This window comes from Pseudomonas sp. WOUb67 (assembly GCF_050058005.1).
Lineage (GTDB): Bacteria > Pseudomonadota > Gammaproteobacteria > Pseudomonadales > Pseudomonadaceae > Aquipseudomonas > Aquipseudomonas putida_R.
In genome coordinates this window covers 803,293-916,700 of record NZ_CP170112.1, presented here as the reverse complement: position 1 = coordinate 916,700, position 113,408 = coordinate 803,293, and the positions used below count along the sequence as shown (strand labels likewise).

Genomic DNA, 113,408 nt, shown 5'->3' with positions numbered 1-113,408 from the left:
CGGATTTCCACCTCGGCCCGGTCACCGGTAGCCATGGGTACGCGCGCAAGGGCAATGGACTTGCTCAGCGTAGGAGAGAAACTACCACTGGTGATCTCCCCTTCGCCAATCCCGGCCACACGTACCACCTGGTGGGCACGCAGCACGCCGCGCTCTTCCAGCACCAGGCCGACCAGTTTTTCCTGCACACCCTGTTCAATTTCTGCCAGCAGGCCGGTGCGGCCGATGAAGTCGCGCTCGGCCGGCTCCCAGGCGATGCTCCAGCCCAGGTTGGAAGTCAGCGGGGTGTGGGCTTCGTCGATATCCTGGCCGTAAAGGTTCATGCCGGCTTCCAGGCGCAGGGTGTCGCGGGCGCCGAGGCCACTGGGGGCGATGCCGGCGCCGACCAGGTCGTTGAAGAATGCCACCGCCTGATCGCCCGGGAAGATGATCTCCAGGCCATCTTCACCGGTATACCCGGTGCGGGCAATGAACCAGTCGCCCTCGGCGACGCCTTCGAACGGGCGCAGTTCGCGAATGAGTGCTGCGCGCGCGGGGCTGAGCAGGGCTGCCACCTTTTCGCGGGCACGCGGGCCCTGGATGGCGAGAATGGCCAGGTCGGGGCGGGCCTGGAAGTCCACGGCAAAACCGGCCCGCTGCTGTTGCAGCCAATCGAGCACTTTGGCCCGTGTGGCGGCGTTGGTGACCAGGCGGTAGCCGTTTTCCGTGCGGTAGACGATCAAGTCGTCGATCACCCCGCCCTGCTCGTTGAGCAGCGGGCTGTACAGCGCCTTGCCGGTTGCCTCGAGGCGGGACACGTCGTTGGCCAGCAGGCGTTGCAACCAGGCGGTGGCGTCGCTGCCATCGACATCGACCACAGTCATGTGGGAAACATCGAAAACCCCGCAATCGCTGCGCACCTGGTGGTGCTCCTCGACCTGCGAGCCATAGTGCAGGGGCATGTCCCAGCCACCGAAATCGACCGTTTTGGCGCCAAGCGCCAGGTGCAGGTCATACAAAAGCGTGCGCTGTCCCATGGGTTTCTCCTTCCGGGCGTGGCGAAGCGGCGGCGGTCGATGACGTTTGATCGTCAGCTCTTCTTGTAGGACCCACCGCGCGAATGCCGCGCATTGTAGCCGCAAGGACGCAGGCTGGCACCCTCAGTGACTGTGACCGGGTCGATATGCCGAACGGCGGATCAGGCCGATGACCGGCAGCAGGCCCACCAGCACCAGCGTCAATGCGGGCAGCGAGGCCCGTGCCCATTCGCCCTCGCTGGTCATCTCGAACACCCGTACCGCCAAGGTGTCCCAGCCGAACGGTCGCATCAGCAAGGTGGCCGGCATCTCCTTGAGCACGTCGACGAACACCAGCAGGGCGGCGCTGAGGGCGCCGGGCACCAGCAGCGGCAGATACACCTTGAAAAACAATCTGGGCCCACCCACGCCCAAGCTGCGGGATGCCTCGGGCAGTGACGGGCGGATACGCTCCAGGCTGCTTTCCAGCGGCCCGTAGGCCACGGCGATGAAGCGCACCAGGTAGGCCAGCAACAAGGCCGCAAGGCTGCCCAGCAGCAGCGGCTTGCCTGCCCCGCCCAGCCAGCCGGACAGCGGGATGACCAGGTGATTATCGAGGTAACTGAAGGCCAGCATGATCGACACTGCCAGCACCGAGCCGGGCAAGGCATAGCCCAGGTTGGCCAGGCCGACCCCGGCGCGGATCCCACCCGTCGGCGCCTGGCGCCGGGCAAAGGCCAGCACCAGCGCCACGCTCACCGTGACCAGTGCCGCCATGCTGCCCAGGTACAGGGTGTGCAACACCAGGCCGACATAGCGCTCGTCCAGGTCATGCCGGCCGCGCTGCCAGAACCACACCAGCAGCTGCAGCAGCGGGATGACGAAGGCGCAGGCAAACACCAGCAGGCACCAGCCACTGGCCAGCAACGCCTTAACCCCGCGCAGGTGATACAGCGCCTGCGCCCGCGGCCGCTCGTTGCCGCTGCGGCTGGCACCACGGGCACGGCGCTCGCCGTACAGCACCAGCATCACGGCCAGCAACAGCAGGCTGGCCAGCTGGGCTGCACTGGACAGGCTGAAGAAGCCGTACCAGGTCTTGTAGATGGCGGTGGTGAAGGTGTCGAAGTTGAACACGGCCACCGCGCCGAAGTCGGCCAGGGTTTCCATCAAGGCCAGGGCAATGCCGGCGCCGATCGCCGGCCGCGCCATGGGCAAGGCCACGCGCCAGAACGCTTGCAGGGGCGATAGCCCGAGTACGCGCGCCGCTTCCATCAGGCCTTTGCCCTGGGCCAGGAAGGCCGTGCGCGCCAGCAGGTAGACGTAGGGGTAGAACACCAGCACCAGTACGATGATCACCCCGCCGGTGGAGCGCACCCGCGGCAGGCGCATCGGCCCGAACACCTCACGCAGGGCGCTTTGCACCGGGCCGGCGAAGTCCAGCAGGCCGACGAAGACAAACGCCAGCACATAGGCCGGAATGGCGAACGGCAGCATCAGCGCCCAGTCCAGCCAGCGCCGCCCGGGGAACTCGCAGAGGCTGGTGAGCCAGGCGAGGCTCACGCCCAGTACGGTGACGCCGATACCTACGCCCACTACCAGCGTCAGGGTATTGCCCAACAGGCGGCTCATCTGGGTGTCGAGCAGGTGCGACCAGATCTGCATGTCGATCGACTGCCAGGACAACAGCAGGACGCTCAGGGGCAGCAGCACCAGGGCGGCGATCAGGGAGACCGGGAGGTACCAGCGGCGTTGGGGGGTGTGGGGCAAGGCTTGATTCTCGGTTGCGATGGCGACCGCTGCGCGGTCGTTCGCGGGTGAACCCGCTCCCACAGGGACCGCGCCATCTTCAAGACTTGCGCTGTACCTGTGGGAGCGGGTTCACCCGCGAAGAGGCCCTGAAAGGCCCCGGAAGGATAAAGCCTGGTGCTTAGTTGTAGCCAGCCCGATCCATCAAGCGAATGGCTTCAGCCTGGCGCTTGCCGGCAATTTCCACCGGAATGCTGTCAGCCTTGAAGCTGCCCCATGCCGCCACTTCCTCAGAAGGTTTTACCTTCGGGTTGGCCGGGAACTCCTGGTTGATGTCGGCGAACAGCTTTTGCGCCTCTTCACCGGTCATCCATTCCACCAGCTTTTTCGCGGCTTCCGGGTGTGGCGCATGCTTGGTCAGGCCAATACCCGACAGGTTCACGTGCACGCCACGGTCACCCTGGTTGGGCCAGAAGATCTTCACCGGCAGGTTCGGGTTCTGCTTGTGCAGGCGGCCGTAGTAGTAGGTGTTGACCACGCCCACGTCGCACTGGCCGGCCTCGATGGCCTGGATCACCGCGTTGTCGTCGGAGAACACGTCGGTGGACAGATTGTTGACCCAGCCTTTGACGATTTGCTCGGTTTTCGCTTCGCCATGGGTCTCGATCAGGGTGGCGGTGAGCGACTGGTTGTACACCTTCTTCGCCGTACGCAGGCACAGGCGACCTTCCCACTGTTTGTCGGCCAGGGCTTCGTAGGTGCTCAACTCCTCGGGTTTGACCCGCTCGGTGGAGTAGATGATGGTGCGGGCGCGCAGGCTCAGGCCGGTCCAGTCATGGGACGAGGCGCGGTACTGCGACGGGATGTTCTGGTCGATGATGTCGGACTTGATCGGCTGCAGGATGCCCATCTGCTCGGCTTGCCACAGGTTGCCGGCATCGACGGTCAGCAGCAGGTCGGCCACGCCGTTGTCGCCCTCGGCCTTGATGCGTTGCATCAGCGGGGCTTCCTTGTCGGTGATGAACTTGATCTTGACCCCGGTCTTGGCGGTATAGGCGTCGAACACCGGCTTGATCAGCTCGTCGATGCGCGAGGAGTACACCACCACTTCGTCCGCCGCTTGGGCAGTGCCGCCGAACAGGGTCAGGGCCAGGGCGGCCAGTAGGGGCTTGCGTGGCAACATGTGAAGCACTCCTCGGATCGTTTGAGAGGTGCGAATGGTAGTGAATCCCATTTTCCGGCTCATCTACCTAGCAGTTACCGGATGTTGCAGAGCTTGCACCGCCCTTTGTAGGAGCAGCCTTGTGCTGCGAAAGGGCCAGCAGCCATTCGGGCAAAATTGGCAGGTTTCACTGGCCTCTTCGCAGCACAAGGCTGCTCCTACAAGGAATCGCGTACGGTCCTCAGGCCTTGGCCAAATCTGGCAGATCCCCGGAAAGCCCCAGCGCCTGGCGCACAAACACCGCCTTGGCCTCGGGCATCTGCTCCACCAGTTTCAACCCGCTGTTACGTAACCAGCGCAACGGCAGCGGGTTGGCCTGGAACAACCGCTCAAAGCCCTCCATGGCCGCCATCAGCGCCAGGTTGTGCGGCATGCGCCGCCGCTCGTAACGGCTCAACACCTTCACATCCGCCAGCCGCTCACCACGCTCACAGGCATTGACCAACACCTCCGCCAGCACCGCCGCATCGAGAAAGCCCAGGTTCACACCCTGCCCCGCCAGCGGGTGAATGGTGTGCGCAGCATCGCCGATCAAAGCCAGGCCTTCGTCCACATAGCGCTTGGCGTGGCGCTGGCGCAGCGGCACGCACACCCGCGGGTCGGCCTGCAGCACGTCACCCAGGCGCCCCTCGAAGGCCCGCTCCAGGGCCTGCAGGAAGGCGGTTTCATCCAGCGCCATCAACTGCTCGGCATGCTCCGGGGTAGTCGACCACACAATCGAGCACCAATCCTGCTGGCCATCACGGGTCAACGGCAGGAAGGCCAACGGCCCCTCATCGGTGAAACGCTGCCAGGCCGTGCCCTGGTGCCCGGCACTGCAACGCACGCTGGTGACGATGGCATGGTGCAGGTAATCCCATTCGCGGGTTTCGCAACCGGCCAGGCGCCGCACGGCAGAATTGGCACCGTCGGCGGCGATCACCAGCGGTGCCCGCAGCTGCCGGCCATCCGCCAGGGTCAGCAGCCATTCGTCACCCGAGCGACGCAGCTGCTCCAGCCGCGCGTTGGGCAACAGGCCGATGTCGCTGTCGTGCAGGCGCTCCAGCAGGCCATCCTGCACCACCCGGTTCTCGACAATATGGCCAAGCACCTGGGCATGCACGCTGGCGGCCGAGAAGTGAATCTGCCCGGTGCCGCTGCCATCCCACACATGCATGTCGGAATACGGCGTGGCACGCCGCTGGGCAATACCGTCCCAGGCGCCGAGGCGCTCGAGGATGCGCTGGCTGGCCGCCGACAGCGCGCTGACACGTGGCTCGAAGGGCGCCTGGGCGTCGAAGGGCTTGACCGTCAGCGGGCCGCCATCGAGCAAGAGGATTTGCAAGCCACTGTGGCGCAACGCCAGGGCCAGTGCGCTGCCGACCATACCGGCACCGACAATCAACAGATCTGCGCGCATTTCCATGCCTTACGCCAGCCTCGCTTGCGGCTTGAGCCGCACGTATAGGGTTTTATCGACCCGCGCCACCAGCTCGCCGGCGCCATCGCGGATATCGACCTGCAAACGCGGCAGGCACTTCTTGCCGGTGGCGGTCTGCTGGCGGATGTCGTCCAGCAGCGCGTCATCGACGTGGAATTCGGCGTACACCGGGCCTTTGCCCGGCGAGATGAAATCGATGCTGGCGGCCTTGTCCCAGACAATGTAGTCGCGGCCCAACTGCTCGATCAGCAGCAGCATGTAGAACGGGTCGACCATCGAATACAGGCTGCCGCCAAACTGGGTACCGACATAGTTGCGGTTCCAGCGGGTCAGCTTCATCGCCACCTTGACGCTGCGCAGGTCGGGGCTGATGGACTGCACGCGGATGCCCGCCCCCAGGTACGGCGGGTAGAGGTTCAGCATCCAGCGCAACATGCGCGCACGCCGTGCCAGTTTACGCGGGTTGCTCATGCCTGCCCCCGCGGATCGGGGCGGGTGCCCAGGCCCATGGCCTGGCGGGCGAACCAGCTTTTGGCCGGCGGCAGCAGGTCGAGCCCGAGCAGGCCGAGGTTACGCCCGGCAGCCAGCAACGGCTGATTGCTACCGAACAGGCGGGTGACCTGGTCGGAAAAGCCGATGGTCATGGCCTGGTCCAGACGCTGGCGCTGGGCGTATGCCTGCAGCGTGGCCAGGTCGCCAGGCTGCTGCGGGCCGGCCAGCAACGCCTCGGCCAGCGACTGTACATCGCGCAGCGACAGGTTGAAGCCTTGGCCGGCAATGGGGTGCAGGCTGTGCGCGGCATTACCCAGCACCACCAGGTGCGGGCGCACCTGCTCCTGAGCCTCGATCAGCGACAGGGGGTAAAGGTGCCGTGCGCCGACCTGGCGCAACGCGCCCAGGCGATAGCCAAACACGCCTTGCAGCTCACGCAGGAAGCTGCGCTCGTCGATATCGGCCAGGCGCCGCGCATCCATGCCCTGGCGGGTCCACACCAGCGCACAGCGGTTTTCCGGCAACGGCAGCAGGGCCATGGGGCCTTCTTCGGTGAAGCGCTCGAACGCCTGGCCGCCGTGAGCCTCACCGGGGGTGATGTTGGCGATCAACGCGCTCTGCTGGTAGGGCGTGTGGCGCACGTGAATGCCCAACTGCTCGCGCAGGCCAGACCGGCCACCGTCGGCCAGTACTGCCAGGTCGCAGTCCAGCTGGGTCTCGTCATTCAACCGCAGGCGGTAACCGCCTTCGATGGCCTGCATCGAGGTCACTTCCGCCGGGCAGCGCCAGCTCACCACGTCGCTGTCCAGCCCTTGCCACAGGCATTGGCCCAGCCAGGCGTTTTCCACCACGTAACCCAGCGCCGGTACGCCCTCTTCCTGGGCATCCAGGCGGGTGGCGCCGAAACGGCCACGGTCGGACACATGAATTTGCCGGATCGGCTCGGCACGGCGGCCGATGGCCTGCCACAGGCCCTGCTGCTGGTAGATCTGCTGGGTGCCGAACGACAACGCCGAAGAACGCGCATCGTAGCTGGGCTGGAAGCTGTCGCCAGGGGCGAACGGCTCGATCAGCAGGATCTTCCAGCCGCGCGCCTTGGCACCGGCCTGCAGGGTCAGCGCAAGGCTAGCGCCCACCAGGCCCCCGCCAATGATCGCCAGGTTCACGCGGTTCATGCCGCGTCCTTGCGGGCGGCCTGCATCAGCGCCTCGATCTCGGCAACCGTGCGCGGCACACCCGAAGTCAGGATTTCACAACCTTGCCTGGTCACCACCACGTCGTCCTCGATCCTTACACCAATGCCGCGCCATTTTTTGGCCACGGCCTGATTGTCGGCGCCTATGTAGATGCCCGGCTCGACGGTCAGCGCCATGCCGGGCTCCAGCACCCGCCACTCGCCGCCCACCTTGTACTCGCCCACGTCGTGCACATCCATGCCCAGCCAATGCCCGGCACGGTGCATGTAGAAGGCGCGGTAGGCCTCGCTGTCGATCAGCGCCTGCACATCGCCGGTGAGCAGGCCCAGTTCCACCAGGCCTTCGGTAATCACCTGCACGGTCGCCTCATGGGCGTGGTTCCAGTGCTTGCCCGGGGCGATCTCGGCAAACGCTGCGGCCTGGGCCTTGAGCACCAGCTCGTAGATGGCCTTCTGCTCGGGCGAGAACCGCCCGCTGACCGGGAAGGTACGGGTGATGTCGCTGGCGTAGCAGTCGACTTCACAGCCGGCGTCGATCAGCACCAGGTCGCCATCCTTGAGCGGTGCATCGTTCTGCTGATAGTGCAGGATGCAGCCATTGCGCCCGGCCGCGACAATCGAGCCGTAGGCCGGCATCTTCGCCCCGCCCTTGCGGAACTCGTAGTCCAGTTCGGCTTCCAGGCTGTATTCGTGCAGCCCGGCCCGGCAGGCCTGCATGGCCCGCACATGGGCACGCGCCGAGATGGCCGCGGCGGCACGCATCACCTTCACTTCCGCTGCCGATTTATACAGGCGCATGTCGTGCAGCAGATGATCCAGCGCAACGAACTCGTTCGGCGGCTGCGCGCCCAGGCGGGCCTTGGAGCGGATCACGTTGATCCAGTCCATCAGCCGCCGATCGAACTCGGGGTTGCTGCCCATTGCGCTGTATACCCGCTCGCGGCCCTCGATCAGCCCCGGCAGGATTTCGTCGATGTCGGTGATGGGGAAGGCATCGTCGGCGCCGAAATCGCGCACCGCGCCTTCCTGGCCGGCCCGCAGCCCGTCCCACAGCTCGCGCTCCGGGTTGCGTTCACGGCAGAACAACACGTATTCGCCATGTTCACGCCCCGGGATCAGTGCAATGACCGCCTCAGGCTCCGGAAAGCCGCTGAGGTACTGAAAGTCGCTGTCCTGGCGGTACACGTGCTCGACGTCGCGGTTGCGGATGGCAACCGCGGCGGCGGGCAGGATGGCGATGCTGTTGGGGACCATCTGCGCCATCAGCGCCTTGCGCCGACGGGCATACTCGCCCTTGGGAATGTGGCTCATGGGCAGACTACCCCCGGTTGATCAGTGCAGCGATGGCTTGGGCGCGGGTGCGGCAGGTTTGGCCAGCTCGGAGAACAGCAGCAGAGGCGCCACGCGCAGGTATTCCATGACTTCCATGTAGTCGCTCTCGCCGTCTTCGGACTCTTCGAGGGCTTCCTGTACCTGGGAAATGGCCACCAGGTCCTGCAGCACATCCTTGGCTTCGTCGGACAGGTCCTTACCGCCGGCATTCAGGCCGAAACCGGTAATGAAGCCTTGGCACCACTGGCCCAGCGCGGTAGCGCGGTCGCTCAGGGCGGCGTCGTCGGAAGGCAGCAGCAGGACGATGGCCATGTCGTCGCTGGTCAGCTCGCCCTTGACCATTTCCTGCAGGCCGATCAGGGCGTTGCGCACGGTATCACCGGGCTCGTTTTCCAGCAGCTGGGCGGCATCGGCCAGCCAGGCATCGGCGTCAAAGCCGGCGCCGGCGCAGCTGCGGCCGATCAGCAGGCCGTGCAGTTCGGCCGGGGTGACAGGATGACCATTGCTCGAGAGCAGCATGGCGAAGGCGATGTAAGGCGATTGGGTATTGGGCATGGGCAGCTAGGCGCCAGACGGCGCAATGACTAGAATGGAGACCTTGTATCCTAGCACCGGCAGGCGCGCCAAGACCATCGGCACTGGCCGTCGCCGCCCAGGGAGAGGCATCATCGCCAGGTGACTCAACGACGGAGCGAATCGAGTGCAACCCACGCAAGAGAACGACCTTCAGGCACTGATGAGCCGATTCGAGTTGCTGATCGAACGCGTCGAGCAACTAAAACGGCAAAATGCACTCCTAGTAGCTCAGGAAAAATCCTGGCGCGAAGAGCGCGCCCACCTCATCGAAAAGAACGAGATCGCCAAGCGCAAGGTCGAGTCGATGATCTTACGCCTCAAGGCTCTGGAGCAAGACTCATGAGTTCAAGCAATAGCGTCACCGTGCAGATCCTCGACAAGGAATACTCGATCATCTGCCCGCCGGAAGAGCGCAGCAACCTGGTCAGCGCCGCGCGCTACCTGGACGGCAAGATGCGCGAGATCCGCAGCAGCGGCAAGGTGATTGGCGCCGACCGCATCGCGGTCATGGCGGCATTGAACATTACCCACGAAATGCTGCATCGCCAGGAAGACCGCGCCGAAGCCCCGGCCAGCGGCACCAACCGCGAACAGGTGCGCGACCTGCTGGATCGGGTAGACAAGGCTTTGTCCGACGACACGGATACCAAAATCGGCTGAGATTGGTATACTGGCGCCACTCCCTGGTGGATGCGCCAGTCGGTTATGTCCCTGAGCCGATACGCACAACCACGGGGGTTGCACGCTGGGGCCGGTGTGCATGTCCGCCCGACGGAAAGCCTTAACGCCCCCTGCAATCTCCACCTTGAACTTTCGGGTTCAAGGGCTACACCGACAGCGGTCTGATCGGGGAGCCTGAATTCTCTTGCCCGCCCACTCCGGCGGGCAATTCGTTTTGGCCAACCCTCCAGTGGTTGGCCAGTACATCTGGGATCGCCCGTGCCATGACCGACACCGCGCCGCTCACCCGCCCCCAGCTCCGTCGCCTGCTTCGCAATGCCCGCCGCGCCCTTACCCCTGCCCAGCAACGCAAGGCCACCCTCGGCCTGTACCGCCAGCTGGCGCAACACCCATTGTTCCGCCGCGCCCGGCACATTGCCTTGTACCTGCCCAACGACGGCGAAATCGACCCATGCCTACTGTTGCGCGAAGCTCAGCGTCGCGGCAAACGCACCTACCTGCCGGTACTGCACGCCTGGCCGCGCACGCGCATGGTGTTCCAGCGGTTCGAGCAGGGCGAAAAGCTCAAGCCCAACCGCTTCCGTATTCCCGAACCGGTGACGGACCGCAAGCGCCAGCGACCGGTCTGGGCGCTGGACCTGATCCTGCTACCGCTGGTCGGTTTTGACGAAGTGGGCGGGCGCCTGGGCATGGGTGGAGGTTTCTATGACCGCAGCCTGGCCTACCAGGCGCGTCGGCAAACCTGGAAAAAACCATTGCTGCTGGGGCTGGCGCACGAATGCCAGAAGGTCGAGCGGCTGGCGCAGGCCAGCTGGGATGTACCGCTGCAGGGGACGGTCTCGGACCGTGGCTGGTACCTGGCACCGCGTTGAGCGGCGCCAGTGGGGGGCATCAACGTTGCGGCTGGCTGGCGTCGACCGGCATCTGGTAGGCGTTGTCCAGCTTGCGCTCCCACAAACCTTGCGCATAACCGGTAGTGACCACACCCAGGCCAAAAATGAACACCAGGATCCACAGCAGATCCGGCTTTTTGCGTTGATTCATTGAAGATTGCCCCCCAGGCAAACTGTTCAGTGCTTGGCGATTTTTTGGGTATCGCCAGCGCATCGCGCTTTAAACGGGGCGCATTTTCCGACAACCTGCGTCCGCACGCAAACCTTGACGCCAACCGGCTGTCGGTTTCGTGCAACAGGTTATTTCAAACCTTTTCAGGAGCAGCATCCATGGCCTACTGGCTGATGAAATCCGAGCCCGACGAACTCTCCATCGAAGGCCTTGGCCGCCTGGGCGAAGCGCGCTGGGACGGCGTGCGCAACTATCAGGCGCGTAATTTCCTGCGGGCCATGAACGTGGGTGACGAATTTTTCTTCTATCACTCCAGCTGCCCGCAACCGGGCATTGCCGGTATTGCCAGAATCACCCGCGCGGCGTACCCCGACCCTACCGCACTGGACCCACAAAGCCCCTACTACGATGCCAAGGCCACGGCCGACAAGAACCCGTGGAGTGCGGTGGATGTGGCCCATGTGCAAACCCTGCCACGGGTGCTGGAACTGGGCAGGCTGAAGCAGCAGTCCGGCCTGGCCGAGCTGCCGCTGGTGCAGAAAGGCAGCCGCCTGTCGGTGATGCCGGTGACACCCGAACAATGGGCGGTGATTGTCGCGTTGCGTTGAAACAGTGGCTAAGGTCAAGGGTTTGACCGATATCAACACGCCACGCATGGCCCCGCGCCATGATGCGGTGTGCAGAACCGCAAGGATGCAGATCGATGAACCGATACGCCCCCAGAATCTTCGCCACCGCGCTGATCGCCCTGCTCGCAGCAGCCGGAGGGCTGGGGTACTGGAAGTCGCTCCACGACCAGCTGCCCGAAGGCCTGAGCATGGGCAACGGCCGCCTCGAAGCCACCGAAGTACAGATCGCCAGCAAGGTTCCCGGCCGACTGGCCGAAGTGCTGGTCGACGAAGGCGACAAAGTCACCCAAGGCCAGCTACTGGCACGCATCGACACCCGCACCATGGAAGCCCAGCGCACCCAGGCCGAAGCCGAAGTGCTGCGCGCCCGGGAAAACTACGCCGCTGCCCAGGCCAGCGTACAGTTGCGCCAAAGTGAATTGCTGCTGGCCAGCCAGGACCTCAAGCGCGTGCGCGAAATCTTCCAGCGCAAATACGCCAGCCAGCAGCTGCTCGACCAGCAACAGGCACGCTTTGACACCGCCAACGCCGCCGTGGTCGCCGCCCGCGCCCAACTGGCAGCGATCAAGGCCGCCATCGGCGCCGCCGAAGCCCAGGTGGCCCAGCTCACCAGCGAAATCGACGACAGCAGCCTGCGTGCGCCCATCAACGGCATTATCCAGCTGCGCCTGGCCGAGCCCGGTGAAGTGCTGGGTGCCGGCGGCCGCGTGCTGATGCTGATCGACCCCAGCGACCAGTACATGAACCTGTACCTGCCGGCCTCCACCAGCGGCAAGCTGACCGTAGGCGACCAGGCGCGCATCGTGCTCGACGCCCTGCCCGAACGCGCCCTGCCGGCCAAAGTGGCCTTTGTCGCAGCCAAGGCCCAGTTCACCCCCAAACAGGTCGAAACCCGCGACGAACGGCAGAAGCTGGTGTTCCGGGTCAAGCTGCGCCTGACCGACCCAGGCGCCGTACCGCAGGCCAAACCAGGTATGCCGGGCGCCGGCTACGTGCGCACGGCTGAGGTGGACTGGCCGGCCAACCTGCAATGAACGCCCCGGCACTGCTGGCCGAAGGCATCAGCCACCGCTACGGCGACCTGGTGGCGCTGCACACCCTCGGCTTCAGCCTGCCTGCGGGCACCCGCTGCGCGCTGATCGGCCCTGACGGCGCCGGCAAATCGACCTTGCTGGGGTTGATCGCCGGCGTCAAACGCCTGCAACAGGGCGAGCTGCAGGTGCTGGGGGGCTCGATCCGCCAGCGCCGTCATCGCGCGGCGCTGTACCCGAAAGTGGCGTTCATGCCGCAGGGGCTGGGCAACAACCTGTACCCGGAACTGTCGATCAGCGAGAACATCCGCTTTTTCGCCACCCTGTTCGGCCTGGGCCGTCGTGAGTGCGAGCAGCGCATGGCCAACCTGCTGCAGGCCACCGACCTGCAACGCTTTGCCGAGCGCCCGGCCGGCAAGCTGTCGGGTGGCATGAAGCAGAAGCTGGGGCTGTGCTGCGCGCTGATCCACGAGCCGGACCTGCTGATCCTCGACGAACCCACCACCGGCGTCGACCCACTGTCGCGGCGGCGCTTCTGGGAGCTGGTCGAACAGGTTCGCGCACAGCGCCCGCAACTGACCCTGCTGGTGGCGACCGCCTACATGGAAGAGGCCGAACAATTCGAGCATTGCCTGATGCTCGATGGCGGCCGCCTGCTGGCTGCAGGCCCCAGCCACGAATTGGCTGCGGTCACTCCCAGCGGCAAGCTGGACGACGCCTTCACCCACTACCAGGGCGCGGGCAAGGCACAGCATCAACCCCTGCGCATCCCGCCGCGCCCGGCCACCGACGGCCCGGTCGCCATCGAGGCCCACGACCTGACCCTGCGCTTTGGCGACTTCACAGCGGTGAACAAGGTCAGTTTCGCCATTGGCCGTGGCGAGATCTTCGGCTTCCTCGGTTCCAACGGCTGCGGCAAGACCACCACCATGAAAGTGCTCACCGGCCTGATGCCGGCCAGCGAGGGCAGCGCCAGCCTGCTGGGGCGCCCGGTGGACGCCAGCGACCTGGCCACGCGCAAGCGGGTCGGTTTCATGTCGCAAAGCTTCTCGCTGTATGGCGAGCTCAGCACCCGGCAGAACCTGGCCTTGCATGCCCGCCTGTTCGACTTGCCCAAGGCAGAGAGCGCCCAGCGCATCGATGAGTTGATCGAGCGCTTCGACCTCGCCGCTATTGCCGACCAACCGTCGGGCGCCCTGCCCCTTGGCCTGCGCCAGCGCCTGTCATTGGCGGTGGCGGTGCTGCATCGCCCGGAAGTGTTGATTCTCGATGAGCCGACCTCCGGTGTCGACCCGGCCGCCCGCGATGACTTCTGGCGCCTGTTGGTGGAATTGTCACGCGAACAGGGCGTGACCATTTTCCTCTCCACCCATTTCATGAACGAAGCCCAGCGCTGCGACCGCATTTCGTTGATGCATGCCGGGCGGGTGCTGGCTTGCGACACACCGGATGCCCTGCAGCGCCAGTACCAGGGCGACACCCTGGAGGACGCGTTTGTGCGCTGCCTGGAGCAAGCCCAGGCGCTCGCGCCGCAAGCAACGACCAGCTCCGTGCTGGAGCAGCCAGACACGGCCACCCCGCCACTTCACCAGGGCTTCAGCCTGCGTCGCCTGCTGGCGGTGGCCAGCCGTGAGGGCAAGGAACTGCTGCGCGACAAGGTACGGCTGGCCTTCGCCCTGCTGGGCGCGCTGTTCATGATGGTGATCTTCGGCTACGGCATTTCGCTGGATGTGGAAAACCTTGCCTTCGCCGTGCACGACCAGGACCAGAGCCCGCAAAGCCGGGCCTACCTCGAGGCCTTCCGTGGCTCACGCTATTTTGCCGAGCAGGCGCCGATTGCTGACAGCCGCGAGATGCACCAGCGCCTGCAGCGCTCGGAAATCAAACTGGCGCTGGAGATTCCGCCCGGCTTTGGCCGCGACCTGTACGCCGGGCGCCAACCGGTGGTGGCGGCCTGGCTGGACGGCGGCATGCCGTTTCGTGCAGAAACCAGCCGCAACTACGTGGAAGCCGTACACCAGGCCAACCTTGAACAACTGGCAAAGGCCAGCCCACAGCCGCAACCCCGCCAGGACCTGGTGCGCCTGGAAACGCGTTTTCGCTACAACCAGGATGTGGTTAGCGTGAACGCCATCGGCCCGGGCGTGATGGCGCTGATCATGGCCTTCATCCCCGCCATGCTCACAGCGCTGGGCATTGTCCGCGAGAAAGAACTCGGCTCCATCACCAACTTCTACGCCACCCCACTCACCCGCCTGGAGTTCCTGCTTGGCAAGCAGATGCCTTACCTGGCCGTGAGCCTGGTCAACCTGGCGCTACTGGTGGCAATGAACCGCTGGCTATTCGCCGTGCCGCTCAAGGGCAGTGTGCTGGCGCTGGCTTGCGGTGGCGTGGCCTACCTGCTGGCCACCACCAGCCTGGGGCTGCTGATCTCGGCCTTCACCCGCACCCAGATCGCCGCCATCCTCGGCACCATGATCATCACCAGCCTGCCGACCATCCAGTTTTCCGGGCTGATCGTGCCACGCTCGTCGCTGGACGGCGCAGCGGCGGTAATGGGCCAGCTGTTCCCGGCGGGCTACTTCCTCGATATCGCGGTCGGCACCTTCACCAAGGCGCTTGGGTTGCGCGAGCTGTGGCCGCAGTGCCTGATCCTGCTGGGCTTTTTCGCTGCGTTTACCGGCCTGAGCCTGGCCATGCTGAAAAAGCAGGAGGCCTGACATGTCGCGCCTGAACCACACCCTGCGCCTGGGCCTGAAAGAGCTGACCAGCCTGCGCCATGACAGCGTGCTGCTGCTGTTCCTGCTGTATGCCTTCAGCGTGGCGATCTACATGCCGGCAGCCGGCTCGGTGATCGGTGTACACAACGCCAGCGTCGCAGTGGTGGACGAAGACCACAGCCAGCTGTCACGCAAGCTGACCGAAGCCCTGCAACCGCCCGAGTTCCAGCCCGCCGTGGCGCTGGCCCCGGATCACCTGGACCAGGCCATGGACAGCGGCCAGTACACGTTTGTGATCAATGTGCCGGTGAACTTCCAGAGCGACTTGCTGGCCGGGCGCTCGCCAGAGTTGCAGATCAACGTCGACGCCACGGCCATGAGCCAGGCGTTCATGGGCGCCGGCTACATCGGCCGCATCTTCGAGCGCGAACTGCTCGACTACAGCCAGCGTGGCAACGTGCAAAGCCCGGTGCTGATCAACCCCAAGGCGCTGTTCAACCCGAACCTTGAGGGGGGCTGGTTCCTGGCGGTGATCCAGATCGTCAACAACATCACCATCCTGGCGATCATCCTCACCGGCACCGCGCTGCTGCGCGAGCGTGAGCATGGCACCCTCGACCACCTGCTGGTGCTGCCGCTCACCGCGCTGGAAATCATGCTGGCGAAAATCGGCAGCAACGCGCTGGTGGTGGTGATCTGCACGTGGGTTTCGCTGCTGGTGGTGGTGAAAGGTGCACTGGGCGTGCCACTGTCCGGCTCGATGGGGCTGTTCCTGGCCGTGACTGCACTGTACCTGTTCGCCAGTACCGCGCTGGGCATCTTCCTCGCCACCCTGGCACGCTCCACGCCGCAGTTCGGCCTGCTGGCCATCCCGGTGATCATCCCGATGCTGCTGTTGTCAGGCGGCAGCACGCCGCTGGACAGCATGCCGCAGTGGCTGCAATGGGTGATGCAGGGGTCGCCGTCGACGCACTTCGTCAGCCTGGGTACCGCGATCCTGTTCCGGGATGCCGGGTGGGCGGTGGTGTGGCCGGATATCCTGGCGCTGGCGCTGATCGGGCTGGTGTTCTTCAGCGTCGCGCTGGCGCGGTTTCGCCGTAGCCTGGCGTCCTGAGGGCGTGCGAGATCTTTCTGCTCAGGCAATTGGAAAACTGGCACAAAGACAAAGGGCGCCTTTCGGCGCCCTAATCACAGACAGGAGGGCTTGTCATCGCCATATACCTGCCCGGCTCTGTAATAGCTGGTTGACCCAGGATCCACAGAGTCTCGCAAGTCCCTCACGGGAACAGATCGATTATTGCGTATCCTGCATACCACTGGCAACAGTCGGCACTGTTGCCGGATATGTGAAGCCCAGGCTGAAGCCAACAGCAGCCCTTACCGACGCGAAATGCTCAGGCTTCATTGTGAAGGTGAGGAATTCCCGACCACCACCATGTCGTGACTTAACCTGACACCTGTCCAATCTGGCGATCGCAACCGTGTAGATCATGTCGCACTTGGCCCAGCATGTGAGGGCCGTTCCTGGAAGATAACTCGGCAGCTCAACGTGATGCTTGGCTAAGTGATCAGGTGCTGTGGTGCTCAATGGGATGATTGTCACCAACTGGTGATTTTGTCTGTGCTTGCGAAGAACGACGACAGGCCGCACCTTGATCATCTCAGGCACCCGAAAGCCTGAAAAATCGCACATCAGCACAGTCGCCGCTTTCGGCTGGTACTTCAAAGGCATTGCCAATACTCTCGAGCAACTGGAGACAAGCCACAAGTTAACGTGGCTATGGCATCAGAAGCTGAAAACTGGCGGGCTTACAGGAAAGACAGAAAACGCCTACAACCGGAGTTCACCTCGCTTCGGCCTATATGCTTTTTCCATTGCCGGGTTGAATACCTGCACCGTCACTAGGCCGCTATGAGCCTCATAAGGTTTCAGCTCATTGCACGATCAGGTTGTTGAACAGCAAGTCTTCAACAATCGGCTTGCCCTCTTCCGCCTCCAGCACCTGCTGCACCTGCTTCAGCGCCTCTTGGCGAAGGTGTTCCTTGGCCTCGACGTTGCTCATGCTGTCCACGGTCTGCTGGGTGAACAGTGCCACCAGCTGGTTGCGGATCAGCGGTTCGTGGTGCTTCACCGCCTTGGCCGCTTCGTCACCGGTCACGCGCAGGGCCACGTCGGCCTTGTACACGCGCAGCCGCGGGCCGCCGTCGAGGGCATAGTTGCCGACAAAGGGCGGGCTCAGGCTGATGTAGGCGACCTTGGGCGCCCCTTCCTTGGCTTCCTCGGCCATGGCCGCCGCCGGCAGCAGCAGCGCCAGTACCATCAAGATCCACGCTTTCACGAATTCGCTCCTCAATACAGTTGGCGCCAGCTTACCCAGCACGCCGCTCAAACCCAAGCCCGGGCTTATGCCGGCCCATCAGGGCGGGCCATGCTCGTTGACCCGGCAAACGGCCCTCCTACACTTATCGGCCACTACCCGCAAAGGAATAGCCCCGATGAAAGCTGTGTTGTGCAAGACCCTGGGTCCGGCGCGCGACCTGGTACTGGAAGACGTGGCCAGCCCGCAGCCCAAGAAAAACGAGATCCTGCTGGATGTGCAGGCCGCCGGTGTCAATTTCCCCGACACCCTGATCATCGAAGGCAAATACCAGTTCCAGCCACCGCTGCCGTTCTCACCCGGCGGCGAAGCCGCGGGCGTGGTGGCCGCGGTCGGGGAAAAAGCCGGCGCGTTCAAGGTCGGCGACCGGGTCATGGCCCTCACCGGCTGGGGTGCGTTCGCCGAGCAGGTGGCGGTGCCGTTCTACAACGTGCTGCCGATCCCGGCGAGCATGGACTTCACCACCGCTGCGGCGTTTGGCATGACCTATGGCACGTCGATGCACGCCCTGCGTCAGCGCGGGCAGTTGCAAGCAGGCGAGACATTACTGGTACTGGGCGCATCCGGTGGGGTCGGTCTGGCGGCGGTGGAAATCGGCAAGGCCATGGGCGCGCGGGTGATCGCGGCGGCCAGCAGCGCCGAAAAACTGGCCGTGGCCAAGGCCGCCGGGGCAGATGAGCTGATCGACTACAGCCAGGCCAGCCTGCGCGCAGAAATCAAGCGGCTGACCGGTGGCCAGGGCGTGGACGTCATTTACGACCCAGTGGGCGGCGAGTTGTTCGAGCAGGCTGTGCGCGGGCTGGCCTGGAATGGCCGGCTGCTGGTGGTGGGTTTTGCCAGCGGCAGCATTCCACAGCTGGCAGCCAACCTGGTGCTGCTGAAGGGCGCGGCGGTGCTGGGGGTGTTCTGGGGAGCATTTGCCCAGCGCCAGCCGGAAGACAATGCGGCCAATTTCAAGCAGCTGTTTGCCTGGCATGCCGAGGGCAAGCTGAAACCGCTGGTGTCGCAGACTTATCCACTGGCCGAGGCCGGGGCTGCCATCGAGAAGCTGGGGCAGCGGCAGGCTGTGGGTAAGTTGGTGGTGCTGGCCAGGTAAGGCAAGTCCGGCCTCTTCGCGGGTAAACCCGCTCCCACAGGGATCGCGCCGCCCTCAGAGGCTGTGCAGTACCTGTGGGAGCGGGTTTACCCGCGAAGAGGCCGGTACAGGCTAATCACACTTCACGCAGGTTGTGGCACCGCCTGAACCGCGCCTCCAGGTTGCGATCGGGCATCTGGTGGCTGCGCAATGCGTTCAAGGTCTGCTCGACATAGTCCCGCGTGGTGCCATAGCGCCCTTTGGCACTGGCCAGGATCTGGCTGAGCAGCGTGTCCGGCAGGTTCCCGGCATAACACGGCAAATGGCGCTCCAGCACAAAGCCCAGGGCCTGCACCTTGCTGCCATCGCCCAGCCGGCAGCTGAGCCAGTGCGGCCGGTAGGCCGGGTACGGCATCTCCCGCTGCCACAGGGCCATCAGCGAGTCATCCAGGCTGCTTTCATCCAGCCGATAGGCAAAGCCGCTGCAGGAACCACCACGGTCCAGGCCGAACACCAGCCCTGGGGTTTCCGGGGTGCCACGGTGCTCGTGCGACCACAGGTACAAGCCCCGGTGATAACCATGTACCCGCGCGCGCTGGCGTTCCACCGAACTGCACTCCGGGCGCCAGATCAAGGAACCATATGCGAACAGCCACACGGGCCCGCCCTGATGCCGAGACATGGTCGTCTTCATGGAGTTGAACAACTGGTCGTGAGTATGTTGCTGACCGAAGTCGAGTGCCGGAGGGTATGAAACTTCCCAAGACATACTTTCAAGTGCCGACATAAGCTGCCGCCATTATCCCTATGAACTACGGATGTAGCGAGATTCGATTGTGATAACGCCCCAAGCCTCTGTAGCAAGGGCGCTTGCAGTAACCATAGGCCAGAATTGCAGGAATACTCAAGTCCTTGCGCCAGAGTTTCATGCGCGGGTCCGACGACTGGGAATTACTGTTTCGAGAACGGTGAAAGTTATTAGCCAAGGCGGTAACAATTACCGCCTTATACCCACTCGTTCAAACTTCGGTTATTAACCGCGTGGCGCGTAGGCAAACACATCCGCACGCATGCGGTGTGCATCCATGCCGGCTTCGACCAGGGCGTCGAGGGTGGCATAGATCATGTTCGGTGAACCGCTGGCATACACATGCACGGTATTGAGGTCGGCGATGTCCTCGCAGACCGCTTCATGCAGCATGCCGCAGCGGCCTTCCCAGCCGCACAGGTCGCTGACGACCTGGTGCAGGAACAGGTTGGGCAGGCGCTGCCATTCGTCCCAGTGCTCGATCTGGTAGAAATCTTCGGGCCGACGCACGCCCCAGTACAGGTGTACCGGGTGTTTGAAGCCGTTGGCGCGGCAATGCTCGAGCAGGCTGTGCATCTGGCCCATGCCGGTGCCGGCGGCAATCAGCACCAGCGGCCCGTCGGGCAGCTCGGCCAAGTGGGTATCGCCAAACGGCATTTCGATGCGTGCCAAGCCATCACGCTTCAGTTGGTCGATCAGTTGCAGAGCGCTGGGCTCGCGCGCCAGCACGTGCAGCTCCAGCTCACGCCCGGCGTGGGGTGCGGAGGCCAGCGAGAACGCGGCCGGTTTGCCGCCCTCGCGCTCGATCATCAAGTACTGCCCGGCGTGGTAACGCAGCGGCTTGCCGGCCGGCGCGCGCAAACGCACCCGCCAGACGTCGCCACCAACGTCGACGCATTCACTGACGCTGCACGCCAGCTTGCGTACCGGCAGCTCACCCAAGGCGAGCACACCATCCCAGAGCAACACACAGTCCTCCAGCGGTTCGGCAATGCAGGTGAACAGCTCGCCATGATCACGGACTTCGCCGTCCTGGCGTACCCGCCCTTCGACCAACAACGCGGCGCAGACATGGCAATTGCCATTGCGGCAGCTGTTCGGGCAGTCATAGCCCAACCGCCGCGCTCCATCCAGGATCCGTTCCCCGGGTTCGAGCGCCAGCACCGCCCCGGACGGCTGCAACGTTACCTGCATCAATCTATTCCCAACTGATCCCACAGCTCATCGATACGGCGGGTGACGGCTTCGTCCTTGACGATGACCCGCCCCCATTCGCGTGTAGTCTCGCCCGGCCACTTGTGGGTGGCGTCCAGGCCCATCTTCGACCCCAGCCCCGACACCGGCGACGCGAAGTCCAGGTAGTCGATCGGGGTGTTGTCGATCATCACCGTATCACGCTTGGGGTCCATGCGCGTGGTGATGGCCCAGATCACATCGTTCCAGTCACGGGCATTGATATCGTCATCGGTGACAATAACGAACTTGGTGTACATGAACTGTCGCAGGAACGACCACACACCCAGCATTACGCGCTTGGCGTGGCCCGGGTACTGCTTCTTCATGGTCACCACCGCCATGCGGTACGAGCAGCCTTCCGGCGGTAGGTAGAAGTCGGTGATTTCCGGGAACTGCTTCTGCAGGATCGGCACGAACACTTCGTTCAGTGCCACACCAAGAATTGCCGGTTCATCTGGCGGCCGGCCGGTGTAGGTGCTGTGGTAGATCGGCTTCTGCCGGTGGGTAATGCGCTCGACCGTGAACACCGGGAAGCTGTCCACTTCGTTGTAGTAGCCGGTATGGTCGCCATACGGGCCTTCCGGGGCCATTTCCCCCGGGTGGATCACGCCTTCCAGGATGATTTCGGCGGTGGCCGGTACCTGCAGGTTGCTGCCACGGCACTTGACCAGCTCGGTGCGATTGCCGCGCAGCAGGCCGGCGAAGGCATATTCGGAGAGGGTGTCCGGCACCGGGGTCACGGCACCGAGGATGGTCGCCGGGTCCGCACCCAGGGCCACGGCGACCGGGAACGGCTGGCCGGGGTGCTTCTCGCACCACTCACGGTAGTCGAGGGCGCCGCCACGGTGGCTCAGCCAGCGCATGATGACCTTGTTGCGGCCGATGACCTGCTGGCGGTAGATGCCCAGGTTCTGGCGGTCCTTGTTCGGGCCGCGGGTAACGGTAAGGCCCCAGGTGATCAGCGGCGCCACGTCGCCTGGCCAGCAGTGCTGGATCGGCAGTGCGCCCAGGTCGACATCGTCACCCTCGACCACCACTTCCTGGCACACCGCGTCCTTGACCACCTTCGGTGCCATCGACACGACCTTCTTGAAGATCGGCAGCTTGGACCAGGCGTCCTTCAGGCCCTTCGGCGGCTCTGGCTCCTTGAGAAAGGCCAGCAGCTTGCCGATTTCGCGCAGTTCTTCAACCGACTCGGCGCCCATGCCCATGGCCACGCGCTCTGGCGTGCCGAACAGGTTACCAAGCACCGGAATATCGAAGCCGGTGGGCTTTTCGAACAGCAACGCCGGGCCTTTGGCACGCAGGGTGCGGTCGCAGACCTCGGTCATTTCCAGGACTGGGGAGATCGGAACCTGGATGCGCTTGAGTTCGCCGCGCTGCTCCAGGCCACGGATGAAGTCGCGCAAGTCGCGATACTGCATGCATGAGCCTCGTGTTGGCCGTATCGGTCGGGGGTGCAGAGTGTAGCGCCGTTCGGGCATTGTTTGGGGGCAAAAATGCATTGGGGCCGCTTCGCAGCCCTTCGCGGGCTCGCCCGCTCCCACAAGGATCGCACTGATCCTGTGGGAGCGGGCGAGCCCGCGAAGGGGCGCGAAGCGGCCCCAATTACTGCCTGGTCGGGAAGCTTACTTGCGCTTCATCGACAGGAAGAACTCGTCGTTGGTCTTGGTCTGCTTGAGCTTGTCGACCAGGAACTCGATGGCGGCGATTTCGTCCATCGGGTGCAGCAGCTTGCGCAGGATCCACATGCGCTGCAGTTCGTCGTCGGCGGTCAGCAGCTCTTCGCGGCGGGTACCGGAACGGTTGATGTTGATGGCCGGGAACACGCGCTTTTCAGCGATGCGGCGGTCCAGCGGCAGCTCCATGTTGCCGGTGCCCTTGAACTCTTCGTAGATCACTTCGTCCATCTTCGAGCCGGTTTCGACCAGCGCGGTGGCGATGATGGTCAGCGAACCGCCTTCCTCGATGTTACGCGCGGCGCCGAAGAAGCGCTTTGGCTTCTCCAGGGCGTGGGCATCGACACCACCGGTCAGCACCTTGCCGGAGCTCGGGATCACGGTGTTGTAGGCACGCGCCAGACGGGTGATGGAGTCCAGCAGGATGACCACGTCCTTCTTGTGCTCGACCAGGCGCTTGGCCTTTTCGATCACCATTTCGGCAACCTGCACGTGGCGGGTTGGCGGCTCGTCGAAGGTGGAAGCAACCACTTCGCCGCGCACGGTGCGCTGCATTTCGGTCACTTCTTCCGGGCGCTCGTCGATCAGCAGGACGATCAGGTGGCACTCGGGGTTGTTACGGGTGATGTTGGCCGCGATGTTCTGCAGCATGATGGTCTTGCCCGCTTTTGGCGGGGCGACGATCAGGCCACGCTGGCCTTTGCCGATCGGGGCGCACAGGTCGATGACGCGACCGGTCAGGTCTTCGGTGGAGCCGTTACCGGCTTCCATCTTCAGGCGCTTGTTCGGGAATAGCGGCGTCAGGTTCTCGAACAGGATCTTGTTCTTCGCGTTTTCCGGACGGTCGAAGTTGATGGTATCAACCTTCAGCAGGGCGAAGTAACGCTCCCCTTCCTTCGGCGGGCGGATCTTGCCGACGATGGTGTCGCCGGTACGCAGGTTGAAACGGCGGATCTGGCTAGGCGAGACGTAGATATCGTCCGGGCCGGCCAGGTAGGACGCATCAGCCGAGCGCAGGAAACCGAAACCATCCTGGAGAATCTCCAGCACGCCGTCACCCGAAATCTCTTCGCCGCTCTTCGCGTGCTTCTTCAGCAGGGCGAAGATCACGTCCTGTTTGCGCGAACGGGCCATGTTCTCGATGCCCATCTGTTCGGCCATTTCCAAAAGATCGGTAATCGGCTTTTGCTTGAGTTCAGTCAGGTTCATAAGGGGAGTGACGTAATCATGTAAGAAGGGAGAATTAAGCTTCTGGCTTAATGAGGCCGCGCCGCTAGATGGCGACAGGATCGCGTACTGATTCGAATTGGGGATGCTTCGGCGACGGCACGTAGAGGGCACTGGAAAAGCAGTGCGAGGCCGAATGTAACACTTGCTTTTTTCTGCGTCTAGTGCTCTGAAAAAGAAAAACCCCGCATTTGCGGGGCTTTTTTCACATCACAGGTGGGCGTCGAGGAACGCGGCCAGCTGCGACTTGGACAGCGCGCCAACCTTGGTGGCTTCGACGTTGCCGTTCTTGAACAGCATCAGCGTCGGGATACCACGCACGCCGTGCTTGGCCGGGGTTTCCTGGTTCTCGTCGATGTTCAGCTTGGCAATGGTCAGCTTGCCTTTGTAGGTTTCGGCGATGTCGTCCAGTACTGGAGCGATCATCTTGCATGGACCGCACCATTCAGCCCAGTAGTCAACCAGTACCGCGCCTTCGGCCTTCAGTACATCGGCTTCGAAGGAGGCGTCGTTGACGTGTTTGATCAGATCGCTGCTCATGGATATCTCCAGGGTCGTAAGCAAAAAACGTTGCCCATCATAGCCGCACCCGCCGCCTACAGGAAGCCACGCACGATTGAGTGTAACTATAGTTGTGCAAGACGCCGCGAATCGAAACTGTCATACAGCCGTCATAGAATCGAATGGCACATTGCCTTGCATCAAGGCCAGCACATCGGCTGCGTGTCACGCGTTGGCGCCAGCCTGCTATCGTGGCACGATTGCCGGGTTAACGACCGAGAACAACCAGATCATGCCGCATACCATCGCGAAGAACCTGTCCCTGATCGCCGCCATCGACCTTGGCTCCAACAGTTTTCACATGGTCGTGGCCAAGGCCCACCATACCGAAATCCGCATTCTCGAGCGGCTCGGCGAGAAGGTTCAGCTTGCCGCCGGCATCGACGAAGAACGCAAACTCAGTGAAGAGGCAATGGAACGAGGCCTGGATTGCCTCAAGCGCTTTTCGCAGCTGATCAACGGCATGCCGGCAGGCTCCGTGCGTATCGTCGGTACCAACGCCTTGCGCGAAGCGCGCAACCGTAACGAGTTCATCCAGCGCGCCGAAGCCATCCTCGGCCACCCGGTGGAGGTCATCTCCGGCCGTGAAGAGGCGCGCCTGATCTACCTGGGCGTTTCGCACACCCTGGCCGACACCCCCGGCAAACGCCTGGTGGCCGACATCGGCGGCGGCAGCACCGAGTTCATCATCGGCCAGCGCTTCGAGCCGCTGCTGCGCGAAAGCCTGCAGATGGGCTGCGTCAGCTTCACCCAGCGCTACTTCCGCGACGGCAAGATCACCCCGGCCCGCTACGCCCAGGCCTACACGGCCGCGCGCCTGGAACTGATGAGCATCGAGCATGCCCTGCATCGCCTGACCTGGGACGAGGCCATCGGCTCGTCCGGCACCATCCGCGCCATCGGCGCCGCCATCAAGGCCGGTGGCCTGGGCAACGGTGAGGTCAACGCCGAGGGCCTGGCCTGGGTCAAGCGCAAGCTGTTCAAGCTGGGTGAAGTCGACAAGATCGACTTCGACGGCATCAAGCCGGACCGCCGCACGATCTTCCCGGCGGGCATGGCCATTCTCGAGGCAATCTTCGACGCGCTGGAGCTGCAGCGCATGGGCCACTGTGACGGCGCCCTGCGCGAAGGGGTGCTGTTCGACCTGCTCGGCCGCCACCACCATGAAGACGTGCGCGAACGCACCCTCAACTCGTTGATGGAGCGTTACCACGTGGACCAGGGCCAGGCTGCGCGCGTGGAACGCAAGGCACTGCATGCCTTCGACCAAGTGGCCGATGCCTGGGGGCTGAAAGACGGAAATTGGCGCGATCTGCTGGGCTGGGCGGCGAAAGTGCACGAAATCGGCCTCGATATCGCCCACTATCACTACCACAAGCACGGCGCCTACTTGATCGAGCACTCCGACCTGTCGGGCTTCTCCCGCGAGGACCAGCAGATGATGGCTTTGCTGGTGCGCGGCCACCGCCGCAACATCCCCAAGGACAAATTCGCCGAACTGGGTGACGAAGGGGTCAAGTTGCTGCGCCTGTGCGTGCTGCTGCGCTTCGCCATTCTGTTCCACCACATCCGTGGCAATCAGCAGATGCCGAAGGTGGTGCTCAAGGCTGGCGATGCAAGCCTGGATGTGGCCTTCCCTGAAGGCTGGCTGGAGCAGAATCAGCTGACCCAGGCCGACTTCGCCAACGAGGCGGAGTGGCTGGCCCGGGTCAGCTTCGTCCTCAGCGTACGTTGAGGACCGGGTTGCTCAGGCGCTCCAGCAGGGTCGCCTGGGCACTGCGCGGGTTCTGGTTGCCAGTCGGGGTGATGCGCACGTAGCGCCCGTCTGGCTGCAAGGTCCAGGCGTGGGTGTTGTCGGTCAGGTAGCCTTCCAGCTCCTTCTTCACCCGCAGCAACAGCTTCTTGCCTTCCACCGGGAAGCAGGTCTCGACGCGCTTGTCGAGGTTGCGCTCCATCCAGTCGGCACTGGACAGGTAGATCTGCTCTTCGCCGCCATTGAGGAAGTAGAACACCCGGGTGTGCTCCAGGAAGCGGCCGATGATCGAGCGGACCTGAATATTGTGTGAAACCCCCGGAATGCCTGGGCGCAGGCAGCACATGCCACGCACCACCAGGTCGATCTTCACACCCGACTGGCTGGCCTTGTACAGCGCCTTGATGACCTTGGCGTCGGTCAGCGAGTTGAACTTGGCAATGATGTGCGCGGGCTTGCCTTCAAGGGCGAACTGGGTTTCCCGCGCGATCATGTCGAGCATGCCCTTCTTCAGGGTGAACGGCGCGTGCAGCAGCTTTTTCATGCGCAGCGTCTTGCCCATGCCGATCAGCTGGCTGAACAGCTTGCCGACGTCTTCGGTGAGCGCGTCGTCAGAGGTCAGCAGGCTGTAGTCGGTGTACAAGCGGGCGTTGCCGGCGTGGTAGTTACCGGTGCCCAGGTGCGCATAGCGCACGATCTCGCCCTGCTCGCGGCGCAGGATCAACATCATCTTGGCGTGAGTCTTGAAGCCGACCACACCGTAGATCACCACCGCACCGGCCGCTTGCAGGCGGCTGGCCATCTGCAGGTTGGACTCTTCGTCGAAGCGTGCGCGCAATTCGATCACCGCGGTGACCTCCTTGCCGTTACGCGCCGCGTCCACCAGGGCATCGACAATTTCCGAGTTGGCCCCGGAACGGTACAGGGTCTGGCGCACGGCGAGCACGTGCGGGTCCTTGGCGGCCTGGCGCAGCAGGTCGACCACCGGGGTGAAGGACTCGAACGGGTGCATCAGCAGGATGTCCTGCTTGCTGATCACGCTGAAAATGTTGTCGGCGTTCACCAGCAGCTTGGGGATTGCCGGGGTGAACGGCGTGTACTGAAGCTCCGGGTGGCTGTCCAGGCCGGTAATGCTGAACAGGCGGGTGAGGTTGACCGGGCCATTGACCTGGTACAACTCGCTTTCGCTGAGGCTGAACTGCTTGAGCAGGTAGTCCGACAGGTGTTTCGGGCAGGTGTCGGCAACTTCCAGGCGCACGGCGTCGCCGTAACGGCGCGAGAACAGCTCGCCACGCAGGGCGCGGGCCAGGTCGTCGACTTCTTCAGAGTCCAGCGCCAGGTCGGCGTTACGGGTCAGGCGGAACTGGTAGCAGCCCTTCACCTTCATGCCCTGGAACAGGTCGTCGGCGTGCGCGTGGATCATCGACGACAGGAACACGTAGTTGGCGCCCGGGCCGCCCACCTCTTCAGGCACGCGGATAACCCGCGGCAGCAGGCGTGGGGCCGGGATGATCGCCAGGCCCGAGTCGCGGCCGAAGGCATCGACCCCCTCCAGCTCGACGATGAAGTTGAGGCTCTTGTTCACCAGCAGCGGGAACGGGTGAGTCGGGTCGAGGCCGATCGGGGTGATGATCGGGGCGATTTCGTCGCGGAAATAGCGGCGCACCCAGGTCTTGAGCTTGGGCGTCCAGTAACGGCGGCGGATAAAGCGGATCTGGTGCTTTTCCAGCTCCGGCAGCAGCACGTCGTTGAGGATCGCGTACTGGCGCTCTACCTCGATGTGCACCAGCTCGCTGATACGCGCCAGCGCCTGGTGCGGCTGCAGGCCGTCGGCACCGGCCTGTTCACGGGCGAAGTTGATCTGCTTCTTAAGGCCGGCGACGCGGATCTCGAAGAACTCGTCGAGGTTGCTGGAGAAGATCAACAGGAACTTGAGCCGTTCGAGCAGGGGGTAGTTCTCGTCCAGGGCCTGTTCCAGCACGCGGATGTTGAACTGCAACTGCGAGAGTTCGCGATGAATGTACAGGCTGCTGTCGTCCAGGCCAGGGACGGTGATTGCCGGGGCCGGTACGGGCGTGGGCGCCGCGGCCACAGGCTCGGCCACCTGCTCCTCTACGGGCTCGGGTTCGGGCGCCGGCGGCAGGTCTGGCGGGGTCTGCACCAACTCTTCGGGGAGCTCCTGGGCATCCTTGATCGCGACAGGGGTGAGCACTTCATTATTCATCTGGCGTTCCTGAGGACGTTAACGCCCTATCATCAATTGAGCGGCAAGATAAGCGCCCATTATGACGCCTGTGTTACACACCAGGGCAAGCCATGGCGCGTGGCCTCTGGCATTGTCTGTGTAGGAATTGTTCACGTCGAGACACATTTGGACACTTTCACGAATGCGCGCGAAGGGGTAGGCTGCGCGTTCATTTCGCCAGCACCTCAGAAAATGCTTCAACAATTCCTGCAGGATTTCGGCTACTTTGCCCTTTTTCTAGGCACCTTCTTCGAAGGCGAGACCATCCTGGTGCTTGCGGGTTTCCTTGCGTTCCGTGGGTACATGGACATCAAGCTGGTGTGCCTGGTGGCGTTCCTGGGCAGCTATGCCGGCGACCAGCTGTGGTACTTCATGGGCCGCCGCCACGGGCGCAGGATCCTGGCGCGCAAACCACGCTGGCAAGCAATGGGTGACCGGGCGCTGGACCACATCCGCCGCCACCCCGACATCTGGGTGCTGAGCTTCCGCTTCGTCTATGGCCTGCGTACGGTCATGCCGGTGGCCATTGGCCTGTCGGGCTACCCGCCGCGTCGCTACCTGCTGCTCAATGGCTTGGGCGCGGCCATCTGGGCAATCGCCCTGGGCGCGGCGGCGTACCACTTCGGCGCCATTCTCGAAGGCCTGCTGGGCAACGTGAAGCGTTACGAGCTATGGGTACTTGGTGGCCTGGTGGGGCTGGGCGTCCTGCTGTGGCTGCGCCGGCGCTTCCGCACCTTGCGCGCGGAGCGCAAGGCGGCGGACCTGGCCCAGGCCCCACAGGCTGAGAAGGCTGTAGACCACGAGCAGGAACCAGGCCAGCGGCGCGACCACCGCTAGGCCCAGTGCGCCGGCCAGGTACAGCGCCGGCGCATTCACCACCAGCCGCGCCAGCTCCAGGCGCGCAGCCCAGGGCCGGTTCTCCAGCAACCCGCCCAGTACGAACAGACCAAACGCCATCAGCGACCAGCCGAGCACCAGCGCGGCGGCCGGCACGCGTTCGGCGACGTCCATCAGGTAGCTGCCCAAGGCCACATAAACCACGAACTGCGCCGCCACGTAGGCTTGTTGCGGGCGACCCAGGGCAATCTCGAACTTGCGAAACGCCGCCAGGTCCTGCTTTGCTTGCGGGTAGCGTGCGGCCACATCGGCCGGGCGCCAGCCAGTGGGCATGAACCAGATGCGCAGCTTGTCCCGCAGGCTGGCGGTGTGCCGGGCGTCATGCCAGAGCTGGGCATAGAACTGCAGGTTGGCCCACAGCGGGTTCCAGCTGGCCAGCGGGGTGGTTACCCCGAACACCACCGGCTCGGCCGGGTCCTCCTCTTTGAAGGTGCCGAACAGACGGTCCCAGAGAATGAACACACCGCCGTAGTTGCGATCCAAGTAAACAGGGTTTTGCGCATGGTGGACGCGATGGTTGGATGGCGTGATCAACACCCACTCAAGCCAGCCAAGCTTGGGGATGTGCCGGCTATGCACCCAGAACTGGTACAGCAGGTTGAGCGATGCCACGGTGATGAACACCAGTGGCGGCACGCCCAGCAGCGCCAGCGGCAGGTAGAAGATCCACGAAAAGATGAACCCGCTACTGGTCTGGCGCAGCGCGGTGGTGAGGTTGTATTCCTCGCTCTGGTGATGCACCGAATGCGCGGCCCACAGCACGTTGCGTTCATGGCCCAGGCGGTGCAGCCAGTAGTAGCAGAAGTCGTACAGGACAAAGGCCAGCACCCATACCCACCAGGCTTCGGGCGGCAGGCGCAACAGTGCCAGGTGCTCGAACGCCAGGTCATAGGTCACCAGCCCTGCGCCTTTGGTCAGCAACCCGGTGCTGGTCGACAGCGCGCCGGTGCTCAGGCTATTTATCGAATCGGCCAGGGTAAAGTTGCGCTGGCCACGCACACGGTCGGCCACCAGCTCCACGGCGATGAGCACGAAGAAGAACGGCACGGCCAGCAGTATCAGGTCCATGGGTACAGCCTCAGACGGTATCCATCAAGATTAGGCCGCGCCTGCGGCAACCCCTATGGCGACATCTGCCAAACTAGAGGACATTTAGCGCCTCGACACTGGAGTATTGAGCATGACAAAAAAAGTAGCGGTGATTCTTTCCGGCTGTGGCGTATATGACGGCGCCGAAATCCACGAAAGCGTGATCACCCTGCTGCGCCTCGACCAGCGCGGTGCGCAGGTGCAGTGCTTCGCGCCGAACATTGCGCAGATGCATGTCATCAACCACCTGACCGGCGAAGAAATGCCCGAGTCGCGCAATGTGCTGGTGGAGTCGGCGCGCATTGCCCGCGGCGAGGTCAAGGACATCCGCGAAGCCAAGGCTGAGGAATTCGATGCGCTGATCGTGCCGGGCGGTTTCGGGGCGGCGAAAAACCTGTCCAACTTCGCCGTGGAAGGCGCCAACTGCACCGTCAACCCGGACGTGCTGGCCCTGGCCGAAGCCTTTGCCGACGCCTGCAAGCCGGTTGGCCTGATCTGCATCTCACCGGCGCTGGCCGCGAAGATCTACGGGCCGGGCGTGGTCTGCACCATCGGTAGCGACGCCGGTACTGCGGCGGCTGTGGAGAAGATGGGCGGCACCCATGAGGAGTGCGACGTGCACGATATTGTCGAAGACACCCAGCGCAAGCTGGTGACTACTCCGGCCTACATGGAGGCCAAGTCGATCAGCGAAGCGGCGGGCGGGATCTACAAGCTGGTGGACCGGGTGCTGGAACTCACACACGAGTAAGTTACGTTACGAGCGCTCTGTGTAGGAGCGGCCTTGTGTCGCGATCGGGCCGCGAAGCGGCCCCGGCAATTTATGCGGCGAAGCTGAAATCCTGGGGCCGCTTCGCAGCCCGATCGCGACACAAGGCCGCTCCTACAGGGACCGCGTCAGCCTTCAGGGCTTGGACAGCCGGGCAATGATCCGGTCCAGCGCATTGGCAAACGCCTGCTTTTCGCGCTCGCCATAAGCCCCCTGCCCTCCCCCCACTTGCCCCTGTTCGCGCAGGTCAGTGAACAGGTTGCGCGCCGCCAGGCGGTCACCCATGTTGCGCTCGTCGAATTCGCGCCCGCGCGGGTCCAGCACTGCCACACCCTTTTTCACCAGGCGGTCAGCCAGCGGCACATCACTGCAGATCACCAGCTCGCCCGGCACGGCGTGCTCCACCAGATAGTCGTCGGCTGCGTCCATGCCGCTGGGTACCACGATCAGGCGCACGATCGCGAACGCCGGTTTGGCCACGGCCTGGCCCGCCACCATCACCACTTCGAACTTGCGCTTGAGGGCGAACTTGACGATCAGATCCTTGGCCGCCTTGGGGCAGGCGTCGGCATCGATCCATACACGCATCGGAAATTCTCTACATGAAATCAGTGCGCCCATCATGCCTGAAGCACAGCGAAAGCTGGAGCAGGTGCGCGCTGGAAAAATGGCGCCAAAAATTCCAATTAGCGCTTATCCGACTCCGCCACTCAGGCTAAACTCGCCACAGCTTCACTGGCCTGCCCGAGCGCGCAATGAACCACCCTCACGAAATCCGCCCTGACCTGGACGAAGGCATCGACCGCAAAGTCCTGGCGACATTGCGTGCGCGTTTCCTGCAGCTGAACCAAGGGCGGCTGCAGCGGGCAATGGAAGGCCTGTCGACACGCCAGCAACAGGTACTGACGCTGCTGCCACTGCTGTTTCACGTGAACCACCCACTGTTGCCGGGTTACATCTCGAGTAGCACACCTGCGGGCGTGTCGGGCTACGAGCCAGGCGCCGAGCTGGTGGTCGAGGCCCAGCGCCTGGCCCGCTCGTTTACCTACAAGGCGCGCCATGGCAACCCGCCACGCCCGATTCACGGCCTGTTCCTGATGGGCAGCCTGGGCTCGCTGGCCCAGGCGGAAAACAGCGACATGGACCTGTGGGTGTGCCATGCGCCCGGCCTGCCCGAGCACTTGCTGGAAGAGCTGCGCCGCAAGTGCCAATTGCTGGAGGGCTGGGCGGCAAGCCTGGGCGCCGAGGCGCACTTCTTCCTGATCGACACGCAAGGCTTTGCCCAGGGCCAGCGCGATGGCCAACTGGGCTCCGACGACTGCGGCACCACCCAGCATTACCTGCTGCTGGACGAGTTCTACCGCACTACTCTTTGGCTGGCAGGGCGCACCCCCCTGTGGTGGCTGGTACCCGTCTACCAGGAACACAATTACCACGCCTACACCCAGACCCTGCTGACCAAGCGCTTCATCCGCAGCCAGGACGCGCTCGACCTCGGCAACCTGGCGCACATCCCGCCCGGCGAGTTCGTCGGTGCCGGCCTGTGGCAGCTGTTCAAGGGCATCGATTCGCCCTACAAGTCGCTGCTCAAGCTGCTGCTGACCGAGGCCTACGCCAGCGAGCACCCCGCCGTGCGCTGCCTGAGCCTGGACTACAAGCAGGCGGTGTTCGCCAACCAGCTCGACCTCGACGAGCTGGACCCGTATGTGATGGTGTACCGACGCATCGAACGTTACCTGCTGCAACGTGGCGAGCTCGCACGCCTGGAGCTGGTGAGGCGCAGCCTGTACCTGAAGGTGAACAAGAAGCTCAGCGACCAGGGCCGCGCCAATGGCTGGCAACGCCGGCTGTTGCAGCGCCTGGCAGACGAGTGGGGCTGGGACGAGCGTCAGCTGGCCCTGCTGGACAGCCGCAGCCTATGGAAAGTGCAGCAAGTCGCTGTCGAGCGCCGCGAACTGGTGGCCGAGCTCAACCATAGCTACCGCTTCCTCAGCCAGTTTGCCAGCACCCAGAACGCCAGCAGCCGCGCCGACCAGCGCGACCTCAATGTGCTGGGCCGGCGCCTCTATGCGGCCTTCGAGCGCCGCGCCGGCAAGGTCGAGGTGATAAACCCCGGCATCGCCCCGGACCTTGCCGAAGGCACCCTGACCCTGGTCCAGGCGCCCAACCGCAAAGAGCCCGGCAGCCACCACTGGGAGCTGTACAGCGGCAACCTGAGCACCCACGAGGTGGAGCACTTCAGCCCGATCAAACGCTGCCGCGAGCTGCTTGAACTGCTGGCCTGGGCCCACCGCAACGGCGTGATCGACAGCAGCACGCGCCTGGCGCTGCACCCGGGCGTCAGCGACCTCAGTGAACTGGAGCTGTTCAACCTGATGGGTTGCCTGCAGCAAAGCATTCCCCTGCCCTTGCCGATCGTCAGCGAAGTGCGCCTGCTGCAGCCCAGCGTTGCCGACGAGGTGCTGTTGCTGGTCAATGTCGCCATCGACCCGCTGCGCCATCACCGCGACCTGAACATCCTGATGACCACCGAGCGTACCGATTCGTTGAGCTACGCAGGCGTGCGCGAAAACCTGGTGCTGACCCTGGACCAGGTCACCCTGAACAGCTGGAACGAAGTGCTGGTTCAGCGCTACGACGGTGAGCACGCGCTGGTGCGCTGCCTGCGCGACTTCCTCAACAGCCCGGTGCTGCGCGGCCACCGGCCACGGGTACGGGTGCGTTGCTTTTGCCAGAGCCGCGCGCAGGCCACCGGCCAGCGCGTGGAGGAAATTTTCGACACGGTGCAACTGCTGCTGGACCAAGGCTTGAACCACCGCTACCTGCTACAGGTGGCCCAACACACCCATGTGCTGGAGCTGTTGGCCGGGCATGTCGGCCTGGCCACCCTGGCCGACCACGAAGCGCTGCTGGCCCACCTGGGCGAGGAGCGCAGCGCCTACAGCCCGCTGTACCTGGATAGCAACGCCCTGCTGGACCACGACCTGCGCCTGGTGCTGGAACAGGGGCGCCCGGCTTGCATCCAGGTGTTCTACCGCCTGCAGGGTGGCTGGGCCGATTTGTATGTGCTGGATGAATACAATGCCCTGTGGCAGCAGCGCCTGCCCCTGCATGACGAAGCCCACCTGCTGCTGCCGCTGCAGCGGTTCCTGCGCTCGGTGCTGATGCGCCGGGATGCCCGGCTGCCGCTGGATACCCAGCGCGCTGCCTCGCTGGACATCCACTACGCGCAACTGTTGCCTTCCGGTGCTGGCAGGGCGCGCAGCATCGAGCCGCGCCTGGCTCCGGTCGAAGGCAGCGGCCAGCCTTACTATGAGGTGCAGGCGATCATCCAGGCCAGTGTGGCGGGTGCGGCGCATGTGACGCTGTACTGCGACCAGCAAGAGTTTTCCGAGCTGGAGCATGGCGAGCAGCTGTATGCGGTGGTGGCCAGGCAGATCATCGGACAACGGCGCGGTGCCGGGCAGTACCGGTGCTACATCACCGACCTGGACTTGTCCGAGTTGCTGGATGACCGGCTGGGGGCGACGCAGGTGTACCTGAGCTACAAGCGGGTGCTGGAGCAGGCTTTGAATGAGGGGTTGGAGCAGGTTTTGGCGGAAGGCGCCTGAATTCGCAGCACAAGGCTGCTCCTACATGGGACCGCATCCCTCTGTAGGAGCAGCCTTGTGCTGCGAATGGGCCGCAACGCGGCCCCCATGGCCCTTACAGGTCGTAATCGCCCGCCGCTTCCGGCTGGTATTCCACTTCCAGCAGCTTCAGCTTGAGGGTCTTGCCCCCCGGTGCCGGCCAGTCAATCTGCTCGCCCACCGACAGCCCCAGCAAGGCGCAGCCGATCGGCGCCAGGATCGAGACCTTGCCTTCCGGCCCGGCATCCTTCGGATACACCAACGTCAGGTGGTAGTCCTTGCCGCTGGCCTCCTCACGGCAGTGCACGCGCGAGTTCATGGTCACCACGCCCGCCGGCACCTCCTCGTGACCGACCACCTTCTCGGCGCGGTCCAGCTCGGCCTGCAGGGCGAGCACACCCGGCGTACTCTCGTCGAGGCTGTCGATAAGACGCTCCAGACGCTGTACGTCCAATCGGGTGAGGGTGAGGGAAGGCTTGGTGCTCATGATCCAGTCAGACTCCTTTGAACAGGCGGTTTTCGTCGGGCAGATAAAGCAAAACCCCGCCCAAGGGCGGGGTTTGTGAATGCTTTGGCGTCACCGACGCAGAACTCGACACTACCACAGCCGGGCAAATACTCAAGCCCCTGCTCTCAGTGTGCCTTAGCCTGATCACGCAGGCGCTGGGCCTCGCGGCAGATCTGCCGACGCCGTTCGTCATCGGCGGAACGCCATTCGCGAATGTGCTCCACATGCCGCTGGCAGCCGGTGCACACCCGCTGTTCGTCCAGCCGGCAAACGCTGATGCACGGCGACTTCACTGCGGGGCTGACATTGCTGTAAAGCGGCTTGGGCGGCCGCGGTTGCTCACTCATCTCAGATCTCGTCGAAGTCCAGCTTCTCGCCAGCGCGCTCCCAGACGATGCGCTCAAGCATCTCGCCCAGCAGCTCTTCGCTCTTCTCGCAGATCCACTTCTTGCTCTCTTCGTCGTAGTCGAAGTGGAAACCGCCGGACTTGTCAGCCAGCCACAACTGGCGCAGCGGCTCCTGGCGGCTGAAGATCAGCTGGCTGCCATTTTCGAACTTGATGGTCAGGACCCCGGCGGAGTTCTCCATGTCCAGGTCCATGCCGCTCTCGTCGAACAGGTCTTCCAGGGCCTGTTGGGTCGCGTCGACCAGATCATGGAAACGCGCTTCACTCAAACTCATTGCAGGAACCTCGAAATTGGCTGCGTTACAGGCAAGCCGGGCAAGATACGGGCGCTTGGCGCCGAATGCAAAGATTAGCCATTGAAGGCGGTAAGAATAGCCCGCCCGGCGGACCGGCCCTTGCATAGGCAAGCCGCCGGTCGCTCGGTATACTCGGGCGCAATACTGCATTTTTCTAAGGATTTCACCCATGAAGCGCCTGATTTCCTCCTTCGCGGCGCTGGTCGCTGTTGCCTGCCTCGTTTCGGCCTGCGGCCAGAAAGGCCCGCTGTATCTGCCTGAAGACGGCGATAACGGCAAAGCGCACAAGTCGCACCAGCACCAGCCAAAAGCCAAGCCGGCCCCGGCGCCAGCACAGCAGCCCGAGCTACAGTCCGAGCCCGAGCAGTCGCCTGCGCAGTAAGGAAACCAGATGAACGCTTTCAACTACCGCGACGGTGAGCTGTTCGCGGAAGGGGTGGCCCTGTCGGCCATCGCCGAACGTTTCGGCACCCCCACCTACGTGTACTCGCGCGCCCACATCGAGGCCCAGTACCGCAGCTATGCCGACGCCCTGCAAGGCACCGAGCACCTGGTGTGCTTCGCGGTCAAGGCCAACTCCAACCTTGGCGTGCTGAACGTGCTGGCGCGCCTGGGCGCAGGCTTCGACATTGTCTCCGGCGGTGAGCTGGAGCGTGTGCTGGCCGCTGGCGGGCGCGCCGACCGCGTGGTGTTCTCCGGCGTCGGCAAAACCCGCGAAGACATGCACCGTGCCCTGGAAGTGGGTGTGCACTGCTTCAACGTCGAATCCACCGACGAACTGGAGCGCCTGCAAGTCGTGGCCGCCGAAATGGGCAAGGTTGCCCCGGTGTCGCTGCGGGTCAACCCGGACGTTGACGCCGGCACCCACCCGTACATCTCCACCGGTCTTAAAGAAAACAAGTTCGGCATCGCCATCGCCGACGCCGAGGCCATCTACGTGCGTGCCGCGCAGCTGCCGAACCTGGAAGTGGTCGGCGTCGACTGCCACATCGGCTCGCAGCTGACCACCGTCGAGCCGTTCCTCGATGCCCTCGACCGTTTGCTGGACCTGGTCGATCGCCTCGCCGACTGCGGCATCCACCTGCGCCACCTCGACCTGGGCGGCGGCGTTGGCGTGCGCTACCGCGACGAAGAGCCACCGCTGGTGGCCGATTACATCAAGGCTATTCGCGAGCGCGTAGGCAAGCGCGACCTGGCCCTGGTGTTCGAGCCGGGCCGCTACATCGTGGCCAACGCCGGCGTGCTGCTGACCCGCGTGGAATACCTCAAGCACACCGAACACAAAGACTTCGCCATCATCGATGCGGCAATGAACGACCTGATTCGCCCGGCCCTTTACCAGGCCTGGATGGGTGTCAGCGCGGTCATCCCACGCGAGGGCGAAGGCCGTGCCTACGACCTGGTCGGCCCGATCTGCGAGACCGGCGACTTCCTCGGCAAGGACCGTGTGCTGAACCTGGCCGAAGGCGACCTGCTGGCCGTGCAGTCCGCGGGCGCCTATGGTTTTGTCATGAGCTCCAACTACAACACCCGTGGCCGTTGCGCTGAAATCCTGGTCGACGGCGACCAGGCGTTCGAAGTACGCCGCCGCGAGACCATCGCCGAACTGTACGCTGGCGAAAGCCTGCTGCCGGAGTAAGCCCATGCTGCTGCGTTTTACCAAGATGCACGGCCTGGGCAACGACTTCATGGTCCTCGACCTGGTCAGCCAGCACGCGCATATCCAGCCAAAGCACGCCAAGCAATGGGGTGACCGTCACACCGGCATCGGCTTCGACCAGTTGCTGGTCGTCGAGGCGCCGAACAACCCGGAAGTGGATTTCCGCTACCGCATCTTCAACGCCGACGGTTCCGAAGTGGAGCAGTGCGGCAACGGTGCGCGCTGCTTCGCCCGCTTCGTGCTGGACAAGCGCCTGACCGCGAAAAAGCGCATCCGCGTGGAAACCAAAAGCGGCATCATCGTGCTGGACGTGCAGAACGACGGCCAGGTGAGTGTCGACATGGGCCCACCGCGCTTCATCCCTGCCGAAATCCCCTTCGTCGCTGACGAGCAGGCGCTGAACTACCCACTGGAAGTCGACGGCCAGCTGCATTCGATTGCCGCCGTGTCCATGGGTAACCCGCATGCCGTGCTGCGCGTCGACGACGTGCAGACTGCCCCCGTGCATGAGCTGGGCCCGAAGATCGAAAACCACCCGCGCTTCCCGCAGCGGGTGAATGCCGGCTTCCTCCAGGTCATCGACCGCCACCGCGCCAACCTGCGCGTGTGGGAACGCGGCGCGGGCGAAACCCAGGCCTGCGGCACCGGCGCCTGCGCCGCGGCCGTGGCAGCGATCAGCCAAGGCTGGATGGATTCCCCGGTGTCCCTCGACCTGCCCGGTGGCCGCCTGCACATCGAATGGGCCGGCCCCGGCAAGCCCGTGTTGATGACCGGCCCTGCCGTGCGCGTCTACGAAGGACAGGTTCGTCTCTAATCGAGTAACCGCCATGACCGATCAGCCCAAGGTTGTACCCCAGCAGTCCGCCGAGCTCGATGCCGAAGCGGTGGTCGCCTACCTGCGCGCCCACCCCACCTTCTTCGCCGAGCACGACGAGCTGCTGATCGAACAGCACATCCCGCACCAGCGGGGCGACAGCGTGTCGCTGGTGGAACGCCAGCTCAAGCTGCTGCGCGACCGCAACATCGAGATGCGCCATCGCCTGTCGCAACTGATGGACGTGGCCCGCGACAACGACCGGCTGTTCGACAAGACCCGACGGCTGATCCTCGACCTGCTCGACGCCGGTACCCTGGAAGAAGTGGTGATGGCGGTCGAAGACAGCCTGCGCCAGGAATTCCAGGTGCCCTTCGTCAGCCTCATCCTGTTTGGCGACAATGTTGCGCCGGTCGGGCGCTGGGTCAGCAACGCCGAGGCGCAACAGGCCATCGGTGCCCTGCTGGGCGGCGGCAAGACCGTCAGTGGCAACCTGCGTGAGCATGAGCTGTCCTTCCTCTTCGGTGAGGAGCAGCGCCGGGAGGTGGGCTCCAGCGCCGTGGCCACCCTCGAATACCAGGGGTTGCACGGGGTGCTGGCGATCGGCAGCCGCGACCCGCAACACTACAAGAGCAGCGTCGGCACCCTGTTCCTCGGCTACATCGCCGAAGTGCTCGGCCGCGTTGTACCGCGCGTTACCCAGACCCTGCGCTCGGTACGCTGATGGAACGCCAGCTGGAGGCTTATTGCGCACACCTGCGCAACGAGCGCCAGGTGTCGGAGCACACATTGGTGGGCTACCGTCGCGACCTGGACAAGGTCATCGCCTACTGCAAGGAACACAATATTGCCGATTGGCAGGCGCTGCAGATCCAGCAGCTGCGCCAGCTCATCGCGCGCCTGCACCACCATGGCCAGTCCTCGCGCAGCCTGGCCCGGCTGCTGTCGGCGGTGCGCGGCCTGTACCGCTACCTCAACCGCGAAGGCCTGTGCCAGCACGACCCGGCCACCGGCCTGAGCGCGCCCAAGGGTGAGCGCCGCTTGCCCAAGGTGCTGGACACCGACCGCGCCCTGCAGCTGCTTGATGGCGGCGTCGACGACGACTTCATCGCCCGCCGTGACCAGGCCATCCTTGAACTGTTTTATTCATCTGGCCTGCGCCTGTCCGAGCTGACCAACCTCGACCTCGATCACATCGACCTCGCCGCCGGCCTGGTGCAGGTGCTGGGCAAGGGTGGCAAAGCCCGCGTGCTGCCGGTTGGCCGCAAGGCCCGCGAGGCGCTGCAGGCCTGGTACCGCCTGCGCGGCATCGGCAACCCGCGTGACCGTGCAGTGTTCATCACCCGCCAGGGCAACCGCATCACGCCACGGGCTGTACAGCAACGTGTGAAGAAGGCGGGTGAGCGCGAGCTGGGCCAGCACCTGCACCCGCACATGCTTCGCCATTCCTTCGCCAGCCATGTGCTGGAATCGTCCCAGGACCTGCGGGCGGTGCAGGAGATGCTCGGCCATGCCGACATCAGCACCACGCAGATCTACACCCACCTGGACTTCCAGCACCTGGCCGCGGTGTACGACAGCGCCCACCCTCGGGCCAAACGCAGCAAAGGCACAGACTCATGAGCATCAAGCTGATCACCTTCGACCTCGACGACACCCTGTGGGACACCGCGCCGGTCATCGCCAGCGCAGAAGTCGTGCTGCGCGACTGGCTCGAAGCCAACGCTCCGATCCTGGGCGGCGTGCCGGTGGAGCACCTGTTCGCCATCCGCGAGCGCCTGGTACAGGCCGAACCCGGCCTCAAGCACCGCATCAGCGCCCTGCGCCGACGGGTGCTGTTCCATGCCCTGGAAGAGGTCGGCTACAGCGAGAAGCAAGCGCAGGCGCTGGCCAACGAAGGCTTTGAAGTGTTCCTGCACGCTCGCCACCAGGTGGAGATCTTCCCCGAGGTGCAGCCGGTGCTGGAGATCTTGCGCCATCACTACACCCTGGGCGTGGTCACCAACGGCAATGCCGATGTGAGCCGGCTGGGGCTGGCGGACTACTTCCGCTTTTCCCTGTGCGCCGAAGACCTCGGCATCGGCAAGCCAGACCCGGCACCGTTCCTGGAAGCCCTGCGCCGCGGCGAGGCGGACGCCAGTGCGGCAGTGCACATTGGCGATCACCCCGGCGATGACATCGCAGGCGCCCAGCGCGCCGGGCTACGCGCAGTGTGGTTCAACCCTCAGGGCAAGGCCTGGACGGGTGAGCAGGCACCGGATGCCGAGATCCAGCGCCTGTCGCAGCTGCCCGACATCCTCGCGCGCTGGCGCTGACAGGGGCCGCGTTGCGGCCCATTCGCGGGTAAACCCGCTCCCACAGGGATCGCGCACGTCCTGAGGCCTGTAGTGAACCTGTGGGAGCGGGTTTACCCGCGAAGAGGCCTGCACAGGCAGCACAAATCTGACAAGCACAAGAAAGCCCGCAGCGACTGCGGGCCACTTTGCTCAACCGCCAGCAACTCTGCGAAGCATGCTTTGGCGACGCAGCAACCACATCAACGAGCCCCCTTTGATTGACTCTGAAATCACGATCAAGCCGAGCATCAACCACGGGTTGTAGCCGGGTGCCAAGCTGGCCCAGACCAAAAGCACCGAGAACGACGGCACAGCGAACAGCAACCGCCAAGGCATTTGCGCCAGACCAACATAGATTCCCGCCTTCCGAGCGCCCAGCAAAAGCGCAGCACTGAAAATGATCGAGGCCTGCAGCACCACGTTCAGCGCCATCAGCGCTATGGTGAGCCAGCCTTGCTCGCTCCAAATGCCCCACATGTTCTGTAGGTCTGTAACCACAGGAAAATGCCCACGCCGAATACTACCTACGAGGTAGAGCAATAGATAAAGGGCATCCAGCCCTCCCCACAACCGCAATGCCCAGCTCTCTGCGTTTCGTCCTCCGGGCATCATTTCTTTTCTCGGTGTTCGTAGGCTTCAAAAGGAAGAACGGGTTGCCAATGCCAGGATTTCCCACTGATTTGCCATTTATCGTCTCCCTCGAGATACCGTTGAGTGATACCCCGTATTTCGCCATAGCGATGAATGACGGATCGCGATGCCAAATGATCATCGTGGCTATCAAGTGGAACCCATTGCTGAGTCACGATTCGAAAGGTATTGTCATAATCCTTGCCTTCCGAACCAAAGAGACGACCCTCGTCACCCAGCGAGCCAAGGCGGTTCTGCAGAATGGCGAAGGTATTTTTCAAACCGTCATAATCGATGTCGATAGTGCGCCACTTACCAGGGCCACGTTCGTTTTCAGCGTGCCTGTTGATCTGCCCAGACATAGGGAAGCATTGCGCCGCCCCTAAGTGGCCATCCAGCCTCATGGGCTTGAATGGTTGGCTGGTCAAAAACAGCCATCTGCCGTCTCTGATCTCTTTTAGCGCCACTTCGAGATCTCGCTCAGAGAGCTGTCGCCCGAGAGTGACGCCGCAATCTCTCAAAAACTCTGTCCTACCGTGCAAACATCCCCAGTTTGAGAGAGCACGCTTTACTTTCCACTCAGCAAAAAAAGGGTCTTCCACCTTAGGGAAGTCTTCCTTGCGAAGGTCACGACGACGAACCAGTTTGTCCATAAATCCCCCAGGCTTGAAGGGTGATGCTTGCCTGGTGGCGCAAATCTGATCCAGCAGATGCTTCCTCTTTTCTTGTGGGAAATTTCTCTATTTTCTGAGCGCCCACAAAAAAGCCCGCAGCGACGGCGGGCTTTTTTGTGTTCAGCCACTCAGATAGGGCGGCTGCCGTACTTGTTGTCCGGCTTCTTGGGCGGGTCGGCGACCACGTTGGCCTCGACTTCCTGCACCTTGCCACCGCGAGAAAGGAATTCTTCCATCGCCTTGGCCAGGGCATCACGCTCTTTCTGCTTGGCTTCCATGCTCGGCATCTCGTCTACCGAGACGGCCGCCTTGGACTTGCCCTTTGCAGCAGGTGCCGGGCTGCTGTCGTCATCGCCAGCGTCTTCAACGCCGTCATCAGCCGCCGCTTCGAGGCCTTCATCGCCCTCGTCTTCGTCGCCTACTTCGAGGTCATCATTTTCCAGATCGTCGTCGCTCATGTTCTACCTCATGACTTGCGAAAAGCAGGTTAGTTATAGACCAGTGCAGCCGTAGACCGGCAGCCACCAGTGAAAATTCAACTGGCCGTGGGTTAGGCCACTGCCCTTGGGTCGGCGCTCCTGATGGGAGGCGGCACCCAGCAGGCCCTGCTCCTGGCAGGACCTGACAAATCCATTAGCCCCTGCTGGCCACACGCTATTGGCAAGCCTAGCAAAGGCTGGGGAAGTGTGTGGACTCCACGTCCAACACCCTTCGGCGCGCATTCTAGCGCGCCCGTGGAAAAAGCAAAGCTCCATAAACGCCCTACGACTTGTAAGTTTTTTGCCTACGTCGCGAACGTGACGGATAAACCGTTTGCCAAGCGCAAAAAGCTGAAAATCTGGCAAAAAAATGCCCGGCAAGCCGGGCAAGTTTTTACCGCGTCGCAGTTACAGGTTGTAGCCGCGTTCGTTGTGCTGAGCCAGGTCGAGGCCGACCGACTCTTCTTCTTCGTTGACCCGCAGGCCCATCACCACATCCAGCACCTTGAGGATCACGTAGGTGACGATGGCGGTGTAGACCACGGTGAAAATCACGCCTTTGGCCTGGATCCAGACTTGCATGCCAATGTCGGTGACGGTGCCGAAGCCGCCCAGTGCCGGGGCCGCAAACACACCGGTGAGGATGGCACCGATGATGCCGCCGATACCGTGCACACCGAAGGCATCCAGCGAATCGTCATAACCGAGCTTGCGCTTGAGGGTGGTGGCGCAGAAGTAGCAGATCACACCCGAAGCCAGGCCGATCACCAGGGCGCCCATCGGGCCCACGGTGCCTGCAGCCGGGGTAATGGCGACCAGGCCGGCAACCACACCCGAAGCGATGCCCAGGGCGCTGGGTTTGCCGTGACCGATCCATTCGGCGAACATCCAGCCCAGTGCGGCAGCAGCGGTGGCGATCTGGGTGACCAGCATGGCCATGCCAGCGGTGCCGTTGGCGGCCGCGGCGGAGCCTGCGTTGAAGCCGAACCAGCCGATCCACAGCATGGCGGCGCCCATCAGGGTGTAGCCCAGGTTGTGCGGGGCCATCGGGGTGGTCGGGTAGCCCTTGCGCTTGCCCAGCACCAGGCAGCAGACCAGGCCTGCGATACCGGCGTTGATGTGCACCACGGTGCCGCCAGCGAAGTCCAGTACGCCCCAGTCCCACATCAGTGCACCGTCACCGCTCCACACCATGTGCGCGATCGGCGCATACACCAGGGTGAACCAGATGCCCATGAACACCAGCATCGCGGAGAACTTCATGCGCTCGGCGAAAGCACCCACGATCAGTGCCGGGGTGATGATGGCGAAGGTCATCTGGAAGGTGATGAAGACCGCTTCAGGGAACAGTGCGGTGGCCGACGTCAGGTTCTCGGGCGTGACGCCGCTGAGGAAGGCCTTGGAGAAGCCGCCGACGAAGGAATTGAAGTTGAGCACGCCCTTTTCCATACCGGTGGTATCGAAGGCCATGCTGTAGCCGTAGACGACCCAGAGAATGCTCATCAGGCCGGTGATTGCAAAGCACTGCATCATCACCGACAGCACGTTCTTGGAACGCACCATGCCGCCATAGAACAGGGCCAGGCCCGGGATAGTCATGAACAGCACCAGCGCCGTTGCAGTCAGCATCCAGGCGGTGTCGCCGGAGTTCAGCGCTGGGGCAGCTTCCTCTGCCAGGGCGAGCCCGGGCATTACGAGGGACAAAAGGGCTCCTAGCCCTGCGATCTTACGCAGAGTCATGTTGTTTTCTCCTGGGGCGTTGGGTTTGGTGAGGCTTTTTTGCTGCTTAGATCGCGTCGGTATCGGTTTCGCCGGTACGGATGCGGATCGCCTGCTCCAGATTCACCACGAAAATCTTGCCGTCACCGATCTTGCCGGTGTTGGCAGCCTTGGTGATGGCTTCGATTACCCGATCAAGGTCCTTGTCATCGATGGCAACATCGATCTTCACCTTGGGCAGAAAATCGACCACATATTCAGCACCGCGATACAGCTCGGTGTGGCCCTTCTGCCGGCCGAAGCCTTTGACTTCAGTAACAGTGATGCCCTGCACGCCGATTTCCGACAGCGACTCGCGCACGTCGTCCAGCTTGAACGGCTTGATGATGGCTGTGACTAGCTTCATGAAACTCTCTCCCGATTTGGTGGACTTGCCCCAGGAAAACAAACCCGTCTCAAGTCTAAGCGCAGCGGTTGGCTTTGTAACGCGTCGTCGGCATCCGGCTCCGCGTGCGCACTGCTTGGTCACAAGGAACTGCATCAGTGCATGGCTCGTACAGGTCTTTGCAGAAACCTTGCCAGTTCCGGCAAATCACCGGAAAACAGCGAGTTATGTGAAAGGGTCGGGATTGGCCAGTCGCCAGCATGGAAAACATGCACAGTTTCGGTGCGCACAAGCAGGGCGCATTGCGCGAAAAACGTGCAATCGATCGAGAACTGTGGGAGCGGGCACGCCCGCGAACACCGGCACAGCCGGTGCCATCCACCGCGCTGGGTTCTTCGCGGGCCTGCCCGCTCCCACAAGGGCCAATGTGAACTCAAGGGTCAGGTGCTACACTGCCGGCCATTCTCAGTTTCAGTGGACAACGCCATGCTTGCGCCCAAAGCCCTTCTCGATGCCCTGAGCGACCAGGCCTCGCGCCTGTTCAGCAGCGATACCGCACAGCCCCGTGCAGAACTGGAAAGCCAGTTCAAGGTGCTGATGCAAGGTGCCTTCAGCAAGCTGGACCTGGTCAGCCGTGACGAATTCGACAGCCAGATGGTCGTGCTGGCGCGCACCCGCGCACGCCTGGAGGCCTTGGAAAAACAAGTAGCCGAACTGGAAGCACGCATGGCGCCCGACACGCAGGAATAACAACCGATACACGGAGCGTTTCCCATGAAAGTCAGCGCACGCAATGTTTTTGAAGGCAAAGTCACCAACGTTCAGCCCGGCGCGGTCAATGCCGAAGTCGAGCTGACCCTGGGTGGCGGTGAAAAGCTGGTGGCGGTGGTCACCATGGCCAGCCTGCATAACCTCAGCATCAACGTCGGCAAAGATGCCGTGGCGCTGGTCAAAGCGCCGTGGGTGGTGCTGCTGACCGACGCTGCCGGCTACAAACTGTCGGCCCGTAACGCACTGGAAGGCGAAGTGGTGCGGGTGGGTGATGGTGCAGTGAATGCCGAAGTGGTGCTGAAGCTGGCCGGCGGCACCGAGGTGTATGCCATCGTGACCCGCGAAGCCGTGCAGGAGCTGGGCCTGGCACCGGGTGTGAAGGCCACTGCACTGATCAAGGCCTCGCACATCATCCTCGGCGCCAAGCCCTGAGCTCTGAGTCCTGAGTCCTGAGTCCTGAGTCCTGAGTCCTGAGTCCTGAGTCCTGAGGATACCCTGTGGGAGCGGGTTTACCCGCGAAGAAACCAGCGAGGTGGATGGCACCGGCATAGCCGGTGTTCGCGGCTAAAGCCGCTCCCACAGATATCAAACAAGGCTCACCCCCTGCTAGCTCGCGCAGAGCTGCTTCGGCGGCAACTCGCTGGCATGCAAGGTGCCGCGAAACAGGGTCGCACCACACTGGGTAACCAGGGTCTTGACCCGGTTGTGCGAGTTGAGGATCTCGGCCTGGATGTCTTCGATGGCTGAATCCCCAGGCTGCAAGGCAGCCGCACGGTTGGCCCATTCGATGGCAGCGAAACGGCTCTGCTTGCGGGTGCCGCGCCCCTGCATCCAGGCCAACCCCAGTTCGGCACTGGCGCGCCCGGCAATCCACGCGTCCGGATGCTCGACCAGGCTCGACAGGTAGGCGACCGCCTCGGATCGCTCCTGCGCTTCGCCAAACTGGCGCAACAGAATCCCCAGATGCAAGCGCGCGCGTGCATTGGTCTGCGGATTACCCAATGCGTCGACCAGCAGGCGCCTGACGGCCAGCATGGCGCTTCGCTCATTCAGGTCCTCATCGCCATCCATGCGCAGGCAGGCGAGGTTGTACTTGGCCTGCCTGCTACCCGCCTCCACCGCACGCTGCAACCAATACTCAGCCGCCTCGTCATCCAGATAGTGCGCCGGGGAGTTGCCCAGGCCGCCGCTGTGCAGCTCGTACAGACCCAGGGCTGCACCCGGCAGGCTCAGCTCGGCACAGCGCTCATACAGGTAACAGGCCACCTCATGCCGGTTGGCAGCCCACAGCAGCCGCGCCACAGCGAGCACCTCGAAGCCTGGCGCCTGGCCCGCGCGCTGGCGCGTCACCGCCATTTGCGACCATAGCCTTGCCTGCTCGGCCGAGCGTGGCAGCCCCCACAGGCCGAAGCGATGCCCAACAGCACGCATTGCACAGGCGCCAGCATGCGAGCGGCCTTCACACAGGCGCTCGATGGCGGTGCGCAACAGGTGTTGTTCATCTGCCATGCCATCGCTCAGTATCAGCCCGACCAGGCAGCGAAATGGCTCGCCCATGGCTGGGATGGCACCGTGGTCGGCATTGCATGCCAGGCTCGCCGCGAAATCGCGCATACCGCCGGCATGGTCCTGCAAGGCACTGCTGCGCAGCGCGCCTCGCCAAGCCAGCAAGACGGCGCTTTCCCTGGGCCTTAGCGGGCGCTGCAACCAGGCATCGAACAGTTGCTGCCAATCGGCGACGGCCTGTAACTGTTCGGCATGTGGCAGCTTCAGCCGCTCTTCGACGGCCATCCAGCGCAACGCATTGCGCAACGCTTCGTCCCACCCTTCGCACAACGCCCCATTGGCCAACAGGTCTAGCGCATCGAAGCTGGCGCCCCAACGGGGCAGCAGGTAAACGGCGAGGGCCTGGATCGCTTCAAAGCAACCAGGGCGGGCCACCAGCGCATGGCGCAACCAGTAATAGCGTGGTGTTTCATTTTCGTGATCGATCCGCCTGCTCAGGCACGCCGGCAACGCTTGGGGCAACTCGGCCAAGGGCAACAGCCCGTGCTTCACCAGTAAGGGCGCCGCGGCTTCCTGCACTTCCACATCGGCATGGGCGCTGGGCCTGTACCGCGCAGGCTGCCCCTGAAACAGTTCGATCAACCAGCCTGGCTCGCGCAGCTGCGCACTGATACGCAGCATGCCAATGGCCGCTGCCACAGGTTGTGCGCAGCGGTCCATTGCACGCAACAGGTGCGCGGTCGCGGTTTCACATATTTGCTCGACGGCCAGCAAGCGCGCAGCGTCGCGTTGGCCGGCACCCTGCACCTGGCAAGCCCGGTGGAAGCAGTGCATGCCCATTACCACCTGCGGGTGGTAAGCCTTGGGGCAGGCGTCAATCCAGGCTTTGATGACTTGGCTCAGGGCCCTGTCACCCTGGTGCTCCGGGTCGACCAGCATGTGCCCTTCGATGGCCGCCAGGTAGGCCGGAAACTCGCCGGGCGGGGCTTGGCGCCATTGCGCCTCGAGGCTGTCGAAAAAGCGGGTGAGTTCTATGAATGAATTGGCCTGCACCAGTTCGCGGATGATCTGGCGCGTGCGGGTGAGCGTTTGCACGGCGCAATACCTCAAGTCCATTTGAAAGAAGATGCGTGCCATCCCATGGCAACGGCATTTGCCCAACAACACTAAGCCATACCAGGCACCTGCGCAAAGTTTATTGGATCCATTTTTTGCCGATTTTTGTCAAATCACAGGGAAAAACCCTGCCCTGTAAAACCACGACGCACACTTGTTGCGCCTGCCGTGGCAACCCTCGCTATCCTTGACCGAGCCGCAGGAAGCGGCCCCTTTCAGCGACAACGGAGCGTCCATGTCCCTAGCCCTCGTCCACAGCCGCGCCCAGGTGGGTGTACAGGCACCGGCGGTCAGCGTCGAAACCCACCTGGCCAACGGCCTGCCCCATCTCACCCTGGTCGGCCTGCCCGAAACCACGGTCAAGGAAAGCAAGGACCGGGTACGCAGTGCCATCGTCAACTCCGGGCTGAACTACCCGCAGCGGCGCATTACCCAGAACCTGGCCCCCGCCGACCTGCCCAAGGATGGCGGGCGCTATGACCTGGCCATTGCCCTGGGCATCCTTGCCGCCGACGGCCAGGTACCCGCGGCCAGCCTCGCCGAGGTCGAGTGCCTGGGCGAACTGGCGTTATCTGGCAAATTGCGTGCGGTGCAGGGCGTACTGCCGGCGGCCCTGGCGGCACGCGAGGCGGGCCGGGCGCTGGTGGTACCGCGGGAGAACGCCGAGGAAGCCAGCCTGGCCGGCGGGCTGGTGGTGTATGCGGTGGGGCACCTGCTGGAGCTGGTCGCCCACCTGAACGGCCAGGTGCCGCTGCCGCCCTACGCTGCCAATGGCTTGATCCTGCAGCAACGCCCCTACCCCGACCTGAGCGAGGTGCAGGGCCAGCTGGCGGCCAAGCGCGCGTTGATGCTGGCGGCGGCTGGGGCGCACAACCTGTTGTTCACCGGGCCACCCGGCACCGGCAAGACCTTGCTCGCCAGCCGCCTGCCCGGGCTGTTACCACCGCTGGACGAGCACGAGGCGCTGGAAGTGGCGGCCATCCAGTCAGTCAGCGGGCATGCACCGCTGAGCAGCTGGCCGCAGCGACCGTTTCGCCACCCCCACCACTCCGCATCCGGGCCTGCATTGGTCGGTGGCAGCAGCCGGCCGCAACCGGGCGAAATCACCCTGGCCCACCATGGCGTGCTGTTTCTCGATGAGCTGCCAGAGTTCGAGCGCCGCGTGCTGGAAGTGCTGCGCGAGCCGCTGGAATCGGGCGAAATCGTGATTGCCCGGGCCCGCGACAAGGTGCGTTTTCCGGCACGCTTTCAGCTGGTGGCGGCGATGAACCCGTGCCCTTGCGGCTACCTGGGCGACCCCACTGGCCGCTGCCGCTGCAGCACCGAGCAGATCGCGCGGTACCGCAACAAGTTGTCGGGGCCGCTGCTGGACCGCATCGACCTGCACCTGACCGTGGCCCGCGAAAGCACCACGCTGAACAACCAGCCCTGTGGTGAAGCCAGTGCCGATGTGGCCGCCAGGGTGGCGCAGGCGCGCGAGGTACAGCAGCGGCGCCAAGGGTGTGTGAATGCGTTTCTCGACCTTGAAGGGCTGCGTCGCCATTGCGGACTGCAAGCGGTAGACCAGGCGTGGCTGGAGGGGGCCTGCGAGCGGTTGACCCTGTCGTTGCGGGCGGCGCACCGGTTATTGAAAGTGGCGCGGACACTGGCGGACCTGGAGGGTTGCGAGGCGATTGGCCGGCCGCACCTGGCCGAGGCCCTGCAGTACCGGCCGGGGAGCAGCTAGATTGCCGGGGCCGCAAAGCGGCCCCAAAATCCATCAAGCAAGCCGATTTCGCCAGAACATACCGGAAACCGAATACGCCCCAGGCCCAGTCAATGCCAACCCGCCATAAAGCGCCACCAGCAACCAGGCAAATTGCCCCTGCTCCAGCGTCCAGTCCAGATGCACCACCACCAGGGCCACCAGCAACACCACCAGCACCGGCAGGCAAGCCAGGCGCGCGGCGATCCCAAGCAGCAGTAACAGCGGGCAAACCACCTCGGCAAATACCGCCAGCCCCAAGGTCAGTGGCGCACCCAGCCCAAAAGGATCTTCGATGCGCTGCAACTCCCCGCTCCAGTTCAGCAGCTTGGGCAGGCCGTGGATGAAGAGCAGCAGCAAGGCAGCCATTGCCCGTATGAACAGCAGGCCGGTGGCGGTCAGGACTGGGGATTGGGGGTCGAGGAAGGTTTTCAGGCGGGGCATGGCAAAGGGCTCGGTAATCGGTCAACCCGGTGAGAATTGCCCAGTTTCCCAATGGTTGATTGCGCTGGTGTGCTGAGATGGCTGTTTTAGCTACTGGCCTCTTCGCGGGTGAACCCGCTCCCACAGGGACCACCACAGCCGTTGAAACCGCGAAGAACCCTGTGGGAGCGGGTTCACCCGCGAAAGGGCCGGCACTGGCGACACATCACTGGCTGCCAGCCAAAGCCTCCTCAACCACCTTCAGCAATACCTCTTCAGAGAAAGGTTTGCCCAGGCAGGCCTGCGCCCCGGCGCCCATCACTGCATGTACCGCACCATCATCCCAATGTGCCGACATGCAGATCACCGGCAGGCACCACCCCTGCCGCACCAGCTCGCGCTGCACCTGAAGCCCGCTCATCCCCGGCATTTTCAGGTCGAGCAACACACAACCGGCCTGTCGCGCCAGCTCCGAACCGAGGAACACATCCCCCGCTGCAAACGACAAGGTCTCGAACCCGGCCGAACGCAGCAGGTTGGCCAGGCTCTTGCGCACCGAAGCATCGTCGTCGACGATGCACACCCATCTGTTCATGCGCCGCCCAGGCCCTCAGGCCGCGCCCCGATAACGGTGTGCATGGCCACCAGTTCGACAAGCGAGCGGGACTGCATCTTGTTCATGATGTTTTTCTTGTGCACCTTGGTTGTCACTTCGCTGGTGCCGATTTGCCTGGCAATCTGCTTGTGCGACAAGCCATCGACCACCAGCGAGAAAACCTCGCGCTCACGCGGGGTCAGGCGCTGGTACTTTTCCTCGACCTGCCGCGCGTGGCGCCATTTACGCCCATCGGCCACAGCCCTGTGCCGCACGGCCTGCAGCAGCGTCAGCAACTGGTCTTCGTCAAAAGGCTTGGTCAGGAACTCCACAGCACCGGCCCGCATGGCCTGCACCGTCATCGGGATTGTGCCGAAGCCCGTCATGAACACGATTGGCCAGGGCAGCGCCAGCCGGCGCAACGCGTCTTGCACTTCCAGCCCGGTGGTATCGGACAGGTGCATGTCCAGCAGCAGGCAGGCATAGGGGGTTTCCAGGCGGGCGTCGAACAGCGCCTCGGCACTGGCAAACAGATGATGCGGGATATCCTGCGAGCGCAGCAGGCGGCCCAGTGCCGTTCGCACCGACGGGTCATCGTCCACCACCAGCACCGGCACGTGAGTGCTGTCATCCAACGGTTCGAGGTTGTCGGCCCCGGCACACAGCGGCGATTGGCCCAGCCCATGGGAAGGGACATCAAAGCTGATCTCGGCGGCCAGGCGGTAACCCCGGCGCGGCACGGTCTGGATCAGCCCGCGGTCGCCAAAAGCCTTGCGCAGCAGGGACACCTGCACCTGCAAGTTGTTGTCCTCGACCACCGTGCCGGCCCACACCTGGCTGAACAGCTCGTCCTTGCCCACCACCCGGCCCTTGGCCTTGATCAGCGTGGCCAGCACCTCGAATGCGCGCCCGCCCAACACGATCGGCTTACCGTCGAGAAACACTTCGCGCCGCTCCAGCGACACCTGGGCATTGCCTATTCGGATCATGGCTTCCTCGCACGGGCACGGGCGTTTGCGCCGCCCCGGGCAGCCTAGGCCGACGCACACATTGAGACAATTATCCCGAGGGATAGGTTGGCCCAAGCACTATACAAGTGCCGGTCGGCGCTCAGGGTACGATAACGGACAACAGCGTGCCCGTTCCTGCCAAGCAGGCTGCAAGCCGCATCGGTACTGGGCTCGCTGCGTATACTCGCGCGTCAGGATGTCGCTGCCAGGGGGTGCCAGATGCTTGATGAACGCCTCGCTCACAGGCCCATCGATTTTGACCAGTCGATCGACGAGGGCTGGCTGAACCGGTGCCATATCACACCGCTGGGCCAGGAAGGCGAGCTCAGCTACTTCCGCCTGCGCGACGCCGTCACCGGCCAGTCCTGGATCGCTGTGCGCGCTCCGCTCGAAGCACCCGCCGCCTGCCAGCGCCTGGAGCGTGACTACCAACTGCAGCTGGACCCGCAATGGGCGGTAATCCCCTCGGCGTTCGTGCGCTCTGCCGAGGGCCCGCTGCTGGTATACCCGGCCGGCCACTCCATCGCCGACCTGCTGAGCGAAGGCCCGGCGGCCCTGGAGCCCTTTCTCGACATCGCGGTGAACGCAGCCACCGCCCTGGCCCTGGCCCATGAACGCAACGTGCTGCATGGCGCCCTCCAGCCCGAGCATGTGTGCCTGCAAGGCAACCAGCGGGTGCGCCTGGGCTGCTTTCGCGCAGGCCCGGCACAACTGATCGGCGAACAGGGCACACCGCTGGGCAACTGGTCCTACCTGGCGCCGGAGCAGGTTTGCCCGCACGGCAGTAGCAGCGACCGGCGCAGCGACATCTATGCCCTGGGCGCAATCCTTTACCAACTGCTGCTGGGCGAGCTGCCGCTGGCCGGGCGCGACACCCAACACTGGCGCCAGCTGCATGCCGGCGTGCAGCCAAGGGCCGCCTGCGAAGTGGACAGCAACGTGCCGCAGCCTTTGAGCCGGATCCTAGCCAAGGCCCTGGCCAAAGAACCGGACGCCCGATACCAGAGCGCACGCGCGCTGGCAGTAGACCTCGCCCACTGCCAGCGGCAATGGGCCAGCAGCAAGACCATGGCAGCTTTCACCCCCGGTTGCGCCGACCCGGTCGCGCCCAGCCGCACACGCCTGTATGGCCGCAGCGCAGAACAAAAAGCCATCGCCCTGATGCTCAAGGGCCTGCGCCGCGACAGCACACCCCATGCGCTGTTCATCAACGGTGCCGCCGGCATGGGCAAGTCGAGCCTGGTCGAGGCTGCGCTGAAGGGCAACGCCCACGGCTACTGGGCCATCGGCAAGTGCAACAGCCTCGCCCAGGCCGTGCCCTATGCGCCTTGGGTGGAGATCCTCGGCGCGTTGACCACCCAGCTGCTGGCAAAGAACAGCCAGGAGCTCGACACCCTGCGGCGCGAGATCTTGCGCCGCATCAAAGGCCACGGCCGGTTGCTGGGCAAGCTGGCGCCAGACCTGCAACTGATCCTCGGCCCGCTGCCCGCGCTGCCGGCAAAACCCACGCGCCTCGCGTTGCAGAAAGAGCTACGGGCGATCGTTGAATTCCTGCAGGTGTTCAGCCGCCCTGGCCAGCCACTGGTGCTGTTTCTCGATGACATGCAGTGGGCCGACGACGCCACGCAGCAGCTGCTGGCGCAACTGCTCGCACAGGCGCCCGGTAACCTGTTGCTGATCTTTGCCCGGCGCAATGACGTACAAGCCAGCAGCGCTCCACCTGCCCTGCCCGCAGCCGTGCGCAGCACCACCCTGAACCTGCGCCCGCTGGCCGTTGGCGCGGTGGCCGAGCTGATCGGCGAACGCTACCACGTCGCCCCCGACCAGACCCTGCAACTGGCCGAACTGGTGCACGACAAGACCGCCGGCAACCCGTTTTTCATCAACCAGATCCTCAGGGCCATGGTCGAGGACCAGTTGTTCACCTTCGACACCCAGGCCATGCGCTGGTCATGGTGCCTGCAGGCCGTGGCCCGGCACCGCTATTCCGACAATGTCGCCGACCTGATGGTCCACCGTCTGGTGCGCCTGCCCGCGCCCCAGCGCGACGTGCTGCGCATCGTCAGCGCAGCGGGCAGCCGATGCGATGAACGCTTGCTTCGCCGGGTCCTTGCACAAGCACCGGGCGAACCGCTGCAGGCCCTGATTGGCGCAGGCTTCCTGCTGCCGAGCCAGAAAGGCTTGGGCTTTGCCCATGACCGGGTGATGGAAGCGGCTTATCAACTCACGCCCGTGCGCGAGCGCGAATCGCTGCATGCACGCATTGCCCAGGCCATGCTGCAAACCTGGCCAGAGCATTTGCACGAAGCTCTTTTCGAGGTTGCCCATCAACTGCAACGTGCCAACCCACGCGGGTTTGCAGCGGATGACTGCGAAGTGTTCCTGCAGCTTTTACGTGAAGCGGCGTTGCGCGCGCGCGACAGCGGCGCCTTTGCACAGGCTGCGGGTTACCTGCACACGGCCGAGCAGCTGCTGCACCACGGCAGCACGCTGGAAAGCCGCGCCACGCATGGCTTTGCCATCGCCTGCATGGCAGCGGAGTGCGACATGCAACTGTCGCGCATGGCTGCGGCCGAGGCCCAGCTGGGCGAGTGCCGCCAACGCGCACGTTCGGCGCTGGATCGGGCGCGGCTGTGCCAGTTGCAGGCCCGTCTGTTCACCTTGCAGAGCGACTATCAGGCGGCCATCGACAGCGCCTTGTCAGGCCTGGAACTGCTGGGTATCCGCCTGGCACGGGGCGTCGACCGGCAACAGGTAGAGGCCAGCCATGCCCGTGTGCTGGCCATGATCGAACAAAAGGGCCGACACTGCCTGGAGTCGCTGCCACGTACCGACTCGGAGCAAGTGGCGGTGGCGATCGGCCTGCTGGCCACGCTGTCGTCATCGTTCTTCGTGCAGGACGACCTCGGTTTCCTGCACCTGGCCAAGCTCATGGAGTTGTCGCTGCTGCATGGCGTTGCCCCAGGCAGCACTTACGGCCTGGCCTGGTTCGGGGTGATGATCGCCGAGCGTTTCGGCGCCTACCACGACGGCCATGCCTATTGCCTGGCTGCGCTGAAGCTGATCGAGCGGCACGGTTTCGAGGGCGACCTGACCAGCGCGCTGCTGGCCCTGGACCAGGTCAGCGCCTGGACTTCGCCGATGGAGTTCGCCCGCCGCACCGCACTGGAAGCGGTCGACTCGGCACGCCTGAGCGGCGACCTGGCGATGGGCTGCTATGCCCGCAACCATCTGGTCTCCGACTCGCTGTTCATGGGCCGCTATCTGCCGGACGTCGCGGAGGAAGTGCAACTGGGCCTGGCCACTGTTCGCCGTTGCGGCTACAGCGATATCGAACAGATCCTGCAGGCCCAGCAAGCCTTCGTCGCCAACTTGAGCGGCGCAGCCTGCGTGGCCTCGACCACGCCGGTCAACTCAGCGACCACGCTGTTTTTCCGGCACCTGTTCACAGGCATGTCCGCCTTCTACCTGGGCAACATCCCACACGCCATGCGCAACCTGGCCAAGGCCGGTGACAATGCCTGGGCGGCGCCTGCGCATATCAACCTCGCCGACTACCACCTGTTCCACGGCCTGGCCCTGGGCAGCCCTGAGGCCCCCGCCGGCCTGGCCGACAAGCTGAGCGAGCTGCGGGGTTTGCGTGAGCGTTTCAGTCGCTGGGCCGGCTTCAACCCGGCGACCTTCCGCAACAAGCTGCTGCTGATCGAAGGCGTCATTGCCAAGCTTGAAGGTGACGGCCTGGCCGCCATCCGTTGCTTCGACCAGGCGCAGATCGCCGCCACCGCATCGGGCTTCATCCACGAGCAGGCTCTGGCCCATGAACAGCTGGCCGAGGTGTGCATCCCCAGCGGTTTGATTTCCGGCGCCAACCTGCACCTGCGCATCGCCCGCGACTGCTTCCATATCTGGGGGGCGACAGGCAAGGTGCACCAGCTGGAGGCCTTGCACCCATTCCTGCGCACCCAGCCCATCCAGGAAACCTACCGTGCCACCCACCAGGCCAAGCTCGACCTGGAAGCCGGTATCGAAGCCGCGCGTGCGCTGTCCGAGGAAGTGCTGCTCGAAGGCCTGATCGAAACCCTGATGGGCCACCTGACCCAGCATTCCGGCGCCGACCACGGCGCGCTGCTGATCGTCAGCGGTGCCGAATTCCAGATGGCCGCCCTCGCCTACATCGACGACACCGGGCTGCACGTCAGCATGGACAACTGCCAGAAGTTCATGACCCAGGCACCGCTGTCGATCATCAACACCACCATGCGCACGCGCAAACCGCTGGTGCTCAACGATGCCCAAAGCGATTGCCCCGAGGCCTTCCGCCAAGAGCTGCAAGCGCGTAACGCACGGTCGGTGCTGTGCCTGCCGCTGGTGATCCAGGGCGTGCTGATCGGCCTGGTGTACCTGGAGAACCGCCTGGTACCCAACCTGTTCGGCAGCCAGCGCCTGGCCATGCTGGAAATCCTCGCCTCACAGGCGGCGGTCTCGCTGCAGACCGCCAAGTTCTATACCCGCCTGGCCGAAGACAACCAGAGCCGCGCACAGATGGAAGCCGAACTGCGCCGCTCACGGGCGGAACTGGCGCGCAGTGCACACCTGCAGGTAATGAACGAGCTGTCGGCATCCATCGCCCACGAAATCAGCCAGCCACTGCTGGGCATCACCTCCAACGCCGCCGCCAGCCTGCGCTGGCTGAAGCGCGCCAAGCCCGACCTGGAAGAGGCGATTGCCGGCCTGGAAGACATCCGCAACGACAGCGAGCGTGCCGCCAACATCGTGCGTGCATTGCGCTCGCTGGCCAAGCAGTCGCCGGTGCAGCTCAAGGCCGTGAAGCTGGACGAGCTGATCCGCGAGGTGGTGCGCCTGACTTCGGCCGATGCCGCCAAGGGCACGGTGGACGTGCAGACACGCTTGCAGGCGGGGGTGAGCGTAATGGCCGACCCGGTGCAGTTGCAGCAGTTGGTGTTCAACCTGATCACCAATGGCCTGGAGGCGCTGGCGGGGTATCGCAGTGATGGCGTGCTGCGGATTACGTCGACGGTGATCGGGAACGGGGTGGAGATCTGTGTGGACGACAACGGGCCAGGGATTGCACCTGAGGAACGGGAGCAGGTATTCGGGGCGTTCTACACCACCAAGAGCGGTGGCATGGGGATGGGGCTGGCGATCTGCAGTTCGGTGGTGCAGGCCCATGGCGGGCAGTTGCAGGCGCTGGTGTCGGAGCTTGGCGGGTGCCGGATTCACTTCACCCTGCCTGTGAATCCCTCGTAGCCTGTACCGGCCTCTTCGCGGGCACGCCCGCTCCCACAGGGACCTCATTGGCTTTGGGCCTGAGATATCCCTGTGGGAGCGGGCGTGCCCGCGAAGAGGCCGGTACAGGTTTACATCAACGCGAAGTCAAAGCCGAATAGCTGTTCATCAGGTTGCGGTAGTTAGGAATGCGCTGCGAAAGCAGGTTACCCAACCCTTCGATGTCATTACGCCAGTCGCGGTGCAGCTCACAGGCCACCGAGAACCAGTTCATCATCTGCGCGCCCGCCTGGGTCATGCGCACCCACGCCGCCTGTTGCACGGTTTCGTTGAAGGTACCCGAGGCATCGGTCACCACGAACACTTCAAAGCCTTCAGCCAGTGCCGACAAGGTCGGGAAAGCCACGCACACATCGGTCACCACACCGGCGATGATCAGCTGCTTGCGGCCGGTGGCCTTGATGGCCTTGACGAAGTCTTCGTTGTCCCAGGCGTTGATCTGGCCAGGGCGGGCAATGTACGGCGCGTCCGGGAACATCGCTTTCAGCTCGGGTACCAGCGGGCCGTTCGGGCCTTGCTCGAAGCTGGTGGTGAGAATGGTCGGCAGGCCGAAGAACTTGGCCAGGTCACCCAGGGCCAGCACGTTGTTCTTGAACTCGTTGGGCGAGAAGTCCTGCACCAGCGAGATCAGGCCGGTCTGGTGATCCACCAGCAGGACCACGGCGTCGTCTTTGTTCAAGCGCTTGTAATCAGGTTGGCTCATGGGGTGACTCCTTGGGTTGGGAATACGGGCCGGCACTGTGCGCAAGGGCTTATACCGGTGGATAGATTCGGCTTAAGGAATGGCCTGCGCCTGGCGCCAGGCCTTGGGCGGCTGGCCAACCAGGCGGCTGAAGGCGCGGGTGAAATGGGCCTGGTCGCAAAAGCCGCACTCCAGGCTCACATGGGTGATCGGCACCTCGGTGGCGAGCAGGCGCTTGGCTTTTTCCATGCGCGCCAACAGGCGCCAGGCCTGGGGCGAGAGGCCCGTGTTGACCTTGAAGGCACGGGAGAAATGGCTGCGGGTGAGGTTGCACACGCCAGCGATCTCGATGATCGACAGCGAGCTGCGCAGCATCAGTTCCTTGGCCTGGCGCAAGCGTGCGGGCGTCAGTGCGCCGGTGGTTTGCAGCGGCTCCTGGGGCGTGCCGTGGTGCATGGCGACTCTCCTCTTGAATGCAGAAAGTCTCGCCCCCGGCACATGACAAAGTCCTGAGCCAAAGCTGAATTGTTCTTAATTGTGCGCGGCGGTATACCGTAAGATGCACGCTGTACTCAGCTACCGAGCGAAGAAGCATGCAGGTAACCGCTCACCGCACCGTGGCCATGGTGCTGTTCAACGACGTGCTGTTGCTGGACGTCACCGGCCCGATGGATGCATTTGCCATCGCCAACCGGTTTTTGCCTGAAGAGCGGCAATACCGGCTGCTCACCCTGGCCGAAGGGCAAGCAGCGGTGCGCGGGTCATGCGGGCTGAAAGTGGTAGCAGACCTGCGCCTGGAAGACTTGCCGGAAGCCGTCGACCTGTTGCTGGTACCCGGCGGCCCGGGGGCGTATGACACCGCCGTGCCAGCGCTGGAGCGCTGGTTGCCACAGGCGGTGCGCAGTGCCAGGCGCTTCGGTGCCATCTGCACCGGGGTATTCCTGCTGGGCCGGGCCGGGCTGCTGGACGGCTACCGCTGCACCACCCACTGGAATTACGTGGAGCGCCTGGCGCAGGCGTTCCCCGAGGCCAAGGTCGAGACCGAGCAGATCTACGTGATCGACCGCTGCCTGATCACTTCGGGCGGGATCACCGCAGGGATCGACCTGGCGCTGGCGGTGGTGGCCGAGGACCACGGCAAGGCGCTGGCCCTGGAAGTGGCCAAGGTGCTGTTGGTCGCCCGCCATCGCCAGGGCGGGCAAACGCCGTACGGGCCGTTGCTGGCCGCGGTACCGCGTGATGATTCGCCCATTGCCCGGGTACAGGCGCACATCGTCGACCATATCGAGCAGGCACTCACCGTGCAGAAGATGGCCGAACTGGTGGCCATGAGCAGCCGTAATTTCGCCCGCACGTTCCAGCGCGAGGTGGGGATAACGCCGTTGCAATATTTGCAGAACGCGCGGATCGACCGGGCGCGCAAGCTGCTGGAAGGCAGCGACTTGCCGTTGAAGGTGGTGGCAGCGCAGTGCGGGTTTGGCAGTGACCGGCATTTGCGCAAGGTGTTCTGTGAACGCATTGGCATGACGCCGGCGCAGTATCGGGCGCAGTTTGGTGGGGCCTGAGTCAGCCGTACTCCTGTGCCGGCCTCTTCGCGGGTAAACCCGCTCCCACAGGTACGGCGGCGCTTTCCAGGCCTGTGTTATCCCTGTGGGAGCGGGTTTACCCGCGAAGAGGCCGGCACAGGTTGTCTCATTTTCCGGGACAATCTTTCTCCCCTAAAGCAGATTGTCTAGCCACCCCACATTCCCCAGAATCGTCGGCCAAACTGTTCAAACGCTGCCCCGGCAGCTCATGGAGTAAGAGCCAATGCCACACGAAGGCAGCCTTCTGCAAACCGCGGTGATCTTTCTGCTTGCCGCAGTCGTCGCCGTCCCCTTGGCCAAGCGCCTGCAACTGGGCGCCGTGCTTGGCTACCTGCTCGCCGGTGTAGCCATCGGCCCGCAAGCGCTTGGCCTGATCCGCGACACCGAAAGCGTGGCGCATATTTCCGAGCTGGGCGTGGTCCTGCTGCTGTTCATCATTGGCCTGGAGTTGTCACCCAAACGCCTGTGGCTGATGCGCAAGTCGGTGTTCGGTGTGGGTACCGCCCAGGTGCTGCTGACCGGCGCGCTGATCGGTGCCATTGCCCTGTTCGGCTTCAGCCAGACACTGCCGGCAGCCATCGTGCTCGGCCTGGGCCTGGCGCTGTCCTCCACCGCCCTTGGCCTGCAGAGCCTGGCCGAGAGCAAGCAGCTCAACGCCCCGCACGGCCGCCTGGCGTTCGCCATCCTGTTGTTCCAGGACATCGCCGCCATCCCGCTGATCGCCCTGGTGCCGTTGCTGGCCGCCAGTGGCCCGGACACCAGCCACGGCGACAGCCTGCAACACGGCCTGAAGGTATTTGCCAGCATCGCCGTGGTGATCGTCGGTGGCCGCTACCTGCTGCGCCCGGTGTTCCGCACCGTGGCCCGCACTGGCCTGCCGGAAGTGTCCACCGCCACCGCGCTGTTGGTGGTGATCGGCACAGCCTGGCTGATGGAGGAAGCCGGCATCTCCATGGCCCTTGGCGCCTTCCTCGCCGGCCTGCTGCTGGCCGACTCGGAATACCGCCACGAGCTGGAATCGCAGATCGAACCGTTCAAAGGCCTGCTGCTGGGGCTGTTCTTCATCAGCGTGGGCATGGGCGCCAACCTGCGCCTGCTGCTGGACATGCCGCTGGTGGTGCTGGGCCTGACCCTGCTGCTGGTGGCGGTAAAGCTGGTGCTGCTGATAGGCGTCGGGCGCCTGGTCGGTGGCCTGAACAGCGCCAGCGCCCTGCGCCTGGGCATGGTGCTGGCGGCCGGTGGCGAGTTCGCCTTCGTGGTGTTCAAGCTGGGCAAGGACCAGGGCCTTTTCGACACCCAGACCTACGACCTGCTGCTGCTGACCATCACCCTGTCGATGGCCATTACCCCGCTGCTGATGCTTGGATGCGCCCGCGCCCTCAAACGCCCACAGCCGGCGCGTGAAGTGCCCGAGCAGTACAAGCAGATCCAGACGGATACGCCGCGGGTGGTGATTGTCGGCATGGGCCGCATGGGCCAGATCGTCGCGCGCATCCTGCGTGCACAGAAAATCCCGTTCATTGCCCTGGAAACCTCGGTGGACACCATCGAGATGACCCGCATGTTCGAACAGGTGCCGGTGTTCTACGGCGACCCGCTGCGCCCCGAGGTGCTGCACGCCGCCAAGGTGGGTGAGGCGGAGTACTTCATCATCACCATCGATGACCCTGAAGCGGCCATTCATACCGCTGAACGGGTGAAACGCCTTTACCCACACCTGAAGGTGCTGGCCCGGGCACGTAACCGCCAGCATGTGCACAAGTTGGTGGATGCAGGCGCCGAGCCGATTCGCGAGACGTTCTACTCCAGCCTGGAAATGACCCGCAGGGCGCTGGTGGGGTTGGGCTTGAGCGATGAACAGGCGGCGGACCGGATTGCGCGGTTTACCCAGCATGACGAAGAAGTGCTGGTGGCCCAGGGGCAAGTGCGCGATGACCGGGCCAAGGTGATGCAGACGGCCAAGGAGGCGCGGGTGGAGCTGGAGCGGTTGTTTGATTCGGATGCGGATTGAGGGGCTTTGGCGTACGCCTTGAGGGTTGTGGCGCCTATGAGATCGAGCGCCGCCCGCGCGGCGCATCGCGAGCTGCGCTCGCTCCTACGTTTGTTTCGGGCCAATTATTCCTGGGGAATTTGCGCGCGTACGCCTTGGCACATGGCGCAATATCGCGTCGTACAAACAAGGCGGTCGCGCGCGTCTGCCGCAGGCGTTACTGGCCCGAAACAAACGTAGGAGCGAGCGCAGCTCGCGATGCGCCGCGCGGGCGGCGCTCGATCTCACAGGCGCCAAAAACCTATCGCCTGGCCCCTGGAGGCCATCCTGCAACCTCCTGACGATCACCTCGCCGCCATTACGCGCACCCAAAAAAACCATCACAGAATCGTCCGATTCTCAGCAAGGTCCTACTTCCCGGCCAACCATTTCCTACATTAACGCCGCCCCCGAGGATTTATCCTACACACCGTGTCGACGCCCGTCTGATTGTCCAGGGAAGGCCTGCTCTCTAGGCTGACCGGGTCGCTGTCGGTTCAGCGATCGGGTGTGGAAACCCGGCAGGTAATCGGAACAGCTGTCGTCATGGCAGTTGCACGCGGGAGGCCGTATGGCCTGCCGGGGTTCCGATAGCCCGGCTTTCCACCCCGCGTGCAGCCGCCACCCTTCGCGTGGAAACGGATGGTGCCGGCCAACCTCTATCGGAGTTTGGCTATGAAAAAGATTGTTCCCGATCCACCCCTTCCCGAAACCACACAACGCCCTTTCAGCCGCTGCGATGCCGGCCATCCCCCATTGTTCACCGTAAACCCAGGCGTCTCCGCCCACGACGCCTTGGTACATGTCGCCCAGTACCTGCGCGGTGCATACGACTGCGGCTACAAAGCCCTGGAGCATCTGGATGACACAGGCAAGAGCCTGTTCTGGAGCAACCTGAATGCACTCGAAATGGCAGAAGGGCTGGTTGAGGCATTACTGGATGGGATTGAGTCACAGCCCATAAACTGAGTCGCCTGTACCGGCCTCTTCGCGGGTGAACCCGCTCCCACAGGGACCGCGTTGATCCGGATGTCAGCACCAGCCACAGAAAGGGCCACTGTTTCCAGTGGCCCCATCAGATGCTTGCTATTCATATACACACCTCAAGCCGGGGTGTGGAGGTCTCACCCTACACTGATGATTCAGCCATCGATGGGGTTCCTGATCCAGTTACTGCCGCTGAATGACAACTGGCTTCGCGCTCAAGTGAAACGCTAACAATGCCGCCCATACAGGTCAACGAATGGAACAAAGTGCAACAAAAAAAGGCCGGCTCCCTACAGAGGGAGCCGGCCTTTGTGCGTACTGCTATTGGTTGATTACTTCCCCGCAGTCAACGCGTTGTAGCTGGTCATCAAATTCCGATAATCCGGAATGTGGTTGGAGCACAGCGCAGCCAGCCCTTCAACATCGTTGCGCCAGTCGCGGTGCAGCTCGCAGGCCACGCCGAACCAGGTCATCAGCTGGGCACCCGCCTGGCTCATGCGGTCATGGGCGGCATCGCGGGTCATTTCGTTGAAGGTGCCGGAGGCATCGGTCACCACGAACACGTCGAACTCTTCTTCCAGCGCCGACAGTGCCGGGAAGGCTACGCAGACCTCAGTCACCACACCGGCAATGATCAGCTGCTTCTTGCCAGTGGCCTTCACCGCCTTGACGAAGTCTTCGTTGTCCCAGGCGTTGATCTGGCCTGGGCGGGCGATGTACGGCGCATCCGGGAACAGCGCTTTCAGTTCCGGTACCAGTGGGCCGTTGGGGCCTTGCTCGAAGCTGGTGGTGAGGATGGTTGGCAGGTTGAAGAACTTGGCCAGGTCAGCCAGGGCCAGTACGTTGTTCTTGAACTTGTCCGGCTCGATGTCGCGCACCAGGGACAGCAGGCCAGCCTGGTGGTCGACCAGCAGTACGGCAGCGTCGTCTTTGTTCAGGCGGTTGTAGGTGAATTTGCTCATGGTCTGTGCTCCTAAGGGTTATGAATTTTTCAGCAATCCGGGGTGTTTCGCGTTGATGGGCACAGATTAAAATCATCACCTTTGCTGCACTAGACTGCGAAAACCGTCCTTAGCGTTCCGTTTGGAGAACGATCATTGGAAGACCTCAACTCCCTCTACTACTTCACCCAAGTCGTGGAGCACGGCGGCTTCGCCCCGGCCGGGCGGGCGCTGGACATGCCCAAGTCGAAACTCAGCCGGCGCATCGCCGACCTTGAAGACCGCCTGGGCGTGCGCCTGCTGCACCGCACCAGCCGGCACTGCTCGCTGACCGAGATCGGCCAGGCCTACTACAACCGCTGCCTGGCCATGCGTGTGGAGGCCGAGGGCGCGGCGGAGATCATCGAGCGCAACCGCAGCGAGCCACGCGGGCTGGTGCGCATCAGTTGCCCCACCACGCTGCTCAACTCCTGGGTCGGGCCGATGTTGACCCGCTACATGCTCAAGTTCCCGCAGGTGGAGCTGTTCATCGAGAGCACCAACCGCCGCGTCGACCTGCTGCACGAGGGCTTCGACATTGCCCTGCGGGTGCGCTTTCCGCCGCTGGAGAACACCGACATGGTGATGAAGGTGCTGAGCAACAGCACCCAGTGCCTGGTCGGCCAGCCGCACTACCTAGAGCAACTGCCCAAAGGCTTCGACCCGCAGCTGCTCGGCACGCTGCCCAGCCTGCACTGGGGCAGCGCCCAGCGTGAGTACCAGTGGGAACTGTTCCAGGGTGAGGACAACAGCCGCAGCATCGTCATCCCGCATACACCGCGCATGGTGACTGACGACCTGTTTGCCCTGCGCCACTTCGTAGTGGCCGGGGTGGGGATTGCGCACTTGCCGCGGGTGGCGGTGCGCGAGGACCTGGCTTCGGGGCGCCTGGTGGAATTGCTGCCTGAGTGGCACCCGCGTTGCGGCATCGTGCATGCGATCTTCCCGTCGCGGCGCGGGTTGCTGCCTTCGGTGCGGGCATTGATTGATCATCTGGCTGAGGAGTTTGCCATCAGCGACATGGCTTGATGCCTGGGTTGCCTGCACCGGCCTCTTCGCGGGCATGCCCGCTCCCACAGGTATTGCACAGGGCTCGGGGCAGGCGCTGACCCTGTGGGAGCGGGCGCGCCCGCGAAGAGGCCGGCACAGGTTAAACAGCTCCCCCAGCACACCCTTACAAGACCCCTGACCTATCCTTGCCCCACAGTCCCGGATCATCCCCCCCGGAGCCCCCATGATCCGCGCCACCCCCGGACCAGGCCGTGCCTTGCTCGCCACCCTCGCCCTCTGCCCGGCACTCAGCCAGGCCGACGAACCCGGCTGGTCGCTGCTAAGCCGCAACTACTTCCTGCACAGCGACTTCCGCTCGCCCTCCGGCAGCGGCCAGAACTACCGCCAGGAATGGGCCCAGGGCTTCATCGGCGAGGTCCGCTCGGGCTTCACCGAAGGTACTGTCGGGGTGGGCATCGACGCCCATGGCTTCCTCGGCCTCAAACTCGACGGTGGCCGCGGCCACGCCGGCACCGGCCTGCTGCCACGCGACAGCGACGGCCGCGCCGAGTCTGACTATTCCAGCGCCGGGGCTGCGCTCAAGCTACGCCTGGGCAACACCCAGCTGCGCTATGGCGAGATGACCGTGGAAACCCCGGTGTTCGACACCGGCGACAAACGCCTGCACCCGGAATACGCCACCGGCTGGTTCGTGGAAAACGCCGACCTGCCCGACTGGCGCCTGCAGGCCGGGCGTTTCACCGCCTTCAGCAACCAGGACAACAGCGCCAGCCACGATGACTTCAGCGGCTACGGCGCCACTACCCACAACCGGGCCATCAGCCTGGCCGGTGCCACCTTCGCACCCAACGGGCCGTTCGGCGCCGCACTGTATGCCGGGCAGCTGGAAGACACCTGGCGCCAGGCCTACCTCAACCTGAACCTGGCCGAAGGCAACTGGCGCGTGGACGGCAACCTCTACAAGACCCGCGACACGGGCAGTGCCAGCGCCGGGGCCATCGACACCCTCGCCTACAGCCTGCTGGCCAGGTACAGCTTCGGTGCTCAGGCCCTGAGCCTTGCCTATCAGAAGGTCGAGGGCGACACCCCGTTCGACTTCGTCGGTGGCGACTCCATCTACCTGGCCAACTCGATCAAGTACGCCGACTTCAACGGCCCCGGCGAGCGCTCGTGGCAACTGCGCTACGACCTCAACTTCGCCACCCTCGGCGTGCCCGGCCTGAGCCTGATGGGCCGCTACGTCAGCGGCCGCGGCATCGACGGCAGCCATGCACCAGCAGGTGGCGCCTACACCGGCCAGTACGGCCAGGGCGGCAAGCACTGGGAACGCGACATCGACCTGAAATACGTGGTGCAGTCGGGTGCCGCCAAGGACCTGAGCCTGTCGTTCTCCCACGTCAGCCACCGCGCCAACCAGGCACAGGCCGGCGATGACATCGACCGCATCTACCTGATCATCGAATACCCACTCAAAGGCAGCTTCTGACATGAGCACTTCCCCTTCAGGCGCCTGGAGCCCGTTGCGCAATACAACCTTTCGCATGCTGTGGATCGCCACCATTGCCTCCAACATCGGCACCTGGATGCACGAGGTGGGCGCCGGCTGGCTGATGACCACGCTGTCGGCCAACCCGCTGCACGTGGCGCTGATCCAGGTCGCCGGCTCGCTGCCGATGTTCTTCCTTGCCCTGCCCGCTGGCGCGGCGGCGGATATCGTCGACAAACGTCGCTACCTGTTGCTGGTACAACTGTGGATGTCATCGGTCGCCGTGGTATTGGCGGCCCTGACCTTGCTCGGGCTGATGAACATCACCCTGCTGCTGGTGCTGACCCTGGCGCTGGGCATCGGCACAGCGCTGATGATGCCGGCCTGGAGCGCGCTGACGCCGGAGCTGGTGGGCAAGGAAGACCTGGCCAATGCGGTGGCCATCTCCAGTGTCGGCATCAACGTGTCGCGCGCCATCGGCCCGGCCTTGGCGGGTGTGGTGGTGAGCCTGGTCGGCCCGTGGCTGACCTTTGCCCTGAACGCCGTCTCGTTCGCCGGGGTGATCCTGGTGCTGTTCCTGTGGAAGCGTGAAGTGAAGGAACCGCTGCTGCCGGCTGAGCGGTTTGTCGGTGCCATGCGTACCGGGCTGCGTTTCGCACGCAGTGCCAAACCCTTGCAGGCCGTGCTGTTGCGGGCCGTGGCGTTTTTCTTCTGCGCCAGCGCTGGCACCTCGCTGCTGCCCTTGATCGTGCGCGGCGAAATGCACGGCACCGCTGCCGATTTCGGCCTGCTGCTGGCGGCCATCGGCATCGGTGCCGTGGCCGGCGCCACCCTGCTGCCACGCCTGCGCGAACGCATCAGCCGCGACCGCCTGGTGCTGCTCGCCAGCCTGCTGTATGCGCTGTTCTTGCTGGCCCTGGCGCTGGTGCGCAACTTCTATGTGCTGCTGCCGGCGATGCTGCTCAGCGGCGCGGCGTGGATAGCGGTGCTGTCCAACCTGCAGGTGGCGGCGCAAACCTCGGTGCCGGCCTGGGTAAGGGCGCGGGCACTGTCGGTGTACATCCTGATCTTCTTCGGCGCCATGGCTTGTGGCGGGTTGCTGTGGGGCACGCTGGCCAGCCATGCATCGATCACCCTGAGCCTGCTGCTGGCTGCAGGTGGCCTGGCGCTGGGTACGTTGCTGACCTGCAAGGTGACCCTGCCAGAAACCGAGGCCGAAGAGCTGACACCGTCGCTGCACTGGCCGGTGCCGTTGCTGAGCGATGAAACGGACAAGGAAAGCGGGCCGGTGATGGTTACCGTGGAGTACCACATCGCCCCGGCCAAGGCCGAGGCGTTCCAGCAGGCGGCGCGGGAGCTGGAGGCGATGCGCAAGCGCAATGGAGCGTTGTCCTGGGGGTTGATGCGCGACAGTGCTGACCCGGCGCTTTGGCTGGAGTTTTTCTTCGAGGAATCGTGGCTGGAGCATTTGCGGCATCACCATCGCGTCACCCGGGGTGAGCTGAAGATCGAGGCGCGGGTGCGGATGCTGCAGACCGAAGGGGTTGAGGTGAGAATTCGGCATCTGTTGGCGGGTGGGGAGCACAAGGCTCACCATTGATACCGGCTTTTCTGGCCTCTTCGCGGGCACGCCCGCTCCCACAGGGATCGTGCAGAACCTGAGGGTTGCGGTGTACCTGTGGGAGCGGGCGCGCCCGCGAAGAGGCCGGCACTGAAGGAACAAGAAAGGGGCCGATCATTGGCCCCTTTCCCATGTCAGCTCAGCTTAGAAAGCAAAGCAGGAACAACCCAGCGATCCCCAGAAGCCCTGGAAGTCATTCACCGGCACACTCGATTTGCGCGCTTTGTCATGGCTGTGCGCATGTACCCCGCACGGCCCCGAGCACTGGTGCACGGCGGCTGCCAACGATGGCGTGCCCACGCGCCAATGCCCCGGCACCTTGGCTACTGGCGACCACTCCGGCAGTACCGGCACCTGCGGCGGGCCAAGCCTGTCGAACTCGCCAGCACCGTACACCACCTTGCCATCGACGATGGTCAGCACCGACTCGATGCCTTTGATCGCCTCTTCTTCGACACTGAAGAAGTCCAGCGACAGCGCCGCCAGGTCGGCCAGCTGGCCCACCTTGATCTGGCCCTTCTTGCCCTGCTCGCTGGAGAACCAGGCGCTGCCCTGGGTGAACAGTTGCAGTGCGGTGTCGCGGTCCAGGCCCTGCGGGTACAGCTCCATGCCGCCGACGGTCTTGCCGCTGACCAGCCAGTACAGCGAAGTCCACGGGTTGTAGCTGGACACACGGGTAGCGTCGGTACCGGCGCCCACCGGCACGCCCATGTCGAGCATGCGCTTGATGGGCGGGGTCTGCTCGGCAGCCTTGGCGCCGTAGCGATCAACAAAGTACTCACCCTGGAAGGCCATGCGGTCCTGGATGGCGATACCACCGCCCAGGGCGCGCACGCGCTCGATGTTCTGCGGGGTGATGGTTTCGGCGTGGTCGAAGAACCACGGCAGGCCGTTGAACGGGATGTCGCGGTTGACCTTCTCGAACACGTCGAGCATGCGCGTGATCGATTCGTTGTAGGTGGCGTGCAGGCGGAACGGCCAGCGTTGCTCGACCAGGTGGCGCACCACCGGCTCCAGCTCTTCTTCCATGGTCTGCGGCAGGTCCGGGCGCGGTTCGAGGAAGTCCTCGAAGTCGGCGGCAGAGAACACCAGCATTTCGCCGGCGCCGTTATGGCGCAGGAAATCGGTGCCGCTGTGCAGCTTCACGCTGGAGGTCCACTTCTTGAAGTCGTCCAGCTCTTCCTTGGGCTTCTGGGTGAACAGGTTGTAGGCGATGCGCACGGTCAGCTGGTTGTTGTCGGCCAGCTCCTGGATCACCGAGTAGTCGTCGGGGAAGTTCTGGTAGCCGCCGCCGGCGTCGATGGCACTGGTCAGGCCCAGGCGGTTCAGCTCACGCATGAACTGGCGGGTCGAGTTGACCTGATACTCCAGCGGCAGCTTCGGCCCTTTGGCCAGGGTGGCGTAGAGGATCATCGCGTTCGGGCGGGCGATCAGCATGCCGGTCGGGTTGCCGAACTTGTCGCGCTGAATTTCGCCACCCGGCGGGTTCGGGGTGGCCTTGTCGTAGCCGACAGCCTTGAGCGCGGCGCGGTTGAGCAGCGCGCGGTCATACAGGTGCAACAGGAACACCGGGGTGTCGGGCGCGGCCTGGTTGATTTCTTCCAGGGTGGGCATGCGTTTTTCGGCGAACTGGAACTCGTTCCAGCCACCCACCACCCGTACCCACTGCGGTGTGGGCGTGCGCGCAGCCTGGTCCTTGAGCATGCGCAGGGCATCGGCCACCGACGGCACGCCTTCCCAGCGCAGCTCTAGGTTGTAGTTCAGGCCACCGCGGATCAGGTGCAGGTGCGAGTCGTTCAGGCCGGGGATGACCGTGCACTGCTTGAGGTCGATGATCTGCGTGGTGGCGCCCTTGTGGGCCATGGCCTCGGCGTCGTTGCCCACGGCGATGAAACGGCCGTCCTTGATGGCGGCGGCGGTCGCGGTGGGCTTTTCGCGGTCAACGGTGTGCAGTTTGCCGTTGAACAGAATCAGGTCGGCGGTCATGGAACCTCCTTGGGTGGATGCGTGAGCGGAACCGGCTTGGCCGGTGAAGGGCAATGCAGACCAGAGCGCGCCGGCCGCACCGAGCACGGTGCTGGTGGCGAGGAACTGGCGACGGGTCTTGTCGTTGCGGTCCTGGGACATGGTGTTCTCCGTCTCTGGGTGCGGCAGCGGCAGGCGCAACTGCGGAGCATGCCGGTTCAGCCTGGCGCGGGATTGCATGGATGTGCGGTGGGTGAAGATTAGCCTTGATCAGGTTTGATGCAGCGGCTCAGCCACGCAGCCAGTTGGCGCAGCGGCGGGTTACCCAAGGCATGATGTAGAACACCACGGGCAGGATGACGAACAGGTTGGCGATCAGGTTGCCGGTAATCGGGCCGCCCAGTTGCGGGAAGCGTGCAAACAAAGGCGCCAGCAGTTGCGGAATGATCATGGTCATCGGGCAGATCACCAGGTAGGTCAGCAGCGCCTGCTTCCAGCGTGGCGGTTGCGCTGCGCTGGTGCTCGGCGGGGTGAACCAGAACTCCGGGTCGTCGTGCACCTGGGTGTGGTCACCGCCTTCAAGCAGCGGCAGTACTTCATTCACCAGCGCCTGGCGTTCGCCCGAGTTGACCCAGGCCTGCAGCAGGCTGGCATCGGCGAAGCGCACCACGGTGGTGAAGTGCAGCCCGCCGTCGTCAGGGCGAATGACGTTGACGTCCAGGTGCCCCGGCTGGCGGCGCGCGGTGCTCACCGTGCGCTTGAGCCATGCTTCGTAGGTAGCCAGCGACGCGGCGCGCACCTTGTGCTGGATAACCAGGGTCACCACGTTGCGGTTGTCTTGGAGTGCGGTGTTCATCGGCGTTCCTTGGGATGAGCTTGCCCGCATCCACTGTGCAACGGTGAACGGGCGGAGGATTGGATGGGTGTGCTGCCCTTGGCGGGCACCGACTGGCGGTGCCCGGGGCAGGTCGGCTTACTTGCCGGCGTTGAAGGCGTTGTAGCTGGTCATCAGGTTGCGGTAGTCCGGGATGTGGTTGGAGCACAGCGCGGCCAGGCCTTCGACGTCGTTGCGCCAGTCACGGTGCAGCTCACAGGCCACGCCGAACCAGGTCATCAGCTGCGCGCCGGCCTGGCTCATGCGGTCGTGGGCGGCGTCGCGGGTCATGGCGTTGAAGGTGCCGGAGGCATCGGTCACCACGAACACGTCGAACTCTTCTTCCAGGGCAGCCAGGGCCGGGAAGGCAACGCACACTTCAGTCACCACGCCGGCGATGATCAGTTGCTTCTTGCCGGTGGCTTTCACGGCCTTGACGAAATCTTCGTTGTCCCAGGCGTTGATCTGGCCAGGGCGGGCGATGTACGGGGCATCAGGGAACAGGGCTTTCAGTTCCGGTACCAGCGGGCCGTTGGGGCCTTGTTCGAAGCTGGTGGTGAGGATGGTCGGCAGGTTGAAGAACTTGGCCAGGTCGGCCAGGGCCAGCACGTTGTTCTTGAACGCGTCCGGCTCGATGTCGCGGACCAGGGACAGCAGGCCAGCCTGGTGGTCGACCAGCAGTACGGCGGCGTCGTCTTTGTTCAGGCGGTTGTATTTGAAGTTGGTCATGGGGTAGCTCCTAAGGGTTTTGATGTTCAGTAAGTTGGGTGTTTCGCGTTGATGGGAGAAGATTAAAACCATCACCTTTGGAGCGGTAGATAGCGGTTTTTGGCTTTAGCGTTCTGTTTTAGGAACGATGGATTGGCGTTGTATTTGCTGGCCTCTTCGCGGGTAAACCCGCTCCCACAGGGGCCGTATATCGCTCAGGTTAGGCACAACTCCTGTGGGAGCGGGTTTACCCGCGAAGAGGCCGGCACAGGCTTCCATTGCTTGCCCGGCAAACCTGCTCTATTACTACCCACAGCCCTCCCCTCACCCCGAGACCACCATGCTGGCGTTCATCCAGTCGTCCCCGTTGTTGCTCGGTACTACCCTGATCCTGCTCGACCTCATCCTCTGGCAAGTCATCCCCATGCAGCGCCGTGCCTGGCGCATCGGCACGCGCCTGGTGATATTCCTGCTGTTCAGCTCGGTGCTGGTGGCCGCCGGCATGAGCCCGCTGCAACCGCCACCCTGGCCTGACGATGTCTCGCGCAACCTGATGGCCACGGTGTTGGCCATCGGCTGGTGGCTGTTTGGCGCGCGCACGGTCACGGTGGTGTTCGGCCTGCTGCTGGTGGCCCGTGGCAGCCATGGCGGGCGGTTGCTGCAGGATGTGCTGGGGGCGTTGATCTTCCTGGCCGCAGTAGTGGCTGCCGCAGGCTATGTGATGCAACTGCCGGTAAAGGGCTTGCTGGCCACGTCCGGGGTGATGGCCATCGTCATCGGCCTGGCGTTGCAGAGCACGCTGGCCGACGTGTTCAGCGGCATCGTGCTGAACACCACGCGGCCCTACCAGATAGGCGATTCAATCTCCATCGACGGCACCGAAGGCAAGGTGCTGGACATCGACTGGCGCGCTACGCGCCTGCTGACCGGCACCGGCAGCCTGGCGGTAATCCCCAACTCGGTGGCGGCCAAGGCCCGGCTGCTCAACCACAGCCGCCCGGCCGATGTGCATGGGGTGTCGATCAGCGTGGTGGTGCCGGCCAAGGTGCGGCCCAAGCGGGTGTTCGATGCGCTGGAAAAAGCCTTGCAAGGCGTCAGTGCCATTCTTGACACGCCAAAACCGAAAGTGACGGTGAAGGCCTCGACGCTGGAGTCTGTGGAGTACGAAGCCAGCGGCTTTGTGGCCGATGCGGGCGCCAAGGGCGACGCGCGCAACCAGCTGTTCGACCTTGCCCACCGGCACCTGGAGGCCAGCGGGGTGATGTGGAACGTGGACCTGGCCCTGCCGCCGCGCAGCCGCCAGCGTGAGGTGCTGGACGAAGTGCGGGTGTTCCGCTCGCTAAGCGATGAAGAACGCGATGCACTGAGCCAACGCATGACGGCGGTGGAATACCTGGCGGACCAGGTGATCCTGGGCGTGGGCGAGCATTCCGATCATTTGCTGGTGATTGGCAGCGGAGTGGTGTCTGCGTCGGTGCGCGATGGCGACAAGCGGATCGAGGCCGGCCGCATGGGGCCGGGTGAAGTGCTGGGGATCGAGGGGATCATCGACGAAGAGGATTCGCTGGCCGAGTTCCGCACGCTGACCAGTTGCGTGCTGTACCGGATCGACAAGGACCAGGTGAAGAGCTGTTTGCAGCAGCGAGGCGAAGTGCAGACGGCGCTGAGCAAGTTGCAGCGGTTCCGGCGTCAGAGCCGGGAGTCGTTGTTGCTGCAGAAGCCGGCCCTGATCAAGAAAGGCGGCTTCCTTAGCTGGTTGCACAAGTAAACCTGTGCCGGCCTCTTCGCGGGTAAACCCGCTCCCACAGGAACCGCACAGTCATGTGCCCTGTGGTGATCCTGTGGGAGCGGGCGCGCCCGCGAAGAGGCCAGTACTTACAACACAACCCTCAGGCATTGCCCCGCGTGGTACAGCGAGAAGCCGGACTCGTAGAACGCCGTGCGCAGCGAGGGCGCGCTGACGCCATTCATCGGCGAGAACGGAATCGGCAGGCTGTCCGCCTCCCCCTTCAGCAGAAACTCGGCAAACGCCCGACCGATCACGGTGCCGGTGGTATTACCCCGCCCGTTGTACCCGGTCACCGCCACCAGCCCCGGCGCCGGCTCGAACAGGCGCATCAGGTGGTCGGGGGTGAAGTCGATGCAGCCGGTCCAGTGCATTTCCCACTCGACCTTGCCCAACTCCGGGTAGTAGTGGCTCTGGATACGGTCGGCCCAGCTGCGCACAAACCACGCCGGCTTGTTGTCGACCCGGCCCAGGCTGCCAAGCAACAGGCGGCCCTGGTCGTCGCGGCGGATGCTGCTGAGCACGGTACGGGTGTCCCACGAGCCTTGGCCGTGTGGCAGTACCTTGTCGGCGGCGGCGCCCTGCAGCGGCTTGGACGCCACCTGGTAGTAGTAACCGCGGAAGAACTGCTTCTGCAGGTTGCTCCAGTCCCCTTCGGTGTAAGCGCCCGTGGAAATCACCACCTTGTCGGCGCGCACCGAGCCACGCGCAGTCTTTACCCGCCAGGCGTCGCCATCACGCTCCAGGCCTTCGACCGAAGACTGCTGGAACAGCTTGCCGCCCAGGCGTGCCACGGCAGCCGCCAGGCCCTGGGTGTAGCCCATGGGGTTGATGGTGCCGGCGCGGCGGTCGAGCAGCGCGGCGGAAATCTTGTTGGTACCGCAGTATTCCTGGCACTGGGCGCCGGTCAGCAGCTCCACGTCGGCACCGCGGCGGCGCCATTGCTCGTGGCGGGCCTCGAGGTCGGCGATGCCGGTGGCGTTGTGCGCCATGTGCAGCGTGCCTTTGTGCTGGGCCTGGCAGTCGATGCCGAGGCGCTCGATCATGGCGAACACTTCGCCAGGGGCTTCGCCGAGCACCTTGTTCAGGCGGCTGCCCTGCTTCTGGCCGAGGGTGGCCTCGACGTCGTCGGGGCGGATCCAGGTGCCGGCGTTGACCAGGCCGACGTTGCGCCCCGAGCCGCCGTGGCCGATCTTCCAGGCCTCCAGCAGGATCACCGACTTGCCCTGTTCGAGCAGGTGGATGGCCGCCGACAGGCCGGTAATGCCGCCGCCGATCACACAGACATCGGCCTTGTGCTCACCGGCCAGGGCCTGGGCGGCAACGGTCGGTTTGCTGACGAATTCCCACAAGCATTCTTGACGCAGTTCGGACATGGCCCGGCTCCAGCAATTTGTTCTTGTTGGGGCTGCTTTGCAGCCCATTCGCGGCACAAGGCCGCTCCTACAGGCGATCGCGATGCCTGTGTAGGAGCGGCCTTGTGCCGCGAACCGGGGGCCAGGCCCCCGGCCATGCAGCATCAATACATCAGTCGAACACGATACCCTGCGCCAGCGGCAGCTCGCGCGAGTAGTTCACGGTGTTGGTCTGGCGACGCATGTAGCCTTTCCAGGCATCCGAACCCGACTCACGACCACCGCCGGTTTCCTTCTCACCACCAAACGCACCGCCGATTTCGGCGCCGCTGGTGCCGATGTTGACGTTGGCGATACCGCAGTCGCTGCCCGAAGCACTCTGGAAGCGCTCGGCTTCACGGATGTCGGTGGTGAAGATGCACGACGACAGGCCTTGTGGCACTTCGTTGTTCAGGCGCAGGGCCTCTTCGAAGTCGTCGTAGGCCAGCACGTACAGGATCGGGGCGAAGGTTTCGTGGCGCACCACGTCGCTCTGCGCCGGCATTTCGGCAATGGCAGGCGACACGTAGTAGGCGTTCGGGTACTGGTCGGCCAGCTGACGCTCGCCACCAAACACCTGGCCACCTTCGTCGCGGGCCTTGGCCAGCGCGCCCTGCATGGCGTCGAACGACAGCTTGTCGATCAGCGGGCCTACCAGGTTGTCCTTGCGCGGGTCGCCGATGCGCACTTTGCCGTAGGCGGCTTTGACGCGGGCAACCACTTCGTCCTTGATCGAGCGGTGCACGATCAGGCGGCGCAGGGTGGTGCAACGCTGGCCGGCGGTGCCGACAGCCGAGAACAGGATGCCGCGCACGGCCAGGTCCAGGTCGGCGCTCGGCGCCAGGATCATGGCGTTGTTGCCGCCCAGTTCGAGGATGCTGCGGCCGAAGCGGGCAGCCACACGTGGGCCCACTTCACGGCCCATGCGGGTGCTGCCGGTAGCGCTGACCAGCGGTACGCGCGGGTCATCGACCATGGCTTCGCCCGCTTCACGGCCGCCGATCACCAGTTGTGCCAGGCCAGCCGGGGCGTCGCCGAAGGCTTTCAGGGCTTTTTCGAACAGCGCCTGGCAGGCCAGGGCGGTCAGCGGGGTCTTTTCAGACGGTTTCCACACCACCGAGTTACCGGCCACCAGGGCCAGGGCGGTGTTCCAGGCCCACACAGCAACCGGGAAGTTGAAGGCGCTGATCACGCCAACCACGCCCAGCGGGTGCCAGGTTTCACGCATGTGGTGGCCCGGGCGCTCGGAGGCGATGGTCAGGCCGTACAGCTGGCGCGACAGGCCAACGGCGAAGTCGCAGATGTCGATCATTTCCTGCACTTCGCCCAGGCCTTCCTGGGTAATCTTGCCGGCTTCGATCGAGACCAGCTCGCCTAGGTCGGCCTTGTGCTCACGCAGCACTTCGCCGAACAGGCGCACCAGTTCGCCACGGCGCGGGGCCGGCATGGTGCGCCAGGCGTCGAAGGCGCTCTGGGCCTGATCGATGCGGGCGATGGTCTCGGCCTTGCCGAGCAATTTCACCGAGGCGATCTGGCTGCCGTCGATCGGCGTGTGAACAGGGTAGTCGCCCTGGGTGTAAGCCTCGGCGGCAACGCCAAGGCGCTCGAGCAATCCAGCAACCATTTGTGCATCTCCTACATCGGTGATGGGGTGGAAAAATGATGTGGATCAGTATTAATCCGATCACATAGGTACAACAAACGACCTTTATTCCGCATATCATTCCGTCAGGTAATGATTTGAGCCGCAGAGACCGCTATGTCCAAACGCCTGGTGCCTTCCATGACCGCCCTGCAGTGCTTTGAAGCTGCAGCCCGCCATTTGAGCTTTACCCGTGCCGCCGAAGAACTGCACCTGACCCAGAGCGCCGTCAGCAAGCAGGTGGCGCAGCTTGAAGACATGCTGCGCCACCACCTGTTCCTGCGCATCCGCCGCCGCCTGCAACTGACGCCAGCCGGCAGCCTGTACCTGGCCGAGGTCAACAAGATCCTCACCCAGGTGGATATGTCCAGCCGCTACGTGCTCACCTACGGCGAGCAGACCGAGATATTGAAGGTAGCCACTCAACCGAGTTTTGGCGTGCGCTGGTTGATCCCGCATCTCAAGGGTTTTGGCAAGCGCCACACCAACATCCACCTGGACATCCGCAACGAGATGGAGCCGTTCGCCCTGCTGCAGGGCTCGGCGGACGTGGTGTTCTTCTATGGCCAGGGCACCTGGCCGGGGGCCACCTGCGTGGAGCTGTTCCGTGAGGAAGTAGTGCCGGTGTGTGCCCCGGAGCTGCTGGCCGGGCGCACGCTGGGCGATGCTGCAGACCTGGCCGACCTGGTGCTGCTGCAAAGCACGTCACGGCCAGAGGCCTGGCATGAGTGGTTCCTGGAGCTGGGCTTGCAGAGTGTCAGCGCGTACCACGGGCCGCGCTTCGATACGTTCTATATGGCGTTGAGCGCAGCGCAGGCCGGGTGCGGGGTGGCGCTGGTGCCGCGGTACCTGGCGGCGAAGGAGCTGGCCGAGGGGAGTTTGGTGGTGCCTTGGAACCATGCGATGCGCAGCGCGGGGGCGCATTACCTGGCGTATGCCGAGCATGCGGCGGAGGTGCCCAAGGTGCGGGCGTTGGTGGAGTGGATTCACGAGCAGCTTCAGGCTTGAGATTGCCGGGGCCGCTTTGCGACCCATTCGCGGCACAAGGCCGCTCCTACACAAAGCAACGCGGTCCCCTGTAGGAGCGGCCTTGTGCCGCGAATGGGCTGCAACGCAGCCCCAATGGCCCTGGAGGTCGATCAAAAAAGGAATGACACACTCACTTTTTTTCGCTTGTGAGCCAAGTGCATTCCCAGCTTTCATGTAAGCGTCCGAACCCAACCAGGAAGCTAGCGATGCCCGCCCACGATTTCGTCAGCCCAGACAGCATTCGCGCGCAGTTCTCTGCCGCCATGTCGCTCATGTACAAACAGGAAGTGCCGCTGTACGGCACGTTGCTGGAGCTGGTGAGCGAAATCAACCAGCAGGTCATGGCCCAGCAGCCCCAGGTTGCCGAGGCCCTGCGCTGGACCGGCGAAATCGAGCGCCTGGACCACGAGCGCCACGGCGCCATCCGCGTGGGCACCGCCGAAGAGCTGGCCACCATCGCCCGCCTGTTCGCCGTCATGGGCATGCAGCCGGTCGGCTACTACGACCTCAGCTCTGCCGGCGTGCCGGTGCACTCCACCGCGTTCCGCGCGGTGCACGAGCAGTCGCTGCACGTCAGCCCGTTCCGTGTGTTCACCTCGCTGCTGCGCCTGGAGCTGATCGACAACCCGCAGCTGCGTGAGCTGGCCCAGAGCATCCTGGCCAAGCGCCAGATCTTCACCTCCCGCGCCCTCGAACTCATCGCCCAGTGCGAGCGTGATGGCGGCCTGAACGCTGCAGATGCCGAAGCGTTCGTGCAGGAAGCGCTGCACACCTTCCGCTGGCACCACGACGCGACCGTCACCGCCGAGCAGTACCAGCAACTGCACGATCAGCACCGCCTGATTGCCGATGTGGTGGCCTTCAAGGGCCCGCACATCAACCACTTGACCCCGCGCACCCTGGACATCGATGCGATCCAGCTGGGCATGCCGGCCAAGGGCATCCCGCCGAAAGCCGTGGTCGAAGGCCCGCCCACCCGCCGCCACCCGATCCTGCTGCGCCAGACCAGCTTCAAGGCCTTGCAGGAAAAGGTCGCGTTCAGCGACCAGCAAGGTAGCGAAGGCAGCCACACCGCGCGCTTTGGCGAAATCGAGCAACGTGGCGCGGCCCTGACGCCGAAAGGCCGCCAGCTGTACGACAAGCTGCTCGATGCCACCCGCGCCGCCCTGGGTGGCGCACCGGCCGAAGCCAATGCCGAGCGCTACATGGCCTTGCTCAACGATACCTTTGCCGAATTCCCGGATGACCTGGCGCAGATGCGTGAGCAGGGCCTGGCGTACTTCCGCTACTTTGCCACCGAGAAAGGCCTGGCCGCGCGTGACCAGGAAGGCCGCCCGACTACCCTGCAAGGGCTGATCGACGCTGGCCATGTGCATTTCGAGGCGCTGGTGTACGAGGACTTCCTGCCGGTAAGTGCGGCGGGGATCTTCCAGTCCAACCTGGGCGACGATGCGCAGGCCGAATATGGCAGCAATGCCAACCGCGATGCGTTCGAAGCGGCGCTGGGGCTGCAGGTGCAGGATGAGCTGGCCCTGTATGCGCAAAGCGAGCGGCGGTCGCTGCAGGCCTGTGCACAAGCGTTGAACCTGGGGGCGATGTAAGGCATTCCGGCCTCTTCGCGGGTGAACCCGCTCCCACAGGTACTGCGCAATACCTGTGGGAGCGGGCTAGCCCGCGAAAGGGCCGGCACAGGCGATCAGAGAGGCGGCAGGATTTCCACATCCGGCAAATCCATCGCTGCCACCTCGTCTGCCAGAAAATCACTCAAGCGCCGTAACCGCTCGCCACCCGGCCGGGTACGTGGCCATACCAGGTAGTAGTCCATCCCGCTGGGCACTGCCGTCGGCCAGGGCAGGCTCAACCGCCCCTGCGCCACATCTTCGGCCACCATCAGCAAATCGCCCATGGAAATCCCGTACCCACGCGCAGCGGCAATCATGCCCAGCTCCAGGGTGTCGAACACCTGCCCGCCCTTGAGCGACACCTTGTCGCCAAGCCCCATGCGCTCCAGCCATTCCCGCCAGTCACGCTTGTCCACCGTGGGGTGCAGCAGTTCGATAGAGGCCAGCCGGCATACATCCCAGGGCTCTTCGTCGAGCAGGTCTGGCGCACCGACCGGGATCAGCAACTCCGGAAACAGCTTGCGCACCTCCCACTCCGCCGGGAAAACACCGTCGCTGAGCAATACCGCGCAATCGAACGGCTCCTGGTTGAAGTCCACATGGTCGACGTCCATCCAGGCGCTGGTCAGCTGCACTTCGTTACCCGGTTTCAGGTGCCGGAAGCGGCTCAGGCACGCCAGCAACCAGCGCATGGTCAAGGTGGACGGGGCTTTCATGCGCAGGATGTCATCTTCGCCGCGCAAGTTATCGCAGGCCCGCTCCAGCGCCGCAAAGCCTTCGCGCACCCCAGGCAACAGCACCCGCGCCGCTTCGGTCAGTTGCAGGCTGCGGCCACTGCGCACGAACAGCCGGCAGGCAAAATGCTGTTCCAGCGTGCGGATATGCCGGCTGACAGCGCTCTGGGTAATCGACAACTCTTCGCCGGCACGGGTGAACGAGCAATGCCGTGCAGCCGCTTCGAATGCGCGCAGGGCATACAACGGGGGGAGCTGACGGGACATGAGGCACCTGCCGTTACGGGACTGTGGAGCGAATCACCAGAAAGCATATATACATGAGTCAGACTCATGCCAATGATCGCTTTTATCCTTTTGTGCAAAGTTGACCAAAGCCTCAGAATCGCCCTTCGTTGTTTTCCCCAGGAAAAAGGACCACCCCCATGCATGTCGCGCCCACCACAGAACTCAAGGCTTTGCTGCGCCTGGCCGGGCCGCTGATCGCCTCGCAGTTGGCGCACATGCTGATGGTGCTGACCGACACCCTGATGATGGCCCGCATCAGCCCGCAAGCGCTGGCCGGTGGCGGCCTGGGTGCGGCAAGCTACTCGTTCGTGTCGATCTTCTGCCTGGGCGTGATCGCTGCGGTCGGCACCCTGGTGGCGATCCGCAAGGGCGCCAACGACATCGAAGGCGCCACCCGCCTGGCACAGAACGGGCTGTGGCTGGCCTGGGGGCTGTCACTGGTAGCCGCGCTGGCGCTGTGGAACCTGGAGCCTGTTCTGCTGATGTTTGGCCAGCAACCGGAAAACGTCGCCTCTGCCAGCGAATTCCTTACCCTGCTGCCACTGGCGTTGCCCAGCTACCTGACCTTCATGGCCTTGCGTGGTTTTACCAGCGCGCTGGGCCGCTCGACCCCGGTGATGGTGATCAGTGTGGTCGGCACGGTGCTCAACTACCTGTTCAACGTGGCGTTGATCGAAGGCATGTTCGGCCTGCCAAAGCTGGGCCTGATGGGCATCGGCCTTGTTACCGCAGTGGTATCGCTGGGCATGGCCATCGCCCTGGCGCTGTACATCCGCTGGCATTCGGCCTATGCCGCCTACCCGCTGCGCAAGGGCCTGTCACGCCCTTCGCTGCCGGCCCTGCGCGAGCTGTGGCGGTTGGGCCTGCCGATTGGCGGCACCTACATGGTGGAAGTGGGCCTGTTCGCCTTTGCTGCGCTTTGCATGGGGGTACTGGGCAGCACCGAACTGGCCGCGCACCAGATCGCCCTGCAGATCGTGTCCACGGCGTTCATGGTGCCGACGGGCTTGTCCTATGCGGTGACCATGCGCGTGGGCTTGTACTACGGCGCCGGCAACCTGCTGGCGGCACGCAGTGCCGGGCGCGTGGGCATCGGGTTCGGGGCAATGATCATGTTTGCCTTCGCCGCGCTGTTCCTGCTGCTGCCCGAAGCGCTGGTGGGGCTGTTCATCGACCGTAATGACCCGGCCTTCGCCGCGATCTTCCAGGTGGCCGTGCAGTTGTTGATGGTGGCGGCGTGGTTCGAGCTGTTCGATGGCATGCAGACGATTGCCATGGGCTCGATCCGGGGGCTGAAGGATGCCAAGACCACCTTCCTGATCGGGCTGGTGTGCTACTGGCTGGTGGGGGCGCCGAGCGCCTGGTTGTTCACCTTTACCCTGGGCGGCGGTGCGGTGGGCATCTGGTGGGGGCTGGCGCTGGGGCTGGCCTGTGCGGCGGTGGCGCTGACCTTTGGCTTTGAATGGCGGATGAAGCGGTTGTTAGGCAAGGCTGGGGGTCGTGCTGAGGCTACTGCTTCGGCATGATTACAGGGCCTCTTCGCGGGTAAACCCGCTCCCACAGGGATTGCGCAATCCCTGTGGGAGCGGGTTTACCCGCGAAAGGGCCCTAAAGGACAGCATCCAACTGACGGCCAGGCACCTTCAGCAAAAAATCGATCAACTCCCCCACCGGCAGCGGCTTGCTGACCAAAAAGCCCTGCACCTGATCACAGCCAAACCCGCGCAACAACGCCAGCTGCTCTTCGCTCTCCACCCCCTCGGCCACCACTTCAAGGTTGAGGTTGTGCGCCAGGTTGATCATGGCGTGCACCAGCTTGCGGTTCTCCTCGCGCATTTCCATTCCCGCAACAAAGCTGCGGTCCACCTTGAGCAAGGTGATCGGCAAGCTGTTGAGGTGCACGAACGAAGAAAACCCGGTGCCGAAATCGTCGAGCGAGAAGCGCACGCCCAGGCGGCCGAGGGCGTCCATGGTCTGGCGCACCAGCTCGTTGCGGCGCATCACCGCCGTTTCGGTCAGTTCGAACTCCAGCCAGCGGGCGTCCACACCATGCTCAAGGATCAGGCGACTCAGGGTAGCCAGCAGCTGGCTATCCTGGAACTGGCGGAAACTCAGGTTGACCGCCATGTGCAGCGGCTCCAGGCCGCGCTCGCACAGCGCCTGCATGTCGCGCAGGGCGCGGGAAATTACCCAGTAGCCCAAGGGCACGATCAGGCCGCTTTGCTCGGCCAGGGGCACGAACTCGCTGGGCGGTAACAGCCCGCGTTCGGCATGGCGCCAGCGCACCAGCGCCTCCAGGCCGACAATGCGCCCGTCGGCCAGGTCGAGCCGCGGCTGATAGTGCAGCTCCAGCTCGTCACGGCGCAGCGCACGGCGCAGTTCGCTTTCCAGGTCGGCAAGGCTGCGGGCGTTGCGATTGATGCGTTCATTGAACACATGGAAGGTACAGCCCTGGCTACCCTTGGCCTGGCGCATGGCGATGTGCGCATGCCACATCAGCGGGTCGGCACCGCTCTGCGCGCGGGCATGGGCCAAGCCCAGGCTGCAACCCAGCAGCAGGCTTTCGCCGTCGATCCAGTAGGGTTCGGCCAGGGCCTCGACGATACGCTCGGCAATCCATTCGGCGCGGTTGGCGTCGCGGCGGGTGTCGATCAGCAAGGCGAATTCGTCGCTGCCCAGTCGGGCCAGTTGGTCGCCTGCTTCGAGCTGGTTTTGCAGCCGCGCCACCACTTGCAGGATCAGGCGGTCGCCGCTCTGGTGGCCGAGCGCATCGTTGACGTGGCGGAAGTTGTCCAGGTCCAGGTGGCCCAAGGCAATGCCGCGGCCTTCGTTCTCGGCCAGGCGCGCGGTCAGCAAGGCCTGGAACCCCTGGCGGTTGGCGATGCCGGTGAGTGGGTCCTGTTCGGCCAGGCGCTGCAAGGTGGCCACCAGCACCCCGCGCTCGCGCACATGGCGCAGCGAGCGGCGCAGGGTGTCGGCATTAAGCAGGTCGCGTACCAGCCAGTCACTGACGGCACTGGGCGCTACCTCGGGCTCGTGGTCGAGCAGCAGGATGGTCGGCAGCTCGCAGCGCCCGGGCGCCGGCTGCAAGGCCGGGGTTGCCAGCACCACGGCCTGGCGGTCATGGCTGAACAGGCTATCGACCGAGTCCCAGTCAGGCGCGGTCAGCAGCACGGCACTGCCGTTAAGGGCAGGCATGCATGCGTGCAACAAGGCGGCCCATTGCGGCTCATCAGCCAACAGCAGCAAACGCAAAGGTTCGACAGGCGTGGACAAGCGGGCTCCTTAGGACTTCACGGTGCAACGATATCTGCCAGTATGGCCAGTATGCTACTGCATTAATGAAAATGATTTTCACTTTTATACATGTATTTGCGGGCGTAGCATCCCGACGTATTTTGTCGTGCATCCTGCTCGAAACGAGAGGAACCGGCAAATATGATTTTTTCCTCTAGTAGCATTAGTCACACTAATAATGGGACAGACAAAAGTCTGACTCAGACGTCAGACGGTCGCGCCACAACGGCCCCATGCCTGTTAGAATGCGCGGCTATTTTCTGGCGACCCCCGGTTTCTAGCATGTCCCGACTCAATCCCCGGCAGCAAGAAGCCCGTGACTACGTCGGCGGCCCTCTTTTGGTGCTCGCCGGTGCAGGTTCGGGCAAGACCAGCGTGATCACGCGCAAGATTGCCCACCTCATCCAGAACTGCGGCATCCGTGCCCAGTACATCGTGGCGATGACCTTCACCAACAAGGCCGCACGCGAGATGAAGGAGCGGGTCGCCACCCTGCTGCGCCCGGGGGAAGGCCGTGGCCTGACGGTGTGTACCTTCCACAACCTGGGCCTGAACATCATCCGCAAGGAGCACGACAAGCTGGGCTACAAGCCAGGCTTCTCGATCTTCGACGAGTCCGACATCAAGGCGTTGCTGTCGGACATCATGCAGAAGGAATACTCCGGCGACGACGGCATCGACGAGATCAAGAACATGATCGGTGCCTGGAAGAACGACCTGATCTTGCCGCCCGAGGCCCTGGAAAAGGCGCGCAACCCGCGCGAGCAGACCGCCGCCATCGTCTACACCCACTACCAGCGCACGCTCAAGGCGTTCAACGCGGTGGACTTCGACGACCTGATCCTGCAGCCGGTAAAGCTGTTCCAGGAGCACCCCGAGGTTCTGGAGCGCTGGCAAAACCGCGTGCGCTACCTGCTGGTGGACGAATACCAGGACACCAACGCCAGCCAGTACCTGCTGGTGAAAATGCTGATCGGCATGCGCAACCAGTTCACCGTGGTAGGCGACGACGACCAGTCGATCTACGCCTGGCGTGGTGCCCGCCCCGAGAACCTGATGCTGCTCAAGGAGGACTACCCCTCCCTGAAAATCGTCATGCTCGAGCAGAACTACCGCTCCACCAGCCGCATCCTGCGCTGCGCCAACGTGCTGATCGCCAACAACCCGCATGCGTTCGAAAAGCAACTGTGGAGCGAGATGGGCGTGGGCGACGAGATCCGCGTCATCCGCTGCAAGAACGAGGAAGCCGAGGCCGAACGCGTGGCCATGGAAATCCTCACCCTGCACCTGCGCACCAATCGCCCGTACAGCGATTTTGCCATCCTCTACCGCGGTAACTACCAGGCCAAGCTGATCGAACTGAAGCTGCAGCACCACCAGGTGCCGTATCGCCTGTCGGGCGGCAACAGCTTCTTCGGCCGCCAGGAGGTCAAGGACCTGATGGCCTACCTGCGCCTGCTGGTGAACCCGGACGATGACAACGCCTACCTGCGGGTGATCAACGTACCGCGCCGGGAAATCGGCTCCACCACCCTGGAAAAGCTCGGCAACTATTCCACCGAGCGCGGCATTTCGATGTACGCCGCCAGCGAGGAACTGGGCCTGGGCGAGCACCTGGACGCCCGCTACACCGAGCGCTTGCAGCGCTTCAAGCACTGGCTGGACGGGGTTCGCCACAAGGTCGCCCTGGAAGACCCGATTGCCGCGCTGCACGAGATGATCCGCGACATCGACTACGAGAACTGGATCCGCCAGCAAACCGCCAGCGACAAGGCGGCGGAGTTCCGGATCAGCAACGTCTGGTTCCTGGTCGAAGCGCTGAAAAACACCCTCGAGAAGGACGAAGAGGGTGAAATGACCATCGAGGACGCCATCGGCAAGCTGGTGTTGCGTGACATGCTCGAGCGTCAGCAGGAAGAAGAAGAGAACGCCGAAGGTGTGCAGATGATGACCCTGCACGCCTCCAAGGGCCTGGAATTCCCCTACGTGTTCATCATGGGCATGGAGGAGGAAATCCTCCCGCACCGCTCCAGCATCGAGGCCGACACCATCGAAGAGGAACGCCGCCTGGCCTACGTGGGCATTACCCGCGCGCGCCAGACCCTGGCTTTCACCTTCGCTGCCAAGCGCAAGCAGTACGGTGAAATCATCGACTGCACGCCTAGCCGGTTCCTCGACGAACTGCCTCCGGACGACCTGGCCTGGGAGGGCCTGGACGATGCACCGGTCGAGGTAAAGGCCGCACGCGGCAACAACGCCCTGGCCGATATCCGGGCAATGCTCAAACGCTGATCAACCATTACTCTTAAACTTTGCCGCTATTTGCGGCCACCTTTGCTACATCGAGGAAAAAAAAGTGGAAGCACTGCATCAGAAGATTCGCGAAGAAGGCATCGTGCTTTCCGACCAGGTTCTCAAAGTCGACGCGTTTCTCAACCACCAGATCGATCCGGCGCTGATGCAGCTGATCGGTGACGAATTCGCCCGCCTGTTCGCCGATGCCGGCGTGACCAAGATCGTCACCATCGAAGCCTCGGGCATTGCCCCGGCGGTGATGACCGGCCTGAAGCTGGGCGTACCGGTGATTTTTGCGCGCAAGCACCAGTCGCTGACCCTGACCGAGAACCTGCTGACTGCCTCGGTGTACTCCTTCACCAAGCAGACCGAGAACACCGTGGCCATCTCGCCGCGCCACCTCAACAGCAGCGACCGCGTGCTGGTGATCGACGACTTCCTGGCCAACGGCAAGGCGTCGCAGGCACTGATCTCGATCATCAAGCAAGCCGGTGCCACCGTGGCCGGCCTGGGTATCGTGATCGAGAAGTCGTTCCAGGGCGGCCGTGCCGAGCTGGACAGCCAAGGCTACCGCGTTGAATCGCTGGCCCGGGTGAAGTCGCTGGAAGGCGGTGTAGTGTCCTTCATCGAGTAAGGCCGCAACGCGATCCCTGTGGGAGCGGGTTCACCCGCGAATGCGATGGTGCGCTCACTAAAGCATTCGCGGGTAAACCCGCTCCCACAGGGGCCAATAAACCCTAGGGTTCATTTGGTTGTCGCCAACCCCGCCAGCAGCAACCGCTGATAAAGCTCTTCCTTCAGCCCTTGCGGCCTATCAAGCTGCATCCGCTTCAGGTGCCCCTCATACCCCTCCGGCCCCGGCGCATCCAGCGCTGCCTTGCCCAGCTCAAGCACCTCGCTCAGCTTGAACTTGCTTTTCAACCAGTTCAGCGCCCGCAACAAGTCCCGCTCTTCGGCCGTAAAGTCCGTCCCCATCGGATACTCCGGGAACAGCCGCGCATGCCGCGCCCTGATCGCCTCCAGCCGCTGCGGCGTATTGTCGGTAAAGCGAGCGTCCAGGTGAAAACCCTTGGGCAGCTTGCCGGCCTCTTTGGCCTGCTCGATAAGCCCCTGCTGGAACCGTGAATCACACACCGCCAACAACCGCGCAATCACCTCGCTGTCGGTCTGCCCACGCAAATCGGCAATGCCGTACTCGGTCACCACGATATCGCGCAGGTGCCGGGGAATGGTGCAATGCCCATAGGTCCAAAACAGGTTTGAGGTCACCTCCCCGCCTGCCTCGCGCCAGCTGCGCAAAAGCAGAATCGAGCGCCCGCCCTCCAGCGCATGGCCCTGGGCGACGAAGTTGTACTGCCCGCCCACACCGCTGAGCACACGGCCGTCTTCCAGCTGGTCGGCCACCCCGGCGCCGAGCAACGTCATGCCAAACGCCGTGTTGATGAAGCGCGCATCGCGGCGCTGGCGGCGCTTCAGTTCTTCCTGCCCGTACAACTCGTTGATGAAGCTGATGCGGGTCATGGCAAAACGTGCGCGCTGTTCGAGTGGCATCTCTCTCAACCGCTGATAGAACGCCTGCGGGCCGAGGAAAAAGCCGCCATGCACCACGGGTCCTTCGTCATCGGCCGGGCGTCGCAGCAGGCCTGCTTCGGCCAGCACCAGCAGGCCATTGACGAACATCTCGCTGCAGCCATACAGGCCTTGGGCAAACGTGCCCAGCCCCCCTTCGCGCTCTATCAGCGCCTGCCAAGGGCCGACATCCAGCTCATCGAGCAAGGCACGGAAGCCCGCGTTGTCACCCTGGCGCGCCAACAACGCGGCGGCGACTGCATCGCCCATGGCCCCGATGCCGATCTGCAGGGTACCGCCGTCGCGTACCAGCGTGCTGGCGTGCAGGCCGATGCAATGGTCCTGGGTGCCGACCGGCATGTTCGGTGTGGAGAACAGGCGGCGTTGCTCGGCCTCGTCGATCAGCAGGTCGAACGCATCGATGGGCAGCTCCGCATCGCCCGGCATGTAGGGCAGTTCGGCATGCACCTGACCTAGCATGAGGATGGTCTCGCCGGCCGCGCGGCGCTTGGCAATCATCGGCAGCAGGTCGAGGGTGATATCGGGGTTGCAGGCCAGGCTCAGGTGGACAGGTTTCTCGGGGGTGGCAGCGACCAGTTGTGCGACCAGGTTCAGCCCCTTGGCATTGATGTCGCGTGCGGCGTGGCTGTAGTTGCTGCTGATGTAGTCCTGCTGCGCCGCCTCGCTGTGCAGCAGGCTACCGGGCTGCATGAAGAACTGCTCGACACGGATGTTCGGCGGCAGGCTGTCGTTGCGCAGGTCCGCGAGGTAGGTGAGCTCTTCGTAGTCGGCGAAGACGCGCTCGACGAAGGGTTCGAGAAAGCGCCGTTGCAAGCCATCACCCAGTGGCGGGCGGCCGAGGGACAGCGCGGTGTAGATCGTCAGCTGCCGCTCCGGCAGTTCGCGCACCCGGGCGTAGAGGGCGTTGACGAAGGCATTGGGCTTGCCCAGGCCCAATGGCAAACCCATATGGATATGGGTGGGCAGCCGGGACAAGACCTGCTCGACAGCATGGTCGATGGCGCAGAGGTGCATCGGGGCCTCCTGAGACATCCATGGATTCAGGGGTTGGACATGGCACTGGCGGGTTGGTTGCCTGTACCGGCCCTTTCGCGGGCACGCCCGCTCCCACAGGATAACCACAATCCTCAGGGTCTGTGGGGGACTTGTGGGAGCGGGCGTGCCCGCGAAAGGGCCAGCACAGGCAACCCAAAAACAAGGCCCGCCATCAACGGCGGGCCTCGTGCGATTCAGCTGTGTCTTACAGACCGGACATTTTCTTGATCGCCCCTTTCAGGTCGTCATCCGAGCAGTCCGCGCAGGTGCCTTTGGGCGGCATGGCGTTGATGCCGGTAATGGCCTTGGCCAGGATGCCATCCAGGCCGCCCTGGTGGTCGGCACGTTCTTTCCACGCGGCGGTGTCGCCCACTTTAGGCGCACCCAGCAGCCCTGTGCCATGGCAGGCATTGCAGTGCTTGGCGATGATCTCATCGGGTGTCTTGGCCCCCCCGCCCCCCGCTGCAACAGCCACTTCCATGCCTTTGCATTCCTGGCCCTGGACGCACACCTGGCCAACCGGCTCCAGGCGTTTGGCAATGTCGTCATTGGTCGCAGCGGTTGCGCTCATTGCCCAGAGGGCGAATACGGCTGCTGGTACGGCCAGCATCTTCTTGATTTGGTTCACGCGAACACCCTCATGGTGGCTAATCATGCTCGCGGCCACGGAACGGCGAGCGTTGAAAAGTATAGCGGGAACCCAGAGGCCGTGAAACGACCCTACACAGGAAAGGGGTATTGCCGAATCAATGCACTGCGCTGGATCAAAAGTTTGAGGGCGTCGCCGCACTGATCAGGCGCGCAGGCTGATTGAACGGGTTGCGAAAGCGGTGCGGACGCGTGCTTTCGAAGTAGTAGCTGTCGCCTTCTTCAAGGATGAAGATCTCGTTGCCGACCACCAGCTCCAGCCTGCCTTCGAGCAGGATGCCGGTTTCCTCGCCGTCATGGGTAAGCATCTCGGCACCCGTGTCGGCACCTGGCGGATACACCTCGGTGAGAAACGCGATGGCGCGGTTGGGGTGCGACTTGCCGACCAGCTTCATGGTCACCGCACCATCCGAGATATCAATCAGCTCGTGGGCCTTGTAGACGATTTGCGCGGGGCTTTCAGGTTCCAGCTCGACCGAAAAGAACTCGACCATGGACATGGGAATGCCGCTCAGCACCTTGCGCAGCGAGCTGATAGAGGGGCTCACGCTGTTCTTCTCGATCATCGAGATGGTGCTGTTGGTCACGCCGGCACGCTTGGCGAGTTCACGCTGGGACAGGCCCTTAAGCTTGCGGATGACTTGCAGTCGTTCGCCGACGTCCAAAGCTGGAGCCTCCTGAAACGGTGGTAAAGGGGGTGGATGTGAACGATATCATGGCAATGCCGTTCAGTATTTACAACACACCGCCCTGCAACCTGTCCGCTTCAGCGTTTCATTCGCCGATGTAGTCCCGAGGTACCCGTTTCAGATTGCAGAAGATCTGGTAGGGAATGGTGCCCGCGTGCGCGGCCACTTCGCTGGCCAGCACCTGCTTGCCCCACAATTCGACCGGGCTGCCGACGGTGGCTTGCGGCACGTCGGTCAGGTCGATGTTGAGCATGTCCATCGAGACCCGGCCGATCAGCTGCGTGCGCTGGCCGGCGACCAGCACCGGGGTGCCGTTGGGTGCCTGGCGCGGGTAGCCGTCGGCATAGCCCATGGCGACCACGCCCACACGGGTTGGCCGTGGGCTGACGAACTTGGCGCCATAGCCCACCGGTTCGCCGGCAGGCAGCTCGCGTACGCTGATTACCCGCGATTGCAGGGTCATCACCGGTTGCAGGCGTGCGGCCTGGGCCTGGGGCACTTCAAACGGCGTGGCACCGTACAGCATCAGGCCTGGGCGTACCCAGTCGCTGGGCGCTTGCGGCCAGCCCAGCACGCCGGGCGAGTTGCGCAGGCTGCATTCGGCGGCCAGGCCCTGGCGGGCGGCTTCGAAAACGGCGATCTGCTGGGCGGTGGCGTCGGCATCCAGTTCGTCGGCGCGGGCAAAGTGGCTCATCAGCACGATGCGCGAAACCTTGCCGCTGGCCAGCAGGCGCTGGTAGGCGTCGTGGTAGTCCTTGGGGTGCAGGCCGACGCGGTGCATGCCGCTGTCCAGCTTCAGCCAGACGGTGAGCGGCTTGTGCAGCTGGGTTTTCTCGATGGCTTCCAGCTGCCACAGCGAGTGCACCACGCACCACAGGTCGTGCTCGGCCATCAGCGCCAGCTCGCTGGCTTCGAAGAAGCCTTCCAGCAACAGCACCGGGGCCTTGATACCCGCAGCGCGCAACTCCAGCGCCTCTTCGATGCAAGCCACGGCAAAGCCGTTGGCTTCGGCCTCCAGGGCCAGGGCACAGCGCACGGCGCCATGGCCATAGGCGTCGGCCTTGATTACGGCGAGGGCTTTGGCACCGGTCAGCTCACGGGCCAGACGGTAGTTGTGGCGCAGGGCCTGGAGGTCGATCAGGGCGCGGGCGGGACGCATGGCGGCTGCCTTATGGTGGTTCGGGTTGAAATCGGTGTTGGCCTCATCGCCGGCAAGCCAGCTCCCACAGGACTTCCACAGGACCTGAAGACTGTGGAGATCCTGTGGGAGCTGGCTTGCCGGCGATGAGGCCAGTACAGGCTATTACTGCTGGTGAACCGGCGCGGTCTGCCCGTGCTTGGCCACTTCCGGGCTGTTGCCATAACGGGAAATGTCCAGGCCTTCGGCACTGATCTGCGGCTTCTTGCGCGCAATCAGGTCGGCCAGCAGGCGACCGGAGCCGCACGCCATGGTCCAGCCCAGGGTACCGTGACCGGTGTTCAGGAACAGGTTGCGGAACGCCGTGGCACCCACGATCGGCGTACCGTCCGGGGTAGCCGGGCGCAGGCCGGTCCAGAAGCTGGCCTGGCTCAGGTCACCGCCACGAGGATAAAGGTCGTTGACGATCATCTCCAGCGTTTCGCGCCGACGCGGGTTCAGCGACAGGTCAAAACCGGCGATTTCAGCCATGCCGCCAACCCGTATACGGTTGTCGAAACGGGTAATCGCCACCTTGTAGGTTTCGTCGAGAATGGTCGAAGTCGGGGCCATGTCGCCGTTGGTGATCGGCACGGTCAGCGAGTAGCCCTTCAGCGGGTACACCGGCGCCTTGATGCCCAGCGGCTTGAGCATTTGCGGCGAGTAGCTGCCCAGCGCCAGCACGTAGCGGTCGGCGGTTTCCAGCTTGCCGTCGATCCACACGCCATTGATGCGGTCGCCGGCGAAGTCCAGGCGCTGGATGTCCTGGCCAAAACGGAACTCCACACCCAGGTTGATGGCCATTTCGGCGAGCTTGGTGGTGAACAGCTGGCAGTCGCCGGTCTGGTCGTTAGGCAGACGCAGGGCGCCGGCCAGAATGTCCTTCACGCCAGCCAGGGCCGGTTCGACGCGGGCAATGCCATCGCGGTCCAGCAGTTCGTAAGGCACGCCAGACTGCTCGAGCACGGCAATGTCCTTGGCCGCGGCATCCATCTGGGCCTGGGTGCGGAACAACTGGGTGGTACCCAGGGAGCGGCTTTCGTAGGCAATACCGGTTTCGGCGCGCAGTTCGTCAAGGCAGTCGCGGCTGTACTCGGACAGGCGCACCATGCGCTCCTTGTTCACCGCGTAACGGCTGGCGGTGCAGTTGCGCAGCATCTGCGCCATCCACAGGTACTGGTCGACGTCGCCGGTAAGCTTGATGGCCAGGGGCGCGTGGCGCTCCAGCAGCCACTTGATGGCCTTCAGCGGCACGCCTGGGGCGGCCCAGGGCGAGGCATAGCCGGGCGAGATCTGGCCGGCGTTGGCAAAGCTGGTTTCCATGGCCACCGCCGGCTGGCGGTCGACCACCGTGACTTCGAAACCTTGCCGGGCCAGGTAATAGGCACTGGCGGTTCCGATTACACCGCTACCAAGTACCAGAACTCGCATCGTTATATCCCTCACACGCGGCACGCCGCAGACTTTTATTGATATGGCATGAATGGGCGCAGTATAGGAATTTGAGACCAGTGCAATTCACTATATAAAAGCCTATTATTGGCGAGAATTCTCGGCAAAATCGCCTTTCACGGAGGGGCATCCCCTATGAGAACCCAGCACCAGAGCAAGCGTGAACTGGACAAGATCGACCGTAACATCCTGCGGATCCTGCAGAATGACGGGCGTATTTCCTTCACCGAACTGGGCGAGAAAGTTGGGCTGTCCACCACCCCTTGCACCGAGCGGGTTCGACGCCTGGAGCGCGAGGGCATCATCATGGGCTACAACGCCCGCCTGAACCCGCAGCACCTGAAGGGCAGCCTGCTGGTGTTCGTGGAAATCAGCCTGGACTACAAGTCGGGCGACACCTTCGAGGAGTTCCGCCGCGCAGTGTTGAAGCTGCCCCACGTACTGGAATGCCACCTGGTATCGGGTGACTTCGACTACCTGGTAAAGGCGCGTATTTCGGAGATGGCGTCGTACCGCAAGCTGCTTGGCGACATCCTGCTGAAGCTGCCGCACGTGCGCGAGTCGAAGAGCTACATCGTGATGGAGGAGGTGAAAGAAAGCCTCTGCCTGCCGATCCCGGACTGAGGCTAGACCAGCACCTGGCGGGTGGTGGCAATGAACTGGTGCACGAGCTGCTCGGCAGCAGGCTCGATCATCGGCTCAGGGCCACGGCCACGCGGGCAGGCCATGCGTGGCGTGGTGCCAAACAGGCGGCAGATCATCGGGCGCTCTTCGTACACCGTGCAACCGTCGGGGCCCAGGTGCACGCAGTCCAGGCGCTCCAGCGCGGCTTCCTGCTCGGCCTGGGACTTGCGCGGCAGGCGGGCCATTTCTTCCGCCGACGTGGTAACCGGGCCGCAGCAGTCGTGGCAGCCGGGCTCGCACTCGAACGAGGGAATGAGTTCGCGCAGGAAGTGGATTTTGTGGCGGTTGCAGGACATGGCCAAGTACAAAGCTGATGGATGAGTTGGATTATAAGCCCATTCGCGGGCTTGCCCGCTCCCACAGGTAACCCGTACGTCTCAAGATTGCACAGTACCTGTGGGAGCGGGCGAGCCCGCGAACGAGGGCGCCGCCCTCGCCTTAGAGGGTGTCAGAAATTTTGTGTTCGGGCATAACATGAGTAAGAGGTGCATGTATGCCAACCAAAAAGAAACCCTTGCGTGACCTGCCCAAAATCCCCAAAGAGCTGCTGGAGCAGTTCGGTGAGGGCCTGATGACCGCAGAAGCTATCGAGGATGCCTCTGCGGCATTCAAGAAGGCCCTGATCGAACGTGCTCTGCATGCCGAGCTTGGCCACCACCTAGGTTATCCGCCGGGCGCGCAGCGCCCAGAGGATGAAACCAATCAGCGTAACGGCAAGAGTAGCAAGACGGTTTTGACCGGCGATGGCCCGCTGCGACTGGAAATTCCTCGCGACCGAGACGGCAGTTTTGCGCCCATCCTGATTCCTAAGCATGAGCGGCGGTACACCGGTTTCGATGACAAGATCATCGCCATGTACGCCCGGGGAATGACGGTCAGAGAGATCCGGGCATTTCTGTCCGAGCAATACGGCACCGACGTTTCACCCGACTTCATCAGCTCTGTAACAGACGAGGTCATGGAAGAAATTGGCGCGTGGCAACAGCGGCCACTGGAGCCGATGTACCCGGTCATTTTCTTTGATGCGCTGCGGGTGAAGATTCGCGAAGAAGGCCTGGTGCGCAACAAAGCCATTTACTTGGCTTTGGGCGTTCTACCCGACGGGACGCGTGACATCCTGGGCATCTGGATCGAGAACACCGAGGGTGCGAAGTTCTGGATGAAGGTCTTTAACGATCTCAAAACGCGTGGTGTCGAAGATGTGCTGATTGCCGTGACCGATGGCCTCAAAGGCATGCCGGAGGCCCTCAGTGCGGTGTTTCCAGAGACGACGTTGCAGACGTGCATCGTGCACCTGATCCGCAACAGCCTGGAATACGCAGCCTGGGACAAGCGGCGGGCTCTGGCCAAGGAGCTAAAGCCGATTTACCAAGCCATCAATGCCGAAGCGGCTGAGCAGGCACTCAATGAGTTCGAGAACGGGCCATGGGGTGAGAAATATCCAACGGTGGTGGCTGCTTGGCGACGGGCTTGGGATCGCGTGATTCCATTCTTTGTTTTCCCGCCCGCCATCCGGAAGGTGATCTACACCACCAACGCCATCGAGAGCATCAACGCCCAGCTACGCAAGGTCATCAAGACTCGCGGGCATTTCCCGAATGATGATGCAGCGACCAAACTGATTTGGCTGGGATTGCGCAACATAACAGCCAATTGGGGAAAACCGGCCCATGATTGGAAAAGCGCGATGAATCAATTTGCGATTCTGTACGGAGATCGGTTCATCAGGCCAACCTGGTGAAAATCAGGGCCTGCCTAACGGCAGGCCGTTACCGGCCCGCACACAAAAAATCTGACAGTCCCTCGCCTTATTGCCCACCACCCTACCCCGGCTTATCCTCCTCCCCTAGCCCACCAGCCCCAGGACCAACCCCATGATCCACAGCGCGCAGCACGCCGCCTCCTACTACGCCGCCAGCAGCGCGCAGCACGCCGCCTCCTACTACGCCGCCAGCAGCGCGCCACACCCCGACCACTCCTTCCTGCAAGGCGAACACAGCGCCGATGTATGCATCGTCGGCGGCGGCTACTCGGGCCTGAACACTGCCATCGAGCTGGCCGAACGCGGCTTTTCGGTCATCCTGCTGGAAGCGCGCAAACTGGGCTGGGGCGCCAGCGGGCGCAACGGCGGGCAATTGATCCGCGGCGTCGGCCACGGCCTGGAGCAGTTCCTGCCGGTAATTGGCGAGGAAGGCGTGCGCAGCATGAAGCTGATGGGCCTGGAGGCCGTGCAGATCGTGCGCGAACGGGTCGAAAAGCATGCAATCGCCTGTGACCTGACCTGGGGCTACTGCGACCTGGCCAACAAACCCGCCGAGTTGCCGGGCTTTGCCGAAGACGCCGAAGAACTGCGCAGCCTGGGTTACGCGCATGAGTTGCGGCTGGTCGGCAAGGACGATATCCACAGCGTGGTCGGCGCCGACTGCTATGTGGGCGGGCTGGTGGACATGGGCTCCGGCCACCTGCACCCGCTCAACCTGGCCTTGGGTGAAGCCGCCGTGGCCAGCCGCCTGGGCGTTAAGCTGTTCGAGCAGTCCGAGGTTACCCGCATCGACTACGGCCCCGAAGTGCAGGTGCATACTGCCCAGGGCCGGGTACGCGCCAAGACCCTGGTGCTGTGCTGCAACGCCTACCTCAACGGCCTCAACCGCGAGTTGGGCGGCAAGGTGCTGCCGGCCGGCAGCTACATCATCGCCACCGAGCCGTTGGGCGAAGAACGCGCCCGCGCTTTGCTGCCGCAGAACATGGCGGTGTGTGACCAGCGCGTGGCGCTGGATTACTACCGCCTGTCCGCCGACCACCGCCTGCTGTTCGGCGGTGCCTGCCACTATTCCGGCCGCGACCCGAAAGACATCGCCGCCTACATGCAGCCGAAGATGCTCAAGGTGTTCCCGCAACTGGCCGACGTGCGTATCGACTACCAGTGGGGCGGCATGATCGGCATCGGTGCCAACCGCCTGCCGCAGGTTGGCCGCCTGGCCAGCCAGCCGAACGTGTATTACGCCCAGGCCTACTCAGGCCATGGGCTCAACGCCACCCACCTGGCCGCGCGCCTGCTGGGCGAGGCCATCAGTGGCCAGGAAAGCGGGCGTTTCGATCTGTTCGCCAAGGTGCCGCATATCACCTTCCCCGGCGGCAAGCACCTGCGCTCGCCGCTGCTGGCGTTGGGGATGCTGTGGCACAGGCTCAAAGAGCTGGCCTGACAACTGGCGCGGTCAATGTAGGAGCGGCCTTGCGCCGCGAAAGGGCCGCAAAGCGGCCCCAGCGATATCAGTGGCGAAGCTGAAATACTGGGGGCGCTTCGCACCCCTTTCGCGGCGCAAGGCCGCTCCTACACTGACCGCGCAGGGTCACGTTGATCAGTCCTTCCAGAAGGGTTTACGCCCTTCTGTACGGGCCTGCTCCCAGCTCAGCCCGACATCGCGCAACTCGTCATCCGTCAGTTGCAACAGCGCCCTGCGGGTGTGCCAGCGATGCAGCATCAGCCCCCAACGCCCAAGCCCTTCCGGCGCGTTGAATACCTTGGCCTGCTGCCCGGCTTCCAGCTCCCTGGCCATCAGTTGCAAGCGCACATCGCTCATGCCACCCATCACCGCACCCTCCCGTTCAGTTGATACCGTGGAGAAAGGATGCGCGTCGGCACCATCGACAATACAGATCCAATACAGCCTTATTATTCCCATACAGAATTGGCCGTCGGCCGACTGAATGCTGTATTTTCAGCCAAACTGTACCGGTCGCTATGCCAATGCAGCGCAGGAGTATGCCGTGACCCTCTACCTGAACCTGGCCGAACTGCTCGGCGCCCGCATCGAGCAGGGCCTCTACCGCCCCGGCCAGCGCTTGCCCTCGGTACGCGCGCTCAGCGTGGAACACGGGGTCAGCCTGAGCACCGTGCAGCAGGCCTATCGCATGCTGGAAGACAGCGGCATGGTCTCGCCCCGCCCCAAGTCCGGCTACTTCGTCAGCGACCATCGCCACCTGCCCGCCCTGCCCGCGGTCAGCCGCCCGGCCCAGCGCCCGGTGGACATCTCGCAATGGGAGCAGGTGCTGGAGCTGATACGCAGCACGCCGCGCCAGGATGTGGTGCAGCTCGGCCGTGGCATGCCCGACATCAACAGCCCCACCCTCAAGCCGCTGCTGCGCAGCCTGGCGCAGTTGAGCCGGCGGCAGGACATGCCGGGCCTGTATTACGACAACATCCACGGCAACCTGGCCCTGCGTGAGCGGGTGGCCCGGCTGATGCTCGACTCCGGCTGCCGCCTGAGCCCGGCCGACCTGGTCGTGACCACCGGCTGCCACGAGGCGTTGTCGTGCAGCATTCGCGCGGTCTGCGAGCCAGGCGACATCGTCGCGGTCGATTCGCCCAGCTTCCACGGCGCCATGCAAACCCTGAAGGGCCTGGGCATGAAGGCGCTGGAAATCCCTACCGACCCGGTTACCGGCATCAGCCTGGAGGCGCTGGAGCTGGCCCTGGAACAGTGGCCGATCAAGCTCATCCAGATCACCCCCAGTTGCAACAACCCGCTCGGCTACATCATGCCCGAGGCGCGCAAGAAGGCTCTCCTCAGCCTGGCCCAGCGCTACGATGTGGCGATTCTGGAGGACGATGTCTACGGCGACCTGGCCTACACCTACCCGCGCCCGCGTACCCTCAAGTCGTTCGACGACGATGGCCGCGTGCTGTTCTGCAGCTCGTTTTCCAAGACCCTCGCCCCGGGCCTGCGGGTCGGCTGGGTGGCACCCGGGCGCTACCTGGAGCGGGTGCTGCACATGAAGTACATCAGCACCGGCAGCAGCGCCAGCCAACCGCAGCTGGCCATTGCCGACTTCATCGCCGGCGGGCACTACCAGCCCCACGTGCGGCGCATGCGCAGCCAGTACCAGCGTGGCCGAGACCTGATGAGCGAATGGGTAACCCGCTACTTTCCAGCGGGCACCCGGGTCAGCCGCCCCCAGGGTGGCTTCATGCTGTGGGTGGAATTACCCGAACATTTCGACACGCTGCGCCTGAACCGGGCTTTACTGGAGCAGGGTGTACAGGTTGCCGTGGGCAGCATCTTCTCGGCCTCGGGCAAGTTTCGCCATTGCCTGCGCATGAACTTCGCCGCGCGGCCGACGCCGCAGATCGAGGCCGCCGTGCGCAAGGTAGGTGAAACCGCCCTTCGTCTACTGGATGAAGAAAGCGCCGACGCGTAACTTTGCGCCGCCCGCCACGGTCCAACCCCTAAAGCCCTTGCTGCACAGGACGATCCACCTTTGACACTCCAGCGAGCCTTGCCTCTGTTGCTGGTGCTGCTGCTCGGCCTTGCCGGCTGTGCCAGCGTCGGCACGCCCCGGGAAACCAGCCAGGCGCTGCCCGCCAACGACTCCGCCTTTGGCCGCTCGGTGCTTCGCCAGGCAGCCCCCTACGGCGGCCGCTCGGGCTTTCGCCTGCTGCCCAACAGCAATGAAGCGTTCCGCGCCCGTGCCGAACTGATCCGCAACGCCCAGGCCAGCATCGACCTGCAGTACTACATCGTCCACGACGGCCTCAGCACCCGCGCCCTGGTGCATGAACTGCTGCGTGCCGCCGACCGTGGCGTGCGTGTGCGCATCCTGCTGGACGACACCACCAGCGATGGCCTGGACACCATCATGGGCACCCTCGATGCCCACCCCAACATCCAGATCCGCGTGTTCAACCCGCTGCACCTGGGCCGCAGCACGGGCGTAACGCGCGCCATGGGCCGGCTGTTCAACCTGTCGCGCCAGCACCGGCGCATGCACAACAAGCTGTTCCTGGTGGACAACAGCATGGCGATTGTCGGCGGGCGTAACCTGGGCGACGAGTATTTCGATGCCGAGCCCAACCTCAACTTCACCGACATCGACCTGCTGGGCGTAGGCCCGGTGGCCGAGCAGCTGAGGCACAGCTTCGACCAGTACTGGAACAGCGCCCTCAGCAGGCCGATCACCGACTTCCTCTGGCATGACCCGGATGCCAACGACCTGCGGGCCAGCCGCCACCGCCTGGAAGTGTCCCTGGCCGAGGCGCGCACCCAGCGCAAAGCCCTGTACGACCGCTTGATGGCCTACCAGTCGCAACCGCGCCTGGACGTGTGGCGCAACGAGCTGATCTGGGCGCACGCCCAGGCGTTATGGGATGCCCCGAGCAAGGTGTTGGCCGACGACGAACCGGACCCGCAACTGCTGCTGAGCCAGCAACTGGCGCCTGACCTGGCCAACGTGCACCGCGAGCTGATCCTGGCATCGGCCTACTTTGTGCCGGGCGAACCTGGGCTGCTGTACCTGACCGGCCGCGCCGACGCCGGCGTTTCGGTGAAGCTGCTGACCAACTCGCTGGAAGCCACCGACGTGCCGGCGGTGCATGGCGGCTATGCGCCCTATCGCCGGGCGTTGCTTGAGCACGGGGTGGAGCTTTACGAGCTTCGCCGCCAGCCAGGCGACCCCAGCGCGGGGCGGCTGAGTTTCCGCGGTAGCTCGGATTCGAGCCTGCACACCAAGGCGATCGTGTTCGACCGGCGCAAGACCTTCATCGGCTCGTTCAACTTCGACCCGCGCTCCGTGTTGTGGAACACCGAGGTCGGGGTGCTGGTGGACAGCCCGGAGCTGGCGGAGTACACCCGCGAGCTGGCCCAGCAGGGTATGGCGCCTGCGTTGAGTTACCAGGTTAAGCTGGCGGGGGGCAAGCTGGTGTGGGCGACCGAGGACAATGGCCAGCGGCATGTGCTGACGTCTGAACCGGGTGGGCTGTGGCGGCGGTTCAATGCGTGGATCAGCAAGGCGGTTGGCTTGGAGAAGATGTTGTAGTTGATGGCCTCATCGCCGGCAAGCCAGCTCCCACAGGGACTGCACAGTATTCAAGGCCTATGGAGAACCTGTGGGAGCTGGCTTGCCGGCGATGGGCCGCAAGGCGGCCCCAAAATCCATCAGGCTGACACAGCCTCAAAAGCCCCACGCCGCTGGGTCAACACCACCAGCCCGGCAGCCCCTGCAGCCATCAGGAACAGCAACGCATGCCCGCTGATCCACTGGCTCCCCGCCCCCGCCAGCAACGGCCCGAGCAGGCAACCAATACCCCACAGCTGCGCCACATGGGCGTTGGCCCGCACCAGCGCATCATCCCGGTAGCGCTCGCCAATCAGCACCAGCGACAAGGTGAACAAGCCCCCTGCACTGGCCCCGAACAGCACCCACAACGGCCAGATCGCCGGGGTATGCAGCAACAGCGGAATCGCCAGGCTGGACACCAGCAGCGTTACCGCGCAGCCGGTGAACAGGGTGCGCCGCGACATATGGTCGGCCAGCGCGCCAATTGGCAGTTGCAGCACTGCATCCCCCACCACCACGGTACTGACCATGAACAGGGCGATCTCGGTGGTGAAGCCCTGCTGCAGGCAGTACACCGGCAGCAAGGTGAGGATCATCGCCTCGAACGAAGCGAACAGGGCAATGGCCCAGGCGATTACCGGCAAACGCCGGCAGAACGCGAACAGGTCGCGGAAGGTAACGTTGCAAGCTTCCGTGCTCGGCGCACCGCCACGCCCCAGCAGGATCAGCGGCGCGACCAGCAGCAGCCCCGTCGCGGCCCAGAAGCCAAAGTCGTCATCGGAGCCGAGGAAGCCCAGCACCAAAGGCCCGGCCAGCTGGCTAAGGGCGTAGCTGCTGCCGTACAGCGCCACCAGGCGGCCACGCCACTGCTCGACCACCAGCTGGTTGATCCAGCTTTCACCGAGGATGAACACCACGGTCAGGGACATGCCGATCATCAGCCGCAGCAGCAGCCACAACGGGTAGCTGGGCAGCAGGGCGAGCAGGCCGATCGACAGCGCCCCACCCCACAGGCACAGGCGCATCGCCGAAGGTACGCCAACCCAGCCTGCCAGGCGGCTGGCCAAGCTGGCACCCGCCAGTACGCCCAACGCCGGCATCGCCGCCATCACGCCGATGGCAAAGCTGCCGTAGCCCCAGGCCTCCAGGCGCAGGGACACCAGCGGCATGCTCACGCCGAGGGCCAGCCCGACGCTGAGCACCGATGCCAGTACGGCGAAGTAGGTACCCCAACGCATCCTTGACCTCTTGAATTCTTGGGGCTGCTTTGCAGCCCATTCGCGGCACAAGGCCGCTCCTACAGGGGAACGCATATCCCTGTAGGAGCGGCCTTGTGCCGCGAATGGGCCGCAAAGCGGCCCCTTACGATTACAGCTTGATCCAGGTCGCCTTCAGCTCGGTGTATTTCTCCAGCGCATGCAGCGACTTGTCACGGCCGTTGCCCGACTGCTTGAAGCCACCGAACGGTGCGGTCATGTCGCCGCCGTCGTACTGGTTCACCCAGACGCTGCCAGCGCGCACGGCACGGGCGGTCTTGTGGGCCTTGGAAATGTCCGACGTCCAGATGCCAGCGGCCAGGCCGTATGGCGTGTCGTTGGCAATGGCGATGGCTTCTTCGGCAGTGTCGAAGGCGATCACCGACAGCACTGGGCCGAAGATTTCTTCCTGGGCAATGCGCATGGCGTTGGTCACGCCGTCGAAGATGGTCGGTTCCACGTAGGTACCGCCAGTCTCTTCCAGGGTGCGCTTGCCGCCGGCCAGCAGCTTGGCGCCATCCTGGTGGCCCGCTTCGATGTACGACAGCACGGTGTTCATCTGCTGGGTGTCGACCAGGGCACCGACCGTGGTCTGTGGGTCCAGCGGGTTGCCTGGCTTCCAGCCTTTCAGGGCCTCGACCACCATCGGCAGGAACTTGTCCTTGATCGAACGCTCGACCAGCAGGCGCGAGCCTGCGGTGCACACTTCGCCCTGGTTGAAGGCGATGGCGCTGGCAGCGGCCTCGGCGGCAGCTTGCAGGTCCGGCGCGTCGGCGAAGACGATGTTCGGGCTCTTGCCACCGGCTTCCAGCCAGATGCGCTTCATGTTCGATTCGCCCGCATACACCATCAGCTGCTTGGCGATCTTGGTGGAACCTGTGAACACCAAAGTGTCGACGTCCATGTGCAGGGCCAGGGCCTTGCCCACGGTGTGGCCGTAACCTGGCAGCACGTTCAGCACACCAGCCGGGATGCCGGCTTCGATCGCCAGTTGGGCGATGCGGATGGCGGTCAGCGGCGATTTTTCGGACGGCTTGAGCACCACCGAGTTACCGGTGGCCAGCGCCGGGCCGAGCTTCCAGCATGCCATCAGCAGCGGGAAGTTCCACGGTACGATGGCACCGACCACACCCACGGCTTCGCGGGTCACCAGGCCAAGCTGGTCGTGCGGGGTCGGGGCGACTTCATCGTAGACCTTGTCGATGGCTTCGGCAGTCCAGTGAATGGCCTGGGCGGCACCTGGAATGTCGATGCTGGAGGAGTCGCCAATCGGCTTGCCCATGTCCAAGGTTTCAAGCAGCGCCAGCTCTTCGACGTTCTTGCGCAGCAGGTCAGCGAAGCGGATCAGCTTGGCCTTGCGCTTGGCCGGAGCCAGTTGCGACCACACACCGGAATTGAAGGTGGCGCGGGCGTTTTCCACAGCGCGGTTGGCATCGGCCAGGTCGCAGCTGGCAACCTTGGCCAGGAAGCGTCCGTCGACCGGGCTCAGGCACTCGAAGGTTTCACCGGATGCGGCATCGGTGTATTCGCCGTTGATGAAGGCGCGGCCTTCGATCTTCAGTTGCTGGGCACGTTGTTCCCAGTCCGCACGGGTCAGGGTAGTCATACGAAACTCCTCCTCTTGTTTAGGTGCAACGCCGCACTGAGGACTCACAGGCGTTGTCAGAATTCTGGCCGGGCGACGAGCGCACACTGGCAAGCGATACCCTAAACCAGCCGGTGTAAACTATCAATATATTTGACACGAAAGGCTCAAAAGCCTACTGATGTTCATTTTATTAAACAACAACAGGAGCCGCACCATGAGAATCGACAGCATCATCGACTTCGCGCAGGTCATCACCGAGGCCGAACGCTACCGCCCGGCGGCGGAAAAAATCCTCAAGGGCGAGCCAGACCAAGCGGTCTATAACCACTACTCCAGCCCTTGCGGGCAGTTTGCCGCGGGCGTGTGGGAAGGCGAGGTGGGGCAGTGGACGGTGAACTACACCGAGCACGAGTACTGCGAGATCGTCCATGGCGTTTCGGTGCTGCGCGACCAGGACGGCGGTGCCAAGACCCTGCGTACCGGTGATCGGTTTGTCATCCCGGCCGGCTTCAAGGGCACCTGGGAGGTGCTGGAGCCTTGCCGCAAGATCTATGTGATGTTCGAGCAGAAATGATCTGAGGCCCGTGCAGCCATAAAAAAACCCGCGTCCTTTCGGATGCGGGTTTTTTTCAGGTCGCCGATCAATTACTTGATCTTGGCTTCCTTGTACACCACGTGCTTGCGAACAACCGGATCATATTTCTTGATCTCGATTTTGTCCGGGGTGGTGCGCTTGTTCTTGTCGGTGGTGTAGAAGTGGCCGGTACCGGCACTCGAAACCAGACGGATCAATTCACGCATGATGTTCTCCCTTAAACCTTGGCGCCAGCTTTACGGATGTCAACCAGAACGGCGTCGATGCCGCGCTTGTCGATGATACGCATGCCCTTGGCGGAAACGCGCAGACGCACGAAACGCTTCTCGGATTCAACCCAGAAACGGTGGTGCTGCAGGTTCGGCAGGAAACGACGACGGGTTTTGTTGTTTGCGTGGGAAATGTTGTTCCCGGTTACTGGACCCTTACCAGTAACTTGACAGACTCTCGACATGACTCAGCCCTCTAAAACCACATGCCCAACCCGGCATGGGTTGGCCGCTTAATCTCTCAGTCTTTGGCGCCAGGGCGCCGTGATTCTGGAGGTCTTATCGACCGGATCCGCTTATGCGACAGGCCGAGCCCCTAGAAAAGAGCGCTGCTTTATACCAGAAAGACTTGCCTGCAACAACAGTAGATACACATTGCCGCAAGCCAGAACGCGCCGGGCCAGCATAGCGGCAGGCCCCGTCAGCCGTCGACCGCTCGTCGCCAGATTTGTAAAAAAGGGTGTGGTCATTTACCGGCAGGCACACTAGGGTAGGCCTTTTCCAGACTGCACTGGCAGATGGGCCACCGACAGCCAAGGAGCCACCATGCGTGCTGCCGCCCTTTCCTTATTGTTCAACTCTCTGTTCGCCGCCGGCGCTCTTTTCGCTGCCGGCGCAGCCCTGGCCGCGCCGCTGAGCGTTTGCAGCGAAGCCAGCCCCGAAGGCTTCGACGTGGTGCAGTACAACTCGCTGACCACCACCAACGCCACGGCTGACGTGCTGATGAACCGCCTGGTGGAGTTCGACGCGGCGCAAGGCAAGGTGGTGCCGAGCCTGGCAGCCAGCTGGACGGTGTCGGCCGACGGCCTGGTGTATGACTTCACCCTGCGCGACGGCGTGAAATTCCACACCACCCCCTACTTCAAGCCAGGCCGTGAGCTGAACGCCGACGATGTGCTGTTCAGCTTCCAGCGCATGCTCTACCCCGCCCATGCCTGGCACAAGACCGCAGCGGGTGGCTACCCGCATGCCCAGTCGCTGCAACTGGGCAGCCTGATCAAGGCAATCGAGGCCCCGGCGCCAAACACCGTGCGCTTTACCCTCAGCCACCCGGACGCCACGTTCCTGGCCACGCTGAGCATGGGCTTCGCCTCGATCTACTCCGCCGAATATGCCGACAAGCTGCTGAAGGCCGGCACGCCCGAGAAGCTCAACAACCAGCCGATCGGCACCGGGCCGTTCGTCTTCCAGCGCTTCCAGAAAGACGCCGTGGTGCGCTATCGCGCCAACCCTGACTACTTTGCCGGCAAGCCCGCGGTCGACCCGCTGATCTTCGCCATCACCACCGATGCCAACGTGCGCCTGCAGAAGCTCAAGCGTGGCGAGTGCCAGGTGGCCCTGTCGCCCAAGCCGCTGGACATTGCCGAAGCAGGCAAGGATGACAACCTCAAGGTGGCCACCACCCCGGCCTTCATGACCGCCTTCGTCGCCATCAACAGCCAGCACCCGCCACTGGACAAGCCGGAAGTGCGCCAGGCCATCAACCTGGCGTTCGACAAGCAGGCCTACCTCAAGGCCGTGTTCGAAGGCTCCGCAGTGGCCGCCAACGGCCCCTACCCGCCCAGCACCTGGAGCTATGCCAAGGACCTGCCCGGCTACCCGCTGGACCTGAAGAAAGCCAAGGCCCTGCTGACCAAGGCCGGGCTGGGCGATGGCTTCAGCACCACCCTCTGGACCCGCCCGTCGGGCAGCCTGCTCAACCCCAACCCCAGCCTTGGCGCGCAGATGCTGCAGGCCGACCTGGCCAAGATCGGCGTCAAGGCCGAGATCCGCGTGATCGAATGGGGCGAGCTGATCCGCCGCGCCAAGGCCGGTGAGCATGACCTGCTGTTCATGGGCTGGGCGGGCGACAACGGCGACCCGGACAACTTCCTCAGCCCGCAGTTTTCCTGCGCTGCGGTTGAGTCGGGGACCAACTTTGCGCGCTTCTGCGATAACCGCCTGGACCAGCTGATCAGCGCCGGGCGCACCACCAACGACCAGAGTGTGCGCAGCCGGCTGTACCAGCAGGCGCAGACGCTGATCCAGCAACAGGCGCTGTGGGTACCGCTGGCGCACCCGAAGGCGGCGACCCTGCTGCGCAAGGGCGTCGAGGGGTACCAGGTGAGCCCGTTCGGGCGGCTGGATTTCAGCAAGGTGTCGGTGACCCCGTGAGTTTGGAGCGCCTGTCTTGAGGGTTGCGGCGCTTGGGAGATCGAGCGCCGCCCGCGCGGCGCATCGCGAGCTGCGCTCGCTCCTACGTTTGTTTCGGGCCAATTTTCCAGTGGGATTTTCGCGCGAATGCCTTAGCGCATGGCGCGATATCGCGTCGTACAAACAAGACGGTCGCGCGCGCCTGGCACAGGCATGACTGGCCCTAAACAAACGTAGGAGCGAGCGCAGCTCGCGATGCGCCGCGCGGGCGGCGCTCGATCTCCCAGGCACCACACTCCTCATGACAAGCACCTTGCAGCCCTGATCGCATTGACCTGCCTAAGCCACAATCCACCCCTGCTCCATCATCGATAACGGTTCACCATCCCCCACGATGATGTGGTCCAGCACCCGCACATCGATCAATGCCAACCCCCGCTTCAGCGACAAGGTCAGGTGCACATCGTCCTGGCTGGGCTCGTTGTTGCCCGAAGGGTGGTTGTGGCACAGGATCAACGCCGCCGCGTTGTGCAGCAATGCCCGCCGCACCACCTCCCGCGGGTAGACACTCGCCCTGTCTATCGTGCCCCTGAACAGGATCTCGAACGCCAGCGGCCGGTGCTTGGTGTCCAGGAACAGGCATCCGAACACTTCACTGGCCTCATGTCGCAACATGGCCTTGAGATAACGCCGCACCGCAGCTGGCCCATCCAGAGCCTCTGCGCGCTTGATGTTCTCATCCAGATACCGCCGACCGATCTCCAGAAGCGCCTGAAGCTGTGCGTACTTCACCGTCCCAATGCCCGGCTCGCGCAGCACGGCTTGGCGATCGGCCTCCAGAAACGGCCTCAGCCCGCCAAAACGCACCAGCAACCCCCGCGCAAGGTCCAGCACATTGCGCCCGGCAACGCCAGAACCCAGCAGCACGGCAAGCAATTCGGCATCCGTCAGCACTGCAGCCCCGCGCAGCAGCAACTTCTCCCGCGGCCGTTCCTGCGCCGGCCATTCCCTGATATTCATCCCCGCCCCCTGCCCTTGCTGCGGCCCATTTCGACCCTGTGTTAATCTATTTCGCCTCGTACATGCGACGTACTGCCGCAGGCAATTTCAAACGTCGCCGCCCGCTCTCACTGGAAAAAGGCAAGCCTATGCAGCGGCTGTATCGCAAGCGCATCGTCCTCGGCGTAGGTGGCGGCATTGCCGCCTACAAAAGCGCCGAGCTGATTCGCCGTCTCCTGGAGCACGGCGCGCAGGTGCGCGTCGTCATGACCCGTGGTGGTGCCGAGTTCATCACCCCGCTGACCCTGCAAGCGCTGTCGGGCCACCCGGTGCACATGGACCTGCTCGACCCTGCCGCCGAAGCGGCCATGGGCCATATCGAACTGGCCAAGTGGGCCGACCTCGTGCTGATCGCCCCGGCAACGGCCGACCTCATGGCGCGCATGGCCCAAGGCATGGCCGACGACCTGCTGACCACCCTGGTGCTGGCCACCGACGCCACCGTCGCCGTGGCCCCGGCCATGAACCAGGCCATGTGGCGCGACCCGGCCACCCAGGCCAACCTCGAACTGCTCAAGAGCCGTGGCATCCAGGTGTTCGGCCCGGCATCCGGCAGCCAGGCCTGTGGCGACGTGGGCCTGGGCCGCATGCTCGAAGCCACCGACCTGGCCTGGTGCGCCGCCGAAAGCTTCAAGCGCCAGGCACTGACCGGCAAGCACGTGCTGATCACCGCCGGCCCTACCCAGGAAAACATCGACCCGGTGCGCTACATCACCAATCATAGCTCCGGCAAGATGGGCTTCGCCCTGGCCGAAGCGGCCGCCGAGGCCGGGGCTCGGGTCACCCTCGTCACCGGCCCTGTGCACCTGCCAACCCCCGACCGGGTCAGCCGTATCGACGTGGTCAGCGCGCGGGACATGCTCGCGGCCTGTGAAGCGGCCATGCCGTGTGACCTGTTCATCGCCTCTGCCGCGGTTGCGGACTACCGCCCGGAAGTGGTTGCCACACAAAAACTGAAGAAAGATCCTACGACCGGCGACGGCATGCTGCTGCAGATGGTGCGCAATCCCGATATCCTTGCCACCATTGCTGGCCGCAGCGACCGCCCGTTCAGCGTCGGCTTTGCCGCCGAAACCGAACACTTGCTCGATTACGCCACGCGCAAGCTCAAGGACAAGAACCTCGACCTGATCGTCGCCAATGATGTGGCCAACCCCAGCATCGGCTTCAACAGCGAAGAAAACGCCTTGACCGTGATCGACCGCCAGCAACACCAGACCCTCTTCGCGCAGACCAGCAAGGGCAAGATCGCCCGGCAACTGGTCGCCTTCATTGCCGATCGGCTCAATCAGGTTCAATAAGTTACATGCACGCTCTTCAAGCCAAGATCCTCGACCCACGCCTGGGTACCGAATTCCCCCTGCCGGCCTATGCCACCCCCGGCTCCGCCGGCCTGGACCTGCGCGCCCTGCTCAAGGAGGACACTGTCCTGGAGCCCGGCCAGACCCTGCTGATCCCTACCGGCCTGTCGATCTACATCGGCGACCCGGGCCTGGCAGCGATGATCCTGCCGCGCTCGGGCCTGGGCCATAAGCACGGCATCGTGCTGGGTAACCTGGTCGGCCTGATCGACTCGGACTACCAGGGCGAGCTGATGGTGTCGTGCTGGAACCGTGGCAACACGCCGTTCACCATCGCGGTTGGCGAACGTATCGCCCAGCTGGTGCTGGTCCCGGTGGTACAGGCTCATTTCGACATCGTCGAAGCGTTCGATGAAAGCCAGCGTGGCGCTGGCGGCTTCGGTCACTCCGGCAGCCACTGAGCCGACAGACGACCGTTCAGGCCAAGGATGGCGAACTCTCTGGCGAAACCACCGTCCAAGCGTTCAATTTGCGCCTGCCCAGAAAGCCTTTGACTAATGGAGCTTCCAGAGATGAACGACATGGCCCACCTGGTCCCCGCCGCACTGCCCGACAGCATTTTCCGCGCGTATGACATTCGCGGCGTGGTCGGCAAAACCCTCCACGCCGAGACCGCCTACTGGGTCGGCCGCGCTATCGGCGCGCAGAGCCTGGCCCAGGGTGAACCGCAGGTTTCTGTAGGCCGCGATGGCCGCCTGTCGGGCCCGATGCTCGTCGAACAGCTGATCAAGGGCCTGGTCGATGCCGGTTGCCAGGTCAGCGACGTCGGCCTGGTGCCCACCCCGGCGCTGTACTACGCGGCCAACGTGCTGGCGGGCAAGTCGGGCGTGATGCTGACCGGCAGCCACAACCCCTCGGACTACAACGGTTTCAAGATCGTCATCGCCGGCGACACCCTGGCCAACGAACAGATCCAGGCCCTGCTGACCCGCCTGAAGACCAACGACCTGACCCTGGCCGAAGGCCGCGTTGAAAAGGTCGAGATCCTGGACCGCTATTTCCGGCAGATCGTCGGCGACGTGAAACTGGCCAAAAAACTCAAAGTGGTGGTGGACTGCGGCAACGGCGCTGCCGGCGTGGTCGCACCGCAACTGATCGAAGCCCTGGGCTGTGAAGTGATCCCGCTGTTCTGCGAGGTCGACGGCAACTTCCCCAACCACCACCCGGACCCGGGCAAGCCAGAAAACCTCGAAGACCTGATCGCCAAGGTCAAGGAAACCGGCGCCGATATCGGCCTGGCCTTCGACGGTGACGGCGACCGCGTCGGCGTGGTGACCAACACCGGCAGCATCGTCTACCCCGACCGCCTGCTGATGCTGTTTGCCCAGGACGTGCTGGCACGCAACCCGGGCGCCGAGATCATCTTCGACGTCAAATGCACCCGTCGCCTGACCCCGCTGATCGAACAGCTAGGTGGCCGCGCACTGATGTGGAAGACCGGTCATTCGTTGATCAAGAAGAAGATGAAACAGACCGGGTCGCTGCTGGCCGGCGAAATGAGCGGTCACATCTTCATCAAGGAACGCTGGTACGGTTTTGACGACGGTATCTACAGCGCCGCGCGCCTGCTGGAGATCCTCAGCAAGGCCGGGCAGAGCGCCGAAAACCTGTTTGCCGCCTTCCCGAACGATATTTCCACGCCGGAAATCAATATTGATGTGACCGACGAGGGTAAATTCAGCATCATTGATGCACTGCAACGCGACGCCGACTGGGGCGAAGCCAGCCTGACCACCATCGACGGTGTGCGGGTCGACTACCCCCACGGCTGGGGCCTGGTTCGCGCCTCCAACACCACGCCGGTGCTGGTGCTGCGCTTCGAGGCCGACAGCGACGCCGAGTTGCAACGTATCAAGGATGTTTTCCGTACCCAGTTGCTGCGGGTTGAGCCTGAGCTGCAACTGCCGTTCTGACCGACTATCTGTTCCTTACAGGAGCCCTGCATGACCCTCGATCGCGATGCCGCTTCCCATGTAGCCGAGGTTTTGTCCGAAGCACTGCCTTACATCCGCCGCTTTGTCGGCAAGACCCTGGTGATCAAGTACGGCGGCAACGCGATGGAAAGCGAGGAGCTGAAAACAGGCTTCGCCCGTGACATCGTGCTGATGAAGGCTGTGGGCATCAACCCGGTGGTGGTCCACGGTGGTGGCCCGCAGATCGGCGACCTGCTCAAGCGCCTGTCGATCGAAAGCCACTTCATCGACGGCATGCGCGTCACCGACTCGGCGACCATGGACGTGGTGGAGATGGTGCTGGGTGGCCAGGTCAACAAGGACATCGTCAACCTGATCAACCGTCACGGCGGCAGTGCCATCGGCCTGACCGGCAAGGACGCGGAGCTGATCCGCGCCCGCAAGCTGACCGTCAGCCGCCAGACGCCCGAGATGACCACCCCGGAAATCATCGACATCGGCCACGTGGGCGAAGTGGTGAGCGTGAACACCGACCTGCTGAACATGCTGGTGAAGGGTGATTTCATCCCGGTGATCGCACCGATCGGCGTGGGCGCCAACGGTGAGTCGTACAACATCAACGCCGACCTGGTTGCAGGCAAGGTGGCCGAGGCGCTGAAGGCCGAGAAGCTGATGCTGCTGACCAACATCGCCGGCCTGATGGACAAGCAGGGCCAGGTACTGACCGGCCTGACCACCGAGCAGGTCAACGAGCTGATCGCCGACGGCACCATCTACGGCGGCATGCTGCCGAAGATCAAGTGCGCGCTGGATGCGGTGCAGGGCGGCGTGAACAGCTCGCACATCATCGACGGCCGCGTACCGAACGCGGTGCTGCTGGAGATCTTCACCGACAGCGGCGTGGGTACCCTGATTACCAATCGCAAGCCACGCTGATTGGTGGGTTAGCCTGCTCCGGCCTCTTCGCGGGTAAACCCGCTCCCACAGGGATAGCACCGCCTTTGACGGCTGTGGTGATCCTGTGGGAGCGGGTTTACCCGCGAAGAGGCCGGGGCAGGCGACACAAAAAAAGGCGACCCTCATGAAGGGTCGCCTTTTTCATTTCCAGGCCAGGATCAGATCCCGTACTGCGCCCGGTAAGCCTCGACAGCTGGCAGATGCTGCTTGAGCTGCGGGTCATCGGCCAGGAACTCCAGCACCTGGGTCAGCGAAACGATGCTGACCACCGGGATACCGAAGTCGCGTTCCACTTCCTGGATCGCCGACAGCTCGCCATTGCCGCGCTCTTCGCGGTTCAGCGCGATCAGCACGCCAGCGGCCTTGGCCTGCTGGGCGTTGATGATCTGCATGACCTCGCGGATAGCGGTACCGGCGGTGATCACGTCGTCGATGATCAGCACATCACCGGCCAGCGGCGCCCCGACCAGGCTGCCGCCTTCGCCGTGGTCCTTGGCTTCCTTGCGGTTGAAGCACCATGGCACATCGAGCTGATGCTGATCGGCAAGGGCCACGGCAGTGGTCGCCGCCAGCGGGATACCCTTGTAGGCCGGGCCGAACAGCACGTCGAACGGGATCTTGCTGTCGACGATGGCTGCGGCATAGCACCGCCCCAGCTCGGCCAATGCAGAACCGGTGTTGAACAGGCCGGCATTGAAGAAATACGGGCTGGTACGCCCCGATTTCAGGGTGAATTCACCGAAACGCAGTACCCCGCGATCGATGGCAAAACGGATAAAGTCGCGCTGATACGGCTGCATGAATAGTCCCGGACACCACGGATTTAGCTAAATGGGTTGAGCTCGGGTATCATACACGCACGAGATTTTTGGGGCCATTTATGCGGATCATCAGTGTGAACGTAAATGGCATTCAGGCTGCGGCCGAGCGTGGTTTGCTCAGCTGGCTACAAGCCCAGAATGCCGACGTCATCTGCCTTCAGGATACCCGCGCCTCGGCCTTTGAACTCGATGACCCAGCTTTCCAGCTCGATGGCTATTTCCTTTATGCCTGCGACGCGGAGGTGCCTGCCCAAGGTGGTGTGGCCCTTTACTCGCGCATGCAGCCCAAGGCAGTCATCACCGGCCTGGGCTTCGAGACAGCCGACCGCTACGGGCGTTACCTGCAAGCAGATTTCGACAAAGTCAGTATTGCCAGCCTGCTGCTGCCTTCGGGCATGAACGGCGACGAAGACTTGAACCAGAAGTTCAAGTTGATGGACGACTTCGCCAAGTACCTGGACAAACAGCGTCGCAAACGTCGCGAATACATCTATTGCGGCTCGTTCTACGTGGCGCAGCAGAAGCTCGACATCAAGAACTGGCGTGACAGCCAGCAGTCGCCGGGCTTCCTGGCGCCGGAACGCGCCTGGATGGATGCGATTACCGGCGAGATGGGTTACGTCGATGCCCTACGTGAAGTCAGCCGTGAAGGCGACCAGTACAGCTGGTGGCCGGACAACGAGCAGGCCGAGATGCTCAACCTGGGCTACCGGTTCGACTACCAGATCCTTACCCCGGGCCTGCGCCGCTTCGTGCGCAACGCCCGCCTGCCGCGTCAGCCGCGCTTCTCCCAGCATGCGCCGCTGATCGTGGACTATGACTGGACGTTGACCATCTGAGTGCTGCTCAGACACGAAAAAGCCGACATCGATGTCGGCTTTTTCGTATCTACAGGAACAGTCAGTCAGCCAGCGCGGCCTGCTGCAGTTCGAAGATCTCGTTCATGCCTTTTTGCGCCAGCGCCAGCATGGCGTTGAAGTCTTCAGGCTGGAACGGCGCGCCTTCGGCGGTGCCCTGCACTTCGATGAAACCACCGGCGCTGGTCATTACCACGTTCAGGTCGGTTTCGGCAGCGGAGTCTTCCGGGTAGTCCAGGTCGAGCACGGCTTCGCCCTGGTACATGCCCACCGACACGGCAGCGATCATGTGCTTGAGCGGGTTGCCGCCCTTCAGGCCGCCGCGCTTCTTGATCACCGCCAAGGCGTCGCACAGGGCAACCATGGCACCGGTGATGGACGCGGTACGGGTGCCGCCATCGGCCTGGATCACGTCGCAGTCGACATACAGGGTGATGTCACCCAGCTTGCTCATGTCCAGCGCGGCGCGCAGCGAACGGCCGATCAGCCGCTGGATTTCGAGGGTGCGGCCACCTTGCTTGCCACGGCTGGCTTCGCGCTGGTTACGCTCACCGGTGGAGCGCGGCAGCATGCCGTACTCGGCGGTCAGCCAACCTTGGCCCTGGCCTTTGAGGAAGCGCGGCACACCGTTTTCCACGCTGACCGTGCAGATGACCTTGGTGTCACCGAACTCGACCAGTACCGACCCTTCGGCGTGCTTGGTGTAGTTGCGGGTGATGCGGATCGAGCGGAGCTGATCGGCGGCGCGACCACTTGGACGTTTCATCTGGGATACCTGTACTGGGACTTTGAATCTGCCGAGCATTATAGAGCCCGCAGCGCGGGGAAGACATGCCTATTGTCGCGCCCGGCACAGCCCGTCGCCTTTTCCTGCTGGCATGGCCACCCCTCTGTAACATAGGTGGATTGGGCGCCGAGGCCCCACTGCGCTACAATCCTGCGCCTTGCAGCCGAGAGGCTCCCACCGTTCATTCATCTACGCGAGGTACTCCCCATGGTGCACAGCATGACCGCTTTTGCTCGTGTCGAGCGCGCCGGCAGCCAAGGCACCCTGATCTGGGAGCTGCGTTCGGTCAACCACCGTTACCTGGAACCCCACCTGCGCCTGCCCGAAGCCCTGCGCGACCTCGAAGGCGCCGTGCGCGAAGGCCTGCGCCAGGGCCTTTCGCGCGGCAAGGTGGAATGCACCCTGCGCCTCAATGAAGACAGCAACGGCAAGCCGCTGAAGGTAGACCGCGAGCGCGCCGCACAGCTGGTAGCTGCCGCCGAGGAAGTGGCCGGCCTGATCAAGCAGCCGGCCCCGCTGAACCCGCTGGAAGTGCTGTCGTGGCCGGGTGTGCTGGTGGCCGACACCAGTGACCCACAGGCGCTGAACGCCGAAGCCATGGCCCTGTTCGACGAAGCCCTGGCCGAGCTCAAGGCCGGCCGCCAGCGCGAAGGCCAGGAACTGGCCCGGCTGATCAACGAACGCCTGGACAACATGACCAGCGAAGTCACCACCCTGCGCGCCCTGGTGCCGCAGATGCTGGCCGCGCAGCGGCAGAAGATTCTCGACCGTTTCGGCGACATGCAGGCCGAGCTCGACCCGCAGCGCCTGGAGCAGGAGATGGTGCTGCTGGCCCAGAAGAGCGACGTGGCCGAAGAA

Annotated in this window: 100 protein-coding genes, 1 other RNA gene and 2 pseudogenes (2 of these 103 only partly in view); 48 read left to right on the top strand and 55 right to left on the bottom strand. The window is 63.8% G+C overall.

Going from position 1 to position 113,408, the window contains the following annotated elements:
* From gcvT to ABOC32_RS04075, 8 genes are all read right to left on the bottom strand, one after another.
* A protein-coding gene (gene gcvT / locus ABOC32_RS04110; protein ID WP_426810204.1) for a glycine cleavage system aminomethyltransferase GcvT crosses the window boundary here: on the bottom strand, positions 1-1,016 show its 5' portion. Its footprint begins 67 nt before the window's first position; 1,016 of the gene's 1,083 nt are visible here — the first part of the coding sequence; the start codon lies at positions 1,014-1,016; the stop codon falls past the left edge of the window.
* A gap of 123 nt (positions 1,017-1,139) precedes the next feature.
* Positions 1,140-2,762 carry an ABC transporter permease gene (locus ABOC32_RS04105; RefSeq protein WP_426810203.1) on the bottom strand — a complete coding sequence of 541 codons (1,623 nt, stop codon included), beginning with the start codon at positions 2,760-2,762 and terminating at the stop codon, positions 1,140-1,142.
* Between the two features lie 160 nt (positions 2,763-2,922).
* Positions 2,923-3,924, bottom strand: a complete 1,002-nt coding sequence (locus ABOC32_RS04100) for an extracellular solute-binding protein (protein WP_284353045.1) — start codon at positions 3,922-3,924, stop codon at positions 2,923-2,925.
* 220 nt (positions 3,925-4,144) lie between these two features.
* On the bottom strand, positions 4,145-5,362 hold the full coding sequence (locus tag ABOC32_RS04095) for a 2-octaprenyl-3-methyl-6-methoxy-1,4-benzoquinol hydroxylase (RefSeq protein WP_426810202.1): 1,218 nt from the start codon (positions 5,360-5,362) through the stop codon (positions 4,145-4,147).
* A gap of 9 nt (positions 5,363-5,371) precedes the next feature.
* Positions 5,372-5,854, bottom strand: a complete 483-nt coding sequence (locus ABOC32_RS04090) for a DUF4442 domain-containing protein (RefSeq protein ID WP_016489741.1) — start codon at positions 5,852-5,854, stop codon at positions 5,372-5,374.
* Positions 5,851-7,050 (bottom strand): 2-octaprenyl-6-methoxyphenyl hydroxylase, encoded by a 1,200-nt coding sequence (gene ubiH / locus ABOC32_RS04085; RefSeq protein WP_426810201.1) that lies wholly within the window; start codon positions 7,048-7,050, stop codon positions 5,851-5,853. The genes ABOC32_RS04090 and ubiH overlap by 4 nt, the downstream gene beginning before the upstream one ends.
* The gene (pepP, locus tag ABOC32_RS04080; RefSeq protein ID WP_426810200.1) at positions 7,047-8,381 is read right to left on the bottom strand and encodes a Xaa-Pro aminopeptidase; all 1,335 of its coding nucleotides are present in this window, start codon (positions 8,379-8,381) and stop codon (positions 7,047-7,049) included. The genes ubiH and pepP overlap by 4 nt, the downstream gene beginning before the upstream one ends.
* Positions 8,382-8,402: 21 nt before the next feature.
* Positions 8,403-8,957: a YecA family protein gene (locus ABOC32_RS04075; protein WP_043198934.1), complete on the bottom strand. Its 555-nt coding sequence runs from the start codon at positions 8,955-8,957 to the stop codon at positions 8,403-8,405.
* Between the two features lie 181 nt (positions 8,958-9,138).
* Here ABOC32_RS04075 and ABOC32_RS04070 point away from each other — a divergent pair, with 181 nt between their 5' ends.
* The 4 genes from ABOC32_RS04070 (at position 9,139) to ABOC32_RS04055 (ending at position 10,531) form a co-directional block, all read left to right on the top strand.
* The gene (locus ABOC32_RS04070; protein WP_029886233.1) at positions 9,139-9,321 is read left to right on the top strand and encodes a TIGR02449 family protein; all 183 of its coding nucleotides are present in this window, start codon (positions 9,139-9,141) and stop codon (positions 9,319-9,321) included.
* Entirely contained in the window at positions 9,318-9,638 is a 321-nt protein-coding gene (locus ABOC32_RS04065) for a cell division protein ZapA (protein WP_234226386.1), read from the top strand. Before ABOC32_RS04070 ends, ABOC32_RS04065 begins: the two co-directional genes overlap by 4 nt.
* Before the next feature lie 17 nt (positions 9,639-9,655).
* A non-coding RNA gene (ssrS, locus tag ABOC32_RS04060) (6S RNA) lies at positions 9,656-9,835 on the top strand.
* 87 nt (positions 9,836-9,922) lie between these two features.
* The gene (locus ABOC32_RS04055; RefSeq protein WP_016502165.1) at positions 9,923-10,531 is read left to right on the top strand and encodes a 5-formyltetrahydrofolate cyclo-ligase; all 609 of its coding nucleotides are present in this window, start codon (positions 9,923-9,925) and stop codon (positions 10,529-10,531) included.
* Positions 10,532-10,550: 19 nt separating this feature from the next.
* On the opposite strand, the gene ABOC32_RS04050 is transcribed toward ABOC32_RS04055, so the two are convergent.
* Positions 10,551-10,703, bottom strand: coding sequence for a hypothetical protein (locus tag ABOC32_RS04050; protein ID WP_019470968.1), 153 nt, complete (start codon positions 10,701-10,703; stop codon positions 10,551-10,553).
* 179 nt (positions 10,704-10,882) lie between these two features.
* Between ABOC32_RS04050 and ABOC32_RS04045 the strand changes: the two genes are divergently transcribed.
* The 4 genes from ABOC32_RS04045 to ABOC32_RS04030 all read left to right on the top strand — a co-directional run bounded on the left by ABOC32_RS04045 (position 10,883) and on the right by ABOC32_RS04030 (position 16,218).
* A complete protein-coding gene (locus ABOC32_RS04045) occupies positions 10,883-11,332 on the top strand; it encodes an EVE domain-containing protein (RefSeq protein WP_426810199.1) in 450 nt (149 codons plus the stop codon).
* 95 nt (positions 11,333-11,427) lie between these two features.
* On the top strand, positions 11,428-12,387 hold the full coding sequence (locus ABOC32_RS04040) for an HlyD family secretion protein (protein WP_426810198.1): 960 nt from the start codon (positions 11,428-11,430) through the stop codon (positions 12,385-12,387).
* A complete protein-coding gene (rbbA, locus tag ABOC32_RS04035; protein ID WP_426810197.1) occupies positions 12,384-15,104 on the top strand; it encodes a ribosome-associated ATPase/putative transporter RbbA in 2,721 nt (906 codons plus the stop codon). Before ABOC32_RS04040 ends, rbbA begins: the two co-directional genes overlap by 4 nt.
* Position 15,105: 1 nt before the next feature.
* Positions 15,106-16,218, top strand: coding sequence for an ABC transporter permease (locus ABOC32_RS04030; protein ID WP_426810196.1), 1,113 nt, complete (start codon positions 15,106-15,108; stop codon positions 16,216-16,218).
* A gap of 180 nt (positions 16,219-16,398) precedes the next feature.
* Here ABOC32_RS04030 and ABOC32_RS04025 read toward each other — a convergent pair whose 3' ends face one another.
* Together ABOC32_RS04025 and ABOC32_RS04020 are read right to left on the bottom strand one after the other, a co-directional pair.
* On the bottom strand, positions 16,399-16,836 hold the full coding sequence (locus ABOC32_RS04025; protein ID WP_426810195.1) for a type II toxin-antitoxin system PemK/MazF family toxin: 438 nt from the start codon (positions 16,834-16,836) through the stop codon (positions 16,399-16,401).
* Positions 16,837-17,038: 202 nt separating this feature from the next.
* The gene (locus ABOC32_RS04020; RefSeq protein WP_043198946.1) at positions 17,039-17,443 is read right to left on the bottom strand and encodes a flagellar basal body-associated protein FliL; all 405 of its coding nucleotides are present in this window, start codon (positions 17,441-17,443) and stop codon (positions 17,039-17,041) included.
* 157 nt (positions 17,444-17,600) lie between these two features.
* On the opposite strand from ABOC32_RS04020, the gene ABOC32_RS04015 reads away from it, so the two are divergent.
* The gene (locus tag ABOC32_RS04015) at positions 17,601-18,578 is read left to right on the top strand and encodes an NADPH:quinone oxidoreductase family protein (protein WP_426810194.1); all 978 of its coding nucleotides are present in this window, start codon (positions 17,601-17,603) and stop codon (positions 18,576-18,578) included.
* 115 nt (positions 18,579-18,693) lie between these two features.
* Here the strand turns inward: ABOC32_RS04015 and ABOC32_RS04010 are convergent, their stop codons facing one another.
* The 5 genes from ABOC32_RS04010 to trxA form a co-directional block, all read right to left on the bottom strand.
* Positions 18,694-19,344 (bottom strand): gamma-glutamylcyclotransferase, encoded by a 651-nt coding sequence (locus ABOC32_RS04010; RefSeq protein WP_041167937.1) that lies wholly within the window; start codon positions 19,342-19,344, stop codon positions 18,694-18,696.
* A 246-nt stretch (positions 19,345-19,590) separates the two neighbouring features.
* On the bottom strand, positions 19,591-20,559 hold the full coding sequence (locus ABOC32_RS04005; RefSeq protein ID WP_086978524.1) for a CDP-6-deoxy-delta-3,4-glucoseen reductase: 969 nt from the start codon (positions 20,557-20,559) through the stop codon (positions 19,591-19,593).
* The gene (gene ubiD / locus ABOC32_RS04000; RefSeq protein WP_234226371.1) at positions 20,559-22,025 is read right to left on the bottom strand and encodes a 4-hydroxy-3-polyprenylbenzoate decarboxylase; all 1,467 of its coding nucleotides are present in this window, start codon (positions 22,023-22,025) and stop codon (positions 20,559-20,561) included. Before ubiD ends, ABOC32_RS04005 begins: the two co-directional genes overlap by 1 nt.
* 204 nt (positions 22,026-22,229) lie before the next feature.
* The gene (gene rho, locus ABOC32_RS03995; protein ID WP_003253661.1) at positions 22,230-23,489 is read right to left on the bottom strand and encodes a transcription termination factor Rho; all 1,260 of its coding nucleotides are present in this window, start codon (positions 23,487-23,489) and stop codon (positions 22,230-22,232) included.
* A gap of 228 nt (positions 23,490-23,717) precedes the next feature.
* On the bottom strand, positions 23,718-24,047 hold the full coding sequence (gene trxA, locus ABOC32_RS03990; protein ID WP_426810193.1) for a thioredoxin TrxA: 330 nt from the start codon (positions 24,045-24,047) through the stop codon (positions 23,718-23,720).
* Positions 24,048-24,300: 253 nt separating this feature from the next.
* On the opposite strand from trxA, the gene ppx reads away from it, so the two are divergent.
* The gene (gene ppx / locus ABOC32_RS03985; RefSeq protein ID WP_426810192.1) at positions 24,301-25,803 is read left to right on the top strand and encodes an exopolyphosphatase; all 1,503 of its coding nucleotides are present in this window, start codon (positions 24,301-24,303) and stop codon (positions 25,801-25,803) included.
* On the opposite strand, the gene ppk1 is transcribed toward ppx, so the two are convergent.
* A complete protein-coding gene (gene ppk1 / locus ABOC32_RS03980; RefSeq protein ID WP_426810191.1) occupies positions 25,790-28,045 on the bottom strand; it encodes a polyphosphate kinase 1 in 2,256 nt (751 codons plus the stop codon). The genes ppx and ppk1 overlap by 14 nt on opposite strands.
* Positions 28,046-28,258: 213 nt before the next feature.
* On the opposite strand from ppk1, the gene ABOC32_RS03975 reads away from it, so the two are divergent.
* Positions 28,259-28,903 carry a DedA family protein gene (locus ABOC32_RS03975; RefSeq protein WP_176393918.1) on the top strand — a complete coding sequence of 215 codons (645 nt, stop codon included), beginning with the start codon at positions 28,259-28,261 and terminating at the stop codon, positions 28,901-28,903.
* A gap of 501 nt (positions 28,904-29,404) precedes the next feature.
* Here ABOC32_RS03975 and ABOC32_RS03970 read toward each other — a convergent pair.
* Positions 29,405-30,031, bottom strand: a pseudogene (locus ABOC32_RS03970) (sterol desaturase family protein); the annotation flags it as partial.
* Positions 30,032-30,143: 112 nt separating this feature from the next.
* On the opposite strand from ABOC32_RS03970, the gene elbB reads away from it, so the two are divergent.
* Positions 30,144-30,803, top strand: a complete 660-nt coding sequence (gene elbB, locus ABOC32_RS03965; RefSeq protein ID WP_426810190.1) for an isoprenoid biosynthesis glyoxalase ElbB — start codon at positions 30,144-30,146, stop codon at positions 30,801-30,803.
* A gap of 153 nt (positions 30,804-30,956) precedes the next feature.
* Here elbB and ABOC32_RS03960 read toward each other — a convergent pair whose 3' ends face one another.
* Positions 30,957-31,409, bottom strand: a complete 453-nt coding sequence (locus ABOC32_RS03960; RefSeq protein ID WP_043198961.1) for a YaiI/YqxD family protein — start codon at positions 31,407-31,409, stop codon at positions 30,957-30,959.
* Positions 31,410-31,576: 167 nt separating this feature from the next.
* Between ABOC32_RS03960 and ABOC32_RS03955 the strand changes: the two genes are divergently transcribed.
* A complete protein-coding gene (locus ABOC32_RS03955) occupies positions 31,577-34,432 on the top strand; it encodes a class I adenylate cyclase (protein ID WP_426810189.1) in 2,856 nt (951 codons plus the stop codon).
* A gap of 94 nt (positions 34,433-34,526) precedes the next feature.
* Here the strand turns inward: ABOC32_RS03955 and rnk are convergent, their stop codons facing one another.
* From rnk to cyaY, 3 genes are all read right to left on the bottom strand, one after another.
* The gene (rnk, locus tag ABOC32_RS03950; protein ID WP_234226359.1) at positions 34,527-34,937 is read right to left on the bottom strand and encodes a nucleoside diphosphate kinase regulator; all 411 of its coding nucleotides are present in this window, start codon (positions 34,935-34,937) and stop codon (positions 34,527-34,529) included.
* Positions 34,938-35,083: 146 nt separating this feature from the next.
* Positions 35,084-35,305, bottom strand: a complete 222-nt coding sequence (locus ABOC32_RS03945; RefSeq protein WP_426810188.1) for a DUF1289 domain-containing protein — start codon at positions 35,303-35,305, stop codon at positions 35,084-35,086.
* A gap of 1 nt (position 35,306) precedes the next feature.
* Complete coding sequence (cyaY, locus tag ABOC32_RS03940) at positions 35,307-35,639, bottom strand: iron donor protein CyaY (protein WP_086978511.1); 333 nt, start codon at positions 35,637-35,639, stop codon at positions 35,307-35,309.
* 190 nt (positions 35,640-35,829) lie between these two features.
* Between cyaY and lptM the strand changes: the two genes are divergently transcribed.
* The 6 genes from lptM to ABOC32_RS03910 are packed head-to-tail and all read left to right on the top strand — an operon-like array spanning position 35,830 to position 40,449.
* A complete protein-coding gene (gene lptM, locus ABOC32_RS03935; RefSeq protein WP_016502186.1) occupies positions 35,830-36,042 on the top strand; it encodes an LPS translocon maturation chaperone LptM in 213 nt (70 codons plus the stop codon).
* 9 nt (positions 36,043-36,051) lie between these two features.
* Complete coding sequence (gene lysA / locus ABOC32_RS03930) at positions 36,052-37,299, top strand: diaminopimelate decarboxylase (RefSeq protein ID WP_426810187.1); 1,248 nt, start codon at positions 36,052-36,054, stop codon at positions 37,297-37,299.
* A 4-nt stretch (positions 37,300-37,303) separates the two neighbouring features.
* A complete protein-coding gene (dapF, locus tag ABOC32_RS03925; RefSeq protein ID WP_426810186.1) occupies positions 37,304-38,134 on the top strand; it encodes a diaminopimelate epimerase in 831 nt (276 codons plus the stop codon).
* 13 nt (positions 38,135-38,147) lie between these two features.
* Positions 38,148-38,858, top strand: a complete 711-nt coding sequence (locus tag ABOC32_RS03920) for a DUF484 family protein (RefSeq protein WP_426810185.1) — start codon at positions 38,148-38,150, stop codon at positions 38,856-38,858.
* Positions 38,858-39,757, top strand: coding sequence for a tyrosine recombinase XerC (gene xerC, locus ABOC32_RS03915; protein ID WP_426810184.1), 900 nt, complete (start codon positions 38,858-38,860; stop codon positions 39,755-39,757). Before ABOC32_RS03920 ends, xerC begins: the two co-directional genes overlap by 1 nt.
* Positions 39,754-40,449: an HAD family hydrolase gene (locus ABOC32_RS03910; protein ID WP_426810183.1), complete on the top strand. Its 696-nt coding sequence runs from the start codon at positions 39,754-39,756 to the stop codon at positions 40,447-40,449. The genes xerC and ABOC32_RS03910 overlap by 4 nt, the downstream gene beginning before the upstream one ends.
* Positions 40,450-40,620: 171 nt before the next feature.
* On the opposite strand, the gene ABOC32_RS03905 is transcribed toward ABOC32_RS03910, so the two are convergent.
* From ABOC32_RS03905 to glnK, 5 genes are all read right to left on the bottom strand, one after another.
* Entirely contained in the window at positions 40,621-41,082 is a 462-nt protein-coding gene (locus ABOC32_RS03905) for a hypothetical protein (protein WP_426810182.1), read from the bottom strand.
* Complete coding sequence (locus ABOC32_RS03900) at positions 41,079-41,753, bottom strand: hypothetical protein (protein ID WP_426810181.1); 675 nt, start codon at positions 41,751-41,753, stop codon at positions 41,079-41,081. Before ABOC32_RS03900 ends, ABOC32_RS03905 begins: the two co-directional genes overlap by 4 nt.
* 149 nt (positions 41,754-41,902) lie before the next feature.
* Positions 41,903-42,232 (bottom strand): transcriptional regulator SutA, encoded by a 330-nt coding sequence (gene sutA, locus ABOC32_RS03895; RefSeq protein WP_009681644.1) that lies wholly within the window; start codon positions 42,230-42,232, stop codon positions 41,903-41,905.
* Between the two features lie 429 nt (positions 42,233-42,661).
* The gene (locus ABOC32_RS03890; protein ID WP_016712640.1) at positions 42,662-43,993 is read right to left on the bottom strand and encodes an ammonium transporter; all 1,332 of its coding nucleotides are present in this window, start codon (positions 43,991-43,993) and stop codon (positions 42,662-42,664) included.
* Between the two features lie 46 nt (positions 43,994-44,039).
* Positions 44,040-44,378 (bottom strand): P-II family nitrogen regulator, encoded by a 339-nt coding sequence (gene glnK / locus ABOC32_RS03885; RefSeq protein WP_002555808.1) that lies wholly within the window; start codon positions 44,376-44,378, stop codon positions 44,040-44,042.
* Between the two features lie 465 nt (positions 44,379-44,843).
* Here glnK and ABOC32_RS03880 point away from each other — a divergent pair, with 465 nt between their 5' ends.
* Both ABOC32_RS03880 and ABOC32_RS03875 read left to right on the top strand, forming a co-directional pair.
* Entirely contained in the window at positions 44,844-45,107 is a 264-nt protein-coding gene (locus tag ABOC32_RS03880) for an accessory factor UbiK family protein (protein ID WP_086978505.1), read from the top strand.
* A gap of 24 nt (positions 45,108-45,131) precedes the next feature.
* Positions 45,132-45,560 carry a TOBE domain-containing protein gene (locus ABOC32_RS03875; protein ID WP_401349551.1) on the top strand — a complete coding sequence of 143 codons (429 nt, stop codon included), beginning with the start codon at positions 45,132-45,134 and terminating at the stop codon, positions 45,558-45,560.
* A gap of 174 nt (positions 45,561-45,734) precedes the next feature.
* Here the strand turns inward: ABOC32_RS03875 and ABOC32_RS03870 are convergent, their stop codons facing one another.
* Positions 45,735-47,729 (bottom strand): DUF4034 domain-containing protein, encoded by a 1,995-nt coding sequence (locus tag ABOC32_RS03870; RefSeq protein ID WP_426810180.1) that lies wholly within the window; start codon positions 47,727-47,729, stop codon positions 45,735-45,737.
* 256 nt (positions 47,730-47,985) lie between these two features.
* Between ABOC32_RS03870 and ABOC32_RS03865 the strand changes: the two genes are divergently transcribed.
* Positions 47,986-49,476: a YifB family Mg chelatase-like AAA ATPase gene (locus ABOC32_RS03865; RefSeq protein ID WP_426810179.1), complete on the top strand. Its 1,491-nt coding sequence runs from the start codon at positions 47,986-47,988 to the stop codon at positions 49,474-49,476.
* A 33-nt stretch (positions 49,477-49,509) separates the two neighbouring features.
* Here ABOC32_RS03865 and ABOC32_RS03860 read toward each other — a convergent pair whose 3' ends face one another.
* From ABOC32_RS03860 to ABOC32_RS03850, 3 genes are all read right to left on the bottom strand, one after another.
* Positions 49,510-49,938, bottom strand: a complete 429-nt coding sequence (locus ABOC32_RS03860) for a DoxX family protein (protein WP_426810178.1) — start codon at positions 49,936-49,938, stop codon at positions 49,510-49,512.
* Between the two features lie 205 nt (positions 49,939-50,143).
* Positions 50,144-50,512, bottom strand: a complete 369-nt coding sequence (locus ABOC32_RS03855; RefSeq protein ID WP_426810177.1) for a response regulator transcription factor — start codon at positions 50,510-50,512, stop codon at positions 50,144-50,146.
* Positions 50,509-51,501 (bottom strand): response regulator, encoded by a 993-nt coding sequence (locus ABOC32_RS03850; protein WP_426810176.1) that lies wholly within the window; start codon positions 51,499-51,501, stop codon positions 50,509-50,511. Before ABOC32_RS03850 ends, ABOC32_RS03855 begins: the two co-directional genes overlap by 4 nt.
* A gap of 240 nt (positions 51,502-51,741) precedes the next feature.
* Between ABOC32_RS03850 and ABOC32_RS03845 the strand changes: the two genes are divergently transcribed.
* Positions 51,742-56,790, top strand: a complete 5,049-nt coding sequence (locus tag ABOC32_RS03845; RefSeq protein ID WP_426810175.1) for a trifunctional serine/threonine-protein kinase/ATP-binding protein/sensor histidine kinase — start codon at positions 51,742-51,744, stop codon at positions 56,788-56,790.
* Positions 56,791-56,905: 115 nt separating this feature from the next.
* Here the strand turns inward: ABOC32_RS03845 and ycaC (ABOC32_RS03840) are convergent, their stop codons facing one another.
* Both ycaC (ABOC32_RS03840) and ABOC32_RS03835 read right to left on the bottom strand, forming a co-directional pair.
* Positions 56,906-57,532: an isochorismate family cysteine hydrolase YcaC gene (gene ycaC / locus ABOC32_RS03840; protein WP_426810174.1), complete on the bottom strand. Its 627-nt coding sequence runs from the start codon at positions 57,530-57,532 to the stop codon at positions 56,906-56,908.
* Between the two features lie 72 nt (positions 57,533-57,604).
* Positions 57,605-57,967: a helix-turn-helix domain-containing protein gene (locus ABOC32_RS03835; protein WP_086978482.1), complete on the bottom strand. Its 363-nt coding sequence runs from the start codon at positions 57,965-57,967 to the stop codon at positions 57,605-57,607.
* Positions 57,968-58,104: 137 nt separating this feature from the next.
* Between ABOC32_RS03835 and ABOC32_RS03830 the strand changes: the two genes are divergently transcribed.
* The 3 genes from ABOC32_RS03830 to ABOC32_RS03820 all read left to right on the top strand — a co-directional run bounded on the left by ABOC32_RS03830 (position 58,105) and on the right by ABOC32_RS03820 (position 62,095).
* Positions 58,105-59,076, top strand: coding sequence for a GlxA family transcriptional regulator (locus tag ABOC32_RS03830; protein ID WP_426810173.1), 972 nt, complete (start codon positions 58,105-58,107; stop codon positions 59,074-59,076).
* Positions 59,077-59,320: 244 nt separating this feature from the next.
* On the top strand, positions 59,321-61,108 hold the full coding sequence (locus tag ABOC32_RS03825) for a monovalent cation:proton antiporter-2 (CPA2) family protein (RefSeq protein ID WP_086978480.1): 1,788 nt from the start codon (positions 59,321-59,323) through the stop codon (positions 61,106-61,108).
* 693 nt (positions 61,109-61,801) lie between these two features.
* Entirely contained in the window at positions 61,802-62,095 is a 294-nt protein-coding gene (locus tag ABOC32_RS03820; RefSeq protein WP_426810172.1) for a hypothetical protein, read from the top strand.
* A gap of 350 nt (positions 62,096-62,445) precedes the next feature.
* Here ABOC32_RS03820 and ycaC (ABOC32_RS03815) read toward each other — a convergent pair whose 3' ends face one another.
* Entirely contained in the window at positions 62,446-63,075 is a 630-nt protein-coding gene (gene ycaC / locus ABOC32_RS03815) for an isochorismate family cysteine hydrolase YcaC (RefSeq protein ID WP_012274792.1), read from the bottom strand.
* A gap of 135 nt (positions 63,076-63,210) precedes the next feature.
* Here ycaC (ABOC32_RS03815) and ABOC32_RS03810 point away from each other — a divergent pair, with 135 nt between their 5' ends.
* From ABOC32_RS03810 to ABOC32_RS03800, 3 genes are all read left to right on the top strand, one after another.
* The gene (locus ABOC32_RS03810; RefSeq protein ID WP_426810171.1) at positions 63,211-64,122 is read left to right on the top strand and encodes a LysR substrate-binding domain-containing protein; all 912 of its coding nucleotides are present in this window, start codon (positions 63,211-63,213) and stop codon (positions 64,120-64,122) included.
* 205 nt (positions 64,123-64,327) lie between these two features.
* A complete protein-coding gene (locus ABOC32_RS03805) occupies positions 64,328-65,590 on the top strand; it encodes an OprD family porin (RefSeq protein ID WP_426810170.1) in 1,263 nt (420 codons plus the stop codon).
* A gap of 1 nt (position 65,591) precedes the next feature.
* The gene (locus tag ABOC32_RS03800) at positions 65,592-67,190 is read left to right on the top strand and encodes an MFS transporter (protein WP_426810169.1); all 1,599 of its coding nucleotides are present in this window, start codon (positions 65,592-65,594) and stop codon (positions 67,188-67,190) included.
* Positions 67,191-67,355: 165 nt separating this feature from the next.
* On the opposite strand, the gene ABOC32_RS03795 is transcribed toward ABOC32_RS03800, so the two are convergent.
* The 3 genes from ABOC32_RS03795 to ycaC (ABOC32_RS03785) all read right to left on the bottom strand — a co-directional run bounded on the left by ABOC32_RS03795 (position 67,356) and on the right by ycaC (ABOC32_RS03785) (position 70,779).
* Positions 67,356-69,197: an amidohydrolase gene (locus tag ABOC32_RS03795; protein WP_426811561.1), complete on the bottom strand. Its 1,842-nt coding sequence runs from the start codon at positions 69,195-69,197 to the stop codon at positions 67,356-67,358.
* 268 nt (positions 69,198-69,465) lie between these two features.
* Positions 69,466-70,032 (bottom strand): antibiotic biosynthesis monooxygenase, encoded by a 567-nt coding sequence (locus ABOC32_RS03790; RefSeq protein WP_426810168.1) that lies wholly within the window; start codon positions 70,030-70,032, stop codon positions 69,466-69,468.
* A gap of 117 nt (positions 70,033-70,149) precedes the next feature.
* Positions 70,150-70,779 (bottom strand): isochorismate family cysteine hydrolase YcaC, encoded by a 630-nt coding sequence (gene ycaC, locus ABOC32_RS03785; protein WP_019472736.1) that lies wholly within the window; start codon positions 70,777-70,779, stop codon positions 70,150-70,152.
* A gap of 319 nt (positions 70,780-71,098) precedes the next feature.
* Between ycaC (ABOC32_RS03785) and ABOC32_RS03780 the strand changes: the two genes are divergently transcribed.
* Positions 71,099-72,526 (top strand): mechanosensitive ion channel domain-containing protein, encoded by a 1,428-nt coding sequence (locus ABOC32_RS03780; protein ID WP_426810167.1) that lies wholly within the window; start codon positions 71,099-71,101, stop codon positions 72,524-72,526.
* Between the two features lie 107 nt (positions 72,527-72,633).
* Here the strand turns inward: ABOC32_RS03780 and amaA are convergent, their stop codons facing one another.
* Together amaA and amaB are read right to left on the bottom strand one after the other, a co-directional pair.
* Positions 72,634-73,920, bottom strand: coding sequence for an L-pipecolate oxidase (amaA, locus tag ABOC32_RS03775; RefSeq protein WP_264361210.1), 1,287 nt, complete (start codon positions 73,918-73,920; stop codon positions 72,634-72,636).
* A gap of 151 nt (positions 73,921-74,071) precedes the next feature.
* On the bottom strand, positions 74,072-75,562 hold the full coding sequence (gene amaB / locus ABOC32_RS03770; protein WP_426810166.1) for an L-piperidine-6-carboxylate dehydrogenase: 1,491 nt from the start codon (positions 75,560-75,562) through the stop codon (positions 74,072-74,074).
* Positions 75,563-75,697: 135 nt separating this feature from the next.
* On the opposite strand from amaB, the gene ABOC32_RS03765 reads away from it, so the two are divergent.
* Entirely contained in the window at positions 75,698-76,588 is an 891-nt protein-coding gene (locus ABOC32_RS03765) for a LysR family transcriptional regulator (protein WP_426810165.1), read from the top strand.
* A 227-nt stretch (positions 76,589-76,815) separates the two neighbouring features.
* Positions 76,816-78,210: a 2-oxoadipate dioxygenase/decarboxylase HglS gene (gene hglS / locus ABOC32_RS03760; protein ID WP_426810164.1), complete on the top strand. Its 1,395-nt coding sequence runs from the start codon at positions 76,816-76,818 to the stop codon at positions 78,208-78,210.
* A gap of 95 nt (positions 78,211-78,305) precedes the next feature.
* Here the strand turns inward: hglS and ABOC32_RS03755 are convergent, their stop codons facing one another.
* Positions 78,306-79,232 (bottom strand): LysR substrate-binding domain-containing protein, encoded by a 927-nt coding sequence (locus ABOC32_RS03755; protein ID WP_426810163.1) that lies wholly within the window; start codon positions 79,230-79,232, stop codon positions 78,306-78,308.
* A 158-nt stretch (positions 79,233-79,390) separates the two neighbouring features.
* Between ABOC32_RS03755 and ABOC32_RS03750 the strand changes: the two genes are divergently transcribed.
* Positions 79,391-80,779: a NorM family multidrug efflux MATE transporter gene (locus ABOC32_RS03750; RefSeq protein WP_426810162.1), complete on the top strand. Its 1,389-nt coding sequence runs from the start codon at positions 79,391-79,393 to the stop codon at positions 80,777-80,779.
* Between the two features lie 82 nt (positions 80,780-80,861).
* On the opposite strand, the gene ABOC32_RS03745 is transcribed toward ABOC32_RS03750, so the two are convergent.
* A complete protein-coding gene (locus ABOC32_RS03745; protein ID WP_426810161.1) occupies positions 80,862-82,529 on the bottom strand; it encodes a putative bifunctional diguanylate cyclase/phosphodiesterase in 1,668 nt (555 codons plus the stop codon).
* Positions 82,530-82,832: 303 nt separating this feature from the next.
* Between ABOC32_RS03745 and rep the strand changes: the two genes are divergently transcribed.
* Together rep and ABOC32_RS03735 are read left to right on the top strand one after the other, a co-directional pair.
* Entirely contained in the window at positions 82,833-84,842 is a 2,010-nt protein-coding gene (gene rep / locus ABOC32_RS03740) for a DNA helicase Rep (RefSeq protein WP_043203686.1), read from the top strand.
* A 64-nt stretch (positions 84,843-84,906) separates the two neighbouring features.
* Entirely contained in the window at positions 84,907-85,479 is a 573-nt protein-coding gene (locus ABOC32_RS03735; protein WP_003253535.1) for a xanthine phosphoribosyltransferase, read from the top strand.
* A gap of 110 nt (positions 85,480-85,589) precedes the next feature.
* Here ABOC32_RS03735 and ABOC32_RS03730 read toward each other — a convergent pair whose 3' ends face one another.
* The 5 genes from ABOC32_RS03730 to dadA form a co-directional block, all read right to left on the bottom strand.
* Positions 85,590-87,449 carry an acetyl-CoA hydrolase/transferase C-terminal domain-containing protein gene (locus ABOC32_RS03730; RefSeq protein WP_426810160.1) on the bottom strand — a complete coding sequence of 620 codons (1,860 nt, stop codon included), beginning with the start codon at positions 87,447-87,449 and terminating at the stop codon, positions 85,590-85,592.
* A gap of 226 nt (positions 87,450-87,675) precedes the next feature.
* Positions 87,676-88,080, bottom strand: a complete 405-nt coding sequence (locus ABOC32_RS03725; RefSeq protein ID WP_033692624.1) for a c-type cytochrome — start codon at positions 88,078-88,080, stop codon at positions 87,676-87,678.
* 154 nt (positions 88,081-88,234) lie between these two features.
* Positions 88,235-88,783, bottom strand: a complete 549-nt coding sequence (locus tag ABOC32_RS03720; RefSeq protein WP_016502213.1) for a cupin domain-containing protein — start codon at positions 88,781-88,783, stop codon at positions 88,235-88,237.
* A gap of 109 nt (positions 88,784-88,892) precedes the next feature.
* On the bottom strand, positions 88,893-89,966 hold the full coding sequence (gene alr / locus ABOC32_RS03715) for an alanine racemase (protein ID WP_043203689.1): 1,074 nt from the start codon (positions 89,964-89,966) through the stop codon (positions 88,893-88,895).
* Between the two features lie 144 nt (positions 89,967-90,110).
* Positions 90,111-91,415, bottom strand: a complete 1,305-nt coding sequence (gene dadA, locus ABOC32_RS03710; protein WP_086976614.1) for a D-amino acid dehydrogenase — start codon at positions 91,413-91,415, stop codon at positions 90,111-90,113.
* 156 nt (positions 91,416-91,571) lie between these two features.
* Between dadA and dadR the strand changes: the two genes are divergently transcribed.
* On the top strand, positions 91,572-92,060 hold the full coding sequence (dadR, locus tag ABOC32_RS03705; RefSeq protein ID WP_003258963.1) for a transcriptional regulator DadR: 489 nt from the start codon (positions 91,572-91,574) through the stop codon (positions 92,058-92,060).
* A gap of 2 nt (positions 92,061-92,062) precedes the next feature.
* Here dadR and ABOC32_RS03700 read toward each other — a convergent pair whose 3' ends face one another.
* Positions 92,063-92,416: a YkgJ family cysteine cluster protein gene (locus ABOC32_RS03700; RefSeq protein ID WP_234226300.1), complete on the bottom strand. Its 354-nt coding sequence runs from the start codon at positions 92,414-92,416 to the stop codon at positions 92,063-92,065.
* A gap of 197 nt (positions 92,417-92,613) precedes the next feature.
* On the opposite strand from ABOC32_RS03700, the gene ABOC32_RS03695 reads away from it, so the two are divergent.
* Positions 92,614-93,861, top strand: coding sequence for an IS256 family transposase (locus ABOC32_RS03695; protein ID WP_426808794.1), 1,248 nt, complete (start codon positions 92,614-92,616; stop codon positions 93,859-93,861).
* Positions 93,862-93,994: 133 nt separating this feature from the next.
* The gene (locus ABOC32_RS03690) at positions 93,995-95,323 is read left to right on the top strand and encodes an NAD(P)/FAD-dependent oxidoreductase (RefSeq protein WP_426810159.1); all 1,329 of its coding nucleotides are present in this window, start codon (positions 93,995-93,997) and stop codon (positions 95,321-95,323) included.
* A 156-nt stretch (positions 95,324-95,479) separates the two neighbouring features.
* Here ABOC32_RS03690 and ABOC32_RS03685 read toward each other — a convergent pair whose 3' ends face one another.
* On the bottom strand, positions 95,480-95,710 hold the full coding sequence (locus tag ABOC32_RS03685; RefSeq protein WP_016502218.1) for a DUF1127 domain-containing protein: 231 nt from the start codon (positions 95,708-95,710) through the stop codon (positions 95,480-95,482).
* A gap of 178 nt (positions 95,711-95,888) precedes the next feature.
* On the opposite strand from ABOC32_RS03685, the gene ABOC32_RS03680 reads away from it, so the two are divergent.
* Both ABOC32_RS03680 and ABOC32_RS03675 read left to right on the top strand, forming a co-directional pair.
* The gene (locus tag ABOC32_RS03680; RefSeq protein ID WP_426810158.1) at positions 95,889-97,319 is read left to right on the top strand and encodes a PLP-dependent aminotransferase family protein; all 1,431 of its coding nucleotides are present in this window, start codon (positions 95,889-95,891) and stop codon (positions 97,317-97,319) included.
* 60 nt (positions 97,320-97,379) lie between these two features.
* Positions 97,380-98,933 (top strand): phospholipase D family protein, encoded by a 1,554-nt coding sequence (locus ABOC32_RS03675; RefSeq protein WP_426810157.1) that lies wholly within the window; start codon positions 97,380-97,382, stop codon positions 98,931-98,933.
* A 119-nt stretch (positions 98,934-99,052) separates the two neighbouring features.
* Here the strand turns inward: ABOC32_RS03675 and ABOC32_RS03670 are convergent, their stop codons facing one another.
* A complete protein-coding gene (locus ABOC32_RS03670; protein ID WP_426810156.1) occupies positions 99,053-100,192 on the bottom strand; it encodes an MFS transporter in 1,140 nt (379 codons plus the stop codon).
* A 130-nt stretch (positions 100,193-100,322) separates the two neighbouring features.
* Positions 100,323-101,816 (bottom strand): aldehyde dehydrogenase, encoded by a 1,494-nt coding sequence (locus ABOC32_RS03665; RefSeq protein ID WP_426810155.1) that lies wholly within the window; start codon positions 101,814-101,816, stop codon positions 100,323-100,325.
* Between the two features lie 196 nt (positions 101,817-102,012).
* On the opposite strand from ABOC32_RS03665, the gene ABOC32_RS03660 reads away from it, so the two are divergent.
* The gene (locus tag ABOC32_RS03660) at positions 102,013-102,372 is read left to right on the top strand and encodes a cupin domain-containing protein (RefSeq protein ID WP_016502222.1); all 360 of its coding nucleotides are present in this window, start codon (positions 102,013-102,015) and stop codon (positions 102,370-102,372) included.
* A gap of 71 nt (positions 102,373-102,443) precedes the next feature.
* Here the strand turns inward: ABOC32_RS03660 and rpmG are convergent, their stop codons facing one another.
* On the bottom strand, positions 102,444-102,599 hold the full coding sequence (rpmG, locus tag ABOC32_RS03655) for a 50S ribosomal protein L33 (protein ID WP_003253507.1): 156 nt from the start codon (positions 102,597-102,599) through the stop codon (positions 102,444-102,446).
* 11 nt (positions 102,600-102,610) lie between these two features.
* Entirely contained in the window at positions 102,611-102,847 is a 237-nt protein-coding gene (rpmB, locus tag ABOC32_RS03650; protein WP_003253504.1) for a 50S ribosomal protein L28, read from the bottom strand.
* Positions 102,848-103,208: 361 nt separating this feature from the next.
* Between rpmB and ABOC32_RS03645 the strand changes: the two genes are divergently transcribed.
* On the top strand, positions 103,209-104,816 hold the full coding sequence (locus ABOC32_RS03645) for an ABC transporter substrate-binding protein (RefSeq protein WP_426810154.1): 1,608 nt from the start codon (positions 103,209-103,211) through the stop codon (positions 104,814-104,816).
* Positions 104,817-105,134: 318 nt separating this feature from the next.
* Here ABOC32_RS03645 and radC read toward each other — a convergent pair whose 3' ends face one another.
* Positions 105,135-105,815 (bottom strand): RadC family protein, encoded by a 681-nt coding sequence (radC, locus tag ABOC32_RS03640; RefSeq protein ID WP_426810153.1) that lies wholly within the window; start codon positions 105,813-105,815, stop codon positions 105,135-105,137.
* A gap of 128 nt (positions 105,816-105,943) precedes the next feature.
* Here radC and coaBC point away from each other — a divergent pair, with 128 nt between their 5' ends.
* The 4 genes and pseudogenes from coaBC to argB all read left to right on the top strand — a co-directional run bounded on the left by coaBC (position 105,944) and on the right by argB (position 110,064).
* Positions 105,944-107,155, top strand: a complete 1,212-nt coding sequence (gene coaBC, locus ABOC32_RS03635) for a bifunctional phosphopantothenoylcysteine decarboxylase/phosphopantothenate--cysteine ligase CoaBC (protein ID WP_016489816.1) — start codon at positions 105,944-105,946, stop codon at positions 107,153-107,155.
* Between the two features lie 5 nt (positions 107,156-107,160).
* The gene (dut, locus tag ABOC32_RS03630; protein WP_063422509.1) at positions 107,161-107,616 is read left to right on the top strand and encodes a dUTP diphosphatase; all 456 of its coding nucleotides are present in this window, start codon (positions 107,161-107,163) and stop codon (positions 107,614-107,616) included.
* A gap of 144 nt (positions 107,617-107,760) precedes the next feature.
* Positions 107,761-109,128, top strand: a pseudogene (locus ABOC32_RS03625) (phosphomannomutase/phosphoglucomutase); the annotation flags it as partial.
* 30 nt (positions 109,129-109,158) lie between these two features.
* A complete protein-coding gene (gene argB / locus ABOC32_RS03620) occupies positions 109,159-110,064 on the top strand; it encodes an acetylglutamate kinase (RefSeq protein WP_004575216.1) in 906 nt (301 codons plus the stop codon).
* A gap of 179 nt (positions 110,065-110,243) precedes the next feature.
* On the opposite strand, the gene pyrE is transcribed toward argB, so the two are convergent.
* Positions 110,244-110,885, bottom strand: a complete 642-nt coding sequence (gene pyrE, locus ABOC32_RS03615) for an orotate phosphoribosyltransferase (RefSeq protein WP_003253405.1) — start codon at positions 110,883-110,885, stop codon at positions 110,244-110,246.
* Between the two features lie 80 nt (positions 110,886-110,965).
* Here pyrE and ABOC32_RS03610 point away from each other — a divergent pair, with 80 nt between their 5' ends.
* Positions 110,966-111,745, top strand: a complete 780-nt coding sequence (locus tag ABOC32_RS03610) for an exodeoxyribonuclease III (protein WP_003253401.1) — start codon at positions 110,966-110,968, stop codon at positions 111,743-111,745.
* 61 nt (positions 111,746-111,806) lie between these two features.
* Here ABOC32_RS03610 and rph read toward each other — a convergent pair whose 3' ends face one another.
* Positions 111,807-112,529: a ribonuclease PH gene (rph, locus tag ABOC32_RS03605; RefSeq protein WP_172229255.1), complete on the bottom strand. Its 723-nt coding sequence runs from the start codon at positions 112,527-112,529 to the stop codon at positions 111,807-111,809.
* Positions 112,530-112,757: 228 nt separating this feature from the next.
* Between rph and ABOC32_RS03600 the strand changes: the two genes are divergently transcribed.
* Positions 112,758-113,408 carry the 5' portion of a YicC/YloC family endoribonuclease gene (locus ABOC32_RS03600; protein WP_016489820.1) on the top strand. The gene runs 213 nt beyond the window's last position, so the window shows 651 of its 864 coding nt (coding positions 1-651); it begins with the start codon at positions 112,758-112,760; its stop codon lies beyond the right edge, outside the window.

Excerpts from the sequence above, each read along its gene's own strand:
- ABOC32_RS04100 (WP_284353045.1), bottom strand. The coding sequence starts at position 3,924 with ATGTTGCCACGCAAGCCCCTACTGGCCGCCCTGGCCCTGACCCTGTTC.
- ABOC32_RS04095 (WP_426810202.1), bottom strand. The coding sequence starts at position 5,362 with ATGCGCGCAGATCTGTTGATTGTCGGTGCCGGTATGGTCGGCAGCGCA.
- ABOC32_RS04090 (WP_016489741.1), bottom strand. The coding sequence starts at position 5,854 with ATGAGCAACCCGCGTAAACTGGCACGGCGTGCGCGCATGTTGCGCTGG.
- ubiH (WP_426810201.1), bottom strand. The coding sequence starts at position 7,050 with ATGAACCGCGTGAACCTGGCGATCATTGGCGGGGGCCTGGTGGGCGCT.
- pepP (WP_426810200.1), bottom strand. The coding sequence starts at position 8,381 with ATGAGCCACATTCCCAAGGGCGAGTATGCCCGTCGGCGCAAGGCGCTG.
- ABOC32_RS04075 (WP_043198934.1), bottom strand. The coding sequence starts at position 8,957 with ATGCCCAATACCCAATCGCCTTACATCGCCTTCGCCATGCTGCTCTCG.
- ABOC32_RS04070 (WP_029886233.1), top strand. The coding sequence starts at position 9,139 with ATGAGCCGATTCGAGTTGCTGATCGAACGCGTCGAGCAACTAAAACGG.
- ABOC32_RS04065 (WP_234226386.1), top strand. The coding sequence starts at position 9,318 with ATGAGTTCAAGCAATAGCGTCACCGTGCAGATCCTCGACAAGGAATAC.
- ABOC32_RS04055 (WP_016502165.1), top strand. The coding sequence starts at position 9,923 with ATGACCGACACCGCGCCGCTCACCCGCCCCCAGCTCCGTCGCCTGCTT.
- ABOC32_RS04050 (WP_019470968.1), bottom strand. The coding sequence starts at position 10,703 with ATGAATCAACGCAAAAAGCCGGATCTGCTGTGGATCCTGGTGTTCATT.
- ABOC32_RS04045 (WP_426810199.1), top strand. The coding sequence starts at position 10,883 with ATGGCCTACTGGCTGATGAAATCCGAGCCCGACGAACTCTCCATCGAA.
- ABOC32_RS04040 (WP_426810198.1), top strand. The coding sequence starts at position 11,428 with ATGAACCGATACGCCCCCAGAATCTTCGCCACCGCGCTGATCGCCCTG.
- rbbA (WP_426810197.1), top strand. The coding sequence starts at position 12,384 with ATGAACGCCCCGGCACTGCTGGCCGAAGGCATCAGCCACCGCTACGGC.
- ABOC32_RS04030 (WP_426810196.1), top strand. The coding sequence starts at position 15,106 with ATGTCGCGCCTGAACCACACCCTGCGCCTGGGCCTGAAAGAGCTGACC.
- ABOC32_RS04025 (WP_426810195.1), bottom strand. The coding sequence starts at position 16,836 with ATGCCTTTGAAGTACCAGCCGAAAGCGGCGACTGTGCTGATGTGCGAT.
- ABOC32_RS04015 (WP_426810194.1), top strand. The coding sequence starts at position 17,601 with ATGAAAGCTGTGTTGTGCAAGACCCTGGGTCCGGCGCGCGACCTGGTA.
- ABOC32_RS04010 (WP_041167937.1), bottom strand. The coding sequence starts at position 19,344 with ATGTCGGCACTTGAAAGTATGTCTTGGGAAGTTTCATACCCTCCGGCA.
- ABOC32_RS04005 (WP_086978524.1), bottom strand. The coding sequence starts at position 20,559 with ATGCAGGTAACGTTGCAGCCGTCCGGGGCGGTGCTGGCGCTCGAACCC.
- ubiD (WP_234226371.1), bottom strand. The coding sequence starts at position 22,025 with ATGCAGTATCGCGACTTGCGCGACTTCATCCGTGGCCTGGAGCAGCGC.
- rho (WP_003253661.1), bottom strand. The coding sequence starts at position 23,489 with ATGAACCTGACTGAACTCAAGCAAAAGCCGATTACCGATCTTTTGGAA.
- trxA (WP_426810193.1), bottom strand. The coding sequence starts at position 24,047 with ATGAGCAGCGATCTGATCAAACACGTCAACGACGCCTCCTTCGAAGCC.
- ppx (WP_426810192.1), top strand. The coding sequence starts at position 24,301 with ATGCCGCATACCATCGCGAAGAACCTGTCCCTGATCGCCGCCATCGAC.
- ppk1 (WP_426810191.1), bottom strand. The coding sequence starts at position 28,045 with ATGAATAATGAAGTGCTCACCCCTGTCGCGATCAAGGATGCCCAGGAG.
- ABOC32_RS03975 (WP_176393918.1), top strand. The coding sequence starts at position 28,259 with ATGCTTCAACAATTCCTGCAGGATTTCGGCTACTTTGCCCTTTTTCTA.
- elbB (WP_426810190.1), top strand. The coding sequence starts at position 30,144 with ATGACAAAAAAAGTAGCGGTGATTCTTTCCGGCTGTGGCGTATATGAC.
- ABOC32_RS03960 (WP_043198961.1), bottom strand. The coding sequence starts at position 31,409 with ATGCGTGTATGGATCGATGCCGACGCCTGCCCCAAGGCGGCCAAGGAT.
- ABOC32_RS03955 (WP_426810189.1), top strand. The coding sequence starts at position 31,577 with ATGAACCACCCTCACGAAATCCGCCCTGACCTGGACGAAGGCATCGAC.
- rnk (WP_234226359.1), bottom strand. The coding sequence starts at position 34,937 with ATGAGCACCAAGCCTTCCCTCACCCTCACCCGATTGGACGTACAGCGT.
- ABOC32_RS03945 (WP_426810188.1), bottom strand. The coding sequence starts at position 35,305 with ATGAGTGAGCAACCGCGGCCGCCCAAGCCGCTTTACAGCAATGTCAGC.
- cyaY (WP_086978511.1), bottom strand. The coding sequence starts at position 35,639 with ATGAGTTTGAGTGAAGCGCGTTTCCATGATCTGGTCGACGCGACCCAA.
- lptM (WP_016502186.1), top strand. The coding sequence starts at position 35,830 with ATGAAGCGCCTGATTTCCTCCTTCGCGGCGCTGGTCGCTGTTGCCTGC.
- lysA (WP_426810187.1), top strand. The coding sequence starts at position 36,052 with ATGAACGCTTTCAACTACCGCGACGGTGAGCTGTTCGCGGAAGGGGTG.
- dapF (WP_426810186.1), top strand. The coding sequence starts at position 37,304 with ATGCTGCTGCGTTTTACCAAGATGCACGGCCTGGGCAACGACTTCATG.
- ABOC32_RS03920 (WP_426810185.1), top strand. The coding sequence starts at position 38,148 with ATGACCGATCAGCCCAAGGTTGTACCCCAGCAGTCCGCCGAGCTCGAT.
- xerC (WP_426810184.1), top strand. The coding sequence starts at position 38,858 with ATGGAACGCCAGCTGGAGGCTTATTGCGCACACCTGCGCAACGAGCGC.
- ABOC32_RS03910 (WP_426810183.1), top strand. The coding sequence starts at position 39,754 with ATGAGCATCAAGCTGATCACCTTCGACCTCGACGACACCCTGTGGGAC.
- ABOC32_RS03905 (WP_426810182.1), bottom strand. The coding sequence starts at position 41,082 with ATGATGCCCGGAGGACGAAACGCAGAGAGCTGGGCATTGCGGTTGTGG.
- ABOC32_RS03900 (WP_426810181.1), bottom strand. The coding sequence starts at position 41,753 with ATGGACAAACTGGTTCGTCGTCGTGACCTTCGCAAGGAAGACTTCCCT.
- sutA (WP_009681644.1), bottom strand. The coding sequence starts at position 42,232 with ATGAGCGACGACGATCTGGAAAATGATGACCTCGAAGTAGGCGACGAA.
- ABOC32_RS03890 (WP_016712640.1), bottom strand. The coding sequence starts at position 43,993 with ATGACTCTGCGTAAGATCGCAGGGCTAGGAGCCCTTTTGTCCCTCGTA.
- glnK (WP_002555808.1), bottom strand. The coding sequence starts at position 44,378 with ATGAAGCTAGTCACAGCCATCATCAAGCCGTTCAAGCTGGACGACGTG.
- ABOC32_RS03880 (WP_086978505.1), top strand. The coding sequence starts at position 44,844 with ATGCTTGCGCCCAAAGCCCTTCTCGATGCCCTGAGCGACCAGGCCTCG.
- ABOC32_RS03875 (WP_401349551.1), top strand. The coding sequence starts at position 45,132 with ATGAAAGTCAGCGCACGCAATGTTTTTGAAGGCAAAGTCACCAACGTT.
- ABOC32_RS03865 (WP_426810179.1), top strand. The coding sequence starts at position 47,986 with ATGTCCCTAGCCCTCGTCCACAGCCGCGCCCAGGTGGGTGTACAGGCA.
- ABOC32_RS03860 (WP_426810178.1), bottom strand. The coding sequence starts at position 49,938 with ATGCCCCGCCTGAAAACCTTCCTCGACCCCCAATCCCCAGTCCTGACC.
- ABOC32_RS03855 (WP_426810177.1), bottom strand. The coding sequence starts at position 50,512 with ATGAACAGATGGGTGTGCATCGTCGACGACGATGCTTCGGTGCGCAAG.
- ABOC32_RS03850 (WP_426810176.1), bottom strand. The coding sequence starts at position 51,501 with ATGATCCGAATAGGCAATGCCCAGGTGTCGCTGGAGCGGCGCGAAGTG.
- ABOC32_RS03845 (WP_426810175.1), top strand. The coding sequence starts at position 51,742 with ATGCTTGATGAACGCCTCGCTCACAGGCCCATCGATTTTGACCAGTCG.
- ycaC (WP_426810174.1), bottom strand. The coding sequence starts at position 57,532 with ATGAGCCAACCTGATTACAAGCGCTTGAACAAAGACGACGCCGTGGTC.
- ABOC32_RS03835 (WP_086978482.1), bottom strand. The coding sequence starts at position 57,967 with ATGCACCACGGCACGCCCCAGGAGCCGCTGCAAACCACCGGCGCACTG.
- ABOC32_RS03830 (WP_426810173.1), top strand. The coding sequence starts at position 58,105 with ATGCAGGTAACCGCTCACCGCACCGTGGCCATGGTGCTGTTCAACGAC.
- ABOC32_RS03825 (WP_086978480.1), top strand. The coding sequence starts at position 59,321 with ATGCCACACGAAGGCAGCCTTCTGCAAACCGCGGTGATCTTTCTGCTT.
- ABOC32_RS03820 (WP_426810172.1), top strand. The coding sequence starts at position 61,802 with ATGAAAAAGATTGTTCCCGATCCACCCCTTCCCGAAACCACACAACGC.
- ycaC (WP_012274792.1), bottom strand. The coding sequence starts at position 63,075 with ATGAGCAAATTCACCTACAACCGCCTGAACAAAGACGACGCTGCCGTA.
- ABOC32_RS03805 (WP_426810170.1), top strand. The coding sequence starts at position 64,328 with ATGATCCGCGCCACCCCCGGACCAGGCCGTGCCTTGCTCGCCACCCTC.
- ABOC32_RS03800 (WP_426810169.1), top strand. The coding sequence starts at position 65,592 with ATGAGCACTTCCCCTTCAGGCGCCTGGAGCCCGTTGCGCAATACAACC.
- ABOC32_RS03795 (WP_426811561.1), bottom strand. The coding sequence starts at position 69,197 with ATGACCGCCGACCTGATTCTGTTCAACGGCAAACTGCACACCGTTGAC.
- ABOC32_RS03790 (WP_426810168.1), bottom strand. The coding sequence starts at position 70,032 with ATGAACACCGCACTCCAAGACAACCGCAACGTGGTGACCCTGGTTATC.
- ycaC (WP_019472736.1), bottom strand. The coding sequence starts at position 70,779 with ATGACCAACTTCAAATACAACCGCCTGAACAAAGACGACGCCGCCGTA.
- ABOC32_RS03780 (WP_426810167.1), top strand. The coding sequence starts at position 71,099 with ATGCTGGCGTTCATCCAGTCGTCCCCGTTGTTGCTCGGTACTACCCTG.
- amaA (WP_264361210.1), bottom strand. The coding sequence starts at position 73,920 with ATGTCCGAACTGCGTCAAGAATGCTTGTGGGAATTCGTCAGCAAACCG.
- amaB (WP_426810166.1), bottom strand. The coding sequence starts at position 75,562 with ATGGTTGCTGGATTGCTCGAGCGCCTTGGCGTTGCCGCCGAGGCTTAC.
- ABOC32_RS03765 (WP_426810165.1), top strand. The coding sequence starts at position 75,698 with ATGTCCAAACGCCTGGTGCCTTCCATGACCGCCCTGCAGTGCTTTGAA.
- hglS (WP_426810164.1), top strand. The coding sequence starts at position 76,816 with ATGCCCGCCCACGATTTCGTCAGCCCAGACAGCATTCGCGCGCAGTTC.
- ABOC32_RS03755 (WP_426810163.1), bottom strand. The coding sequence starts at position 79,232 with ATGTCCCGTCAGCTCCCCCCGTTGTATGCCCTGCGCGCATTCGAAGCG.
- ABOC32_RS03750 (WP_426810162.1), top strand. The coding sequence starts at position 79,391 with ATGCATGTCGCGCCCACCACAGAACTCAAGGCTTTGCTGCGCCTGGCC.
- rep (WP_043203686.1), top strand. The coding sequence starts at position 82,833 with ATGTCCCGACTCAATCCCCGGCAGCAAGAAGCCCGTGACTACGTCGGC.
- ABOC32_RS03730 (WP_426810160.1), bottom strand. The coding sequence starts at position 87,449 with ATGCACCTCTGCGCCATCGACCATGCTGTCGAGCAGGTCTTGTCCCGG.
- ABOC32_RS03725 (WP_033692624.1), bottom strand. The coding sequence starts at position 88,080 with ATGCTGGCCGTACCAGCAGCCGTATTCGCCCTCTGGGCAATGAGCGCA.
- alr (WP_043203689.1), bottom strand. The coding sequence starts at position 89,966 with ATGCGTCCCGCCCGCGCCCTGATCGACCTCCAGGCCCTGCGCCACAAC.
- dadA (WP_086976614.1), bottom strand. The coding sequence starts at position 91,415 with ATGCGAGTTCTGGTACTTGGTAGCGGTGTAATCGGAACCGCCAGTGCC.
- dadR (WP_003258963.1), top strand. The coding sequence starts at position 91,572 with ATGAGAACCCAGCACCAGAGCAAGCGTGAACTGGACAAGATCGACCGT.
- ABOC32_RS03700 (WP_234226300.1), bottom strand. The coding sequence starts at position 92,416 with ATGTCCTGCAACCGCCACAAAATCCACTTCCTGCGCGAACTCATTCCC.
- ABOC32_RS03695 (WP_426808794.1), top strand. The coding sequence starts at position 92,614 with ATGCCAACCAAAAAGAAACCCTTGCGTGACCTGCCCAAAATCCCCAAA.
- ABOC32_RS03690 (WP_426810159.1), top strand. The coding sequence starts at position 93,995 with ATGATCCACAGCGCGCAGCACGCCGCCTCCTACTACGCCGCCAGCAGC.
- ABOC32_RS03685 (WP_016502218.1), bottom strand. The coding sequence starts at position 95,710 with ATGGGTGGCATGAGCGATGTGCGCTTGCAACTGATGGCCAGGGAGCTG.
- ABOC32_RS03670 (WP_426810156.1), bottom strand. The coding sequence starts at position 100,192 with ATGCGTTGGGGTACCTACTTCGCCGTACTGGCATCGGTGCTCAGCGTC.
- ABOC32_RS03665 (WP_426810155.1), bottom strand. The coding sequence starts at position 101,816 with ATGACTACCCTGACCCGTGCGGACTGGGAACAACGTGCCCAGCAACTG.
- ABOC32_RS03660 (WP_016502222.1), top strand. The coding sequence starts at position 102,013 with ATGAGAATCGACAGCATCATCGACTTCGCGCAGGTCATCACCGAGGCC.
- rpmG (WP_003253507.1), bottom strand. The coding sequence starts at position 102,599 with ATGCGTGAATTGATCCGTCTGGTTTCGAGTGCCGGTACCGGCCACTTC.
- rpmB (WP_003253504.1), bottom strand. The coding sequence starts at position 102,847 with ATGTCGAGAGTCTGTCAAGTTACTGGTAAGGGTCCAGTAACCGGGAAC.
- ABOC32_RS03645 (WP_426810154.1), top strand. The coding sequence starts at position 103,209 with ATGCGTGCTGCCGCCCTTTCCTTATTGTTCAACTCTCTGTTCGCCGCC.
- radC (WP_426810153.1), bottom strand. The coding sequence starts at position 105,815 with ATGAATATCAGGGAATGGCCGGCGCAGGAACGGCCGCGGGAGAAGTTG.
- coaBC (WP_016489816.1), top strand. The coding sequence starts at position 105,944 with ATGCAGCGGCTGTATCGCAAGCGCATCGTCCTCGGCGTAGGTGGCGGC.
- dut (WP_063422509.1), top strand. The coding sequence starts at position 107,161 with ATGCACGCTCTTCAAGCCAAGATCCTCGACCCACGCCTGGGTACCGAA.
- argB (WP_004575216.1), top strand. The coding sequence starts at position 109,159 with ATGACCCTCGATCGCGATGCCGCTTCCCATGTAGCCGAGGTTTTGTCC.
- pyrE (WP_003253405.1), bottom strand. The coding sequence starts at position 110,885 with ATGCAGCCGTATCAGCGCGACTTTATCCGTTTTGCCATCGATCGCGGG.
- ABOC32_RS03610 (WP_003253401.1), top strand. The coding sequence starts at position 110,966 with ATGCGGATCATCAGTGTGAACGTAAATGGCATTCAGGCTGCGGCCGAG.
- rph (WP_172229255.1), bottom strand. The coding sequence starts at position 112,529 with ATGAAACGTCCAAGTGGTCGCGCCGCCGATCAGCTCCGCTCGATCCGC.